The sequence below is a fragment of the Maritimibacter fusiformis genome (genome assembly GCF_008086115.1).
Lineage (GTDB): Bacteria > Pseudomonadota > Alphaproteobacteria > Rhodobacterales > Rhodobacteraceae > Muriiphilus > Muriiphilus fusiformis.
The window spans coordinates 56,503-167,783 of record NZ_VSIY01000003.1; the positions used below are offsets into that span (position 1 = coordinate 56,503).

Consider the following 111,281-nt stretch of genomic DNA (forward strand, 5'->3'; position numbering starts at 1 on the left):
TCCTGCGTGGCCGCACCCAGGCTTCGCGCGAGGTCGAGTTGCGGGCCGAAACCTCTGGCAAGGTGGTGTCGGCACCGATCCCCAAGGGAACGCTGGTCGAAGCCGGCGACCTGATGTGCGAGATCGAGATGGGCACCCGCGAGGCCGCGCTGGCCGAGGCCGAGGCGCGACTGGCCGAGGCCCGTGCCAACGCCCCCACTGCCGCCGCCCGCGTCGCCGAGGCCCAGGCGCGGCTTGACGAGGCCGCCATCAACCTCAACGCCGCCGAAAAGCTGGCCACCGAGGGCTTTGCCGCCTCGACCCGGGTGGCGGCGGCGAATTCCGCGATGGAGGCTGCGCGCGCGGCGCTGACGCAGGCGCAATCCGGCGCGTCCTCGGCCGAGGCCGCGATCGAAAGCGCCACCGCAGGCGTCGCCGCCGCCAGGCGCGAGATCGAGCGCACCCGCATCAGCGCGCCCTTTGCCGGCGTGCTGGAAACCGACACCGCCGAACTGGGCAGCCTGCTGCAACCCGGCTCGCCCTGCGCCACGATCCTGAACCTCGATCCGATCCGGCTCGTGGGCTTCGTGGCCGAGGTCGATGTCGACCGGGTCACCATCGGGGCGCCCGCAGGCGCGCGGCTGGCCTCGGGGCGCGAGGTGGTCGGGCAGGTAACCTTCCTGTCGCGTTCCGCCGATCCGACCACGCGCACCTTTCGGGTCGAGGCCGAGGTGGCCAACGCCGACCTCACGATCCGCGACGGCCAGACCGCCGAGATCCTGGTGCAGTCCTCGGGCCGCATGGCGCATCTGTTGCCGCAATCGGCGCTGACGCTCAATGACACCGGCGCGCTTGGGGTGCGCGTCGTCGGCGACGGCAACATCGCCCGCTTCGCCCCGGTCGAAATGCTGCGCGACACGCTGGAAGGCGTCTGGGTCGCGGGCCTGCCCGACACCGCCCGGGTGATCGTGGTCGGGCAGGATTACGTCAAGGACGGCGTCGCGCTCGATGTCACCCTGCGCGAGACCGGCTCATGACCCATATCGTCGATCTGGCCGCGTCACGGGCGCGGATGGTGATCGCCTTCATCGCGGTCACCCTGCTGGCGGGGACGGCGGCCTATTTCGGCCTGCCCAAGGAGGGCGACCCGGATATCGAGATTCCGGCGCTGTTCGTCTCGGTGCCGTTCCAGGGCATTTCCGCCGAGGACAGCGAGAGCCTGCTGGTGCGCCCGATGGAGACCGAGCTGGCCGATGTCGACGGGCTGAAATCCATGACCGCCACGGCGGCGGAAAACTACGCGGGCGTGGCGCTGGAGTTCGATTTCGGCTGGGACCGCTCCAAGGCCATCGCAGACGTGCGCGACGCGATGAACTCGGCCGAGGCGAAGTTTCCCGAAGGCGCCGACAAGTATTCGGTCAACGAGATCAATTTCACCGAGTTCCCGATCCTCGTCATCAACCTGACCGGCGAGGTGCCCGAACGCAGCCTTGTCCGGCTGGCGCGCAGCCTTCAGGACCGGCTGGAATCGGTCGATGCGGTGCTAGAGGCGCAACTGGCCGGCTACCGCGACGAGATGCTGGAAGTGGTGATCGACCCGCTGAAACTCGAAAGCTACAACGTCACCGCCGCCGAACTGCTCAACGTGGTGCGCAACAACAACCAGTTGATCGCCGCCGGGCAGATCACAACGGAGACCGGCGCAAACTCGGTCAAGATTCCGTCGAGCTTCTCGGAAATCTCCGACATCTACGCCCTGCCGGTGAAGGTCAGCGGCGATTCGGTGGTGACGCTGGGCGATCTGGCCGACATCCGCCTGACCTTCGAGGACCGCGCCGGCACCGCCCGTTTCAACGGCGAAACCACCGTCGCGCTGCAGGTGGTCAAGCGCAAGGGCTTCAACCTGATCGACACGGTCGAGCAGGTGCGCACCGCGGCCCTTGCCGCCAAGGCCGACTGGCCCGAGGCGTTGCAGGACGCGGTGACGATGGGCTTTTCCAACGACCAGGGCCAGGTGGTCAAAAGCATGGTCTCGCAGCTCGAAGGCTCGGTGATCACCGCCATCGCGCTGGTCATGGTGGTGATGCTGGCGACGCTGGGGATGCGCTCGGCGCTGCTGGTCGGCTTTGCCATTCCGTCCTCGTTCCTGCTGACCTTCGCGCTGTTTGGCGTGCTTGGCTTCACCGTCAACAACATCGTCATGTTCGCGCTGATGCTGGCGGTCGGGATGCTGGTCGACGGCGCCATCGTGGTGGTGGAATACGCCGACAAGCGCATTTCCGAGGGCGTCGGCCCGATGGCCGCCTATACCGAGGCCGCCAAACGGATGTTCTGGCCCATCGTCAGTTCCACCGCGACCACGCTGTGCGCCTTCCTGCCGATGCTGTTCTGGCCCGGGGTGCCGGGCGAGTTCATGGCGATGCTGCCGCTCACGCTGATCTATGTGCTGACCTCATCGTTGCTGGTCGCGCTGATCTACCTGCCGGTGGTCGGCGGCGTGTCCGGGCGGCTGAGCCGGTCGCTCGACCGGGCCAGCCGGGTCTTGCGGGTGCTGCCGTGGGTGGTGCGCGCGCTGCTGGTGCTGCCGCCGGCAGCACTTCTGTTCGTGGCGGCGATGCAGGTGATCAACCCGGGCTACCTGTTCGGGGGCGAAAGCCCGCTCAGCGGCATCGTCGCGATCCTGCCGGGGATCGTGCTGTTCTTGGTGGCGGCGGTCCTGACCACCATCGCGATGGACGCGGCCAAGATCAAACGCAAGCCCAAGGCGATCAAGTCGGGCTACCGCCGCTCGCCCTTCGGCTGGGTGATCCACGCCATCGCCGGCAACCCGGTGATGCCGCTGGTGTCCATCGTCGTGGTGCTGGGCCTGGTCGCGGGCACCTTCGTGCTCTACGGCAAGAACAACCTTGGCGTCACCTTCTTCGCCGATACCGAGCCGGAACGCGCCATCCTCTACGTGCAGGCGCGCGGCAACCTGTCGATCGAGGAAAAGGACGACATGGTCCTTACGGTCGAGGAACTGGTGCGCACCACGCCGGGCGTCAAGAACGTGTTTTCCTTCGCAGGCGAAGGCGGCATCAACCAGAACACCGGCGGCGCCTCGGGCCCGCGCGACCAGATCGGCCAGATCCAGATCGAGATGGAGACCTGGGAGGATCGCCCCTACACCACCGAAGATGCGTGGTTCCTGGGCTTCATTCCCTATGAACGCCGCATCCCCGACCCCGCCTATGACGGCAATGTCGTGGTCGACGAGCTTGAGGCACGGCTGGCCCATGTTCCGGGCATCCGCACCGACGTGGTGGCTATCGCCGGTGGTCCGGCCTCGGCCAAGGCGGTGTCGCTCAGGCTCAAGGGCGACGACTGGCAGACGCTCCTGGATGCGACCGAACAGACGCGCGAAAAGCTCGAAAGCATCCCGGGCCTGATCGCGTTGGAAGACAGCCGCCCCCTGCCCGGCATCGACTGGAAACTCGATGTCGATGTCGAGGCCGCCGGGCGTTACGGCACCGATGTCGCCACCGTGGGCGGCATGGTGCAACTGATCACCACCGGCCTGCTGCTCGACACCATGCGGGTGGACAGTTCCGACGAAGAGATCGAGATCCGCGTGCGCCTGCCGAAACAGGACCGGGTGCTGTCGACGCTGGACAGCCTCAAGCTGCGCACGCCGCAGGGCCTTGTGCCCCTGTCCAACTTCGTCACGCGAGAGCCTGTGCCGACGCTTGCCCAGATCGACCGGACCGACCAGCGGCGCTATTTCGACATCAAGGCGGGCGTGGCCGAAGACCTCGTGCTGCTGCGCGAAGGCGCCGACGACGCGGGCCGGGTGATGCGCACCGCCGAGGCCGACCGGATCATCGCCGAGGCCGCCGATCCCGGCGCCTATTCCAAGACCGTGATCACCCCGACCGAACGGATCGCGCTGATCACCGACTGGCTCAAGTCCGATCCCCTGCCGACCGGGATCGAGTGGGAATGGACCGGCGACACCGTCGACCAGGCCGAAAGCCAGAGCTTCCTGATCACCGCCTTTACCGGGGCGCTGTTTCTGATGTTCATCATCCTGCTGGCGCAGTTCAACAGCTTCTACAACTCGGTGCTGGTGCTGCTGGCCGTGGTCCTGTCGACCGCGGGCGTGCTGGTCGGGATGATGGTGATGCAACAGCCGTTCTCGATCATCATGACCGGCACCGGCATCGTGGCGCTGGCCGGAATCGTGGTGAACAACAACATCGTGCTGATCGACACCTACCAGGAATATTCCCGCTACATGCCTCGGGTCGAGGCGATCACCCGCACCGCCGAGGCCCGCATCCGCCCGGTGCTGCTGACCACAATCACCACGATGGCCGGTCTGGCGCCTCTGATGTTCGGCCTCAGCCTCGATTTCATCAATGGCGGCTATTCCATCGACGCGCCGGCGGCGACCTTCTGGAAACAGCTTGCCACCGCCGTGGTGTTCGGGCTGGGCATCGCCACGGTTCTGACGCTGGTGTTCACGCCCTCGATGCTGGCGCTGCGCGTCTGGCTGGGGGTCGGCGCCTACAAGTCGGTGGCCGGACTTAAGGCGCTGGCGCTTGGGCGGCAAAGCCGGGCGGCGCGCGACATCGCCCTTGGCCGCACCGCGCGGCGCACCCGCATCGACGAGCTGGTGTGGGATTTCGACGACCAGACCGAGGCCGACGAAGGCGACGAAGCCCCCGCGCCAGAAGATATCGGCATGGTGCTGGAAGAAACCGGCCGGGTCCACGACACCACCATTCTGCCCGAAAGCGGCCGCAGCCCGGAAGAGGACGAGGCGGTGCGCCCGGAAGACGGCTATGACAAGGACGGCAACCCGCTGAAAGCGGCGGAGTAGCGCGGGCGGCGCACGAAACCGCGCGCCCGCGCCCCGGCGGCAAGAGCGGCTACGCCGCTTCCTCGCTGTCCTCTTCGGCGGCCTGGCGCGCCCACATCGCGGCGTATTTGCCGCCGCGCGCCAACAGGTCATCGTGGCGCCCTTCTTCGGTCACCACACCGTCCTCCAGCACCACGATCCGGTCGGCATCGGCCACCGTCGACAGCCGGTGCGCGATGGTGATGACGGTGCGGCCCTTGCCCATCGCCTTGAGGCTTTCCTGGATGTCGCGCTCGGTCTCGGTGTCGAGCGCCGAGGTCGCCTCGTCCAGCAGCAGGATCGGCGGGTTCTTGAGCAGCGTGCGCGCGATCCCCACGCGCTGTTTCTCGCCGCCCGACAGCTTCAGCCCGCGCTCGCCCACCTGGGTGTCATAGCCTTCGGGTAGGCTGACCACGAAATCATGGATGCGCGCGGCCTTCGCCGCCGCCTCGATCTCGGAAAAGCTCGCGCCCTCACGGCCATAGGCGATGTTGTAGCGGATGGTGTCGTTGAACAGCACCGTATCCTGCGGCACCACGCCGATGGACCTGTGCAGGCTTTCCTGCGTCACGTCGCGCACGTCCTGCCCGTCGATGGTCAGCGCCCCGTCCGATACATCGTAAAAGCGAAACAGCAGCCGCCCGATGGTCGACTTGCCCGAGCCGGACGGGCCGACGATGGCCACCGTCTGGCCGGCGGGCACGTCGACATCGATGCCGTGCAGGATCGGGCGCGCCGGGTCATAGCCGAACGACACCCCCTCCAGCCGCACCGCGCCGCCGCTGACCTTGAGATCGGGTGCGCCGGGCTTGTCCTTCACTTCGGCGGGCTGTTCGAGCAGGTCGAACATCTCGCCCATGTCGACCAGCGCCTGACGGATCTCGCGATAGACCGAACCGAGGAAATTGAGCGGCATGGTGATCTGGATCATGTAGGCGTTGACCATCACGAAATCGCCCACCGTCAGCGCGCCGCTCTCGACCCCGAGGCCGGCCATGACCATCACCAGCACCAGCCCGGTGGTGATCACGAAGCTCTGGCCGGCGTTGAGGAACGCCAGCGATTGCGAGGTCTTGACGGCCGCGGTCTCATACCCCGCCATCGCGGCGTCATAGCGCCCCGCCTCGCGCTTTTCCGCGCTGAAATACTTCACGGTCTCGAAGTTCAACAGGCTGTCGATCGCCTTCTGGTTGGCATCGGTGTCCTGGTCGTTCATCTGCTTGCGGATCTTCACCCGCCATTCGGTGACCTTGAAGGTGAAGGCGACGTAGATCGCCACCGTCGCCACCACCACCGCCAGATACCAGACATCGAACAGCACGAAGAACACCGCCGCGACCATCGCCAGTTCGATGATCAGCGGACCGATCGAGAACAGCAAAAAGCGCAACAGGAACTCGACGCCCTTGACACCGCGCTCCATGATCCGGCTGAGGCCGCCGGTCTTGCGGGTGATGTGATAGCGCAGGCTGAGGGCGTGGATGTGCTGAAACGTCTCGAGCGCCAGCGCCCGGAGCGCGCGCTGCGCCACACGCGCGAACACCGCGTCGCGCAGCTGTTGGAACCCCACCGCCAGGAACCGCGCCACGCCGTAGGCCACCGTCAGCCCGATCGCGCCCAGGGCCAGCATCCAGGCCGCCGAAGTGCCGCCATCGCCGGTCAGAAGATCGACCGCCGCCTTGTAGAGCATCGGGGTTCCGACCGAGATCAGCTTGGCCAGCAGCAGAAACGCCATCGAGATGACGACCCGCGCCTTGATGCCCGGCTTGCCCTCGGGCCACAGGTAGGGCGCGGCACGCCGAATGGTGCGCCAGCCCTGCCCCTTGCCGGCGCCCTTGATGTTCGCATCGGTAATTGTCGGTCGTCCGCCCCGCATTCGCGCCATCCCGGTTGCTGAAAGACCACTAGGTAAGGGGCGCGGCGCGAAAAGACCAGAGGCGCGCGCTACTTGGTGCCGGCGGGCGCGGTGTCGTCGTCGGGAAGGGTGAAGACCTGGCCGGGATAGATCCAGTGCGGGTCGCGGATCTGGTTCCGGTTGGCCTCGAACACCTTGACGTAGAGCATCCCCTCGCCATAGCGGTCGCGGGCAATGGCCCAGAGCGTGTCATCCTTCTGCACGGTGATCGACGCGATGCGCCGGCCCGTGCCGGTCGCCGCCTCGGCCTCGGCCTGGGCGGCTTCGAGCACCACCGGGTCTTCGCGCTTGAACGGTGTCTCGACCCGCGAGGTCACGCTGCCATCGGCGGCCACGGCGTCGACACGCAGGGTATAGACGCCCGGCGCCACCTCGGGCAGCGGCGCGCGCCACTGCCCGTCCGGGCCGACCTCGGCCCCCAGCACCGGCAGGTTGTCGAGGTAGATGCGCAACTTGTCAGAGGCGGCCCCGCGCCCGGCCAGCGCGACTTCGCCGCCATCGTCATAGCTGATCGTATCGATCGACAGCACCAGCGCATCGGGCGCGCTGTCCTGCAGCACCGTGATCCCCTCGGGTCCGGCCAGAAGCACGCGGGGCGCGTCCGGCGCGGCGCTGTCCGGGTCACCCGGCGCGTCCGGCGCATCCGCATCCGGCGCGGGGTCGAGCGCGGCCATGTCCGCGGGCGCGGTGTCGGGCGCGGGCGCCGGTTCGATGGTCTCGGGCGCGGCGGCCACATCGGGCGCATCGGCGGCGATGCCGGAGGCTGTGTCGGACGGTGTGTCGGCGGGCATATCCGCAGGCGCCTCGGCCACCGCGTCGCCACCGGCATCGGGGGCGGTGTCAGGGGCGGTGTCGGACGGTGTGTCGCGGGGCGAATCGGCGGGCATATCGGCAGGCGCGCCGGCCACGGCATCGGCGCCGGCCTCGGGGACGGTGTCGGGCGCAGGTTCACCTGGAGTATCCGGGGTCGCGCCCGGCGCCGCGTCAGTTTCGGGCGTGGCCACGGCCTCGGGGGCCGCGCCCGATCCCGGTGCAGGCTCGGCCTCGGGCGCCTGGGCCACCTCGACCGGCGCCACCGCCTCGACGATCACGCTTTCTTCCGACATCAGGAGCGAACCGTCCGGCAAGGTCGCCTGAAGTGTCATCACCCGGGTCACATCGGCGGGCGGCAGGTCGAACAGGGCCACGAAATTGCCCTCGCCATCGGCCTTGGTCTCGGCGGTCTTCAGGTCGTCGATCATCACCGCCACCGGCACCGAGGGCTCGGTGCGCCCGGCCACCACCGCGCCGCCATCGGGCTTGATGCGCACCACGTCGAAGCTGGGCATCAGGGGCGGGGCGGCCTCGGGGGCCACGTCATCCGGCGCGGAGTCGGCTTCGGGCGTCGCCGCGACCTCTGGCGTTTCGGGTGCCGCCGGTGTCTCGGGAAGGGTGGCGACCGGGGGCGTTTCCGGCTCCGGCTGGGGCGCCGGGTCCCTGAGAATGAAATAGCCCGCGATCGCGATCACCACGATCGCCAAAGCGCCCAGGAGCCATCCGCCCCGACCTTGCAAGTTACCGCCCATCTGTCTCGGTCCCGTTTACCCGCGGCCCACTCTTTGCGGCAGACGCTTGAGGCAGCCTATCAAGCTGTTTATCACCGGTCAAAACACTTATAGGGAAAGGCCCGTTCATGACAGCCCCGCAATCCTCGGTCTGCGTCTTCTGCGGCGCCCGTTTCGGCGCCGACCCCGCCTATGCCACCGCTGCCGAAACGCTGGGCACGGCACTGGCCGCCGAGGGCTGGCAACTGGTCTACGGCGCGGGCGATATCGGGCTGATGGGCGCGGTCGCGCGCGCAGCGGTCGCGGCGGGCGGCGACACGCTGGGGGTGATCCCGGTGCACCTGCTGGAGCGCGAGGCGGGCAAGCGCGACCTGGCCCGGTTCGTGGTGACCGAGACCATGCACGAGCGCAAGAAAGTCATGTTCATGAACTCCCACGCCATCGTGGTGCTGCCCGGCGGCGCCGGATCGCTCGATGAGTTCTTCGAGGTGCTGACATGGCGCCAGCTTGGCCTGCATGACAAGCCGGTGGTCCTGCTCAACACCAATGGCTACTGGGATCCGCTGATCGGGCTGATCGACCACGTGATCGGCGCAGGCTTTGCCGAGGCGACGCTGCGCGACTATATCACCGTGGTGCCCGACATCGACGCGCTCATGGCCCGCCTGCGCGCCGCCCTGTCCTGACGCAGGCTCTCGAGCGAGAACATCGCCACCGCGATCCAGATCAGCGGAAAGGCGATCCAGTGCCAGCGGGTGATCGGTTCGGCAAAAATCGCAGCCGCGACAAGGAATTGCAGGCTCGGGTTGAGGTATTGCAACAATCCCGTCATGCCCAGCGGCAGGCGCCGTGCGCCATAGCTGAACAGGATCAGCGGCAGGCCCGTCGCAACCCCGGCGCCCGCCAGCACGAGACTGTCCTGAAGGTCGCGCCCGAAGGCCGCGACCGCGGCTGCGCTCTCGCCGGGCCATCCGTAGGCATGCACCCCGGCCAGCCAGACAATCGCCAGCGGCGCCAGCACCGCGACCTCGGCGGTGACCGACACCACCGGCCCGGCCACCAGCCCCTTCTTGATCGCGCCATATGACCCGAAACTGAGCGCCAGCCCCAGCGAGATCCACGGCGCGACCCCCAGCCCCAGCGTCAGAACCGCGACCGCGACCGCCGCCAGCCCGACCGCCAGCCCGCGCACCCGGTCGAGGCGTTCGCGGAAAAAAACCATGCCGAACAGCACCGACACCAGCGGAAAGATGTAGTAGCCCAGCGATGCCTCGACCACCCGTTCGATCTGCACCGAATAGATGAACAGAAACCAGTTGACCGAGATCGTCAGCGCCGCCAGCAGCACCTTCCACGCGTCGCCGGTTCGGACGATCAGGCGAAAGACCTCGTGCAGCCGCCCCCTCAGCGCCAGCACGATCCCGAAGAACACCAGCGACCACAGCGTGCGGTGCGCCAGCACCTCGAGCGGCGGCACATGCGACACCATGTTCCAGTAGAGCGGCGACAGCCCCCAGATGGTGCAGGCCGCTGCCATCGCGACCATTCCCTTGCCGATCTCGCCCATCGCTCACCCGTCCCCGCTCGCCTCACACCCAGAGGCCAGAGTCGGGACGCAGGGTCAAGCCGATATCCGGGCCGCGTCCCCGACGTGTCAGAAGGTGAAGCCGACGGTGACGCCGCCGCGCACATCCGGGCTGGTGCCATAGACCGCCTGTCCGACCCTGAGATCGCCCGAGAGGCTGATGCCGTTGCCGAAGTCGTGGCTGTAACCGACGCTGGCATGGGCGCGGGTGCGGTTGGGCACGAAGTCGCCGGGGACGCTGAAGGTCGTCATGCCGGGAATGTCGGAGGTGCCGGTCAGCACGGCGGCGGGCGTGCCCAGCGTCCAGTCGACCCCGGCGCCCAGCGACAGGGTGCCCTGCGCGCCGATGGCGATCTCGGCGGTCACGCCCAGCGTCAGGTCGGTGCGCGACACGTCCATCGCGTCGTAGGTGGCGTTGAAGCTCGCCCCGGCCTCGGTATAGGCGGCGCGGGTGGTCTGGTAGTGCGCGATGGCGGCGAAGGGGGTGACCAGCACGCCGGCGAACTCCATGCCGTAGCCCGCCTGTGCGGTCAGGCCCCAGCTTTGCAGCGTTGCCGATCCGGTGGCGAGGTCGACATCGGCCAGCAGCCGGCCGCGGGTGATCTCGCCCTCGGCGCGGCTCCAGCCCAGCGCGGCACTGGCCTGCAGGCCGGTGCCGGCAGCGCCCCCGGCGCTGTAGCGGCCCCAAGCGGCAAGGCCCGCGGCGGACTGCATGTCAAAGCCGTTGTTGGCAAGGTTGGTGCCGGCAAAGCTGGCGGACATGCCCAGGGTAAAGGCATCGCTGAGACCGTAGCCGAAACTGACCGCCCAAGTGCCGTCGACCGTTCGCCGACCGTGGTGGGGTTCTGCGCCGTGTGTCCAAACCCGCCATGCAGCCGCATCGCGATCTGACCGTCCCCGGCCAGAAAGCCCTGGCCCATCGTCTGCCCCAGCGCGCGCTGCTGCTGTGCGGCGGCCACGGCGCTGTCATTGGCCAGCACCGGGAACGAGGCGATCAGGTTGTCGAAATCCTGCATCGCGCCGCGCCAGATGAAGGCGCGCTCTCCGGCGGTCGAGTTCGAAAAGCCCACGACAATGCTGCCATCGGCGCTGACGCCATGGGCATAGCTATACGTTCCCCCGGTCAGCGTGCCGAGGTTCTCCATCTCGGGATTGCCGGCATCGCCCGCCGTTCCACCTTCGACCCAGCGAAAGGCGCGGACTCCCAGCGATGAGGTTGAATAGCCGACGACGACGCTGCCATCGGCATTGACGCCGCGGGCAGCGCTGGAAAACCCACCGTCCAGCGTGCCGAGGTTCTCCATCTGGGGATTTTCGGAATCGCCCGACGAACCACCCTCTGCCCAGCGAAAGGCGCGGACTCCCAGGGACGAATCCGAAGTCCCGACCACGACGCTGCCATCGGCATTGACGTCAAGGGCACCGCTGGATGATCCACCGTCCAGCGTGCCGAGATTCTCCATCTGCAGATTTCCAGAATCGCCCGAGATTCCGCCTGCAACCCAGCGAAAAGCACGGGTGCCCAACGATGAGCCTGAACTACCTACGACGACGTTACCATCGGCATTGACACCGAATGCATCGCTATAGGCGCCGCCGTTCAGCGCGCCGAGGTTCTCCATCTGCAAATTTCCTGAATCGCCCGAGACGCCGCCTGCAACCCAGCGAAAAGCACGGGAGCCCAACGATGAGGTCGAACTGCCGACCACGACGCTGCCATCGGCATTGACGCCAGTAGCTACGCTGTAATTTCCAGCGTCAAGCGTGCCGAGATTCGCCATCTGGGTTCCACCCGCGACCCAGCGAAACGCTCGGGTCCCGGACGCTGAGCCCGCTTCGCCAACGACGACGCTGCCGTCGGTATTGACGCCATAGGCGAAAGAATATCCTCCGCCCGTCAAAGTGCCGAGGTTCTCCATCTCGGCATCGCCCGTCGTGCCACCCTCGACCCATCGAAAGGCGCGTGATCCCGTCGGAGTGTCCGAATAGCCCACCACCACACTGCCATCGGCATTGACGCCATTGGCACGGCTATAGGTGCCGCCCGTCAACGTGCCGAGGTTGCAGATCTCGGTGTCAGCCGGCCCGCCCGGGGGCGGCGTGATGCAGTCCCCCGCCGCCTGCGCCAGCGCGCCGTTTGCGCCCAGCACCGAGGTCACCGCCACGACCGACACGAGGCCGACAGGCCCCTTTGCCCGTTTGACCAAACGCCCACCCATGAATTCCCGCTGTTTCGATCCCGACATCCGACCGGCCTTCCCCTTCAAAAGCCACAATCACCAAGCGACTGCTTCATCACTAACCGTTCTCGTTTCCGGATTCTTTTCGATGCGGCAAAAGGGCTTACGGCGTCCGATGTGGCAGATTTGCCACCAAAAAAAGGCCGCCTCGAAGGGCGGCCTTTTGTGTCGGGTTTCGTTAGCGGTCACATCCGCGAGGCGACGTTTTCCCAGTTCACCAGCTTGTCGAGGAAGTTGGTCAGGTAGGCCGGGCGCTTGTTGCGGAAGTCGATGTAATAGGAATGCTCCCACACATCACACCCCAGAAGCGCGGTCTGCCCGAAGCACAGGGGGTTCACGCCGTTCTCGGTCTTGGTGACCTTGAGCGCGCCGTCCTTGTCCTTGACCAGCCAGGCCCAGCCCGAGCCGAACTGGCCCGCGCCGGCGGCGGCGAAATCATCCTTGAACTTGTCGACCGAGCCGAACGCCTCGACCAGCGCCTTTTCCAGCTCGCCCGGCATCCCGGTCTCTTTCGGGCTCATCATCTCCCAGAACTGGGTGTGGTTCCAATGCTGGCTGGCGTTGTTGAAGATGCCGTTCTGCGCCACGGCACCGGCCTGATAGGTGCCCTTGACGATCTCCTCCACGCTCTTGTCGGCCCATTCGGTGCCTTCGATCAGCTTGTTGCCGTTGTCGACATAGGCCTTGTGGTGAATGTCGTGGTGGTATTCGAGCGTTTCCTTGGACATGCCAAGACCGGCCAGCGCGTCATGGGCATAGGGTAGGTCGGGAAGGCTGAAGCTCATTGGGAAATCCTCCTGTTCTGACAGTTTCTCTCGGACAATAGATGGGCCGTCCCCCGGGGCATGGTCAAGGGGCCGGGGTGCAAAACCTTGTGCTTGGGCGGTTTTTCGGGCGCGACGGCGGCTCAGGAGGGGGCGAACAGCCCCACCTCGCCGCCCGGTCTGGCCGCATTCGCCATCAGATCGAAGGCATAGCGGGCGACCGAGCGGAACACGATCACGTCAAAGCTGGTCTCGTCCGGCATCCAGAACCCCGCCGCCACCTGCGCGATGCGGGTGCGCCGCATCTGTCCCGGCCCGAACGCGCCCGGCGCCACGTCGGCGGGGGTCAGCTTGGCCATGACCTCGCGCACGGCCGTGCCCTCGAGCCGCAGCACCGCGCGGGCGTCCGAGACATCCGCCACCAGCGCGTGCTGGTCCGCCAGCGCCTTGGCAAGACCCGCCGCCAGCCCCGGCGCGTCCTGATGTGCGCAAAACAGCATCAGCTCGTCGGGCGACATCCAGGCCAGCGACACGCCGCCCTTGCCCACGATCGCACCCTGCCCCGGCAACGCCAGCCCGGTCGCCGCCTTCACGGCTTTGGCCAGGCCCTCCGACCCCAGGTCGCCGCGCAGCGTCACCATGCCCACCGGGCCACGGTCCGACACCGTGCAATAGCCCTCGTATGTTGCGCCCTCCAGCGCCGATACCGCCTCAGACATCCTGCTTCGCCCCCGGTTTGTCGAAAAAACAGGTCTCGACCACCCGCGCCCGGATCGGCGCCTTGCCCGCGCCCAGCACCGGGATCTCGACCTCCTCGCCCATCCGCTCCGGCCCGCGATGCAACAGCGCCATGGCGATGCCGCGCCCCAGCGTCGGCGAGAAATAGGTCGAGGTCACGCGCCCTTGGGTGTTGCGCTGCCCGTTCTCGTTCACCCCGTCGGCCACGATATAGGCGCCATCGGGAATGACCGAACCGTCCAGCGTCTCGAGCCCGATCAGCTTCCAGCGCTCCGGGTCGGCCATGTGGGGGCGCTCCTGCGCCCGCTTGCCGAGGAAATCCTCCTTCTTCTTGGAGATCGCCCAGTTCAGCCCCAGATCCTGCGGGATCACCGTGCCATCGGTCTCGTCCCCGATCATGATGAAGCCCTTTTCGGCCCGCATCACGTGCAGCGCCTCGGTGCCGTAGGGCATCACGCCATGCGCCTCACCGGCCTCGACCAGCCGATCCCACAATTCCCGGCCCCGACCCGCCGGAACCGCGATCTCGTAGCTCAACTCGCCCGAGAACGAGATGCGGAACACCCGCGCCGGGATGCCGGCAAGCTCACCCTCGGCCCAGTGCATGAACGGCAACGCCTCTTTCGACAGGTCCATGCCGCCCAGCGCCTCGAGCACCGCGCGCGCCTTCGGTCCGACCACCCCGATCTGGGCAAATTGCTCGGTCAGGTTGGCGGTGTAGACCTTCCAGTCCCACCACTCGCATTGCAGCCAATCCTCCATGTGCCCATGGATACGGTCCGCCCCGCCGGTGGTGGTATGACAAAGCCAGGTGTCCTCGGCCAGCCGCGCCACCACGCCGTCGTCGATCAGAAAACCGTTCTCCGAACACATCAGGCCATAGCGGCATTTGCCAACCGGCAGCGACGACATCACGTTGGTATACATCATGTCGAGAAAGCGCCCGGCATCCGGCCCCTTCACGACGATCTTGCCCAGCGTCGAGGCATCGAGCAGCCCGACATTCGCCCGCGTATTGTTGACCTCGCGGTTCACCGCCTCGGCCAGCGTTTCCGCCCCGCGCGGATAGGTGTAGGGCCTGCGCCAATGCCCCACCGGCTCCCAATGCGCACCGTTGGCCTCGTGCCAGTCGTGGATCGGGCTGCGCCGGAGCGGCTGGAACAACTCACCGCGCGCCTCGCCGGCGATCGAGGCCATCGAGATCGGCGTATAGGGCGGGCGGAAGGTGGTCGTGCCGGTGGCCGGAATGTCCTGCCCCAGCGCCTGAGACAGCACGGCCAAGCCATTGATATTGGACAGCTTCCCCTGATCCGTCGCCATCCCCAGCGTGGTGTAGCGCTTGGTGTGCTCGACGCTCTCATAACCCTCGCGCGCCGCCAGTTCCACGTCCGACACCTTCACGTCGTTCTGGAAATCCAGCCACATCTTGGCCTTCAGTTCCGGCCCCGCCTCTGCCGGCATGATCCAGACCGGCAGGATCGGCTGGGCCTCCTCTGGCTCGGCCTTGGGGGCCGCCTTGCGCGTGACCTTGCCGCCCATCGCCTTGGCCGCAGCCTTGCCCGCGTCATGGCCATCGGCCAACGCTCCGGCCAGCGTCAGCGCGCCCGAGGCCGCACCTGCAGTCACCACGAAGCCTTCGCCATCCGCCCCCGTAGGCGGGCGCGATGGATCGGGGCGAAACAGCGCCTGGGCCTCGTCCCAGACCAGCTTGCCGCCGCAATGCGACCACAGATGCACCACCGGCGACCAGCCGCCGGACATCGCCACGGCGTCGCACCCGATCTCTTCGACCGCCCCGCCCGCGCCCGCCTGCGCCGTCACCGCCACCCCGGTCACACCCTTGCGCCCGTGCACCTTGGCAATCGCGCGGCCCTCCAGCACGCGGATGCCCGCCTCGCGCACCCGGGTGGCGAGCGCGCCGGTCACCAGCGGCCGCGCATCCAGCACCGCCGCCACCTCGCGCCCGGCCTCATGCATCGCCAGCGCGGTGCGATAGGCGTCGTCGTTGTTGGTCACCACCACCACCCGGCGGCCCACCGCGGCGCCCCAGTTCACCAGATAGTCGCGCATCGCCGAGGCCAGCATCACCCCCGGCACATCGTTGCCGGCAAAGGCCAGCGGCCGCTCGATCGCCCCGGTCGCGGTGACGATCCGCCCCGCCCGGATGCGCCAGAGCCGGTGCCTCGGGCGCCCGTCCAGAGGCGTATGGTCAGCCACCCGTTCATAGCCGATGAGATAGCCGTGATCATACACCCCCGCCGCCATCATCCGTCGCCGTAGCGTGACATTCTTTGCCTTTTCAAGCTCTTCCACGACGTTCCGAACCCAGCCCTCCGGGTCAAGCCTGTCGATCTCGCCGCCGTCGACCGGCGCGCGCCCGCCCCAATGCGGCGCCTGCTCCATCACCAGAACGCGCAGCCCCGAAGTCGCCGCCGCCCGCGCAGCCGTCAGCCCGGCCACGCCGCCGCCGACCACCACCACGTCGTAATGCGCATAAAGATGCTCGTACCGATCCGCATCCGCCGCCTTCGGCGCGCGCCCCAGCCCGGCCGATTGCCGGATCGCCGGCTCGAACACATGTTTCCAGGCCCCGCGCGGCGCCATGAAGGTCTTGTTGTAGAACCCCGCCGGCAGGAACCGCGCCAGCGCGTTGTTGACCACCCCGACATCGAAATCCAGCGACGGCCAATGGTTCTGGCTCTCCGCCACCAGCCCCTCGAACAGCTCCGTCGTGGTCGCGCGCTGATCCGGCTCGAACCGCGCGCCCTGCCCGAGGTTGACCAGCGCATTGGGCTCCTCGGCCCCCGCCGCCACAGGCCCGCGCGGGCGGTGATACTTGAAACTGCGCCCCTGCATCACCTGCCCCGCCGCCAGCAGCGCCGAGGCCAGCGTGTCGCCGCGATAGCCGCGCAGGTCACGCCCGTTGAAGCTGTAGGTCAGCGGCTCGGACCGGTCGATCAACCGCCCCCAACCCTCAAGCCGCGCACTCATCGCCCTGCCTCTTCTTTCTGGTCGAAATACCTCGGGGAGCGCGAGGGGCAGCGCCCCTCGCCCCGGTCGGATTGCGTCAGCAATTCGAACACGCTCATCATTTCCCCCCGCGATCCGATTGCCGTTTTTCGATCTTCTCCATCAGCGCCTTGGGTGGCGCGGCGGTCTGCGCCGGATAGGTGCCGTAGACCTCCAGCGTCACCGTATCGCGCGCCGCCAGGAACCACTTGCCGCAGCCCATCGCATGCCGCCAACGCTCGAAATGAACCCCCTTGGGGTTGGCGCGGGCGAACATGTAGCCCTCGAATTCCTCGTCCGACGCACCCGGCCCCTGGCGCTTCAGATGCGCCTCGCCACCGGGGGCAAGCTCGGTCTCGTCGGCTTTGATGCCGCAATAGGGGCACTCCAGGGTCAGCATGTCGCAACGCTCCTCATCCGTCTGCCAAACGCCATCAATGCGCCACCCCCGCGGCCACGCTCTCGTCGATGAAGCGCCCCTCGCGGAACCTCTCCATCCCGAAGGGTGCCGCCAGCGGCCCCGGCGCGTCTTTCGCCACCAGTTCCGCCATCGCCCAGCCCGAGCCGGGGATCGACTTGAACCCGCCGGTGCCCCAGCCGCAGTTGACATAGACCCCGCCCACCGGGGTTTTCGACAGGATCGGCGAGCGGTCGCCGGTCATGTCGACGATGCCGCCCCATTGCCGCAGCATCTTGAGGCGCGAGATCATCGGGAAGGTCTCGACCAGCGCGCGCACGGTTTCCTCGATATGATGGAAACTGCCGCGCTGGGTGTAGTTGTTGAACCCGTCGGTGCCGCCGCCGATCACCATTTCGCCCTTGTCGGACTGGCTCATGTAGCCGTGCACGGTATTGGCCATCACCACCACGTCCATGCAGGGCTTGATCGGCTCCGAGACCAGCGCCTGCAGCGCCACGCTTTCGATCGGCAGGCGGAACCCTGCCATTTCCGCCAGTTCCGAGGAATGCCCGGCCACCACCAGCGCCAGCTTGCCGCACTCGATCCGGCCTTTCGAGGTGTTCACCGCCCTCACCTGCCCGGACTCGGTCTCGACCCCGGTGACGGCGCAGTTCTGGATGATGTCCATGCCCATCGCCGAACACGCCCTGGCATAGCCCCAGGCCACGGTATCGTGGCGCGCGGTGCCGCCGCGTGCCTGCCACAGCCCGCCCAGCACCGGGTAGCGCGGGCCGTCGAGGTTGATGATGGGCACCAGCTCCTTGACCCGCGCCGGCCCGATGAACTCGGTCGCCACCCCCTGCAGCGCATTGGCATGCGCCGTGCGCTGGTAGCCGCGCACCTCGTGATGCGTCTGCGCCAGCATGATCACGCCGCGCGGGCTGAACATCACATTCATGTTCAGATCCTGGCTCAGCGTTTCATATAGCGAGCGCGCCTTCTCATAGATCGCCGCCGACGGGTCCTGCAAATAATTCGAGCGGATGATGGTTGTGTTGCGCCCGGTATTGCCGCCGCCCAGCCAGCCCTTTTCCAGCACCGCGACATTGGTGATGCCGTGGTTCTTGCCGAGGTAATAGGCCGTCGCCAGCCCGTGCCCGCCAGCGCCTACGATAATGACATCATAGCGTTTTTTCGGCTCGGGCGAGGCCCAGGCCCGGCCCCATCCGGCGTGGTGGCGCAGCGCCTCGCGCGCGATGGCAAAAGCTGAATATCGACGCATCGCGCACTCCCTCACACGGGGCGCCAAGGCCGCGCCCGCCCCCTTCTAGCGTGGCCGGGGGATTCGCCCAACCGCTGAGCGGCGATCGGCGGTGGAATTGCGACATCGGCGCACATCCGGTCCCCGGACGGGCCTGAGCGCCCGGATGGGGGTTTCGAGCCGGGCCGCGAAGATATAGATGGGGGGCAATCGAACAGTCGAACCACGGAGAAACCATGGGGTTCTGGATACTGGCGCTCGGCGCCGCCCTCGTCGCCGTCGTGGTGATCGGCTATGCCATGATCGCCAAGCGCGGCTCCGGCACCGCCGAAAGCGCCGCCTACGACATGCAGGTCTACCGCGACCAGCTCAAGGAGCTCGATCGCGAAGCCGCGCGCGGCGTGATCGCCCCGGCCGACGCCGAACGCGCCCGGGTGGAAATCTCGCGCCGGCTGCTCGAGGCCGACCGCCAGCTCAAGTCCGGCCCGACCGCCGATGCCGCCCCCAGGGCCGCCACCTACGGCGCCATCGCGGTCACCTTCGCGCTGATCGTGGGCGGCGGCGGTTGGCTTTATTACGACCTTGGCGCGCCGGGCTATTGGGACATGCCGCTCAAGGGCCGGATCGCCGCCGCCGTCGAGGCCCGCGACAACCGGATGAGCCAGGCCGAGGCCGAAGCCGAAGCCCCGGTCTGGGACGGGCCGCCGCCCGACGCGCCTGCGGATTACGTCGATCTGGTCGAAAGGCTGCGCGCCGCCGTGGCCAGCCGCCCGGACGACCTTCAGGGCCAAAGCCTTCTGGTCACGCATGAAACCGCGCTCGCCAACTACCGCGCCGCGCATGCCGCCAAGGCCCGCGCGATCGCGCTGATGGGCGACGAGGCCACCGGCGAGGATTACGCGCAATATGCCGACCTGATGATCATGGCCGCCGAGGGCTATGTCTCGCCCGAGGCCGAACAGGCGCTCACGGCGGCGCTGGAACGCGACCCGCAGAACCCGGTGGCGCGCTATTATTCCGGGCTGCTCTTTGCCCAGACCGGCCGACCGGACCTGGCGTTCCGGATGTGGCGCGACCTGCTCGAAACCTCCGACCCCGAGGCGCCCTGGGTGGCGCCGATCCGGGGCCAGATCATGCAACTGGCCGCCTTGGCCGGGGTCGACTACCGCCTGCCGGACGCCCCGGCTGGCCCCAGCGCCGAGGATATCGAGGCCGCCGCCGACATGACGCCCGAGGAACGCGCCGCGATGATCGGCGCGATGGTCGACGGGCTGATGCAACGGCTGGCGACGGAGGGCGGCAGCGCCGAGGATTGGGCCAGGCTGATCCGCGCGCTTGGGGTGCAGGGCGATCTGGACCGGGCCAGGACGATCTTTGCCGAGGCGCAGGCCGTGTTTCAGGACCGGCCCGAAGAATTGGCGTTGGTCACCGCGGCGGCCACCGAAGCCGGGCTGACCGGCGAGGCCCCGGCCCCGGCGCTTGAGCGCCCGTCCGCCAATGACATCGAGGCCGCGGGGCGCGCGGCAAGGCTCGACGGGCTGGCGACACGGCTGTCGGACGAACTGGCCACCGCGGGTGGCCCGCCCGAGAAATGGGCCGAGCTGATCGACACGCTGGCCGCAATGGACGAGCCCGCGCGCGCCGCCTCGGTCTGGCGCGAGGCGCAGCAGGCCCTGGCCGGGGATGACGCGGCGCTGGCCATCGTGCGCCGCGCGGCGGTGGACGCCGGGCTGGTGACCGAGTGATTCTTGACGACATCGAGGAGTTCGCCGCGGCGCTGGCCCCGGCGACGGCGCTGGCGGGGCTGGACTTCGGCGACAAGACCATCGGCGTCGCGGTGTCGGACAGCCTGCGCCAGGTCGCGACCCCGCTTTCGACCATTCGGCGCAAGAAGTTCACCCAGGACGCCGAGGCCCTCATGGCCATCCTCGATGCGCGATCCATCGGCGGCATCGTGATCGGCCTGCCGCGCAACATGGACGGCAGCGAAGGCCCGCGCTGCCAGTCGACCCGCGCCTTTGCCCGCAACCTGTCGCGCCTGACCGACCTGCCGATCGGCTTCTGGGACGAGCGGTTGTCGACGGTGGCTGCCGAACGCGCGCTGATCGAGGCGGATACGTCGCGAAAACGTCGCGCCGAGGTGATCGACCACGTCGCCGCCGGCTATATCCTGCAAGGGGCACTGGACCGGTTGAGGCATCTGTGAGCGACGACATCTGGAAACGCGACGAGGCCGACAGCCCCTGCGTCAAGGTCTGCGTGATCGAGCCGGCCTCGGGGCTGTGCCTCGGCTGTCACCGCTCGCTCGACGAGATCGCGGCCTGGCCGAGGCTGGCCCCGGTCGAGCGCAAGGCGATCCTGGCCGCCCTGCCCGACCGCGCGGCCCGGCCCGCCCGCCGCAAGGGCGGCCGCAAGGCGCGGCTGGAGGGTCGGGGCTGAGGCGGAGGGGCCGCACCTGGCCGCTATGCCCTGCCCGTGAGTATTTGGACCAAGATGAAGACGGATGCGGCGCGCCGATCCTGGCGCGGTTGCCTGCGGGCCGGCGGCGGGATCAGAGGTAGTCGGACCGCTGCAGCCCGTATTTCGCCATCTTCTCGTTCAGGGTCCGGCGCGGCAGGCAAAGCTCGTCCATCACCCCCACGATCGAGCCCTTGTGCCGGCGCATGGTGTTGTCGATCAGCATCCGCTCGAACGCCTCGACATATTCCTTGAGCGGCTTGCCCTCGGTGGTGATCGTGGCCGTCTGCACGTCGTCGTGGTCGTTCATCAGAAGCGACGAGATCGTGCCCGAACCGCGCCGCGATTGCAGCACCGCACGTTCGGCGATGTTGATCAGCTGGCGGATATTGCCCGCCCAGGGCGCCTGCAGAAGCTGGGCCGCTTCCTGCGCCGTCACCGTGGGCGCGGGGCAGCCGTATTCGTCGGCGAACTGGTCGGCGAAGCGGGTGAACAGCATCAGGATATCCTCGCCGCGCTGGCGCAGCGGCGGCAGGGTGATGGTCATGGCCGCAAGCCGGTAGAACAGATCCGGGCGCAGGCAATCCTCGCAGGTCTTGCCGCCCTCCTGCAGGTTGCAGATCGCCACCACCCGGGTTTCCGGCGGCGTGCCCTGGTCGTTCATCCAGGCCAGAAGCCTGGCCTGCAACCCCATCGGCAACGCCTCTATATCCTCGAGCACCAGCGTGCCGCCGCGCGCCTGTTCGACCAGCGGCTGGTGGCCGCTGTCGTCCATCGGCCCGAACAGCCGCCGCCCAAGTGTCTCCTCGTCGACCCCGGCGCAGCGCACCACCACGAACTTGCGGCCCGCCTTGGCACCGACCGCATGCAGCGCATGCGCCACCAGCGTCTTGCCGGTGCCGGTTTCGCCGTCAATCAGCACATGGCCGTCGGACTGGCCCAGGTCGAGGATATCCTCGCGCAGCCGCTCCATCACCGGGCTGGCGCCGATCAGCTTTTTCATGATCGTGGTGCCGTCGCCAAGTTCGCGCCGCAGCGCACGCGCATCCAGCGTCATGCGCCGCTGCTGCGTCGCCTTCTTCGCCAGCTTGGTCATCCGGTCGGGGTTGAAGGGTTTTTCCAGGAAATCGTAGGCCCCGACCCTCATCGCCTCGACCGCCATCGGCACGTCGCCATGCCCGGTGATCATGATCACCGGCAGCGCGCTGTCGAGGCTCATCAGTTTCTTGAGGAACTGCATGCCGTCCATGCCGGGCATGCGGATGTCGGAGACCACCACGCCGGGGTAATCCTGGCCCACGGTTTTCAGCGCCTCTTCGGCCGAGGGGTAGGTTTCGGTGTCGAAACCCGACAGCGCCAGCCATTGGCTGATCGACTGCCGCATGTCCTGTTCGTCGTCGACGATCGCGATTTTCATTGCCTGTGCCATCTGTTTCTACCCTTTCGGCCCCCTTCGGGCCGGTTCATCCGGGCCATCCCTGCCCGGTCGGACCCGTGCCGCGCTATTCGGCGGCTTCGATCTCCGATGCGGAATGATGCTCCGTATCTTTCAAGATAGGAAGTTCAACTTCAAAAACAGCCCCGCCGCCGGTGCCGTTTCGCGCCGTCAGCCGGCCGCCGAGGTCGGCCACGATCCCTGACGAGATCGCCAGCCCCAGCCCGACACCGTCGCCGGGCGACTTGGTGGTATAGAACGGTTCGAACAGCCGATCGAAATCCGCCACCCCCGGCCCGTTGTCGCGCACCGAGATCAGCACCACCTCGCCGCCGGTCAGAAGGATATCCACCTGCGGGTTGTCCACCGTCTTGGTCGCGTCGATCGCGTTGCGCAGGAGGTTGATCAGCACCTGTTCCAGCCGCACCCGGTCGGCCTCGACCATCACCGGGTCGCGCGGAATGTTGCGGGTGATGCGGACCTGCCGGCGCTTGAGCTGCGGCTCCATCATCGACAGCGCCGCGGACACGCTTTCGCGCACATCCATCGGTTCGAACGCGTCGCCGCCCTTGCGGGCATAGGATTTCAACTGCCGGGTGATCGCGCCCATCCGGTCGATCAGATCGTCGATGCGCTGGAAGGAACTCAGCGCCTCCTCCGGGCGCTTGCGCTGCAGCAGCAGCTTGGCACCCGCCAGATAGGTCTTCATCGCCGCCAGCGGCTGGTTCAATTCGTGGCTGACGGCAGCCGACATTTCGCCGAGCGCCGCCAGTTTCGAGCTTTGCGCCAGCGTCTGTTCGGCGACCTGAAGGTGCTTCTCGGCCTTCTGGCGCTCGGCGACCTCGCGGTGCAGCGCATCGTTCAACTGACGCAACTCGGCCGATTCGAGCGCGAACAGCCGTGAGCGCGTGGTGGCGCGGCGGCTGATGACATAGAAGGTCAGCGCCAGCAGAATGGCAAAACCCATGATCTCGAGCGCCAGCACCCCGTTCACCCGCTCGCGGACCGATGCGAAGGTGGTGAACGACGCCATGCGCCAGCCCTGGAAGGGAATCCGGGCCTCCTGCCGCATCACGTCGTCGCCGGTGAACAGCGCCTCGGCGGGCAGCGAGGCCCATTCCGCCGTGGCCTGGATGGCGCGCTCGATCGCGCTGGGCGGCGACATTGCGCTCATCGCCTCGGCCTCGGTCTTGCCGCGCCATTTCGGCTCGGTCGTCAGGATGATCTGGCCGGTGCTGTCGGTGACCAGCACGGCGTCCGAGATCCCGGCCCATCCCTGTTCGAATTTCAGCAGGTCGACTTCGACGGCGATCACGCCGATCAACTGGCCGGCGGTCTGAATCCTGCGCGCATAGGTGAAATTGAACCGTCCGATATCGTCCTGGGCGGCGGTGAAGATGGTGTCGGAGGACCGCAGCGCATTCACGAAATACGGCGCCTGACGCAGCGAGGCGCCGAGCTGTTCGCGGTTGGTCGCGGCCACCACCCGTCCGGTCTTGTCCAACAGCACCAGCGAGGCCGCGCCGATCTCGTCGCGGTAGGAAATCAGCCGTTGCGACGAGGTGGCGAAATCGTCCGAATTCAGCGCCCCGATCAGCGTCGGGTCGCGCGACAGCAAGAGCGGCACCACCGAATTGCGCTGAAGCTCGGAAATCAGGTTGCCGGAATAGAGCGCCAGCCGAAGCTCGGCGCGCGTGCGCGTGGTTTCGGTATAGCGTTGGGTCAGCCAGTCGTTCGACACCCAGACCACCGCCACCGCCAGCGTCACCAGAACGATCAGAAACAGCCGGGCGCGCAGCGACAGGCTGGCCGGGGACGGCAGGGTTTCGGCCTGCGGCCGAACGGAGGCGACGGAACGGGCCATTTGCAGAAGTTACGCCGCGCGGGCGCCCGCAACAAGTCAGGCGGCGACCAGCGACTCGACAAGCGAGCGGAACATTGCCACCCCGTCGGTGCCGCCATGCGCCGCATCCACCGCGCGTTCCGGGTGCGGCATCATCCCCAGGACCCGCCGGTTGCCCGACAGAACGCCCGCGATCCGGTCGGTCGAGCCGTTGAGATCGTCGGTATAGCGAAACGCCACCCGGTCCTCGGCCTCGAGCTGGGTCAGGGTCGCGGGGTCGATGTTGTAATTGCCTTCGTGATGCGCCACCGGCAGGGTGATCCGCTGCCCGCGCACGTAGCCGGAGGTGAAGGCGCTGTCGGCGGTTTCCACCGTCAGATCAATGGGTTTGCAGAGAAACTTGAGGTCGGCGTTGCGCATCAGCGCGCCCGGCAGCAGCCCGGTCTCGGTCAGGACCTGAAAGCCGTTGCAGATGCCCAGCACATAGCCGCCGCGCCCGGCATGCGCCACCAGCGAGCGCGAGATCGGCGAGCGCGCGGCGATGGCGCCGCAGCGCAGGTAGTCACCGAAGGAAAAGCCGCCGGGCACGCCGACGATATCGGTATCCTCGGGCAGGTGGTCGTCCTTGTGCCAGACCATGCTGACCTGCGCGCCGGCGCGCTGGAAGGCGACGGCCATGTCGCGGTCGCAGTTGGACCCGGGAAAGACGAGGACGGCGGCTTTCATGGTGCGCTCCCTGGCGGATATGCGGTGCTGATACGCGCGCGGCCCACCAAGATCAAGAGGCGCGGCGCGTGATGGAACCCTCGTCCGTCCGGTGCGTTTTTTCCACGTCCCGGCCGCATGTCAAACGGGCTCGACGGCACGAGGAACGTGGCGGTTTTCCCGTTTTCACGCCACGGCAGCAACGGATTGGCAGGCGAGCCTCTGTCCCGTCTGCGGCCGGGATGCCTCAGGTGTCGAGCGAGATGGAATAGCTTTCGATCACCGTGTTGGCGAGCAGCTTTTCGCACATCTCGGTGACGCTCGCGCGGGCCTTGTCGGGGTCGGTCTCGGCCAGGTCCAGTTCGATCACCTTGCCTTGGCGCACCCCGTCGACCCCTTCGAACCCGAGCGAGCCGAGCGCGTGGCGCACCGCCTCGCCCTGCGGGTCGAGCACGCCCGACTTGAGCATCACATCGACGCGGACTTTCATGCGGCTTCCTTTCCTTCAGACGACCCCGCCCGGACCTTTCGCAATCGTCCCGGCACGGGTTTCAGAAAACCCCTGCCCGCCTCAGTTGATCAGCGTCGGCTTGGTGGCGTGGGTGACATTGGTGGGCAGCACGCCCAGGCGGCGCGCAACCTCGGTATAGGCGTCGGTGAGACTGCCCAGGTCGCGGCGGAACACGTCCTTGTCGAGCTTCTGACCGGTCTCGATGTCCCACAGGCGGCACGAATCCGGGCTGATCTCGTCGGCCAGGATCAGACGCATGTAGTCGTTGTCCCAGACGCGGCCGATTTCGATCTTGAAATCGACCAGCTTGATCCCGACGGCGAACATCACCCCGGCCATGAAATCGTTGACCCGCAGCGCCAGGGCGACGATGTCATCCAGATCCTGCTGCGACGCCCAGCCGAAGGCGATGATGTATTCCTCGGGCACCAGCGGATCGCCTAGCGCGTCGTCCTTGTAGGAAAATTCGATGATCGGGCGCGGCAGCGGCGTGCCTTCCTCCAGCCCCAGCCGCTTGGCCATCGAGCCTGCGGCGAAATTGCGCACGATCACCTCGAGCGGGATGATCTCCACCTGCCGGATCAACTGCTCGCGCATGTTCAGCCGCTTGATGAAATGCGTCGGCACGCCGATATTGCCCAGCCCGGTCATGAAGAACTCGGACAGGCGGTTGTTCAGCACGCCCTTGCCCTCGATGGTGGCGCGCTTCTCGGCGTTGAAGGCGGTGGCGTCGTCCTTGAAATACTGCACCAATGTGCCCGGCTCGGGTCCTTCGTAAAGGATCTTGGCCTTGCCTTCGTAGAGCTTCTTGCGTCGTGCCATGACAAAACCTTTCCTCGCGCGCGGGCCGTTGCACGGCCGCGCCTTGGCCGGCGTATAGTCCAATGCCCAAGGCCCCGCAAGCCGGGCCGGGTGGCCGGCGCGGCGATGCCGACCGCCGCGCGGGGTCCGCAAGGGGGTTGCCTGATCGCACCGGCGCGGGCATATGAGAGCCGAGTTCAACAGGGGATGCCGAAACATGTCCATTTTCGACGACCGGGAAAGCGCGTTCGAATCCAAATTCGCCCATGACGCGGAAATGCAGTTCAAGGCCGAGGCCCGCTGCAACAAGCTCTTGGCGCTCTGGGCCGCCAAGAAACTCGGCAAGCCCGAGGACGCGGTGGCGGCCTATGTCGCCGAGGTGATCAAGTCCGATTTCGAAGAGGCCGGGCACGAAGACGTGGTGCGCAAGGTCGCGGGCGACCTGGGCGATGCCTCGTCGGCGGACGAGGTGCGGCTGAAGCGGGCCGAGTTCCTGGCCCAGGTCAAGGCCGAGCTGGTCGCCGAAAACTGATCAGCGGCGACGGCTCAAAATCCGCGCGCCGGCCATTGGGTCGGCGCGGCGCGGGCGGCCGGGGCAAACGCTCGATACGCGATGAGACCACAACACCCGCGCCGGGATGGCCCCGCGCGGGTGCATTAACGTCTGCTCGCAAGCGCCTTTAATCCGAGACCTTTTCCTCGACCACAGCCGCGATTGCCTCGGCCCGGGCCGCGATCTCGGCCAGCGTGTCGGTCACCGCGTCCGGCACCTGCGAGGGCTTCAGCGCATCGCGCGCCTCGGCCAGTTCCGCCTCGAGCTGGGCGATGCGCTGCTCGGCAAGCTGCAGGTTGTCCTCCATCCCGGCGGTGCGGTCCGCGAGCATCAGGCCCGACATCAGAAGCATCCGGCTTTCGGTCAGGTGGCTCATCTGGCTGACCAGCGTCGACGCCTCGGTATTGAGCATCTCGGCGGCGGCGTGCAGGAAGTGTTCCTCGCCCTCCTGGCAGGCAACCTCGAAATTGCGGTTGCCGATGGTAATGGTCACGTCAGGCATCCGCGGCCCCCTGTTCTGCCGCCGCATGGCGGTCGGTCATGTCCTCGATCAGGCGCGAGACCTCGCCCAAGACCGCGTCGACCTCGGTCCGGTCCGCGTCCTGGGCGGCGCGCAGCGCGTCAAGCTCGGCCATCATCGACTTGTTCACAAGGTGCGGCTCGGCCACGCCCTCGGCGATTGCCTCGCGCAGGGCGGCGTTGTTGGCGCGCAACTCGGCATTGACCCGGGTCAGGCGCGCGATCGCCGCCTCCTCGGCCTCGAGCAGCCCGCGCAGCCGGTCGACCTCGTTGGACAGGGCGCGCACCGTGCCATCCTGCTTTTCCTTGATCGCCAGCACCCGCGCCTCGAGCTGCGCGTTGGCGGTGCGTTCCTCCTCGAGTGCGGCCCGCAGGCCGATCACCTCGTCGCTGTCGGCGCCCGGTTCGGGGGCCTTTACCAGCGCGTCCAGCCCGATGCCGATCCGGTCGAGCGCCGTGGTGATCCGGCTTTGCAGGTCGGTTATGTCGCTCATTCTCTGCCCACTCCCAGTTTCTTCTGCAAGACGCGGACGCAACCGGAGGCGGTGGCGTCCGGGCCAGTCCTGCCCCGCACCCCGATGCGAATCGCCTCCGGAGCCGGGCAAGGGCAAGTTTAACCAATGGCCAGGGGAATTGCGCCCCCTTTGCGGTCAAGCACTTGGCCCGCGTGCTTGACCCAAGCGCCCCGGCTGCTATCACCGGCCCGCAATAGGGCCCCAGACAAGGACAGCACGCCGTGGACATCGCAACGCTTCGCAACACACACCCCGAACACTGGATGCGCGCGGCTGCCGTGCGCATGCTGGCGGTGGACGCCGTGCAGGCGGCCAACTCCGGCCACCCCGGAATGCCGATGGGCATGGCCGACGTGGCCACCGTGTTGTTCGAAAAACACCTGAAATTCGACGCCTCCAACCCCGACTGGCCCGACCGCGACCGTTTCGTGCTGTCGGCGGGCCATGGCTCGATGCTGCTCTATGCGCTGCTGCACCTGACCGGCTACGAGGACATGACGCTCGAGCAGATCCGCAATTTCCGCCAACTGGGCTCGATCACCGCCGGGCACCCGGAATACGGCCATGCCAAGGGGATCGAGACCACCACCGGCCCGCTGGGCCAGGGTCTGGCCACCGCGGTCGGCATGGCGATGGCCGAGGAAGCGCTGCGCGCCCGCTTTGGCCGCAAGGTGCAGGACCACTACACCTATGTCATCGCCGGTGACGGCTGCCTGATGGAAGGCATCTCGCACGAGGCGATCGGGCTGGCCGGGATGCAGAGACTCGGCAAGCTGATCGTGATGTGGGACAACAACAATATCTCCATCGACGGCGAGATTTCCCTGTCCGACGTGACCGACCAGCGCAAACGCTTCGCGGCCGCCGGCTGGCAGGTTCTGTCCTGCGACGGCCACGACCCCGAGGACATCGACCGCGCGCTGACCGCCGCGAAAGGCTCGAACAAGCCCACCCTGATCGACTGCAAGACCCACATCGGCCTCGGCTCGGCGTATCAGGACAGCGCCAAGGCGCACGGCTCGCCGCTCGGCGCCGAGAACATCGCAAAGCTGCGCGAAGTCTATGGCTGGTCGCACCCGGCCTTCGAGGTGCCCGAGGACATCCGCGGCCAGTGGCGCGAGATCGGCGCGCGCGGCGCCGAGGCCCGCGAGGCGTGGGAGGCGCGCCTGGGTGCCCTCTCCGACCAGCGCCAGGCCGAATTTGCCCGCGTGTTTGCAGGCGGCACGCCGCGCCGGCTGTCCGCGACCATCAAGGCGCTGAAAAAGCAGGTGTCCGACGAAGGCCCCAAGGTCGCGACCCGCAAGAGCTCGGAAATGGTGCTCGAGGTGATCAACCCGATCATGCCCGAGACCATCGGCGGCTCGGCCGACCTGACCGGCTCGAACAACACCCTGACCGCCGGCCTGGGCATTTTCGACCCTTCCAACCGCAAGGGCCGTTACGTGCATTTCGGCATCCGCGAACACGGCATGGCGGCGGCGATGAACGGCATGGCGCTGCACGGCGGCCTGCGCCCCTACGGCGGCACTTTCCTCGCCTTCACCGACTATGCCCGCGGCGCGATGCGGCTGTCCGCGCTGATGGGCGCGCCCGTCACCTACGTGATGACGCATGACTCGATCGGCCTTGGCGAAGACGGCCCGACCCACCAGCCGGTCGAGCATCTGGCGATCTGCCGGGCCACCCCCAACACCTGGACCTTCCGGCCCTGCGACACGGTCGAGACCGCCGAGGCCTGGGAACTGGCGCTGACCTCGACCTCGACGCCGTCGGTGCTGGCGCTCAGCCGCCAGGGCCTGCCGACGCTGCGCCGGGAGCACAAGACCAAGAACCTCACCGCCCAGGGCGCCTATGTGCTGGCCGAGGCCACCGCCAAGCGCCGCGCGATCCTGATCGCCACCGGCTCGGAGGTCGAGATCGCGATGGCGGCGCGCGAGACACTGGAGGCCGAAGGCATCGGCACCCGCGTCGTCTCGATGCCGTCGATGGAGCTGTTCGCGGCCCAGGACGAAAGCTACCGCCGCAAGGTGCTGCCCGCCGGCCCGGTGCGCGTCGGCATCGAGGCGGCGCGGCGCGAAGGCGGCTGGGATCGCTGGCTGCTGGGTGAACGCGGGCGCGAGGCCAAGCAGGCCTTCGTCGGCATGGACAGCTTCGGCGCCTCGGCCCCCGCCCCGGCGCTCTACCAGCATTTCGGCATCACCGCCGAGGTGGTGGTGGCCAGGGTCAAGGAATTGCTCGGCTGAACTGGACCGCCGAGCAACGTCAGAATACAATTCCGCCGTCCGGCTTCGGCCCGGCGGCCCTCACGCCTTTCCCTTGAACACCGCCCCCCAGACCGGAGCGATCAGTCGGGTGCCGATCGGGATCAGCACCAGCCCCAGCGCCAGCCCGAACACGCCGTCCATCGTCGCCCGCGCGATCCAGGTCACCGTCGGCGCCAATGCCTCGGAGGCCAGCCCGCCCACCAGCCCGGCCCAGTGGTGGATGAAATCGTAGATCGGGTGCCAGCCCAGAGTGTGCATCCCGTGCACCACGATGTTGCCGCCGACCCAGAGCATCGCGGCGGTGCCCACGATGGTCAGAAGCCGCAGGAACCCCGGCATCCCGCGCACCAGCATGCAGCCGGCCTTGCGGGTCAAGGCCCATTCGCCGCGCTCGGCCATGACGAGGCCGATGTCGTCGGCCTTCACGATCAGCGCCACCGGCCCATAGACAGCCGCCGTGACCCCGATCGCCACCACCGCGAGCGTCGCGGCGTCCATCCAGATGGTCGAATGCGGGATCGCGGCCAGCGCGATGGTCATGATCTCGGCCGACAGGATGAAGTCGGTCTTGATCGCCCCGGCCACCTTGGTTTTCTCCAGATGGGTCGGATCGCCGGGAACCTTCGGGGCCGCGTCGACGACATGTTCGTGCGGAAACAGCGCGTGCCAGATCTTCTCGGCACCCTCAAAGCACAGGTAGGCCCCGCCCAGCATCAGCAGGGGCGAGATCAGCCAGGGCGCGAAGGCCGACAGGATCAGCCCGGCGGGCAACAGGAACAACAGCTTGTTGCGGATCGAGCCGCGTGCGATCTTGCCGACGATCGGCAATTCGCGGGCCGGGGCGAACCCGACCAGGTATTTCGGCGTCACCGCGGCGTCGTCGATCAGCGCACCGGCGGCCTTGGCCCCGGCCTTGGCCGCCTGCCCCGCGATATCGTCGACCGAGGCCGCCGCCACCTTGGCAATCGCCGCAACGTCGTCCAGAAGTGCCAGTAGTCCGCTCATGCCCGCCCCGATCCGCCTGTGATTTGCGCGACCCTACCGCAACTGCACGGGCGGACAAAACCCCGCACATGCCCTTCCGGGCGCGCGGCGAATTTCCTTGCCCGGCGCGGGGGGATGCGACAGAAACCGGGGCATGACCAACAGGATCGCCCTCGGCCTTGCCCTGATCATCATCGCCGTCTTCGCGCTCGACGCCTTCGCGTTCGGCGGCGGGCTGCCGGTGTTCCTGGGCCGCAAGCTCTATGCCCTGCTCGATTGGCTGGCGTTCTGGCGGTAACGCAAACATCGGCTTTGCGACACTGTATCACTTGACCTCCGGGCGAAAATCGCGACCTTGGCCGCGGCTGCCCCCACGCGCCGTGCGGGGCTATTTTGAGCTTCTGGAGGTCACATGACGGTCAAGGTCGCAATCAACGGATTCGGGCGGATCGGGCGCAACGTGTTGCGCGCGATCATGGAATCGGGACGCAACGATATCGAGGTGGTCGCGATCAACGATCTGGGTCCGGTGGAAACCAACGCCCACCTGATGCGCTACGACTCGGTGCACGGCAAGTTCCCGGGCACCGTCAAGGTGGTGGGCGACACCATCGACGTGGGCCAGGGCCCGATCAAGGTGACCGCGATCCGCGACCCCAAGGAACTGCCGTGGTCGGATGTCGACATCGCGCTGGAGTGCACCGGCATCTTCACCGCCCGTGACAAGGCCGCGGCGCATCTCGAGAACGGTTCCAGCCGGGTGCTGATCTCCGCCCCCGGCGCGGGTGCGGACAAGACCATCGTCTATGGCGTCAACCACGACACCCTGACCGCCGAGGACACGGTCGTGTCGAACGCGTCCTGCACCACCAACTGCCTGTCGCCGGTCGCCAAGGTGCTGAACGACACCATCGGCATCACCCGCGGCTTCATGACCACCATCCACTCCTACACCGGCGACCAGCCGACGCTGGACACCATGCACAAGGATCTCTACCGCGCCCGCGCCGCGGCGATGTCGATGATCCCCACCTCGACCGGGGCGGCCAAGGCCGTTGGCCTGGTGCTGCCGGAACTGAACGGCAAGCTCGACGGCGTGGCGATCCGGGTGCCGACGCCCAACGTCTCGGTCGTCGACCTGGTGTTCGAAGCCGCCCGCGACACCACCGTGGACGAGGTCAACGCCGCCATCCGCGCCGCCGCCGATGGCCCGATGAAGGGCATCCTCGGCTATACCGACGAGCCTCTGGTCTCGATCGACATCAACCACGACCCGCACAGCTCGGTCTTCCACATGGACCAGACCAAGGTGATGGACGGCACCATGGTGCGCATCCTGACCTGGTATGACAACGAATGGGGTTTTTCGAACCGTATGGCCGACACCGCCGTCGCGATGGGCAAGCTGATCTGACCCCAATGTGAAAAACACCAGGAAAGCCCGGCCAGCGCCGGGCTTTTCTCTGCGCCCCACGCAAAACGGAAGGGCGGCGATGATCATCTCACATGAACACAAGTTCATCTTTCTCAAGCCGACCAAGGTCGCCGGTTCCTCGGTCGAGCTTTTCCTCAGCGATCTGTGCGGCCCCGATGATGTGATAACCCCGGTCTACGGGATCGTGTTTGGCGACGATGACGAAATCCAGTGCAAGCGCCTGGGCATCAGGGGGCCGCAGAACTATCGCGAGAAGCTTCGCAACCTGGGCCTGCATGAATGGCTCTTGGCGCTGGAGGTGCGGCTGGGCCTGCGCCACCCGCACGCGGTCAGGAAACTGTTTAGCTTCAGCGACCACCAGATCGCCGAGACCGTCCGAGAGCGGGTCGGCGCGCGGATCTTCGAATCCTACGAGATAATCTCGATCCTGCGCGACCCGTTTACCTTCGCGGTCAGCCGCTACAACTATGACATGGCCGTGCGGCGCAAGACCCCGGAGGAACTGTCTTTCGCGGACTTCGTGATGAACAATCCCCAGGCCCTCGTGCAGAACAAGAAGATCACCGCGATCGACGGCAGGGTGATCGTCGATACATGGCTCAGGTTCGACAGGCTGGATGAGGATCTTCAGCGGTGGCTTGCCGGGCGCGGCCTGCATTCGCGGTTCAGGATCGGCGACATCAGGCTCAAGGATTCGCGCAAGCTGCCGCACAAGGTGGCATTCGAAGATTGCTACCGCGGCAACCAGGACGCCATCGACCTGATCAGCCTGCTGTGGAAGCCAGAGATCGCGGCCCACGGCTTCGACATCCCCCCGTCCACCTGACGCCCCTGCCCGGCCGACCGGCGGCAATCCGCCATGCGCCCGGCGCAACTCCGTTATCGCTACCACGGGGATTGCGCTGCGGTGCAGCATTCCTATCTTGAGGCCGAACGCAACCGGTCAGCAGGAAAGGAGACCGCCATGACTGCTTTCGCCACCCTGCGCAGGACGTTGGAGAAACGCGCCGAATACCTGCGCGTCAAACGCGAGATCGAGGCACTGCCGGTCGAGCTTGCCGTCGAGGATCTGGGTATCTACCCCGGCGACGCCGACAAGATCGCGCGCCGCGCCGTCTACGGCTGAACGCCGGGCGCGTCGCTCAGACCTTGCCCAGCTTCTCCAGCAGCCGCATCCGCACCTCCGGCGTCACGAAGCGTGACACGTCGCCGTCGAGCCGGGCGATCTCCTTGACCAGTTTCGAGGCGATCGCCTGGTATTTGCCCTCGGCCATCAGGAACACCGTCTCGATGCTGTCGTCGAGAATGCGGTTCATCCCGACCATCTGGTATTCGTATTCGAAATCCGCCACCGCGCGCAGCCCGCGCACGATGATCTGCGCGCCGACATCGTTGGCGCAGTCGATCAGCAGGTTTTCGAACGGATGCGCCACGATCTCGGTGCCGGTCTCGGCGGCCAGCTTGGCACAGGCCGCCTCGACCATCTCGACCCGCTCCTCGAGATCGAACATCGGCCCCTTGTCGCGGTTGATCGCGATGCCGATCACCAGCCGGTCGACCAGCACGCAGGCCCGCCGGATGATGTCGATATGGCCCAGCGTGATCGGGTCGAACGTGCCGGGATAAAGGCCGATGCGCATGAGAACTCCTGTTTTTCTCGCGCGCAGGCAACATCATGGCATGCGCGAATGCAAGAATTTTCTGCGCTGCGGCGTCAGTAACCCATGATCATGTTCTTGAGGTCTTCGGCCTGACGCGACAATTCGTCCAGCCGCGCCTTGACCACGTCCCCGATCGACACCAGCCCGATCATCTCGTCGCCTTCCATCACCGGCATGTGCCGGAACCGCTTTTCGGTCATCTGCTGCAGCACCTCGATGGCACGGTCGCCGGGTTTGCAGGTGATCAGCTCGGCAGTCATCAGGTCGTCGACAACGTCTTCCATGCAGGTCGTGCCCCGCCGCCCCAGTTCGCGCACGATGTCGCGTTCCGACAGGATGCCCAGCGGCCGCGTGCCGTCCTCGGTCACGATCACCGCGCCGATCCGCTTTTCCGACAACAGGGCCGCCGCGGCGGCCACCTTGGTGCCCGGCTTGACGCTGAGGATGCCCTGGGTGGGCTTGTCTTTGAGGATCTGGCTGATGAGCATCTTCGGTCTCCGACTTTTCGTTGGGCGCGCTGTCCGCGGCCTGGTTCCCCTCGCGCCATGTCAACCTTGCGCGCGGCCCAAAGGGTGTCAAGTGCGCGCTTCGAGCCGCGCCACTTCGGCGCGCACCCCGTCGAGCACCATCCCCGAGACCCGCGCAAGGCGTTCGATCCGGGCATCGCCGGCATGGCGCAGCAGATAGAAGGTGCGGGTCAGCGAAATCGCCTCGGGCAACACCTTGCGCAGCCCCGGCGCGAAGGGCAGCGCGAAATCGTGCACGATGCCCAGCCCCGCCCCCTGGCGCAGCATGTTGAGCTGCACCGACACCGAGTTCGACCCCAGCGTCGCATGGTCCGCGCCGATCTCGGCGAGGTAGTCCAGTTCCTTGTCGAAGATCATGTCGGGGATGTAGCCGATCACCGGATGGCCGGCGATGTCGTCGAGGCTCTTGATCGCCGGACTACGCCGGATATAGCCGCGCGAGGCCACCAGGTGCAGGTGATAGTCGGTGATCTTCTGCACCGTCAGCCGCCCGGTCTCGGGCGGTGACACGGCGATGGCGATGTCGGCCTCGCGTTTCGACAGGTTGACCACCCGCGGCAGCGCCACGACATGCAATTCGAGGTCGGGATGCTGGGCGGCGATGCGGGCGCAGACCTGCGGCAGCAGGAAATTGGCGCAGCCATCCGGCGCGCCGATGCGCACCTGCCCCGACAGCGTGCCGGTCTGCCGGTCCAGCGCCTCGGCACCGCGCATCACCGCCTGTTCGGCCTCTTCGGCATGCACCATCAGCCGGGTGCCCGCCTCGGTCAGCCCGTAGCCCTGGGGCGAGCGCGCGAACAGCGGCGCGCCCATCACTTCCTCCAGCCGGGCGATCCGCCGCCCCACCGTGGCCGGGTCGCGTTTCAGCACCCGCCCGGCTGCCGACAGGCTTTCGCCCCGGGCCACCGCGAGGAATATCCGCAGATCGTCCCAATCGAGGTCCATCTCCGCCCCTCCCCTTGCGTTTACGCAAAACGCTTTTGGAAACTTGCCTCTGTTCGCGGCATTTTTGCAAGCCTAATGTGCGGGGGAATTTTCAGGAGGAATATCATGTACCAAGTCGAACACTGGATCGACGGCAAGGTCGTCAAGGGCACCTCGGGCCGCTACTCGGATATCTTCAACCCCGCCACCGGCGAAGTGCAGGGCAAGGTCGCGCTGGCCACCAAGGAAGAGCTTGACGCCGCCGTGGCGCGCGCCGCCGAGGCGCAACCGGCCTGGGCCGCGGTCAACCCGCAGCGCCGCGCACGGGTGATGATGAAGCTGGCCGAACTGATCAACCGCGACATGGAGAAACTGGCCGAGACCCTCAGCCGCGAACACGGCAAGACCCTGCCCGATGCGCGCGGCGACGTTCAGCGCGGGCTCGAGGTGGTCGAGGTCTGCATGGGCGCGCCGTCGATGCTCAAGGGCGAATACATGAACGACGGCGGCCCGGGCATCGACCTCTACTCGATGCGTCAGCCGCTGGGTGTCGTGGCCGGCATTACGCCGTTCAACTTCCCCGCCATGATCCCGCTGTGGAAACTCGCGCCGGCGCTGACCGCCGGCAACGCGATGATCATGAAACCGTCCGAACGCGATCCGTCGGTGCCGATGATGCTGGCCGAGCTTCTGCAAGAGGCCGGACTGCCCGATGGCGTGTTCCAGGTGGTGAACGGCGACAAGGAAAGCGTCGACGCGATTCTCGACAACGACACCATCCAGGCGGTCGGCTTCGTCGGCTCGACCCCGATCGCGCAATACATCTATGGCCGCGCCTGTTCCAACGGCAAGCGCGCGCAGTGCTTCGGCGGCGCCAAGAACCACATGGTGATCATGCCCGACGCCGACATGGACAAGGCCGCCGACGCGCTGGTCGGGGCCGGCTTTGGTGCCGCGGGCGAACGTTGCATGGCGATTTCGGTGGCGGTGCCGGTCGGTCAGAAGACCGCCGACGCCCTGATCGAACGCCTCGTGCCGCGCATCGAAAAGCTGAAGGTCGGCCCCTACACCGCCGGCGACGACGTGGATTACGGCCCGGTGGTCACTGCGGCTGCGAAACAGCGCATCGAGGGCCTGATCGCCTCGGGTGTCGAGCAGGGCGCGAAGCTGGTGGTCGACGGGCGCGATTTCTCGCTCCAGGGCTACGAGGAGGGCTTTTTCGTCGGCCCGAGCCTGTTTGACAACGTCACGCCCGCGATGGACATCTACAAGCAGGAGATCTTCGGCCCGGTCCTCAGCCAGGTGCGCACCGACAGCTATGAAGAAGCGCTGAAGCTGGTGATGGACAACGAATACGGCAACGGCACCGCGATCTTCACCGCCGATGGCGACACCGCGCGCGACTATGCCAACCGGGTCAACGTCGGCATGGTCGGCGTCAACTTCCCGATCCCGGTGCCGCTGAGCTATTTCAGCTTTGGCGGCTGGAAGAAGTCGGGCTTTGGCGACCTCAACCAGTATGGCGCGGATGCGTTCCGGTTCTACACCAAGACCAAGACCGTCACCGCGCGCTGGTTCTCGGGCATCAAGGACGGCGGCGAGTTCCACTTCAAGGCGATGGACTGAGCCTGACCGCCAGACCTGACGAAACGCCCCGGGAGATGCTCCGGGGCGTTTTTTCGTGGCCGATTGGCACCTTTCCGCTCACCTCGCATCACGTTCCGGCGAGGGCGCATCGGGCATCTGGCCTTACCGCGCCGGCGTTGGTAATCGACCTGAAACATCCACTTTCAGCGAGCAGGATACGGACATGACGAAATCGACCCTGACCCGCCGCGGCTTCATCGCCGCAGCCGCCTTTACCCCCTTCGCGCCCGCGATCCTGCGGGCCATGCCCGCAACCCCCCTGCCCGACACCGGGGCCGAGGCCGAACCCTTCACCCGCCACAATATCTCGAGCTTCCGCACCGAGCGTTGGCAGGATCATTTCGAGACCCTCGGCAAGGGCGCCATCGTCTGCGACACGATCAGCCGGGCGCTGCATTTCTGGTCGGGCGACGGCGAGACCTACAGGCTCTACCCGACCTCGGTGCCGCGCACCGACGAATTGACCAAGCGCGGCTATACCGAGGTTGTGCGCAAGAAGGTCGGCCCGACCTGGACGCCCACCCCTTCGATGCACGAACGCATCCCTGGCCTGCCCGACGTGGTGCCCGCCGGCCCGGACAACCCGCTGGGCACGCATGCGCTCTATCTGTCCTGGCCCGCCTACCTGATTCACGGCACCCATGACACGCGCAAGATCGGCCGCAAATCCTCGGACGGCTGCATCGGGCTTTACAACGACAAGATCGCCGAGCTGTTCGAACTGGTTCCGGTCGGCACCCAGGTGCGCCTGATCTGACGACATCTGCCGGGCAAGGTGGCGAAAGCCTTGCCCGGCAACGGATTTCCTGCGAACCTGACCCCCACAGGCTTGGGGAGAGGCGATGGCCAGGGAAATCCCGGACTTCACCATCGGCATCGAAGAGGAATACCTGCTCGTCGATCAGGAAACCCTCGAACTCGCGGTGGCGCCGAACAGCCTGATGGACGCCTGCAAGGCCGACCTCGACGAACGTGTCAGCCCCGAATTCCTGCAATGCCAGATCGAGATCGGCACCCATGTCTGCCGCGCCACAGCCGAGGCGCGCGAAGATCTGGGGCATCTCAGGCGCACCGTATCGAAACACGCCCGCGCCCACGGGCTCGAGGTGATCGCGGCCTCGTGCCACCCGTTCGCGGACTGGAAGGACCAGCACCACACCGACAAGGAACGCTACAACGACCTGCGCCGCGATCTTGGCGGCGTCGCGCGGCGGCTGCTCATCTGCGGCATGCATGTGCATGTCGGGATACCGGACGAAGAGGACCGCATCGACATCGTCAACCAGCTGTCCTACTTCCTGCCGCATCTTCTGGCGCTGTCGGCCTCGTCGCCCTACTGGCAGGGCGAGGATACCGGGCTCGACAGCTACCGCCTGACGATCTTCGACAACCTGCCGCGCACCGGCCTGCCGCCGCAGTTTTCAAGCTGGGCGGAATATGCCCGTTCGGTTCAGGCGGTGGTCGACCTGGGGTTGATCGAGGATGCCTCGAAAATCTGGTGGGATCTGCGCCCCTCGGCCCGGTTTCCCACCATCGAGGCGCGGATCTGCGACGTGTCGCCCCGGATGGAAACCACGCTGACGCTGGCCGCACTGGTGCAATCGCTGGCGCGCTGCCTGTGGCGGCTGAAGAAACGCAACCAGCGCTGGCGGCTCTATGCCAACTTCCTGATCGCGGAAAACCGCTGGCGCGCGCAACGCTACGGGGTGCGCGGCGGGCTGATCGACTTTGGCCGCCACGAAGTGGTACCGATGGAGGTGCTGGTCGAGGAGTTGATCGAGCTTGTGGCCGAGGACGCCGAAGCGCTGGGCTGTCTCGCCGAGGTCGAGGGGGCGCGCACGATCCTGTTGAACGGCAACGCCGCCGACCGCCAGCGCCGGGTTTACCGCGATGCGGTCGAGTCGGAATTGCCGGTGAACGAGGCGCTGCGCGAAGTGGTGCGGCATCTGATCGCGGAGTTTCACGCCGATCTCTGAGCCGGACCATTGACCGCGCCTTGCATCCCTGCAAAGCCTCTTTGAGGGATTTCGGGTTGAGATTTGCGCGGAAACCCGATCAATTCCGGAATTGAACATCGGTTCAATTCAAGCGCTCCGGCGACAGGGAACACCGGGGCCAGTATCGTCGGCGCGGCACCCCCGCGCGGACCAGCCGGGAGGAACGCTGGGCATGGATTTCGCACTTTCCGAGGAACAACAGGCCATTTTCGACATGGCCCATGCCTTCGGGCAGGAGCACATCGCCCCCTTCGCGCGCGACTGGGAGCGGCAGGGCACCATTCCGAAAGACCTGTGGCCGAAGGTGGCCGAGCTTGGGCTGGGCGGCATCTATGTCTCAGAAGAGCACGGCGGATCGGGTCTGACCCGGCTCGACGCCACTCTGGTGTTCGAGGCGCTGGCGATGTCCTGCCCGGCGGTCGGGTCGTTCCTGTCGATCCACAACATGTGCGGCGGCATGATCGACAAGTTCGGCAGCGATGACGACAAGGCGCGCTGGTTGCCCGATCTGACCTCGATGGCCAAAGTGTATTCCTACTGCCTGACCGAACCCGGATCGGGATCGGATGCGGCCGCGCTGCGCACCCGGGCCGAGCGGACCAACGAGGGCTGGAAGCTGAACGGCACCAAGGCGTTCATCTCGGGCGGCGCCTATTCGGATGTCTATCTGTCGATGGTGCGCACCGGCGGCGACGGGCCGAAAGGCATCTCTGCCATGATCATCGAGGACGGCACCCCCGGCCTCAGCTTTGGCGGGTTCGAGGACAAGATGGGCTGGCGCGCGCAGCCGACCGCGCAGGTGCAGTTCGACGATTGCACCGTGCCGCAGGACAACCTGATCGGCGAGGAAGGGCGCGGCTTTGTCTATGCGATGGCCGGGCTGGACGGCGGGCGGCTCAACATCGCCGCCTCAGCGTTGGGCGGGGCGCAAAACGCGCTGGATCTCACGCTGGCCTACATGGGCGAGCGCAAGGCGTTCGGGCGCACCATCGACCAGTTCCAGGCGCTGCAGTTCCGGCTGGCCGAGATGGAGGTGAAACTGCAATCGGCCCGCACCTTCCTGCGCCAGGCGGCGTGGAAGCTCGACAACGCGGCCCCCGACGCGACCAAGTTCTGCGCCATGGCCAAGATGTATGTCACCGACGCCGCCTTCGACGTGGCCAACCAGTGCCTGCAACTGCACGGCGGTTACGGCTATCTGGCCGACTACGGCATCGAGAAGATCGTGCGCGACCTGCGGGTTCACCAGATTCTCGAAGGCACCAACGAGATCATGCGGCTGATCGTGTCGCGCCAGATGCTGGCGGACCGGGGCTGATGGAGCCGCGCGATGAGTGACGACATCCATATCCGCAAACTGGGCCGCGCGGGCCGGATCACGCTCGACCGGCCCAAGGCGCTGAATGCGCTGACCTACGAGATGTGCCTGGCGATCGAGGCCGCGCTGGACGGCTGGCGCGGCGACCCCGAGGTCGCGCTGATCGTGATCGACGCCGTGGGCGAGCGCGCCTTTTGCGCCGGCGGTGACATCCAGGAGCTTTACGACACCGCCAGCGCGGGCGATTTCGCCTATGGCCGCCGTTTCTGGGCCGACGAATACCGCATGAACGCGAAACTCGCGGAATACCCGAAGCCGGTGGTCGCCTTGATGCAGGGCTTTACCATGGGCGGCGGCGTCGGTGTCGGCTGCCATGCCTCGCACCGGGTGGTCTGCGAAAGCTCGCAGGTGGCGATGCCCGAGGTCGGCATCGGCCTCGTGCCCGATGTCGGCGGCTCGCTGCTTCTGGGCCGCGCGCCGGGGCGCCTGGGCGAATACCTCGGCACCACGGCGGCGCGGATGGGTCCGGGGGATGCGATTCTTGCGGGCTTTGCCGATCACTACATCGCGCAGGAACACTGGCTCGACCTCATCGCGATGCTGGAGCAGACCGGCGACGCGGGCGCGGTGACACACCTGGCCGCGCCGCCGCCCGAGGGCACGCTGGCCAGCCAGAAGGCCGAGATCGACCACCTGTTTTCCGGCAGCCGGGCCGAGATCGTCGCGTCCCTCGAAGAGGACGACAGCACCTTCGCCCAGGGCACGCTCAAGGCGATCCGCCGCAATTCGCCCCTGTCGGTGGCCTGCGCCATCGACCTGATCCGCCTCTCGCGCGCCGCCGGAACGATCCGCGCGGCCCTTGGGCTGGAATACCGCTTCACCTACCGCTCGGCCGAGTTCGGCGATTTCGTCGAGGGCATCCGGGCCGCGATCATCGACAAGGACCGCAATCCGCGCTGGCAGCATGCGCGCCTCGAAGACGTTACCGACGCCGACGTGGGCCGGATGCTGGCAGAGCTTGGGGATACCGCGCTGAGCCTCGAGGCGCACCAGATGGGAGAAAGCACATGAAGATCGGATTCATCGGACTTGGCAACATGGGCGGGCCGATGGCCGCCAACCTCGCGGCGGCGGGCCACGCGGTGACGGGCTTCGACCTTGCCGCCCCGATGCCCGAGGGCGTGACCAAGGCGGCCAGTGCCGCCGAGGCCGCGACCGGCGCCGACGTGGTCATCACCATGCTGCCCAACGGCAGGATCCTGCGCGCGGTGGCCGCCGAGATCATCCCGGCAATGGCTCCGGGCGCGGTGTTCTGCGACTGCTCCACCGTCGATGTCGACAGCGCCCGCGCGGTCGCCGCCGACGCCGAAGTTGCCGGGCTGGGCGCGGTCGACGCGCCGGTCTCGGGCGGGGTCGGCGGCGCCACGGCGGGCACACTGACCTTCATGGCGGGTGGGTCGGATGCGGCCTTTGCCAAGGTCGCGCCGCTCTTTGAAATCATGGGCCAGAAGGCGGTGCATTGCGGCCCCTCGGGCAACGGCCAGGCCGCCAAGATCTGCAACAACATGATCCTGGGCGTCACCATGATCGCCACCTGCGAGGCCTTCGCGCTGGCCGACAAGCTGGGGCTCGACCGGCAGAAGATGTATGACGTGGTCTCGACCTCGTCGGGCTACAGCTGGACCATGAACGCCTATACCCCCGCCCCCGGGATCGGGGCGAAAAGCCCGGCCGACAACGACTACAAGCCCGGGTTCGCCGCCGACCTGATGCTCAAGGATCTGCGCCTGAGCCAGCAGGCCGCCGAGGCCGCCGACGCCGACACGCCGATGGGGCTGGCCGCGATGCAGCTCTACGAGACATTCGTCGAGCACGAGGACGGCGCCGGCAGGGATTTCTCGGCCATGCTGCCCCGGTTCGAAAAGCGCGGGCGCAGCTAGCGCCCGACACCGGACAGAGTGCCGCGCCCTCTTCAATCCAAAGCCGGCGCACTTACGTAAGATACATGACAAGCATTTGTCATGAAAGGAGTCCCTCATGTTCAAGACCAATGAAGGCACGATCGACCGGGGTCTTCGGGTGATCATCGGTGCGGCGCTTATCCTGGGCTATTTCCTCAACCCCGACGGGGCCTGGAGCTGGGCCTATTGGCTGGGCCTGATCCCGCTGGTGACCGGGCTGGTCGGCTGGTGCGGCATCTACGCGGCGCTCGGGATCAACACCTGCAAGACCAAGACCTGAAGGTCTCCTGACAGGCACAGCACCGGGGGCCGTCTGCCCTCATGACCCGGTCCGCGGCGCGGACCGGGCAGCGCCAACGGCATTTCAGGAACAAGCACTGGCCGCGTCGCGCCTAGTCTTTCAGGCCGCGCAACACACCCGGCAGCGCCTCGGGCAGATCCTCGGCGATCAGGCCCGGGCCGAAACCGCGCGCGGCCTCGACATGCAGCCAAGCCGCCAATGCCGCGGCGTTGACCGGCGCCAGCCCGCGTGCCAGAAGCCCCGCGATCAACCCCGCCAGCACGTCGCCCGCCCCCGCCGTGGCCAGCCAGGGCGCCGCACGCTCATAGCTCGCCGCGTTAAGCACGGCGCGCCCGTCCGGGGCGGCGATCACCGTGTCCGGCCCCTTGAGCAGCACGGTGCAACCCGCCCGACGTGCCGCCGCGCGGGCCGCATCGAGCCGTGAGAACGCAGCACCGTCGCCAGGCGGCGCGGCGAGGCGGTCGGCGAGGTCGGGAAACAGCCACGCGAATTCACCGTCATGCGGCGTCAGCACGCAGGCCGGGTGCAAATGGTCGAAAAGCGCCGAGGGCGTGCCGCTGTAAGCGGAGAGCGCATCGGCGTCGAGCAGCGTGGCCCGGCGCGCCGCCAGCACCACCGGCACCAGATCGCGCGCCCGCTCATGCCCCAGACCGGGGCCGAGGCAGAGCGCGTTCAGCCGGCTGTCGTCCAGGATGCGCGCCAGCACCGGCGCATCCGCCACCGGCGCCAGCATCACCGCGTCAAGCCGTGCAGCGTTCTCGCCCAGCGCATCGGGCGTCGGCCCCAGCGTCACCAGCCCGGCCCCGACGCGCAGCGCGGCCCGCGCCGCCAGCCGCGCGGCCCCGCCCCGCCCCGGCCCGCCCGCCAGCACCAGCACATGGCCGTGGTTGTATTTGTGTCCGCCGGATTTGTGCACGACGCGGCGCGGCGGCGCGCTTGTCAGGCGCAGCACCTCCGGGCCGGGGTCCGAACGCAGCCCGATATCCACCACCCTCAGCGCGCCGCAAATCTCGGGCCCATCGGCCAGGAAATGCCCGGGCTTGGCGCTGTGAAAGGTGACGGTCAGATCGGCAGGCAGATCGCAGCCCCGCCGCCGCCCGCTGTCGGCGCACAGCCCCGAGGGAATGTCGACCGCAACCACCCGCGTGGCACCGTCGCGCGCCACTTCGGCCACGCCCGCAAGCGCACGGCGCACCTCGTCGGGCAGGTCGCGGGTCAGCCCGGTGCCGAACAGCGCGTCGACGATCAGCGCCGGTTGCCCCGTGGCCTCGGGCAGAGCGGCCAGCGTCCGGGTCTCGCCCAGTTCCGCCCACCGCGCATGGTTGGCACTGGCATCGGGCGGCAGGCGCGCGGGGTCGCCCAGCGCGAACACCGTCACCCGCCAGCCCCGCCCGTCAAGAAGCCGCGCGATGACGTAGCCGTCGCCACCGTTGTTGCCCGGCCCCGCCAGCACCCAGGCCTCGCCCCCGGCCTTCAGCCCGGGCCAGGTGGAAAAGACCGCGTCGACCACCCCGGCCCCGGCCCGCTCCATCAGGTCCAGCCCGGTGACATCGCCCGCCGCCATCGCCGCCGTCTCGGTGGCGCGTATCTGTGCCGAGGTCAGAAGTTGGTCCATCTTTGCGCCCCGCCGCTTCATTCATTGCCCGCCAACCGGGCAGTCTGCCTGTTTTTCGTGCAGATGAGCCGGATTCACTGCCCCACCCACACCTGACAGACCCTAACGAATTGTGGCCGCCCCGCGAAAGTGGTCACTGGGCCGCAACAGGATTTCCACCCGCGGAGCACCACATGAAAAAGATCGAAGCGATCATCAAGCCGTTCAAGCTCGACGAGGTCAAGGAAGCGCTTCAGGACATCGGCGTCCAGGGGCTTTCGGTGATCGAGGTCAAGGGTTTCGGCCGCCAGAAAGGTCACACCGAACTGTATCGCGGTGCCGAATATGTCGTCGATTTCCTGCCCAAGGTCAAAATCGAGGTGGTTCTCAATGAGGACATGGTCGACACCGCCATCGACGCCATCATCAACGCCGCGCGCACCGACAAGATCGGCGACGGCAAGATCTTCGTCTCACCGGTCGAACAGGTGGTGCGCATCCGCACCGGCGAGACCGGCGAAGACGCCGTCTGATCCCACACCATCCAGAACACCGAAAAGGACACCCAGCAATGAACAACGCCGACCTGCTCGCGCTGATCCAGGACGAAGGCGTCGCCTATGTCGACATCCGCTTCACCGATGTGCGCGGGAAACTGCAACACGTCACCGTCGATGTCGACCTGGTCGACGAAGACTTCCTCGAGGAAGGCTTCATGTTCGACGGCTCGTCGATCGCCGGCTGGAAGTCGATCGAGGCCTCCGACATGAAGCTGATGCCCGACGCCACCGCCGCCTATATCGACCCGTTCTATGCCGAAAAGACGTTGTGCATCCACTGCACCGTGGTCGAGCCCGACACCGGCGAGCCCTATGAGCGCGACCCGCGCGGCACGGCGCAGAAGGCCGAGGCCTATCTCAAGTCCTCGGGCATCGGCGACACGGCGTTCTTCGGCCCCGAGGCCGAGTTCTTCCTGTTCGACGACGTGCGGATTTCGACCAGCATGAACAAGGTGTCCTTCGAGGTCGACGCCGTCGATGCGGCGTGGAACTCGGACACCGAATACGAGATGGGCAACACCGGCCACCGGCCCGGCGTCAAGGGCGGCTATTTCCCCGTGAACCCGATCGACGACGCCCAGGACATCCGCTCGGAAATGCTGTCGACGATGAAGCAGCTTGGCATGAAGGTCGACAAGCACCACCACGAGGTCGCCTCGACCCAGCACGAGCTTGGCCTGATCTTCGGCGAGTTGACCACCCAGGCCGACGAGATGCAGAAATACAAATACGTCATCCATAACGTCGCCCAGGCCTATGGCAAGACGGCAACCTTCATGCCCAAGCCCATCGCCGGTGACAACGGTTCCGGCATGCACGTGAACATGTCGATCTGGAAGGACGGCAAGCCCTTGTTCGCGGGCGACAAATACGCCGATCTCAGCCAGGAGGCGCTGTGGTTCATCGGCGGCATCCTCAAACACGCCAAGACGCTCAACGCCTTCACCAACCCCGCGACCAACAGCTACAAGCGGCTGGTCCCCGGCTTCGAGGCGCCGGTGCTGCGCGCCTATTCGGCCCGCAACCGCTCCGGCTGCATCCGTATCCCGTGGGCCGAAAGCCCCAAGGCCAAGCGTGTCGAGGCCCGTTTCCCCGACCCCGCCGCCAACCCCTACCTCGCCTTCGCGGCGCTGCTGATGGCCGGGCTGGACGGGATCAAGAACAAGATCGACCCCGGCCCGTCGCAGGACAAGAACCTCTACGACCTGCCGCCGGAAGAGCTCGAGGGCATCGACACGGTCTGCGGCAGCCTGCGCGAGGCGCTCGATGCGCTGACGACGGATCACGATTTCCTGCTGGCGGGCGATGTCTTCACCAAGGACCAGATCAAGGGCTATCTCGACCTGAAGTGGCAAGAGGTCTATTTCTACGAGCAAACCCCGCACCCGGTGGAATACCAGCTTTACTACAGCTGCTAGGGCGGCGGGACACGGATTGGAAAGGCGCCCTATGGGGCGCCTTTTTCATTTCAGGGCAATGCCTTGTGCGGCGAAGTTCACATATTGGTTCCAAGCACCAGCGCGGTCATTTCGCGCGCGCCCTGCACCCGCCAGCCCTGGGGATAGCCGCGAATGAACAGGCGCAACTCGAACGGCAGCACCCCGGCCAGGGTCTGCGCCGCGATCTCGTCGGGCAGGATCACCTCGCGGCCATACATCGCGCGCGCCGGCAGGCCAAGTTCCGGCAGCGCCCGTTCCAGCAGTTCGGTGCAAAAGATCGCGCTGTCGTCGCGCACGTCGAAATGGAAATCGAACCGCGCGCCCATGTCCCCGAACAGCGCCACGATCGCCTCGCGCCGCCGCGACGCCGAAATCGAGGTCGGGCGCAACAGCGCGATATGATCGGTCTCGAACAACTCCGGCGAACCGGACAGGTGCACATCCTTGTCCAGTGCCTCGATCACCACCTTTCCGGCACGAATGTCGTCCTGGAACGGCACGATCAGCGGGTGCGACCACAGGCCCATCGCGCGCAGTTCGGCCTCGGTGCCGATATAGATCGCGAGGTGGCCGAAGGTGCCGCCGCCGACCACGCCAGAGGCGCGCGAGGCATTGGCGATCAAGAGCACATCGAGCGGTCGGGCGCGTGCCAGCACCGCGTGGTGCAACTCGATGTCGTCCTCAAGCCAGGAGGGCCGGACCTTGAGGGCGCGCCCCGCCGGGGCGACCCAGAACGAATTGCGCTCGACCGACAACACCAGTTCCGGCGGGAACGACCCGGCTTGCGAGGCGCAACAGTCAAGCAGCGCCTGCCGCGTGTCGATCCGCGCCATCTGGGCCTCGGTCAGCGGCACGTATTTCTCGCCGCAACCGGCAAGCATCAGGACAACACCTGCGATGCCCGCCGCCCATCGGAAAACTCGTCCCGGCCTCATCGTCATCCACTCTCCCCACCGCGTCTGTCTCGGGTGCAAGTCTACCCCGCAGGGGCACCCCCCGACAATGCCGCATGTTGAATGGCCGCGTTTCTGTCCGCGGGGGCGAGTGCGGCCAAAGGCAGCACGTAGGTATGGATCGAGAACGCGACCGCCCCCGCCCCGGGCAGGCGCGCCAGCGTTTGCCGCTCGATCCGCAGCCAGCGCGGCCCGCCTGCCGCCACCTGCCGGGGCGCGCCTTCGGGCCGGGGCTGGTGCAGGTCGGGATCGTCGTAGATCAGCGCATTGGCCCGCCAGATCGGCGCACCGGGCCGGATCGCGTCGAACAGCCGCTGCACCCGGCGCGCGATGTTGGCGTCATAGGCGGCGACCGGCCCGTGAATCGCGGTCAGCGGGCGCAGGAATTTCTCGGCGAGCGTCCAGCTTGCCGGGAAACACAGCACCGCGCCGGTCAGCACATGCTCGCCGCCGCGATCGGGATCGCGCACCTGCATCAGCGCGAAATCCTCCTGCACCAGGCGCCCGCAGGTGCCCAGCGGATCGTCCCGGTCCAGCATGACCACGCGCCCGTCGGGGCAGTTCACGGCCTCGCCCACCCGCGTGAACCCGTCCATCAGGTCTGTCTGCGCCAGCACCGCCTGCAACAGCTCCCCCGCCGCCGGTCGCGCCTCGGGGGCCATGCGCACCACGTCGCCGCGCCGCTCGCGCACCAAGGCCTCGCGGTAGCCCATCTGCGCGCCGTAGGTCTCGTCCGCGATCAGCCAGTCCCCCGGCGCGACCGGGCTCAGTCCGGGCAGGCGGGCGGTATGGGCCTCGGCCCAGGGGCGCAGCGGCAGGGTGTTCTGGCAAATCTCGCGCATGGTCCGAGTTTTCCCGTCCGCCGCGCCTCTTGCAACCCCGCCCGCGCCGCGCCACCTTGATCCCAGACCCAAGGAGACGACATGAAAACCGAACGCATCACCTTCCCCGGCCACGACGGCTCGGACCTGTCCGCCCGGCTCGACCGCCCCGACGGGCCGCACCTGGCCACGGCGCTGTTCGCCCACTGCTTCACCTGCTCCAAGGACATCCTGCCGGCCCGGCGCATCGCGGCACGGCTGGCCGCCGCCGGGATCGCGGTGCTGCGCTTCGACTTCACCGGGCTTGGGCAGAGCGGCGGCGACTTTGCCGACACCACGTTCACCTCCAATGTCGACGACCTGATCGCCGCCGCCGCGCGGCTGGCCGAGATGGACATGGAACCCTCGCTGCTGATCGGCCATTCGCTGGGCGGGGCGGCGGTTCTGAAGGCCGGCGCGCAGCTTGACCACGTCAAGGCCGTGGTGACGCTGGGCGCGCCCTATGCGCCCGATCACGTCACCCACAACTTCACCGGCAAACTCGAAGAGATCGTGGCCGACGGGGTCGCCGAGGTCGACCTTGGCGGGCGCAATTTCATGATCGGGCGCGATTTCCTCGAGGACATCCAGGCCGAGAAACTCGGCCCCGCGATCCGCAAGCTGAACGCGGCGCTGCTGGTGATGCACGCGCCGCTCGACCAGGTGGTCGGGATCGACAACGCCCAGGCGATCTTTCAGGCCGCGATGCACCCGAAGAGCTTTGTCACGCTGGACGATGCCGACCACCTGATCAGCCGGGCCGAGGATGCCGAATACGCTGCCGACGTGATCGCGGCCTGGGCCGCGCGCTATCTCGAGTTGAAGGCGCCGGAGCCGCCCTCGGACGCGCCCGAAGGCGTGATCCGCGTGACCGAGGCCGACCCCGACGGCTTCATGCAGGACATCACCAACGGTCCCTTCCATCACCTGCTGGCCGATGAACCGGAGGAATTCGGCGGCACCAACCGGGGCTTGTCGCCCTATGGCTTTCTGTCCGCCGGGCTGGGCGCCTGCACCTCGATGACCATCCGCATGTATGCCCGGCGCAAGGGCTGGCCGCTGGATCATGTGCGCGTCGACGTGACCCATGCCAAGGTCCATGCCGAGGATGCCGCCGAGGACGCGGCGCAGGAGGATGGCGGCAAGGGCCAGAAGGTCGATCAGTTCAACCGCATCGTCTATCTGCGCGGCGACCTCGACGACGAACAGCGCGCGCGGCTTCTGGAGATTGCCGACCGCTGCCCGGTCCACAAGACCCTTCACAAGAAAAACCGCATCGAGACCGAACTGGCCGACGAGGCCTGACCCCCTTTCACGCTTGACCTTGGCGCGCGACTGCCGGAAACCCTCGGGCCATGAGCACCGGACGACTGACCATAGACCTCGATGCGCTGGCCGCGAACTGGCGCGCGCTGGACGCGATGAGCGACCCGGACGTGCAGACCGCCGCCGTGGTCAAGGCCGACGCCTACGGGCTGGGCGTTGCCCGCGCCGGGCGCGCGCTGGCGGCGGCGGGCGCGCGGCGGTTTTTCGTGGCCGTGGCCGAGGAGGGCATCGCGCTGCGCGAGGCGTTGGGGCCGGGGCCGGAAATCTCGGTCTTTTCCGGCCACATGCCGGGCGACACCGGCCTGATCCACGATCTGGGCCTGGTGCCGATGCTGAACTCCGTCGACCAGGTCACCCGCCACATCGAGGCCCTGCCCGGCCATCCCTTCGGCATCCAGCTTGACAGCGGCATGAACCGGCTGGGCATGGAGCCCGCCGAATGGCTGGCGCTGCGCGACCTGGTGCTGGCGGAAGGCCCGCGCCTCATCATGAGCCACCTGGCCTGCGCCGATGAGCCGGGGCACGAGATGAACGCCCGCCAGCTTGCCGCCTTCCACGACATGACCGAAGGCCTCGACGTGCCGCGCTCACTGGCCGCGACTGGCGGCATCCTGCTTGGCCCGCATTACCATTTCGACCTAACCCGCCCCGGCGTCGGCCTCTACGGTGGCCAGCCGTTCGAGGCGGCCCAGCCGGTTGTGACGCTGGATTTGCCGGTGATCCAGACCCGCGCCCTCACCCCCGGCGAAAGCGTCGGCTACGGCAACACCTTCGTCGCCGATCTGCCGATGAAGGTCGCGACCGTCGCGGCGGGCTATGCCGACGGGCTGTCGCGGCACCTTTCCAACCACGGGGTTCTGTTTTCCGGCGACACCCCCTGCCCGATCGTGGGCCGGGTGTCGATGGACCTGATCGGCGTCGACGTGACCCACCTCGAGGCCGCGCCCGACCACCTCACCATGCTCGGCCCGCATCAGGGCGTGGACGACGTGGCCGACATGGCCGGCACCATCGGCTACGAGGTGCTGACGCAACTTGGCCACCGCTATGCCCGGCATTACAGCCGGGGACGGTCGTGAGCCTTGGCAGATGAGGCTCGAATTCGCGCCAGCCTTGGGGTAAGCGAGGGCATGGCCGCGCTGCGTTACCTCAACCTCTCGCTCCTGATCCTGTTTCCGGTCGCCTGGTTCGCGCCGCTGCTGCGTGCCGGGGTCAACCTGCCCCTGTTCGGGCTGGAGGAAATCAGCGTGGTCTCGGGCCTTCAGGCATTGTGGGAGACGGACGTGTTCCTGGCGCTTCTGGTGACCTTCTTCGCGATCTTCGCGCCGATCCTCAAGGTGGTGGGCGTGGCGCTGATCCAGTTCGGCCAGATGCGCCGGCGGATGCTTCCGGCGCTCAATTTCCTCGGGAAACTGGCGATGGCCGACATCTTCCTGATCGCGCTCTACATCGTCGTGCTGAAAGGCGTCGGCATGGCGCGGATCGAGACCGGCTGGGGGCTTTACCTGTTCACCTTCTGCGTCGTCGCCTCGATCCTGGTCAGCTTTCTGACCGGGAGACGGCGGGCATGAGGGGCGTGACCCACTTGATTGCGCCCGGCGGCACGCCGGGCAGCGCCCGACCCGCCCCCCACGGGGCGGGCGCTTCGCACCCTCCCCGCCGGGCCGGGCGCTGCCCTTCGCCTCGGGCGTCCAACACCACCACGCACCGCAAAGGGGCGCACGCCTCATTCAGTGGTGTTCATACCCCCGGCTTGCCCGTGGGTGTCACCCTCCTGCCGGGCGGACCCAGTTCGCGCCCGGGGCACGCCGGTTCGGGGGCGACCTGATGGCGAAATCCCCCAGCTTCACCTGCCAGGCCTGCGGCGCCGCCTACACCAAGTGGTCGGGCCGCTGCGAAGCCTGCGGCGAGTGGAATTCCATCGTCGAGGAAAAGCCCCTGTCGGCTGGCCCCGTCGCCAAGTCGCTGGGCGCCCGGCGCGGGCGGACCATCGTGCTGTCGGATCTGGCCACCGAAGAGGCCCCGCCGCCGCGGACCCTGTCGGGCGTGGCCGAATTCGACCGGGTGCTGGGCGGCGGGCTGGTGCCCGCCTCGGCGCTCCTGGTCGGGGGCGACCCGGGCATCGGCAAATCCACGCTGCTTTTGCAGGCCACCGCAAGTTTCGCCCGCAACGGCCTGAAATGCCTCTATGTTTCCGGCGAAGAGGCCGCAGCCCAAGTGCGCATGCGCGCCCAGCGCCTAGGCCTTGCCGACGCACCGGTGAAACTGGCCGCCGAGACCAACCTGCGCGATATCCTGACCACGCTCGAGGCCGAGAGGCCCGACCTCGTGGTGATCGATTCGATCCAGACCATGTGGGCCGACAATGTCGAGGCCGCGCCAGGTTCGGTCAGCCAGGTGCGCGCCGCGGCGCATGAGCTGACCAGTTTCGCCAAGCGTCACGGCGTGTCCGTGGTGCTGGTCGGCCATGTCACCAAGGACGGCCAGATCGCCGGGCCGCGGGTGGTCGAGCACATGGTGGACACGGTGCTGTATTTCGAGGGCGAGCGCGGGCACCAGTTCCGCATCCTGCGTGCCGTCAAGAACCGCTTTGGCCCGGCCGACGAGATCGGCGTGTTCGAGATGACCGGCGGCGGGCTGGCCGAAGTCGCCAACCCCTCGGCGCTGTTTCTATCCGAACGCGACGCGCCCGCGCCGGGCAGCGTGGTCTTTGCCGGGATCGAGGGCACGCGCCCCGTGCTGGTCGAGTTGCAGGCGCTCGTCGCCCCCTCGCCGCTGGCCCAACCGCGCCGCTCGGTGCTGGGCTGGGATGCCGGTAGGCTGGCGATGATCCTTGCCGTGCTCGAAGCCCGCGTCGGCATCCCGTTCACCGGGCTTGATGTCTATCTCAACGTGGCCGGCGGCATGAAGATCTCGGAACCCGCCGCCGACCTTGCCGTCGCCGCGGCCCTTCTGTCGGCGCGCGAGGACAGCGCGATCCCGCGCGAAACCGTGGTTTTCGGCGAAATATCCCTGTCTGGCGCCCTGCGCCCGGTGGGCCAGACCGAAAACAGGTTGAAAGAAGCGCAAAAACTTGGTTTCACAACGGCCATCGCCCCGGCCGGCTCGAAATTCGGGCAGGTTCAGGGCATGACGCCCACGACGATGCCCGATCTGGCCAGTTTCGTCGGCGAGATTTTCGGCGCCGGCTGAGGCAGCAAACGAGGACGACACGCATGGACGGTTTCACGATTGTCGACGGAATCGTCGCAGCGATCATCCTGGTGTCGGCCATCCTGGCCTATTCGCGCGGCTTCGTGCGCGAGGGCATGTCGATCGCGGGCTGGGTCTTTGCCGCCGTGGTCGCCTATGTCTTTGCGCCGCGCGCCGTGCCGCTGGTCAAGGAAATCCCCGTCCTCAGCGATTTCATCGCCGACAGCTGCGAATTGTCGGTGATCACCGCCTTCGCCGGCGTGCTGGCGCTGGCGCTGGTGGTGGTGTCGATCTTCACGCCGCTGTTTTCCTCGGCGATCCAGCGCTCGGCGCTGGGCGGGGTCGACCAGGCGCTCGGCTTCGTCTTCGGCGTGCTGCGCGGGCTTCTGATCGTCGCGGTCGCGCTGGTGGTCTATGACCGGCTGGTCGCCACCGAGGCGATCCCGATGGTCGACAACTCGCGCACCGCCAAGATCTTCGCCCGCAGCGAACAGAAGATAAACGAGCGCATCCCCGACGAGGCGCCGGGCTGGATCGTCGAGCGTTTCGAGGCGCTTGTCGACACCTGCAACGCCGGCAACTGAGGCCGCGCCCTACATCCGATCACAAAGACCGCCTGCACCCGTGACACGGCCCGGGCAAGGCACTATGAGAGGGCAACCCGCGCAACCGGATTCGGAGCCCCTGCCAATGCCCGACATGCCGCCAGCCCATCCCTTCGATTTCGACGCCGTGACCGACGGCGACAAGCTGCACGAGGAATGCGGCGTCTTCGGCGTCATCGGCCCGCCCGACGCCGCCAACTTCGTCGCCCTCGGCCTGCACGCCCTGCAACACCGCGGACAGGAAGCCGGCGGCATCGTCGCGCATGACCCCGAACAGGGCTTCAACTCGGCCCGGCGCTTTGGCTATGTGCGCGACAATTTCACCAAGGCCAGCCTGATGGAAACCCTGCCCGGTCCGGTGGCCATCGGGCATGTGCGCTATTCCACCGCCGGCAAGAAGGGGGCGGCGATCCGCGACGTGCAGCCGTTCTTCGGCGAGTTCTCGATGGGCGGGGCCGCGATTGCGCACAACGGCAACATCACCAATGCCGACGAGCTTCGGCGCGAGCTGATCGACCGCGGCTCGATCTTTCAATCCTCGTCGGACAGCGAATGCATCATCCACCTGATGGCGCGCTCGCTGCAACGCGACATCCCGGCCCGGATGGAGGACGCGCTGCGCCGCGTCGAGGGCGCCTTTTCCATCGTCGCCATGACCCGCACCAAGCTGATCGGCGTGCGCGATCCCCTGGGCGTGCGCCCGCTGGTGCTGGGGCAGCTGGGCGACTTCTGGGTGCTGAGTTCCGAGACCTGCGCGCTCGACATCATCGGCGCCAAGTTCCTGCGCGAGATCGAGCCGGGCGAGATGGTGGTGATCACCGCCGACGGGGTCGAGAGCCGCCGCCCGTTCCGCCCGCGCCCGCCCCGGTTCTGCATCTTCGAACACGTCTATTTCTCGCGCCCCGATTCGATCATCGGCGGACGCTCGGTCTATGAAACCCGCCGCCAGATCGGGGTCGAACTGGCCCGCGAGGTTCCTGTCGACGCCGATCTCGTCTGCCCGGTGCCCGACTCGGGCACCCCCGCGGCGATCGGCTATGCGCATGAGTCCGGCATTCCCTACGGCATGGGCATCATCCGCAACCAATACATGGGCCGCACCTTCATCGAGCCGACCGAACAGATCCGCAACATGGGCGTGCGCCTCAAGCTCAACGTCAACCGCGCCCTGATCGAGGGCAAGCGCGTGATCCTGGTCGACGACAGCGTGGTGCGCGGCACGACCTCGCGCAAGATCAAGGACATGATCCTCGACGCGGGGGCCGCCGAGGTGCATTTCCGCATCGCCTCCCCCCCGACCGCCTGGCCGTGTTTTTACGGCGTCGACACGCCCGAACGCTCCAAGCTTCTGGCCGCCTCGATGAGCGAGGACGAGATGCGCGACTACCTCGGCGTCGACAGCCTGCGCTTCATCTCGCTCGACGGGCTTTATCGCGCGGTCGGCGAAGCCGCCGGGCGCAAACCCGATTGCCCGCAATACTGCGATGCGTGTTTCTCGGGCGAATACCCGGTCGAGCCGCGCGACATGATCGCCAAGGGCTTCGAACTGAAGGCGGCGCAATAGGCCGCGGGCGCACGGTTAACCGGATCGCAACCGGCATGTGACCAGACTTGCAGGGTCCGACACAGCCCCGCAGGTCATCATGGCCGACCCAGCACGCACGCCGCATGGCGGCGCCCCCAACGCTTTCGTTGCCGAACAGGCCACCCAGCCCGACGTGCTGGTGCTCGACCAGGTGGCGCTGATCGGCCTCGCCGGGGCCGAGGACGACCTGCGCGCCCTGATCCGGATGCCGGACGGCACGATCCTGACCGGCAAACAGGCCCAACGCACCGCCATCGGCAAACTGCTCGAAGTGTCGCGCGCCGGGGTGGTGGTGGAACTGCCCAACGGCAACGCCACCTTCCTGGGCGTCGCGCGGCACGGCTGAGGCTTGCGCAAGGCACGACCGGGCGGCAAGCTCACCCGATGAGCATGCCGGACCCCCACACCGAATACCTCGCCCGACTGCCCGCCGACCAGTGCGCGGCGCTCACCGCCCTGTCGGCGCGCATCCGCACCCGACTGCCGCGGGCCGAGGCCTGCATCTCCTACGCGATGCCGGCCTTCCGCGTCACCTCCAGCACCGGCAAACCGGCCATCGCGGCGGGCTTCGCCGCCTTCACGCGGCATCTCGGCTTCTACCCCTTCTCCGGCAGCATCGTGCCACAGCTCGCCCCCCGCCTTGCCAAGGCCGGGTTCAAGACCTCGAAAAGCGGTGTCACCTTCACGCCCGGCCACCCCCTGCCCGACTGGGCGCTGGACGACCTCATCCGCCTGCGCCTGGCCGAAATCGGCTGAACCACCCCCCCCCGGGATTGGCTCCGCCCCCTCTGGACACCGCCCCGCCCCGGTGAGATACCCGGCCCGGCAAGACGGAGGACATCATGCCCGACAAGATCGCCCTGATCACCGGCGCCTCGCGCGGCCTGGGTGCCGCGCTGGCGGTGGAACTGGCCCCGACCCACCATATCGTCGCGGTCGGGCGCACCACCGGCGCGCTCGAAGAGGTCGACGACCGCATCAAGGCCGCGGGCGGCGAGGCCACGCTTGCTCCGATGGACATCACCAATGCCGACGCGATGGCGCAGCTTTGCCGCGCCGTGCACGACCGTTGGGGCAAGGTCGACCTCTGGGTCCATACCGCGATCGAGGCCATGCACCTGACCCCGGTGCCGCATATCGAGGGCAAGGACTGGACCAGGACACTGGCCGTCAACGTCGACGCAACCGCCCGCCTGATCGCCTTCGTCGCGCCGCTTCTGGGCGAGACCGGAACGGCGGTGTTTTTCCGTGACGACCACGCCGGCGAGAAATTCTTCGGCGGTTACGGCGCGACCAAGGCCGCCCAGATGGCCCTGGCCGAAAGCTGGCGCGCGGAAACCACCAGGATCGGCCCTCGCGTGGTGATCGTCGACCCCCGCCCGCTGGCCACCGCCATGCGCGCGCGCTTTTTCCCTGGCGAAAAACGCGACGCGCTGATCCCGCCCGCCGATGAGGCAAAACGCCTGCTGCCCGAAATCATCGGCTGACCCGCGCCTTCATCTTGGCCGAAATACTCCGGGGGAGCGTCCGGTTTGCCCGGCAAACCGGACGCTGGGGGCAGCGCCCCCATGAACACGGCCTGCGCGCCGCAGGCGCACCTTCTGCCTAACCCTGATCCCGGTCGCGCAGCAATTGCCGCAGCATGCCGTGAAAGCGCTGCACATCGCTGCCGGTCAGCCCCAGCCGCGACCACATGTTGCGCAGCACAACCTTCATCCCCGGCGCCTTGGACGGCGGAAAGAAGAACCCCGCCTCCTCCAGCCGCGCCTCGTAGTGCTGGGCCAGCTTCTCGACCTCGATGACGCTGGCGGGATCGGTGTTGGCCTGAACCTCATGCACCACGTCGCCACCCTGCCGGCGCCACTCATAGGCGATCAGCAGCACCGACTGGGCCAGGTTCAGCGAGAAGAACTCCGGGTTCACCGGCACCGTGATGATCGCGTTGGCACGCGCGATGTCGGCGTTTTCCAGCCCCGCGCGCTCGGGTCCGAACAGGATCGCCACCTTGCGCCCCGCCGCCACCAGCCGGCGCGCCTCGGCCATCGCGTGTTCGGGGCTCATCACCGGCTTGGCCAGTTCGCGCCCGCGCGCCGTGGTGGCGAAGACGAAATCGCAATCCCCGATCGCCGCGGGCAGGTCGTCATGCGCCGTGGCCGCGTCCAGCACCCGCCCGGCACCCGAGGCCATCGCCACCGCGCCGGGGTTGGGCCAGCCGTCGCGCGGCGCCACGAGGCGCATCCGGTCCAGCCCGAAATTCAGCATCGCGCGCGCCGCCGCCCCGATGTTCTCGCCCATCTGCGGGCGCACCAGCACGATCGCCGGGCTCGGCCCCACGCCCCTGTCGCTCATCTCGCGTCCCTCGTTCATCGCCGGGGTGATACGCCCAAGCCACGGCCAATGGCAAGGCGTCGGCATCGCCCGCGATAGCCAAGGCGAAAAAAACCGGCTATGGAGCGGCGACACCCGCGAAGGAGCCGAAAATGGCCGAAACCGAGCAGCCCAAGCTCTACCTGATCACCCCGCCCGACATTTCGCTTTCGGGCTTTCCCGAAGTGCTCGCCCGCGCGCTCGACACCGTCGAGGTCGCCTGCGTGCGCCTTGCCCTGGCCAGCCGCGACGAGGACCGGATCGCGCGCGCCGCGGATGCCTGTCGCGAGGTCACCCATGCCCGCGACATCGCGCTGGTGATCACCGATCACGTGCTCATGGTCGACCGCCTCGGGCTGGACGGGGTGCATTTTTCTGACGGCCCCCGGCACGTGCGCAAGACCCGCGCCGATCTTGGCGCCGATTCCATCGTCGGCAGCTTCTGCGGCGCCTCGCGCCATGACGGCATGAACGCGGGCGAGATGGGCGCCGATTACGTGTCGTTCGGCCCGGTCGGCGCCACCGCGCTGGGCGACGGCACCACCGCACCGCGCGACCTGTTCGAATGGTGGAGCGAGATGATCGAGGTGCCGGTGGTGGCCGAAGGCGGGCTGACCGAGGCACTGGTGCGCGACCTTGCGCCGGTCACGGATTTCCTGGCCCTGGGCGAAGAGGTCTGGCGCACCGACGACCCGATCGCCACGCTGGTCCGGCTGGCCAGGGCGCGCGGTTAGGCAGCCTTTGCGCGTTCGGCCTCGAAGCGCGCGCGGATCACCGCCTCGCAATGCGCCGCCAGCGCCTTGCGGTCGGCGAAATCGGCCACCGCCACCGGCTCGTGGTAGATCAGCTTGACCTCGCCCTGGCGCAGCCGCGACACCACCTTGATGAAATGCGGCCCCAGCGTCATCTGCCCCCACCAGGCATAGAACCGCGGATCGGCCCCCTTGGGCGCGGTATAGACGATGGTGACCGGCTGCACCCGGGTGATGTCGCGCAGCGCCGGATCGGCGAAGGCCGCGAACAGCGTCGGCTTGAACGGCAACACCCGCTGGCCGTCCGACGAGGTGCCCTCGGGAAAGAAGTTCAGCCGCTGCCCGGCCAGCACCCGGTCGCGCAGATCGACGATCTGGGCGGCCGAGCCGCGCCGGCTGCGGTTGATGAACAGCGCGCCGGAAAACCGCACCAGCCGCCCCACCACCGGCCAGCCCGCGACATCGTCCTTGGCCACGAAATAGACCCGGTGACGGGCATAGATCGCGAAAATGTCGAGCCACGAGGAATGGTTCGCCACCACCACGCCCGCGGTCTGCATCGGCGTGCCTTCGGTGCGCACCCGGATGCCGAAAATCGCCATCGACACGGCGAAAAAACCCTGGATCATCCGGTGCGTGATCGGGCGATGCGCGCCGAACGCCAACGGCTCGACCAGGCGCACCAACAGCCCCGACGCATAGACCACCACCATCCACAGCAGGAACAGCACGATGCGCGCACCCGCCAGCACCTTGCCGGCGAGCGACACGTGCAGGTCGGGCTTCGGCGCGGCATCATCCCAAGTATAACTCACCCGCGCAGCCCCCGGCCGAACATCTCGCGGGTGCGCGCCGGCACCTGGTCGAGATCGACGATGATGCAGACATCGGTGGTGTTGAACGGCCGGTCGACGAACGCCCCCTCGCCCACGGTGCCGCCCAGGCGCAGATAGGCCTTGATCAGCGCCGGCATCTGGCGCATCGCCGCCTTCTGGTCGATCGCGTCGCGGGGCATCAGGTCCATCCGGTGATAATGCGGCGCCAGCGCCCGGGTGCGCAGTTCCGGCGGCGCCAGGTGCTCGTGGTGCAGGTAGGACAACGGCAGTTTCAGCGCGTCGATATTGGTGCCATGAAAGCTGGCCACGCCGAACATCACCTCGATCCCGTGCGTCAGGGTATAGTCGAGCAGCCCTTGCCACAGCCGCTTGAGCGCCTCGCCGCCGCGATAGTCGGGATGCACGCAGGACCGGCCCAGCTCCATCAGCTTGCGGCCCGAGGACTTGAGCGCGGTCAGGTCGTATTCGGCCTCGGAATAATACCGCCCCGCCGCCGGCATCTGGTCGTCGCGCATCAGCCGATAGACTCCCACCGCCGGCGCGCCCGGCCGCGCCTTGTCGCGCAACAGCAGGTGATCGAAATAGGGGTCGAACTCGTCCCGCTCGAGCCGCGCGGCATGATCGACCAGCGGGCCGTCGCCGCCAAGCTCGTCGATGAACACATCGTAGCGCAGGCGCTGCCCGGCAAGGATATCCGCCTCGTCCGTCGCGAGGCAAATCTCGAACTCTGGGTCGGGTTTCAGCATACCGGCGCGGGTTCCTTCCTGCGGTCTTCTAAAACGTTTCATGGCCAAGTTGAAACACAACTTGATGCCGAAAGGCACGCAACACCCAGCCGTCGCGGGCGACCCGACACATAGTCGAGAACAAATGCGATGTCGAAACGGTTTATGGCATCCTGCGTTGAAATGAACGCCCGCCTCCGCACGGCCCTGCGCCATGCCGGGGCGCGCGCGCCGGTCGTGAGCGCCAGGCACCGGCAGCACGCAGCGGGGCTGGGCAAGCGGCAGGGTTGAATCCCGTTGCGGTTGTGATAGCCTGCCGTCAGACCCCTCAAGTTGAACCGAGGCGCATGGCCGCTCACCGCTCGACCACCAGTTCCAGTTCGACCCGCGCGGCAAGGATCACCACCTTGCCGGCATGTTCGAAATTCACCGTGATCCGACCGGCGATATTGGACTGCACCTGGCCCAGCCCCCAGTCGGGCCGCGCCGGGTGGCGCACCAGCACCCCCGGTTCATATAATGCGGACAGATCGGTCATGATCCTTTCCCTTTCGACACGGTCCCCGGCATGAGCACTGGCGACGGCCCGGACCTCGTGGCCCTGGTCGGCTCGCGCATCGCCCATGACCTTATCAGCCCTTTGGGCGCCATCGGCAATGGCGTCGAACTGCTCGAGCTTACCGGACTCGACACGCCCGAGATCGGCCTGATCGCCGACAGCGTGGCCAGCGCCAATGCCCGCATCCGGCTGTTTCGCATCGCCTTCGGCGCGGCCCACCCCGGGGCCACGGTTCCGGCCCGCGAAATCGCCGCCCTGACCGCCCCGACCCCCGGCGCGCGGGTGGCGGTCGACTGGCAGGTGCCCGGCGATGTGGCGCGCGGCCCGGCCAAGCTGGCGCTGCTGGCCCTGATGTGCTGCGAAAGCGCGATGCCGCGCGGCGGGCGCATCACCGTCACCGCCTCGGGCGACGCCTGGCAGGTCAGCGCCGACGCGCCCCGCCTCGCCCCCGACCCGGCGCTGTTCGCGGCGCTGACCGATCCCGACACGCCCGCGGACATCACCCCGGCCCAGGTCCATTTCGCCCTGATCGGCCCCGAGGCCCGCGCCCAGGGCCGCCGTCTCGCCGCCCAGGCCTGCGAAACCGCCCTCGTCCTGACGTTCTGAACGCTCAGGGCCGGATCGTGCCGTCACCCTCGACGACATACTTGAAGCTGGTCAACTGCTCCGCTCCCACCGGTCCGCGCGCATGCATCTTGCCGGTGGCGATGCCGATCTCGGCGCCCATCCCGAACTCGCCCCCATCGGCGAACTGCGTCGAGGCATTGCGCATCAGGATCGCGGAATCGAGCCGCTCGAAAAACCGTGCCGCCGCCGCGTCGTCCTCGGTCAGGATCGCCTCGGTATGCTGCGAGGAATAGCGCCGGATATGGGCGATGGCCGCGTCGATATCGTCAACCAGCTTCGCCGCCATCACCGTGTCGAGAAACTCGCGGCCCCAGTCGTCCTCCTGGGCCTCGACCGACCCTGTCAGCCCCGGCCCCACCCGCATCTCGATCCCCGCCGCGATCAATTCGTCGATCACCTGCTGGCCAAGCTCCCGCGCCTCGCGGTGGATCAAAAGGCACTCCGCCGCGCCGCAGATGCCGGGCCGCCGGGTCTTGGAATTCAGAACCACCGCGCGGGTCTTGTCGGGGTCGGCGGCCTTGTCGACATAGACATGCACGATGCCCTCGAGATGGGCAAAGACCGGCACCCGCGCCTCGCGCTGCACCAGCCCCACCAGCCCCTTGCCGCCACGCGGCACGATCACATCGACATGCTCGGTCATGGTCAGAAGCGAACTCACCGCCGCCCGGTCGCGCGTCGGCACAAGCTGGATCGCATCAGCAGGCAGGCCCGCCGCGCCCAGCCCCTCGACCAGGCAGGCATGGATCGCGCCTGACGAATGGAAACTCTCGGACCCGCCGCGCAGGATCACCGCGTTGCCCGCCTTCAGACACAGCGCGCCCGCATCCGCCGTCACGTTCGGGCGGCTCTCGTAGATCACGCCGACCACGCCCAAAGGCGTGCGCACCCGCTTGATATGCAGGCCCGAGGGCCGGTCCCACTCGGCCATCACCTGCCCGACCGGATCGGGAAACCCGGCCACGGCGCGCAAGCCCCCGCAAATGCCCTGAATACGCGCCTCGTCCAGCATCAGCCGGTCCATCATCGCCGCCGACAAGCCCTTGTCGCGGCCATAGTCCAGGTCCTTCGCATTGGCCGCGACGATCTCGCCGCGCCGCGCCCAGACCGCATCCGCAGCGGCATCGAGCGCGCGCGCCTTCGCCTCGGCCGGGGCATAGGCCAGATCCGCCGCCGCCGCCCGCGCCCGCCGGCCGATATCCTGCATCATCGCGTGAATGTCGCCCTGGTCCTTCACGAAGGTCTCCTTTCGAAACGCCGCCATTCTGCCCCCGCCCGATGCCAAGGTCAAAGACCCATTTGCGCTTCATCTTGGCGGCAAATACTCATATCCGAGGGCCCGAAGGGCCCGAGACATAGAGCGCGCCGCAGGCGCACCGCATGACGGGCTCACATCGCCATGTCGTCGCGGTGGATCAGCGCGGCGCGGCCCGGATAACCCAGCGTCTCCTCGATCCGGTCCGAGCGTTTGCCGATCAGCGCGCGCGCCTCCTCGGCGGTGTAGCGCACCAGCCCGGCGCCGATCCGAACCCCCTCGGGGTCGAGGATATCCACCGGATCGCCACGCCCGAACCGGCCTTCGACCGCCGTCACCCCCGCAGGCAGCAGCGACTTGCCCTGGCCCAGCGCCCGCGCGGCCCCGGCATCCAGCCGCACCGAGCCGCGCGGCTTCATCGACCTTATCCAGTGCTTGCGCGCCGAGGCCGGCGTGGTGTGCGCCTTGAACAGCGTGGCCGGCGCGCCGGTTTCCAGCGCGCCCAGCGGCGACAGCCGCGAGCCTTCGGTGACGATCAGGTCGCAGCCCGCCGCGGTGGCGGTCCTGGCCGCCATCAGCTTGGTCTTCATGCCGCCCTTGGACAGGCCCGTGCCCGCATCGCCCGCCGCCGCCAGCATCGCCGGGGTGATGTCCTCGATCACGTCATAGCGCGTGGCCGTCGGGTCTTCCCTGGGGTTGGCGGAATAGAACCCGTCGACATCCGACAACAGCACCGTCAGGTCGGCCCCGATCGTCACCGCCACCTGTGCGGCCAGCCGGTCGTTGTCGCCGAACCGGATCTCGTCGGTCGCCACCGTGTCGTTCTCGTTCACGATCGGCACCGTGCCCAGCCCCAGAAGCGTCTCGAGCGTCGCCCGCGCGTTGAGATAGCGCCGCCGGTCCGCCGAATCCTCCAGCGTCACCAGCACTTGCGCCGCGGTGATGCCCAGGGGCGCCAGCACCTCTTCATAGGCGCGCGCCAGCCGGATCTGCCCGACCGCCGCCGCCGCCTGGCTCTGCTCCAGCGCAAGGCTCCCGGCGGGCAGCCCCAGCACGCCGCGGCCCAGCGCGATCGAACCGGACGAGACCAGCACCACATCCGCCCCGCGCGCCTTCAGCCGCGCCACGTCGGCGGCCAGCGAGGCCAGCCAGTCCGAGCGCAGCGCGCCGCTGTGGCGGTCCACCAGCAGCGCCGAGCCGATCTTGACGACGATGCGCCGGGCCTGGCTCAGGGATGCCACGCGTCATCCTCCCCGCCGGTCTCCCCGGCGCGTGTCTGGCGCAGCCGGTCGGCCCCGATCTCGGCCCTGAGCGCGCGCAGCACCTCGGTCACGCCCTCGTGCGACACACCCGACATGACCAGAACCGGCCCGCCGGTCGCCGCCTCCAGCGCCGCGCGGCGCGCGGCAATGTCCTCGTCAGTCAGCGCATCGGCCTTGTTCAGCACCGTCACCCGGGGCTTTTCGGCCAACACCCCGCCATAGGCGTCAAGCTCGCCGATGATGGTGCGCCAGTCGGCCACCACGTCCTCGGCGGTGCCGTCGACGAGGTGCAGAAGCACCGAACAACGCTCCACATGGCCCAGGAACCGGTCGCCCAGCCCCCGCCCCTCGTGCGCGCCCTCGATCAGGCCGGGAATGTCGGCGACCACGAATTCCACCCCGTCGACCCCGACCACGCCAAGGTTGGGCACCAGCGTGGTAAAGGGATAATCCGCGATCTTGGGCCGCGCGTTCGATGTGGCGGCGAGAAAGGTCGACTTGCCCGCGTTGGGCAGGCCCAGCAGCCCCACGTCCGCGATCAGCTTGAGACGCAGCCAGATGGTGCGCTCGACCCCGGGCTGGCCGGCGTTGGCGCGGCGCGGCGCCTGGTTGGTCGAGGTCTTGAAATGCAGGTTGCCAAAGCCGCCATTGCCGCCCGAGGCCAGCGTGACCCGCTGCCCCACCTCGGTCATGTCGGCCAGCACCGTCTCTTCGTCCTCGTCGAGGATCTCGGTGCCCACCGGCACGCGCAGCACGATGTCGTCGCCGGATTTGCCGGTGCGCTGGCTGCCTTGCCCCGGTTGGCCGTTCTTGGCAAAGAAATGCTGCTGATAGCGAAAGTCGATCAGCGTGTTCAGCCCGTCGACCGCCTCGGCCACCACGTCGCCGCCGCGCCCGCCGTCGCCGCCGTCCGGCCCGCCGTATTCGATGAATTTTTCACGCCGGAAACTGACGCAGCCGCCCCCGCCCGCGCCCGAGCGGATGTGAACCTTGGCGAGATCGAGGAATTTCATGTCGTTGCGCCCTTGTCGTTCGCAGATGCGATAGAGGGAAACGCCGCCACGCTCAAGGGGCGGCGCAAATCCCGCCCGGTTTCACGCCGGCCGCATCAGCCGGAACGTCCGGGTGGGAAAGCTCCCGCCGCGCACCCGGCTCTCGCCCATCGAGGCCGGTCCCTCGACGAAGCCCAGCTTGTCCAGCACCCGGGCCGAGCCGGGGTTGTCGGTGAAGGTGCTGGCCCCGATCGCCGGCCAGTCGTACCGCGCCCAGGCATGGGCAATCAGCGCGCGTCCGATCTCGGTGGCGAAACCCCGGCCCCAGTGGGCGCGCGCGAACATGTAGCCCAGTTCCACCGCGTCCTGCTTGACGCTGACCCCCATCATCCCGACCAGCGCGCCCTCGTGAATGACCGGCCCGCCAAGCCCCATCTCCGGGTCCATCGGCGCGCACCGGCTGGCGGTGAACGCCCGGTCCGGCGGCCAGGGCCAGGTGGCGGTGTTTCTGACCACCGCGAAATCCGACACCAGCGCGTGCATCGCCGCAAGGTCCGCGGGGCGCGACCGGCGCAGGGTCAGCCGCGCGGTGGCGATCTCAGCCTGCATGCCGCGCCTGCCACTCAGCCCGGTGCAGGATCACCCGGTTCAGCACCACCTCGGCCCGCTGCGCCCGGCTCATCACCCGGTCCTGCCCGTCCGCGACAAAGCCCAGCCCCGCCAGCACCCGCGCCGAGGCCGCGTTGCCCTCGAAATAGCCCGAGGTCAGCGCCGCCGCGTCGCTGCTGGCGAAAAACCGCGCCACCACCGCCGCCGCCGCCTCGCGCATGTAGCCCTTGCCGTGATGCGCCCGGCCCAGCCAGTAGCCCAGCCCGTCAGCGGCGCCGATCACCCCGGCAAACCCCTGATCGTCGAAGATGCCCAGCGCCGCCAGCGGCGCGGCACCCTTTTGGTGGTCGAGAAACGCAAGCGCGTCGGCTTCGCCATAGGGATACGGCACCACCGTCAGCCATTTCGACACGTCATAGTCATCGAGCGCCGCCACCAGCGCCGGCACATCCGCCCGCACAAGGGGGCGCAGGCGCAGCCGGCGGGTGCGCAGCGTGACGGGCGGCGGGGCCACCCGCCTCAGCCCATCTTGCGGATATAGGTCCAGGTCGGCACGTTGGCGCCGCGCGCGATCGAATGCGCCTCGGCGTCGCCGATATAGGCAAAGCCCGCGTTGGTCAGCACCCGCGCCGAGGCGGCGTTGTCCTGAAACACTTCCGCGAACAGCGCCACGTTGCCCAGCGGGTTGGCCGCGACCAGCGCGCGCACCGCCTCGGATGCCAGCCCGGTGTTCCAGAACCCCGGCGCCACCCAATAGCCCAGCTGCGACTGGCCCCGGTCCATGCGCGTCAGGCTGATCACCCCCAGCACCTCCTGGCCCGGCCCGTCGGCGCCGTCGCCGGTGCCATCCATGATCCACACGTCTTCGTCCCGCTCGGGCGACAGGGCGCGGGCGATATAGCCCTCGACCAGCCCCGGCGGCAGCGGATGCGGGATCGAGCGGGTGCCCTCGGCCACCCGCCGGTCACCGGCATAAAGCGTGATCAGCCCCGCGTCGGCCTTGCGCGGCGGCCTGAGCACGAAGCGCCCGGCCTCCGTCGCGATCGTCTTCTGCTCGATCGTCGTGTCTTTCGCCACGGCTTTCCCTCCTCCGAAAGGCGTGAACAGATCCTTCATATGGGCCGCCGCGCGCATCGGCGGCGGTCGCTTCACATGATTATGATCCGCTGAGATCGTGAACATTGCGTGACCCTCCTCCGGCCCTGCAACCCCGAATTGAAAAGGGGACCGGCGTTTCTGCCGATCCCCTCCGAATGCGTCTGTCCGGGTTTCGGCTTACTCTGCGGCCTCCGCCACCGGGAGAACCGAAATGAAGGTGCGGCGCTTGAGACCCTTGGTAAAGGTCACCTTGCCCTCGACGGTCGCAAAGATGGTGTGATCCTTGCCCATGCCGACGCCCTCGCCCGGCCACATCTTGGTGCCGCGCTGACGCAGGATGATGTTGCCCGGAATCACGGCCTCGCCGCCGTATTTCTTGACGCCAAGGCGGCGACCGGCAGAGTCGCGGCCGTTGCGGGAGCTACCGCCTGCTTTCTTGTGTGCCATCTCGCTCTCTCCTTACTTCGCCAGCTTCTTGGCCTGTTCGACCCAGCCTTCACGCTCGATCCGGCCCTTGAAGGACAGTTTCTCGTCCATTTCCGCGATGTCGGCGTCCGACCAGCCCGCGATCTGGGCAAAGGTGGTGACACCGGCCTCGTGCAGCTTTTTCTCCAGCGCCGGGCCGACACCCGACAGCGCCTTGAGATCGTCGGCACCCGCGGCTTCGGCCTTGGGCGCGGCTTTCGCCGGCTTCTCGGCCTTGGCTTCGGCCTTTTTCGGCGCCGCCTTCTTGGCGGGCTTGGCCGCCTCGACCGCGCTGGCCGAGACCGAACCGGCGCCGACCGCGGCCATCACGCCCGACTTGTCGGCACCCTTCTCGAGGATGTCGGTCACGCGCAGCAGCGTCAGCTGCTGGCGGTGGCCCTTGGTGCGCTTTGAGCCATGCTTGCGCCGGCGCTTGACGAAATGGATGACCTTGTCACCCTTGATCTGGTCGATCACCTCGGCCTGGACGCCGGCACCGTCGACAAGCGGCGTGCCCACGGTCGCGCCGACCATGAGAATCTCGTTGAATTGAATTTTATCGCCCGCGGCAGCGGCCAGTTTTTCCACGCGCAGCACATCGCCGGCCTGGACCCTGTATTGCTTGCCGCCGGTCTTGAGGACCGCAAACATATGATCTTCCTTCATTTTCCCGCGTCCTTCGGCCCCGGCTCAGCGGCGTTCATCGGGTGTGTCGCCACCCCCGGCCTCAAACAGCGCGCCCTTGTCGGGGCGTGATTGACGTGTAACCGGCGGGGCGATCCCCGTCCGGGAGCCGCGCTTATCACGGCGAACGCCTTGAAAGTCAAGGGGGCAAGGCCGCGCTCTGCCCGCTCAGATCTCCTGCTGCGGGCTGAGCTCGTCAAGCCGGGCCGCCAGCGCCTCGTAGCGTTCCGCCATGACCTCGTATTGCACCGCGTTCAGCACCTCGTAGACCTGCTGCATCAGCGGGTGTTCCAGCGCCGCCAGGTAGGCCGCGACCTCGTCGTCGGTGAAGTCGCGGTAGGCATAGGCGCTGCCCAGCAGCGAATAGACCTCGATGTTCTCGCGCATCCGCGGCACCTGTTCGGCCAGGATCGCGCGCAGTTCGGCCTCGGAATAGGTCGCCTCCGAGGTCCGCGCCGCCGCCGCCATCAGGTAACGCACCTGGATCTCGATCACCGCCGGCACGCTGGAATCGACGCCCCCGATCGCGTTGGTCATGGCGCGCAGGTCTTCGGCGCGTCCCGGGTTGTCGTCGAGCATCGCCGCCACCAGGTCCTCGCCGATCCGGTAGCGCTCCTCGTCCGGGGTCATGTGGCTTTCGTTCTCCGCCTCGACCAGCCTTTGCCCGAGGTCCGAGCCGTAGAACGCCATGCCATGTGACACCAACTCGTCCGGCATCACCGCCGCCATCATGTCGAGCGCACGCTCCAGCATCACCTCGGGGTCGAACACCTCTTCGGCCAGCCGCACCCACTGGTCGCCGAAGGCATCGGGCGCATCGCCCGCCAGCCCCGGCCCGGCCATCGCGCCCTGCTGCATCGAGGTGATCGCCACGTCAAAGCCGGTCACTTCGAGAAAGGCGCGCAACTCGTCGCGCTCCGCCGCCTGCGCGGCCAGCGCCGTGCACGTCACCACCAGCGCCGCAAGCCCCCCCAGGATGTTTCGTAGCCCCACCATGTCGCGCTCCTCTGCTGTCCGGTCCGACGACCCTAGAGCCGCGCCCGGCCGCTGCCAAGAGCGCACGCCAAACTTGGCAAACACCCGCCGCAGAAATCCCTTGCAGACCCCCGCCCGGTTCATTATGTCCCCGCCTGACCCCCGCGGAGAGGTGCCGGAGTGGTCGAACGGGGCGGTCTCGAAAACCGTTGACCCTTCACGGGGTCCCAGGGTTCGAATCCCTGTCTCTCCGCCACTAAGTCGTTGTTTGGCAAGCCGATTCATCTCCGGCGCCTCGGGGCCCGCATAGCCTCCGGCACGGACCATCCCGGCATGGTTGCCGACTCTCCGCATCACCGCAGGCACCAATGATGCCGCAACGGCGCGGAAATTCGCCTTTCCCACGCCCGATGCGCCGCGTCCCGAAATGCCAAAGCACCGCCGTTTCAAGCGGGGTTTTCATTGGCCGGACCTTGTCCACCCGCGGTGGCGCGGGCCTACTTGCGCTTTTTCTTCGGCGACGGGGCGGGCGCATCGGCGCGCAGCGCCGCGTCTCGTTCGAGGCGGGTCTTGCGAAGGCGCGATGTCTTGTCCTGGCGCTCTTCGGCCTCGGTATCCCGAATTTCCCGCACGACACGCGTGGTCTTGTCCATCAGCGTTTCCGAACTGGGTTTGGCTGCCTTGAACAGCGAGTCCTTGTTGAGCTTGGCCATCTTGAAATCTCCTCGGGGAACGGGATCGCGGGCCGGTTACGGCATCAGGGTTCGGGATGACCGCCCCGTGCGACCGGACGGCCGGGACAAATGCAAAGGCGACCGCGGCCCGAAGGCCGCCGCCGCCTCGCAATTCGGTCCGCCGCGCTTAGGCCAGCGCGAGATTGGACGCGGATTCGCGCCCGTCGTTGCCGCTTTCGATGTCGAAGGTCACGGCCTGCCCATCGTCGAGCTGTTGCAGCCCGGCGCGTTCAAGGGCGGAAATGTGAACGAAGATGTCCTTCGAACCATTTTCCGGGGCGATGAAGCCGAAGCCTTTTTGCGCGTTGAACCATTTCACGGTGCCATTGGCCATCGTGATGTCTCCTTGTTTGATTGCCACCCGCATAACGCGATGGCCCGGCTCAGTGTCCACGTAGGATCGTCTGAGGCCGTTAGGAAACAGAAGGTCGTAGGAAGATGCTTTGCTCAACACAGATGGGGTGGCCCGGCCCGATTGCAAGCCCCCACTTTGAAAAAGATGGATGAAGGCCCGACCGTCCCGCCGGCGCATTTGCCCCGGCGGCGGCCGTCGCCCCGGGGCGCGCCGCCCCTCGCCCGTTTCAATCCCCGCCCCCCGCCCGCGGCCTGATCCGCAGCCAGATGCCGTCCTTGGCGCGCACCGTCAGATGCGCCACCGGCATCGCCGGGCGGCCCTCGACCAGCTCGACCCGGTAGGCGCGCAGGATCATCGCCAGCAAGAGCGGCCCCTCGACCATCGCGAACCCCGCCCCGGTGCAGACGCGCGGCCCCGCCGAGAACGGCATGTAGGCATTGCGCAACCCGGCCTTGCCGTTCTCGGTGGCGAAACGGCCGGGGTCGAACTCGTCCGGCCGCTCCCACAGCCGCTCGTGCCGGTGCTGGTGCCAGGGGCTGAGCACCACCTGCGCGCCTTTCGCCACGGCGCGGCCCCGGAACTGCTCGGGACATGTCGTCTCGCGCACCATCATCGGCACGGGCGGGTAAAGCCGCAGGGTCTCGCGGAACACGTCGCGGGCATTGGCCAGCCGCTTGACCACGGCGAACTCGGCCCGCTCCGGGTCGATCTCGCGCAGGGCTTCGTCGGCCACCCGCTCCTGCCAGTCGGGAAACATCGCCGCCAGATACAGCGCCCAGGCCAGCGCCGAGGCCGAGGTTTCGTGGCCCGCAAGGAAAAAGATCGCCACCTGGTCGACCATCTCGGCGGTGTCGAAGGTCGCCCCCGTCACGGGGTCGGCGGTGGTCATGATCTTGGTGGCAAGGTCGTCGGGCGCGGTGCCTGCCTCGATCTCGGCCATGCGCTCGGCGGTCAGCCGGGTGATCAGCGCGCGGATCTCGCGCGCCGTGCGCTTGATCTCGCCCCGGTGCAGGCGCGGCAGCCATTTCGGCAGCGGGATCAGCGCCCACAGGTTCAGCACCGGCTGGGCATGCTGGTGCGCCTTGAATTCACGAAACACCCCCGCCGCCACCTCGTTCTCGATCGGGATCGAAAACAGCGTGCGAAAGATCACGTCGGCGGCGGCATGGCTGGTCTCGGCCTCGATCTCGACCGGCTGGCCGTCGGCACGCGCGGCCAGCCGCGCCACCGCCGATTGCCCCGCCGCCCACATCGCCGGAAAGGTATCGCGCAGCCGCCCGCCCTCGAACGCCGGGTCGATGATGCGGCGCTGGCGCTTCCAGGTCTCGCCGTTGGTAACGAACACCGAATTGCCCAGAAGCGGCGCCAGCCCCTCGCGCACCCGGTCGGACTTGGGGAAATCGTCGGGCCGGTCCTTGAGCACGGTTTTGACCAACTCCGGGTCGTTGCACAGGTAGCTGGTGAAGAACGGCGTGCGGAACTCGGCCATCCAGGCGCGATAGAGCCGGGCGGGCTGGGCCGACAGGATATCGGCGCGAAAGAGCTTGATATAACGGCGCAGCGACACCCGCGCGGGCCGGGCGGGCGGTTTCGGCGGCAGATGCGGGCAGGCCCCGCTCACAGGGCGGCTCCCGGGGCCATCGCGGTATGTTTCGACACCGCCTCTTCCTTGCGCGAGCGCGAGGGTTTGCGCGTGGCAAAGCGCGTGCCCAGCGTCAGCGGCCCGGCGGTGATCTTGAAATAGTCGTAGTCGCCGGGCCGGTCGAAGGCGCAGAGATACTGGAAATGCAGCCGGAAAAACCGCCAGCGCAGTTCCTTCCAGCGCTCCGGGCTGAGCGTCTTGGTAAACGCCGCCGAGATCACCAGCGGCCAGCGCTTGCCGGTTTCGGGCGCCACACCCGACACCGCCACCGGATCGCACAGCGCAAAGGCGCAGCCGTCGCCCGGCGCGGTCACGTCGACCCAGGGAATGTCGCCCTGGCTCAGTTCGTGCAGGTCGCGGCGCAGCCGGTGCGCCTTGGGCAGGAAACTGACCATCGGCACCACCTGCCCCAGCGTGAGAAACCCCAGCTTCGGCCCGTCCCTGGGCACCCGTCCCTCGCGCACCAGGTCGGCCAGGATCGACACGCCCAGATGCGCGCCCGAGGAATGCCCGACCACCAGCACCTCGTCGACATCGGTTTCCAGCGCGGCGGCGATCTGGTTCGCGAACTCGCCCATCCGCGCCTGAAGCGCCGGCGGATCGGCCCCGCGCGAGGCCGCCGAATAGGCATAATCGTGCATCAGGTAATAGGCGAACAGCCGGTTGTCGATGCGCCGGAACCACCCCAGCACCAGCGTGAACACCACCGCCCCCAGCATCGCCGCGATGACCTTCTGGCCCGGCAGAAGCGTGCCGCCATCCGAGACGGTGTGCGCCAGCCAGCCCATCAGCGCCAGGAACACCGCCCCGGTCGCCAGCCCCGCCGCAATCGCCACCAGCGCCTGCACCGTGAGCATCCCGATTGGATAAAGCGCCGCGATCACCGGCCCCTTGCGCAGCCGGATCAGCCGCCCGAAGGCGCCGGTGGCGATATAGGTCCAGGCGGTGCGCGCCATCAGGATGTAGGTTTGCAGGATATTGCGCTCCATCGAACTGCGCACGATATCCGACCACACCAGCACATCGAACTCGGCCCGCGTCTCCGCCCCGTCGATCCGGCCCGTCACCTGCCAGCCGTAGGTGGCCGAGCCCTGCCGCCCGACAAGATCGACCTCATAGCCCGAGATCTTCGCCTGGGCCGCCGATTCCTTGCGGTAGAGCTCGCGGTAACGGCGTGGATGAATCGGGTCGTAGCCGGGGATGTAGAACACCCGGCGCCGCCTGACTTCCTGTTTTGCAGGACTGCTCATCTTCCCGCCCGAACGGTTGTTTTGCCCGCAACGCTAGCGCGGAATTCGGGCGAAGGTAAGGCACGGAGGCCAAGGCCCCTCACCGCACACGCCCCTCAGGTCACCCCGAGATAGCGCGCCATCCAGACTGAGTGGCCGTTGCAATCGGGGTCTTCGGGGGTAAAGGCCAGCACTTCGAAGCCCTGCCCCTCCAGGAGCGCCTGGTAATCCGCCGGCGACAGCGAAGCGTGATAGAGCTGTTGCCCCTCGACCTGCCCGATCGCCTCGCCGGCCTCGGGGCCGGTGGTCATCACCAGCACGCTGCGCGGGCGCGCATGGGCGGCAAAGACCGGGAACATGGCGCGTTGGTCGTCTGCCGACAGGTGAAACAGGCTGTTCCAGGCCAGGATCAGGTCGAACTCCTCGCCCAGGTCCAGCCCGCGCATGTCGCGGTGCAGGACCCGCGCATGCGGCAGGTTCTGGCGAAACAGCGCCACCATCGCCTGCGCCCCGTCCACGCCGGTGATCTCGGCCCGGCGGTCCTGGAGATACGAGGCAATCGGCAGACCCGGCCCGCAGCCCAGGTCGAGCACCCGGCGCCCGGGCGCATAGCCCAGCGCCCGGTCCAGCCAGCGGCGTTCATAGAGCGTGCGGTCGCGCGACCGGGCAAAGCCCTTGGCGACTCGTTCATAGGTCGGGAGGATGTCATCTGGCGTCATGCCACCGGGCTAGGCAATCGGCGCGCCCGCGTCGAGAGCCAAAACGCCGCCCCGCGCCCTCTGGGCGGAAAACCGGCACCACGGCCCCGGCAAAAGGCAAAACGCCGCCGATCGTGTTTTGACCCGGCGCGCGCGCTCGCATATAGGAGGCGCCTAACCGGACCTACGGGGGCGCGCGTGTTCCGATTCATACTGGGCTTCATCGGCTCGATCTTTTCCTGGCTGACCCTGGCGGTGCTCATGGGGGCGATCACGCTGGGCGCGATTTTCTGGATGTATTCCAGGGACTTGCCGTCGCATGAGCAACTGGCCACCTACCAGCCCGCGATGATCAGCCGGATCTATTCCGGCGAAGGCGCCCTGATGGACGAATTCGCCACCGAGCGCCGGCTCTACACCCCGCCCGAGCAGATCCCCGATTTGGTGAAATGGGCCTTCATCTCGGCCGAGGACAAGAATTTCTACCAGCACCGCGGCTATGACCTGCGCGGCATGGTGGCCGCCGCCCTGCAGGCGGCCCAGGGCGCACGGCTGCGCGGCGCCTCGACCATCACCCAGCAGGTGATGAAGAACTTCCTTCTGTCCTCGGACCGCTCGTTCGAGCGCAAGATCAAGGAACTGATCCTCGCCACCCGGCTGGAGCAGACCCTGTCCAAGGACGAGATCCTCGCGCTCTATCTCAACGAGATCTTCCTGGGCCAGAACAGCTTTGGCGTCACCGCCGCGGCCCAGACCTATTTCAACAAGACGCTCGACCAACTGGCTCCGCACGAGGCCGCGATGCTGGCCGCGATGCCGCAGGCGCCGTCGAAATACCACCCGGTGACCTCGAAGGAGCGTCTGACCCAGCGCCGCGATTTCGTGCTCAAGGAGATGCTCGAGAACGGCTTCATCGACGAGGCCACCTATCGCGCCGAAGTCGCCCTGCCGCTGCGCTCGGTTCAGAACGGCGACTACCCGTCGTTCCGCGCCACCCTGCCGCCGCGCGACTACTTCACCGACGAAATCAGGCGCCAGCTCAGCCGCAACTTCGGCGAGGACGAGTTCTTCGGCGGCGGCCTCACGATCCGCGCCACGGTCGACCCGGACCTGCAGATCGTCGCCGCCCACGCGCTGCAAAAGTCGCTCGAAGCCTATGACCGCGACCGCCGCCAGTGGCGCGGCACCGGCAAGACCATCGACCCGGCCACGCTGGACGACGGCACCTGGGAGGCGGCGCTTGCCGAGGTGTCGGTGGCGCGCGACATCACGCTGGACGGGCAATGGTTCGTGGCCGTGGTCGACCAGGTCGGCGACCAGGCCCTGACGCTCAAGATCGAAGGCCAGCCCGAACCCAATCCCTGGGACGTGCCGCGCGACGACATCGGCTGGATGACGGGGTCGTTCACCGACAACTTCACCCGCGGCGACGTGGTGCATGTGCGCCGGATGACCAAGGGCGAAGATGGCAGCGGCGATTTCATCCGCTGGACCCTGCGCCAGGTGCCCGAGGTCGAAGGCGCCTTCATGGCGATGGACGTGAACACCGGCCGGGTGATCGCGATGCAGGGCGGGTTTTCCTATCAGCATTCGGTGTTCAACCGGGCGACGCAGGCCACCCGCCAGCCGGGGTCGTCCTTCAAGCCCTTCGTCTATGCCGCGGCACTCGACTCGGGCTTCACCCCCGCCTCGATCATCATCGACGCCCCGATCGAGATCGAGACCGGCGGCGGCATCTGGCGGCCCAAGAACGCGTCCAACAAGTTCTACGGCCCCTCGCCGCTGCGCACCGGGATCGAGCAGTCGCGCAACCTGATGACGGTGCGCGTGGCACAGGAAGTGGGCATGGAGGTGGTCGCCTCCTACGCCGAGCGTTTCGGCGTCTACGACCACCTCGACCCGTTCCTGGCCAACGCGCTCGGCTCGTCCGAGACCACGCTGTTCAAGATGGTCGCGGCCTACGCGATGTTCGCCAACGGCGGCGAGCGGGTGGAACCCACGCTGGTCGACCGGGTGCAGGACCGCATGGGGCGCACCATCTACCGCCACGACCAGCGCATCTGCGAGGAATGCGACCTGCTGCGCATCCCGCCCGGCGAAGGCCCCACGATCATCTCGAACCGCGAACGGGTGATGAACGCGATCACCGCCTATCAGCTCACCTCGATGCTGCAGGGCGTGGTGCAGCGCGGCACCGCGGCGGGGGCGATCAACCTGCCGGTGCCCACCGCGGGCAAGACCGGCACCACCAACGATTCCAAGGATGTCTGGTTCGTCGGCTTCACCTCGAACGTGGTCGCGGGCTGCTACATCGGCTTCGACCGGCCGCAAACCCTGATCGGCGGCTCCGGCGGCGGCACCTGTGCGCCGGTGTTCCAGCGCTTCATGACCGAGGCGGTCGAGAAATACGGCGGCGGCCGCTTCCGGGTGCCGCCGGGCGGGCATTTCATCAAGATCGACCGCTATTCCGGCGCCCGCCTGCCCGACGACGCCACCGGCGATTATGTCGTGGCCGAGTATTTCCGCGACGGCGAAGAGCCGGTGTTCGGCGTGGCCTTCGACGGCGGCTTCGCGATGGGATCGAACCTGCCGCTGTTCCTGCCCGGCGAGATCGACCCCGAAACCCGCGAAAGCACCACCGCCACCGGCGACCTGACGGTGATTCCCGACCGCGCCGACACCGGCTCGGTGGCCGCCGGCGGGCTCTATTGACGCCCGCGTCAGCGCCCGCCACGGCCCTTGAAATCACACGGGAATCCCCGGCCCGCGCCGGGCAATTCACCCGGCGCGCGATTTTGCCCATTGTATTTGCCGGCGCGCCGACACTATGTTCATCCGACGGCGAAAAGACGCGCGCTGCGTCCTCGCCCGAAAGTTTCGCTGCCCCGTCTCGCCATGGCGCCAAACGCCGGAGACCGGACAGACCGAGAGGCGGCCGCAAGGCCGGACCGGCCACATGGCCAGACATTTGCCCGCCAACCCCGAGGGGGCGGCGCGGCCCTGAACAGGCCCCCGTCACGCTATGACAGGGTGCCGGAGACGAAACGCGATGAGGCGCGCAGGACAGACCGTTGATCCAGACCGGGGGGCATCGCCGCCCGGTGCTGTGGCAGGTGTGCCCGCGCCGAAGCTCGCCCATACAAGTCACCCCCGATCCCGCGCCCGCCTTGACCGGCCCGCGCCCGCTCCGGGGTGCATCGGAACACAATGGCTAAGAAAATGCTCATCGACGCCACCCACGCGGAGGAAACCCGCGTCGTGGTGGTGGACGGAAACAAGGTCGAGGAATTCGACTTTGAATCGGAAAACAAGCGCCAGCTAGCTGGCAACATCTACCTGGCGAAAGTCACGCGGGTCGAACCCTCGTTGCAGGCCGCCTTTGTCGACTACGGCGGCAACCGGCACGGCTTTCTGGCCTTTTCGGAGGTCCACCCCGACTACTACCAGATTCCCGTGGCCGACCGCGAGGCGCTGCTCGAGGAAGAGCGCGCCTATGCCGAGGCGATGGCCCGCGAGGAGGACGAGCGCGAGGCCAAGCCGTCGCGTTCGCGCAGCCGCTCGCGCAGCAAGTCGAGTGCCGCGAAGGCCAGAAGCGACGACGCCGTCGCCACCGCCGAGGCCAACACGCCCGAAGCGATGGACGTGATCGAGTTTGACGGCGACGACGAGGCCGGCGACGATCCGGTCGAGGGCCTGTCGCCGATGGCGCTGGTCGAGGATACGCCGGTCGAGGAACCGGGCGGCAACGGGGCCGACGACAGCCACGACGACGACAATGGCGACGACGACCACGACGATGACGACAACAATGGCGATCACGACGACAACGCGATCGAATCCGTCGCCGACGAGGACGTGACCGAGGAAATCCGCCAGCCGCGCAAGCCGCGCGCCAGGAAATACAAGATCCAGGAGGTCATCAAGGTCCGCCAGATCCTGCTGGTCCAGGTCGTCAAGGAAGAGCGCGGCAACAAGGGTGCGGCGCTGACCACCTACTTGTCGCTGGCCGGGCGCTACTGTGTGCTGATGCCCAACACCGCCCGTGGCGGCGGCATCTCGCGCAAGATCACCAACGCCGCCGACCGCAAGAAGCTCAAGGAAATCGCCGGCAGCATCGAGGTGCCCAAGGGCGCCGGGCTGATCGTGCGCACCGCGGGCGCCAAGCGCACCAAGGCCGAGATCAAGCGCGACTACGAATACCTGCAACGCATGTGGGAAGAGATCCGCGCGCTGACGCTGAAATCCATCGCGCCGGCCAAGATCTACGAAGAAGGCAACCTGATCAAACGCTCGATCCGCGACCTCTACAACCGCGACATCGACGAGGTTCTGGTCGAGGGCGAAGCGGGCTACCGCATGGCCAAGGACTTCATGAAGATGATCATGCCGTCCCACGCCAAGAACGTCCGGCACTACGCCGAGACCCTGCCGCTGTTTGCCCGTTTCCAGGTGGAAAGCTACCTGTCGAGCATGTTCAACCCGACCGTGCAGCTCAGCTCCGGCGGCTACATCGTGATCGACGTGACCGAGGCGCTGGTGGCGATCGACGTGAACTCGGGCCGGGCCACCAAGGAAGGCTCGATCGAGGACACCGCGCTCAAGACCAACCTCGAGGCCGCCGAAGAGGTCGCCCGCCAGGTCCGCCTGCGCGACCTCGCCGGGCTGATCGTGATCGACTTCATCGACATGGAAGAGCGGCGCAACAACGCGGCGGTCGAGAAAAAGCTGAAAGACAAGCTGAAAACCGACCGCGCCCGCATCCAGGTGGGCCGCATCTCGGGCTTCGGCCTCTTGGAAATGTCGCGCCAGCGCCTGCGCCCCGGCATGATCGAGGCCACCACCCAGCCCTGCCCGCATTGCCACGGCACCGGCCTGATCCGCTCCGACGACAACCTGGCCCTGTCGATCCTGCGCCAGCTTGAGGAAGAAGGCACCCGCAAGCGGTCGCGCGAGGTGCTGCTCAAGGCGCCGGTGGGCATCGTCAACTACCTGATCAACCACAAGCGCGAGCACATCGCCCAGATCGAGGCGCGCTATGGCATGGCGGTCCGGCTCGAGGCCGACCCGTTCCTGATCTCGCCCGATTTCTCGATCGAGAAGTTCAAGACCGCCACCCGCGCCGTGCCCGAGGCCACGCCGGTGATCTCGGCCAGTGCCGCGCTGATGGACGACATCGACGAGGACGAGACCGACGAGGCGCAGGAGGTCCAGGACACCGCCGAGACCCAGGCGGCCCCGACAACCTCCGACGACGGCGAGGAACAGCCCAAGAAAAAGCGCCGCCGCCGCCGGCGTCCGCGCAAGAAGTCCTCGAACGGCAACGGCGAGAACGGGTCGGACAACGGCAATGGCGACAACGGGTCGGACAGCGGCAACGGCGAAACCGAACAGCCGGTGACCGCCGATCAGCCCGAGGCGACGCAGCCCGAGCCGGTCGCGGCAGAGACCGCCGAGGCGGCCCAGCCTGTTGAGGCTGCCGCCGAGGCCGAAGAGAAGGCCGAGGACAAGCCCAAGAAGAAGGTGACCCGCAGCCGCTCCTCGCGCGCCAAGCCCAAGGCGGAACCGGCAGAGGCCAAGGCCGACACCCCGGTCGAGGCCGAGGCCCCCGCCGAGGCGGAAGCCGAAGCGCCCGCCGAAGCCGAGGCCGACAAGCCCAAACCGGCCCCGCGCAAGCGTGCCAGCACCTCCAAGGCGGCCACGGCCAAGCCCAAGGCCAGCACCTCCAAGTCGAAGGCGAAAAAGGACGAGGCCGACGCGCCGGAACCGGCGAAAGACCTGGCCGAGACCGCCGAAAAGGCCCCCGCGCCCGCCCCGGCCCCGGGCGAGACCCCGAAACCGGCCCCCGAGCCGGTCGCGGCCAACGGCGACGACGAGGCCCCCAAGCCCAAACGCAAGGGCTGGTGGTCGCTGGGCAGCTAGGCCAGCCAACACGAGAAACCAGGCCGGGCCCGAGTGGCCCGGCTTTTCGTTGTCCCCCGCGCCGCATGGCGCCCCATCTCGGGGATGTGACGAGATGACAGGTGACGCCGCGCGCGCCCCGGGCTAAAGCGGGTCGGCATGATGCCCCCGCCGGCACCGAAACCCACCCGGCGCGGCGCATGACAGGAGGCCAGGACATGTTCGGGATCGACCTCATCGACGCAAGCCTTTTGCCCGCGCTGACCATCGCGCTGGTGGCGGGGCTGTTGTCGTTTCTCAGCCCCTGCGTGCTCCCGATCGTGCCGCCTTACCTCGCCTACATGAGCGGCGTCAGCGTCTCCGACCTCTCCACCGCCGGCGGACGCGCCAGCCGCAAGGCGTTCATGACGGCGCTGTTCTTCGTGATGGGCCTGTCCACCGTGTTTCTGTTCCTGGGCTTCGCGGCCTCGGCCTTCGGCGCGTTCTTTTTGCAAAACCAGACCATATTCAACACCGCCGCGGGCATCGTGGTAATGGTGTTCGGCGCGCATTTCCTCGGCATCTTCACGATTCCCTTCCTCAACCGCGACGCGCGGCTGGATGCGGGCGACCAGGGCGGCACCGCGTTCGGCGCCTATATCCTCGGCCTGGCCTTCGCCTTCGGCTGGACCCCCTGCATCGGCCCGCAACTGGGCGCGATCCTGTCGCTTGCGGCCTCCGAGGCGAACGTGGCGCGCGGCACCTTCCTGCTGGCCGTCTATGCCGCGGGCCTCGGCATCCCGTTCCTGCTGGTCGCGGCGTTCTTCCCGCGCATGCAGGGCCTCATGGGCTGGATGAAACGCCACATGGTGCGGATCGAGCGGATCATGGGCCTGCTGCTCTGGACCATCGGCCTGCTGATGCTGACCGGCGGCTTTTCGGACTTTTCCTACTGGCTGCTCGAAACCTTCCCGGGTCTGGCCGCCCTGGGGTAGGCTGGCCGCGATAGCGCAACCACGATTGCACCCCCGCGCGCCCCGACCTAGAAAGCGGCAAGCTCAGATCGTTCACAGGGGGCCACCATGCCGAACACCGACCAACTCACCCAGATGAAAACCGGCAAGGGCTTCATCGCCGCGCTGGACCAGTCCGGCGGCTCGACCCCCAAGGCGCTGAAGCTCTATGGCATCGACGAGGACGCCTATGCCTCCGAGGCCGAGATGTTCGACCTGATCCACGCCATGCGCGCGCGCATCGCCCAGGCCCCGGCCTTCACCGGCGACAAGGTGGTCGGCGCGATCCTGTTCGAGATGACGATGGACCGCGACATCGGCGGCAAACCGGCGGCGCAATTTTTGTGGCAGGATCGCCGCGTGGTGCCCTTCCTCAAGGTCGACAAGGGGCTTGAGGGCGAGCATGACGGCGTGCAGCTCATGAAGCCGATGCCCGAGTTGGACGCACTGCTCGACCGCGCCGTCGCCGCCGGCATCTTCGGCACCAAGATGCGCTCGGTCATTTCTGCGGCCAACCGCGAGGGCATCGCGGCCATCGTCGAGCAGCAATTCGCCGTCGCCCGCCAGATCCTCGCCAAGGGGCTGGTGCCGATCATCGAGCCCGAGGTGACGATCACCATCGCCGACAAGGCCGAGGCCGAGAACATCCTGCTCGAGGAACTGACCAGACACCTCGACAGCCTCGACGAGGGCCAGGAGGTCATGCTGAAACTGACCCTGCCCGACACCGCCAACCTCTACGGCACGCTGGTGGGCCACCCGCGCATCATCCGCATCGTGGCGCTTTCGGGCGGCTATTCGCGCGACGAGGCCAACGCGCGGCTGGCCGAGAACAACGGCGTCATCGCCAGCTTCTCGCGCGCCCTGACCGAGGGGCTGTCCGCGGATCAGTCCGACGCCGAGTTCAACGCCGCCATCGCGGCCTCGATCGACTCGATCTACCAGGCCTCGATCACCTGAACCGGCGTGATACGGGGCCGCCGCCCCCACACATTTGCTTGAGCCGCCTGTGAGGGCGCGCGCTGCGCCCCCATATCCGGGTCAGGACTACGGAGGAGCACCGCCATGGAACTTCAGGATCTCGCAATCGACGGATACGAGCGCGTGCTGCGCGTCAGCGACGCCGACGCCGGGCTGACCGGCGTCATCGCCATCCATTCCACCCGCTTCGGCCCCGCCGTCGGCGGGCTCAGGATGCGCCCCTACCAGACCGAACAGGCGGCGCTGGACGACGTGCTGCGGCTGGCGCGCGGCATGACCTACAAGAACGCCGCCGCCGACCTGCCGCTGGGCGGCGGCAAGGCGGTGATCATCGGCGATCCCGCCCGCGACAAGACCCCCGCCCGCCTGACCGCCTTCGGACAGGCCATCGAGGCGCTGGAGGGCCGCTACTGGACCGCCGAGGACATGGGCATGACCCCCGCCGACCTCGAAATCGTCGCCCGCTCCACCGGCTATGTCGCCGGGCTGGCCTCGGGCGAATACGCCAGCGGCGACCCCTCGCCGGTCACCGCGCGCGGCGTGTTCGAGGCGGCGCGCACCACGCTGGCCCATGCCACCGGGTCGGATGACCTCGTCGGCAAACGCATCGCGCTCCAGGGTCTTGGGAATGTCGGGCGCGCGCTGGCCGGAATGTTCGCCGAAGCAGGCGCCACGCTTCTGGTCACCGACATGGATCAGGCCCGCGTCGACGAGGCCGTGGCCGCGCTCGGCGCCACCGCCATCGCGCCGGATGCGATCATCGCCGCCGGGGCCGACCTCTTCGCCCCCTGCGCCATCGGCGGCATCCTCGATGCGGCCAGCATCCCGACGCTGAAGGTCCGCGCCATCTGCGGCTCGGCCAACAACCAGTTGGCCACCCCCGAGGACGGCTCACGGCTGATGGCGCGCGGCATCCTCTATGCCCCCGACTACGTGGTCAACGCCGGCGGCATCATCAACGCCGCCACCGAGGTTTTGCGCATCCGCGACCGCGCCCCCTTCACCGAAACCCGCCTTGCCGCGATCACCGAATTCCTCGACCGCGCCTTCACCCGCGCCCGCGCCGAGGGCGTCGGCCCCGAGGTCATCGCGGATCGTCTGGTCGAGGAAAAACTCGCCGCGCCCCCGGCGGACGCGATCGCCGCGAAGTAGGCAAGCCTCAGATCCGGCCCACCAGCGCCCGGTTGTCCAGCCCCGAGACCGCGCCGGGCACATGCCCGCGCGCGCCCTCGATCCGGGTTGCGACATAGCCATCGGCCACCGCCGCCACGCCCGCCCGGATCAGGATCGAGGCGGCCAGCAGCCCCGCCAGGCTCTCGGCGAACCACCGCGCCTCGCCCTCCTCCGGCAGCCCCGGCCAGCGTTCGCGATGCGCCGCCAGTGCCGCGTCATAGCGCCGATCCGCCCCGGTCGCCGCCGCCAGTTCCGCCGCCAGCGCCTCGCCCGCCAGCGGCTCTTTCGCCAGCGTGCGAAGGATATCGAGGCAGATCACGTTCCCCGACCCTTCCCAGATGCCATTCAGCGGCGCCTCGCGATACAACATCGGCATCGGCGTGTCCTCGACGTAACCCATGCCGCCCAGGCACTCCATCGCCTCGACCAGCACCACCGGGCAGCGCTTGTTGTTAACGAATTTCGCCAGCGCCACCGAGATGCGCGCGAACGCCCGGTCGGCCTCGCCGGTCCCGTCGAACGCCTCGGCCGCGCGCATCGCCAGCGCCAGCGCGCCCTCCCAGTCCAGCACCAGGTCGGCCAGCACCGCCTGCATCAGGGGCTGGTCGATCAACCGCCGCTGGAACGTGCGTCGCCCCTCGACCCAGTGCTTCACCTCCGCCAGCCCCGCCCGCATCAGCCCGGCAGGCGCCACGGCGGTATCGAGCCGCGTGTGATGCACCATCTCGATGATCGTGCGCACCCCCGCGCCCTCGTCGCCCAGCCGATGCGCCAGTGCGCCGTGATACTCGATCTCCGAGGACGCATTGGCCCGGTTGCCCAGCTTGTCCTTGAGCCGCTGGATATGGATCGCGTTGCGCTCCCCTTCCAGCCAACGCGGCACCAGGAAACATGTCAGGCCCGCATCCGTCTGCGCCAGCGTCAGGAACCCGTCCGACATCGGGGCCGAGCAGAACCACTTGTGCCCGGTCAGCCGGTAGTCGTCACCTTCGCGCACTGCCCGCGTGGTGTTGGCGCGCACGTCCGATCCGCCCTGCTTTTCCGTCATCGCCATGCCCAGCGTCGCGCCCGCCTTCTCACCTACCGGCAGGACCTGCGCGTCATAGACCCCCGCCGTCAGCTTTGGCCGCCACAGCGCCGCCAGGCCTGGGTCGGCCGCCAGCGCGGGCACCGCCGCATAGGTCATGGTCAGGGGGCAGCACACCCCCGGCTCGATCTGGCTAATCATGTAGACGAGGGCCGCGTGCGTCGCATGCCCGCCCGGCTGCCCGTCCCAGGCGGCAGAGGCATAGCCCAGCGCCGCCCCCTCGGCCATCAGCGCGTGATAGGCCGGGTGAAACGCCACCTCGTCCAGCCGCCGCCCGCCCCGGTCGAACAGGCGAAGCTCCGGCAGATGATGCCGCGCCGCCCATCCGGCCTCGCGCATTTCCTCGGTCCCCAGCCGCGCGCCCGCCGTGGCGGCGTGATCCATCCGCGCCCCGGCCCGCGCCAACGCATCGCGCAGCGGCAGGTCGCTGGCGAACAGGTCCAGCGCCGGCGGCGGCCCCGGCTGGTTCTCGACCTCGTGGCCGGGCAGGTCGGATTGCGGCGGTATCTGGGTCATGGCGGCCTCCTTGCCCTGAAACTGCCCCGGTATTAGCCCCCAGCCCGCCGCCTCTGTCAAACGGGGGATTCCCAAAGCCGCCCGGCTGTGAGATAGTGCCCCGGAGCGCCCGTCAGAGGCGCCGGACACGAGGCAGCATGGCACGCACACGCAGACAATCCGGCTTTGCAGGCATGGCCTATTTCGCCTTCCTGGTGTTGCTCGGCCTCTATTTCACCTTTGCCAGCGTGCAGGGCGATTTCGGCCTGTTCAACCGCGTGCGAATCGAGGCCGAGGCCGACGACCTGCGCGCCGAACGCGCCCGCCTCGAGGCCGAGATCGCCGTGCTCGCCAACAAGACGCGGCGGCTGTCCGACGATTTTCTCGACCTCGACCTGTTGGATGAACAGGCCCGTTCGGTCCTTGGCCTGGTGCGCCCCGACGAGGTCGTGCTGCGCTAGCGCCGCCGCCTCTGACCCGTCCGCGCGGCCCGCAACCCCTTCGCCTTGCACGAAATTCCCCCCTCGCGCGAAAGCCGAGATTATTGTATATGGTAGTTTAACATTAAACCATTATTCGGACAGGTTGGGAGGACGCCCTATGGCAGCCGCCAAAAAACAAGCCAAATCAAACACATCAAAAGAAGACCTGCTCGCCTATTACCGCGAGATGCTGCTGATCCGGCGATTCGAGGAAAAGGCCGGCCAGCTTTACGGCATGGGTCTGATCGGCGGCTTCTGCCACCTCTACATCGGCCAGGAGGCGGTTGTCGTCGGGCTCGAGGCCGCCGCTGAAGAGGGCGACAAACGCATCACATCCTACCGCGATCACGGCCACATGCTGGCCTCCGGCATGGACCCCAAGGGCGTCATGGCCGAGTTGACCGGGCGCGAGGGCGGCTATTCCAAGGGCAAGGGCGGCTCGATGCACATGTTCTCGACGGAAAAGCATTTTTACGGCGGCCACGGCATCGTCGGCGCCCAGGTGCCGATCGGCGCCGGGCTCGCGTTTTCCGACAAGTATCGCGAGAACGACCGCGTCACCTTCACCTATTTCGGTGACGGCGCGGCCAACCAGGGCCAGGTCTACGAGACCTTCAACATGGCCGCGCTGTGGAAACTGCCGATGGTCTTCGTGATCGAGAACAACCAGTATGCGATGGGCACCTCGTCGAAACGCTCGACCTCGACGCCCGACCTCTACACCCGCGGCGAAGCCTTCGGCATCCCCGGCGAGGCGGTCGACGGCATGGACGTGCAGGCGGTCAAGGCCGCCGGCGAAAAGGCGGTGGCGCATTGCCGCGACGGCAAGGGGCCGTATATCCTCGAGATGAAAACCTACCGCTACCGTGGCCACTCGATGTCGGACCCGGCGAAATACCGCACCCGCGAAGAGGTGCAGAAGGTGCGCGACACCCGCGACCCGATCGAGAACGTCCGCGAGCTTCTGCTCCAGGGCAAGCATGCCAGCGAGGATGAGCTCAAGGAGATCGACAAGGAAATCAAGGGCGTGGTGAACGCCGCCGCCGATTTCGCCCGCGAAAGCCCGGAGCCGTCGCTGGACGAGCTCTGGACCGACATTTACGCCTGATCCGAGGGAAGACACAGACATGGCAATCGAAATTCTCATGCCCGCGCTCAGCCCGACGATGGAAGAGGGCACGCTGGCGAAATGGAACGTGAAAGAGGGGGACACCGTCGCCGCCGGTGACGTGATCGCCGAGATCGAGACCGACAAGGCAACGATGGAATTCGAAGCCGTCGACGAGGGCACGATGGGCAAGATCCTGGTCGAAGAGGGCACCGAAGGGGTCAAGGTCAACACCCCCATCGCGATGCTGCTGGAAGAGGGCGAAAGCGCCGATGATATCGGCGACACCTCCGCGAAGGACGACAAGGGCAAGGCCGACAAGGCCGAAGCCGAGGCCGAGACCGGCCCCGTGGACGAACCCGTCGCCGCCAACCCCGGCGCCGAGATGCCCGCGCCGAAAAAGGTGTCCGACCCCGAGATCCCCGAAGGCACCGCGATGAAGTCCACCACCTTGCGCGAAGCCCTGCGCGACGCGATGGCCGAGGAAATGCGCGCCGACGACACCGTGTTCCTGATGGGCGAGGAAGTCGCCGAATACCAGGGCGCCTACAAGGTCAGCCAGGGCTTGCTCGACGAGTTCGGCCCCAGGCGCGTGATCGACACGCCGATCACCGAGCACGGCTTTACCGGGCTGGCCACCGGCGCCGCGATGGGCGGGCTGCGCCCCATCGTCGAGTTCATGACCTTCAACTTCGCCATGCAGGCGATCGACCACATCATCAACACTGCCGCCAAGACCCGCTACATGTCGGGCGGCCAGATGTCGGTGCCGGTGGTGTTTCGCGGGGCCAACGGTGCCGCCGCCCGCGTCGCCGCCCAGCACAGCCAGGATTATGCGGCATGGTATGCGCAGATCCCCGGCCTGCACGTCGCGATGCCCTACTCCGCCGCCGACGCCAAGGGCCTGCTCAAGACCGCGATCCGCGGCGACACGCCGGTGGTGTTTTTGGAAAACGAACTGCTCTATGGCCAGACCTTCGAGGTGCCCGACCTTGACGACTACACGATCCCCTTCGGCAAGGCCCGGATCTGGCGCGAAGGCGACGACGTGACCATCGTGAGCTTCGGCATCGGCATGAAATACGCGCTCGAGGCCGCCGAGAAGCTGGCCGAGGACGGGATTTCCGCCGAGGTCGTCGACCTGCGCACCCTGCGCCCGATGGACACGGAAACCGTGATCGAGAGCGTCAAGAAGACCAACCGCTGCGTCACCGTCGAAGAGGGCTGGCCGGTGTGCTCGATCGGCAACCACATCTCGTCGGTGCTGATGCAGCAGGCGTTCGACTATCTCGACGCGCCGGTCATCAACCTGACCGGCAAGGACGTGCCGATGCCCTATGCCGCCAACCTCGAAAAGCTGGCACTGGTGACGACCCAGGAGGTCATCGACGCCGTGCACACCGTGACCTACCGCTGAGGAGCCAGAGATGCCGACAAAAATCCTGATGCCCGCGCTCTCGCCCACGATGGAAGAGGGCACGCTGGCCAAATGGCTGGTCAAGGAGGGCGACACCGTCTCCGCCGGTGACCTGATCGCCGAGATCGAGACCGACAAGGCGACGATGGAATTCGAAGCCGTCGACGAAGGCACGATGGGCAAGATCCTGGTCGAAGAGGGCACCGAGGGGGTCAAGGTCAACACCCCGATCGCGGTGCTTCTGGAAGAGGGCGAAAGCGCCGACGACATCGGCGACACCGCCAAGGCCCCGGCCAAATCCGACGCCCCCAGGGCCGAGGCGAAATCCGAGGCCAAAGACGACAAGCCCGCCGACAAGCCCGCTGCCAGCAAGGCCCCGGCCGCGCCGGAAGCCAGCGACGGCAGCCGCATCTTCGCCTCGCCGCTTGCCCGCCGGATCGCCAGGGACAAGGGGCTGGACCTCGCCCAGATCAAGGGTTCGGGTCCGAAAGGCCGCATCGTCAAGGCCGATGTCGAGGACGCGAAGCCCTCGGTCGCACCGGCCAAGGCCGACACCCCCGCCGCGGCCCCCGCCGCCGTCGCGACAGCGCCCGCCGGTTTCTCGACCGAAACCGTGCTCAAGATGTATGCGGACCGCGAATTCGAGGAAATCAAGCTCGACGGGATGCGCCGGACCATCGCGGTGCGCCTGACCGAAGCCAAGCAGACGATCCCGCATTTCTACCTGCGCCGCGACATCCATCTCGACGCGCTGATGGCCTTCCGCGCGCAGTTGAACAAGCAGCTCGAGGGGCGCGGCATCAAGCTGTCGGTCAACGATTTCATCATCAAGGCCTGCGCCAACGCGCTGCAACAGGTGCCCGCCGCCAATGCCGTCTGGGCCGGCGACCGGGTGTTGCAGTTGAAACCGTCCGACGTGGCGGTGGCCGTGGCCGTCGAGGGCGGGCTGTTCACCCCGGTTCTCAAGGACGCCGACACCAAGTCGCTGTCCACCCTCTCGGCCGAGATGAAAGACCTCGCCGCGCGCGCCCGCGACCGCAAGCTCGCGCCGCATGAATACCAGGGCGGCACCTTCGCGGTCTCCAACCTCGGCATGTTCGGCATCGACAACTTCGACGCCGTGATCAACCCGCCGCACGGCGCGATCCTCGCGGTCGGTGTCGGCGCGAAAAAGCCGGTGGTCAAGGACGATGGCGAACTTGGCATCGCCACGGTGATGAGCGTCACGCTGTCGGTCGACCACCGGGTGATCGACGGCGCGCTCGGGGCCGAGCTTCTGGCCGCGATCAAGGACGGGCTGGAAAACCCGATGGCGCTTCTGGCCTGATCCGGCGACCCGCAAACAGCAAAGGCCCGGTCACGCGACCGGGCCTTTTTCGTTTCCAGCCAATATCTTAGTCGTCGAGCACCTTCGACAGCGTGAACACGCCGCGCATCTGCCCGACCGAGAAGCCGCGCGCCTCGTCGTCGGGGTAAAGCTGGGCGAGCTTGGCCTCGACCTCGGCCGTCACCTCGTCGCCGCCGTGGCAGTTGACGCAGAGATCGCCCGTGGGGATCGCCTTGACGATGTGAAAGACCCGCTTGCCATCCTCCTCGACAATCGCCGCCTTGGCCAGGTCGTCGGGTTTCTCGCCCGCCGCCTCGCGCTCGAGAAACTCGGCAATCGCCGCGGCGGTGAATGCGTCCGGCGCGTTGTCGGGGTTGCGCAGCCGGTGGCTCGAACGCCCGACATTCCAGCCCGACCCCTCCGACACCGAGGCCGCGATCTCCGGCGCCACCTCGTTGCACACGCCGATCGCGTTGACCGGCCCACCGGCCTTGACCGCCGCCATCAACTCGTCCTTGAGCGTGCCGCCGAAACTGCCCATCAGCCCCTTGGCCTCGTCGACCAGCGCCGTCATCTCATCATCCGCCGCCAGCGCAGGCGCGGCAAGCCCGGCGCATCCCAGCGCCACTACCATCGCAAATCGTCTCATCCGTTCTCTCCCGTGAGCTTCCGACATCCGCGCGCACAAACACATTCGCATAAGTCTACGCATCTGGCGAGAGTCACGTGACAGCCCGGCAGTCCTCCGCCGGTCCGCCGCCGACGTCGCGCGGCCTCAGCCTTCGGGCTTGGTTAAAAGCTGGTTCATCGTGACCGAAGGATGCTCGCAGCCCGCGGCCCCCACCACCTTGGCCGGAACCCCGGCCACCGTCACCGCCGGCGGCACATCCTCCAGCACCACCGAACCCGCCGCGATCCGCGAACAGCAGCCCACGGAGATATTGCCCAGAACGCTGGCCCCGGCCCCGATCAGAACCTCGTCGCCGATCTTGGGGTGGCGGTCCTCTTCTTCCTTGCCGGTGCCGCCCAGCGTCACCGAATGCAGCATCGAGACATTGTCGCCGACCACCGCGGTCTCGCCGATGACGATGGAATGGGCATGGTCGATCATGATCCCCTTGCCGATCCGGGCCGCCGGGTGAATGTCGACGCCATACACCTCCGAACAGCGCATCTGCAGGAAATAGGCCAGGTCACGCCGGCCCTGCCGCCACAGCCAATGCGCCACGCGGTAGGCCTGCATCGCCTGAAAGCCCTTGTAATACAGGATCGGCTGCAACAGCCGGTAGGTCGCCGGGTCGCGTTCCAGCACCGCCACCAGGTCGGCGCGCGCCGCCTCTGCAAGCTCGGGCGCCGCCTGATAGGCCTCGTCCGCGACCTCGCGCAGCACCAGCATCGACATCTCGTTGGAACTCAGCTTGGCGGAAATCCGGTAGCTCAGCGCCTTCTCGACGCTGGCATGGTGCAGCACGCAGGCATGCACCAGCCCGCCCATCACCGGCTCGTCGGCCACCGTTTCGCGGGCTTCGCGGGTGATCCGGTCCCAGACCGGGTCGAGGGGGATCGGACGTGTCTGGGTCTCGCGGCGTGTCTCGGCCATCGGCGCGGCCTCCCTTGATTTGCCCAAACCATATACGACAGATATGCTCGGACTTCAAAGCGACAAAGCCGTGAGCGGGGATCGCGCCATGACCGACGCCGACATCGCCCGATACCGCAGCGCGCTCGAGGACGAGCTGGCCAGGCTGACCGCCGAGGACGCGCTTGGCGCCGAGGGGCAAAAGACCGTGACGCTCGATCAGCAATCGGTCGGGCGGCTCAGCCGCATGGACGCGCTGCAGGGTCAGGCGATGGCCCGCGCCACCCAGGCGCGGCGCGGCGCCCGGCGCAGCCGCATCGCGGCGGCCCTTGCCCGGATCGAGGCGGGCGAGTTCGGCTATTGCACCGAATGCGGCGAGGACATCGCGCCGAAACGCCTCGCCCTCGATGCCACCGTCCCCACCTGCATCACCTGCGCCAACGGCTGAGCCTCAGCCCCGCGCCCGCCGCGCCAGCACCTCGAACACCAGCGCCAGGCATTCGGCATAGGCGCGATCGTCCAGGAACGGCTCGGCCACCCGATCCCGCGCCAGCGCCGCCGACATCAGGCTGCCGGTCCCCCAGACCGGATGCGCCCGCCCGGTCGCGCGCCGGTGCCGGTCGGCGGCCTCGGCCTCGGCCAGCATCCGCGACAACAGCCGCGCCCGGCCCGCCTCGGGCACCGCCAGCAGCGCGCAGCCCGCCGCCACCACGTCGCCGTGCATCACGCGCCGCATCACAGGCCCAGCCAGCGAAACGGTCCCGGCCCGAATCGCGCCGACACCTGCGCCACGCCGATGGCCTCGGCCGGCCCGTCGGCGGCGCGCATCGCGGCAGTATAGGTCCAGCCGGGCGCCGTCACGCCGACCTCGCGCAGGGTCGCGCCGCCCGCGGCCACGCGCACCAGGTAGCTTTCGGTCTCCTCGCCCAGCGGCACCTCGACCGCCTGCCAGGTGTCGCCGTCGATCCGCGTGCGCCGCACCCAGCTCAGCGCCAGGTTGCCGCCCGCCTCTGTCGCGCGCAGATGCACCGGCGCCAGCGGGCGCAGGCCGATGCCGTCAAAGGCGCGCACCTCGTGACGATAGGTGGCGTCGTCGATGGGCCGCAGCGCCGGGCCGATGCGGAAATGCCGCTCCAGCCCGCGCGCGGAACTGGGCAGGTCGATCTGGCCGACCTGCGCGTCGATCATCACCACCACCGAGCCCGCCGGCCAGACCTCGGGCATCAGCGCGTCGCTGCCTGCCTGGCCGCGCAGCCGCCCGGTGATTTCCCAGGTGTCGGGCGCCACCAGATCGGCCCCGGTGAACTGGAACAGCTCCCAGTTGTCGCTGCTGCCATCGCCGATCGCCGCCAAATTGGCGCCGTTCATCACCGCCGCCAGCGGCGCCGAGGACAGCGTGCCCGAGGTCAGCCGCACCCGCAGCGCCGGGCCGCGGTCGATCACCCCGGCACGTGCGCGTGCCAGCGGCGTCTCGGTCTCGCCCACCACCGCGGGCGCCGTCACCACCCGGTCGAGCGCATAGCCGTGATCCGCCGCCGCGCCGTAGACCGCGACCGACCCCGGCCAGGGCCTGGCCGTCACCGCCAGGTGCGGCGCATGCGGCACCTCGTCGCCGCCGATCAGCGGCAGGTCAAGGAACAGCGGCAGCACCGGCACCGGCGGCACGTGCCGGCGCGGGCGCACGCCCAGGTCGAGCGTGTCAGACGGGACGTAAAGCCCCGGCTCGACCCGAACGGCGCGGGCGATCTGCACCCCGGCCTCCTCGACATGGTCGATGCGGAACGACGCCGCCCCGCCGGGGGTATCGAGCCGCACCACGTCCCCCGCCCCGGTGCCCAGGCCCGACGGCGGCAGCGCGAACCGCGCAGCGTCGCGCGCCACCCGCGCCTCGGCCAGCCAGCGCTCGCAGATCGCCCGGCCCTCGCCCTGGGTCAGCACCAGCGGCAGGTCCGAGGCCGCCACCGCGTCGCTGTCGTCACCCGCGAACACCGCCTCGGCGGCGCGGGTTTCATAGCCGCCGTCGGCCTCAGTGAAGCTCAGCCGCACCCGGCCGGCGATTTCGGCCTCCGGCGCGCGCACCAGTTCCAGCGCGCCGCCGATCTCGGTCGTGATCGCAAGGGCTTCGCCCGCGATCACCCGGTCGGTGCGGCCCGAGCGCGAGAAAAACCGCAGCACGCCGCCGCGCTCCACCGCCTCGATGCCGTAAGCCAGCATCAGGGGTTGCAGCGCCGAACGCGCGCTGGCGGTCTGGTCCAGCGCATAGCCGCGCACCAGCCCCGCCAGGCCCGACACGTCGACCGCGTCGACACCCGCACGCGCGCAGATCTCGCGCACCACCGAGGCCAGCGAACGGTTGCCGGTGCGCCCGTTCAGCCAGTGCCCGCGGGCGTAGTTTTCCCCGTCCGCCCACAGGTCCCGGTCGCCCGGAAACCACGGAAACGGCCGCGCATCCCAGGCCCAGACATGCGCGCGCGACATGTCCAGCATGGTGACGCCGCTGGTCTCATCGGTCGGGTTGTTGGCCGAATCCGCCCAGAATCCCAGCATCGCACGCAAGTATTGCATTTGTATGAAGTCGTCGCGGCGCCCGTCGGAATGGCGCGGCAGCCCGCTCTCGTCGCTTTTCGCATCCAGAAACCGGTTGGGCTGGTTCGGCCCCTTGTCGACGGCGGCGCAGCCCAGTTCGGTGAACCAGACCGGCTTGGACCCCGGCACCCAGTCGGTCGGGCTGGCCTGGCGCACCCCGCCGATGCGCTCGTGATGCGCGTTCTGCCACCAGTTCGGGATGTCCTTGAAGCGGAAAACCCAGGGCTCGCCATGCGCGCCATCGGTGATCAGGGTGCGGATCTGGGCCGCGCGGGCCTCGGGGGCGTGGTAGAACCAGTCATAACCCTCGCCACCCAGGATGTTCGATTTCAGATAATTTTCATGCCATATTTCGGCATTCTGACCATCCAGATGTTCGTTTTCTGCAAGCCAATCGGCAAGCGGCATGTAGTTGTCGATGCCGATGAAGTCGATGTTCGCATCCGCCCAGAGCGGATCGAGGTGGAAATACACATCCCCCGACCCATCCTGCGGGTGATAGCCGAAATACTCGGTCCAGTCGGCGGCATAGGACAGCTTGACCCCCGCCCCCAGGATGCCGCGCACATCCGCCGCCAACTGCCGCATCGCGGCGACCGCCGGAAAGCTGCCGCCGGCCCCGCGAATCTGCGTCAATCCACGCATTTCCGAGCCGATCAGGAAGGCGTCGACACCGCCCGCCAGCGCACAGAGATGGGCGTAGTGCAGGATGAACCGGCGATACGACCACTCGTTCGGCCCGGTATAGCTGACCGTGCCGCCCGAGACCGTGAAATCGCCCGCCAGGGCGGTGCCGAAGAACGCCGCGACCTCGGCCTCCGCCGCCGCCGTGCCATCGGGCGAGCCGTCCTGCCCCGGCGCCACCGACAGCGTGATGCGGCCGCGCCAGGGCAGCACCGGCTGATCGTCCGCCCCGGTCCACGGATCGGGAAGACCATTGTCAACCCCTTGATCCATAAGCACAAACGGATAGAACGTCACTGCCTTGCCGGCACCCCGCAGCGCCCGGATCGCCTCGATCACCGAACCGTCGGCGGGCGTGCCGCCATAGACCGGGCGGCCCTGGTCGCGCGGCACCAGCCCCGCCTGCCCCCGCGTCACGCCGCCCGCGCGCCAGGGCATTTCCTGCCCCTCCTGATCGTGCTTCTCGACCTTTGGCGCGACCTCGCAGGCGCCGCAACGCAGGTCCGAGCCGAACCACGACACCACCAGCGCGGTGGCCTCGCAGCCCGGCAATTCCTCGTCCAGCATGGTCAGCGAGGCGGAGAAATCGGTCATGCCCAGGGGGGTGTTTTCATTGACCGGCACCGCCTCGCCCAGCCGCGCGCCGTAGTGCACGCTGGTCGTGGCCAGCGCGTATTCGCCGGTGCCCGGCACCATCGCCACCGCCCGAACGCCGCGCGCCACCTCGGCCTCGCCGGGCTGTTCGGGGCGGAACACCTCGAAATTCAGGACCGGCACGCGATTACCATATGCGGTAAGGTCCAGATCCTCGATCACAACATAGGCGATGCCGCGATAGGCCGGCACCATGCCCGCGCCCTCCACCGCCTCGATCCGCGGGTCGGGCAACTGGTCTTCGGAGCCGGGATAGACCCGCATCGTCAGGCTGCCCGGCGCGATCTCCTGCCCGTCCGCCCAGACCCGCCCGACGCGGGTGATCTCGCCCTCGCAGAGCGCCACGGCGAGGCTGACGGAATAGCTGAACTCGCGGTTTTTCGGCCCGTTGAGCATGCCCTTGCCCGAGCCGGTCGACGCCACGTGCTCCTGCACCTCGGAGGCCCAGATCACCTGCCCGCCCAGCCGCATCCGGCCAAACAGCCGCGTCACCGCAGCGCCCTCGGAGGCGCCGGTCAGGCGAAAGCGGTCGACCTTGCCGTGCTCGACCGGGTCCGAGCCCGCGCCCAGGATCATCTGATCCACCGCGCGCCCTGCGACCGCGCCGATGGCACGCCCGATCACCACCGAACTGAGGCCCAGAAGGCCGCCGCCGAGCGACGCGCCCGCCGCCGCCCCCAATGCCGAGAGAACCAGTGTGGCCATGACCTACCCCTTTGTCGGAAAACGGAAATATCCCACCACGCGGCGTTGCCACGGGGGGGTGAACGGGCTTTCGACAACGCCATGTCCCGAATAGGCGTGGATGAAGCTGGGCCGGTCGCTGGCCAAGAGCCCGAGGTGCTTGGCGACCGCGCCCCGGCGCATCCGGAACAGGATCACGTCGCCCGGTTCCGGCACCTCGACCGGGGTCAGCAGCGCCGTGGCGCCGCGCAACAGCGCCTCGTCCCCCGAAGCCTCGCACCAGTCGGGCGTATAGGCGGGCAGCGTGATCGGCTCGCCCCCGATGACCTCGCGCCAGATGCCCCGGATCAGGCCCAGGCAATCGGCCCCGGCCCCCTTGCACGACGCCTGATGCACGTAGGGCGTGCCGATCCAGCCGCGCGCGGCGGTGACGATGTCGCCGGTCATTTGCCGCCGCCCCCGGTCTCGGCCCCGACCGGCACCGACAGCATCCGGTCCTCGCCGGGAATGTCGGGAAAGCCGCGATAATTCAGCATGTTGCCGAACTTCAACCGGCAGGTCCGGGGGCGCTTGTCGCAGCCCGCCTCAAGCCGCACCCGGTCGCCCGGCGCGACCTCGGCGCGCAGCGCCTGCCACAGCTCGATGCGACGCAGCGCCGCCTCGGGGCGGTCGTTCTTGACAATGCCGATCAAGCCCACGGCGGCGCCCGTGAGAACCGTCAGCCGCCCGCGCTCGAACCAGCGGTCGTCAAAGCCCTCAAGCCCCGTCAGCCCCAGCCGTTTCTGATCCTCGGCGGTCTCGACCACGCCCTCGCCGGAAAACCCCGGCCCGGCCAGGTCGACCCGGCAATCGCCATCGCCCAGCACCGCCGAACAGGCAGTCTGATAGGCGCGGCCAACCGGGCGGTTCAGCCGCTCGGCCAGGCCCAGAAGCTCGGCGCGAAAGCCGCCGGCGACGCGGGTGATCTCGCCCAGGTTGCCGCGAAACTGCATCAGGCGCTGCCCGGGCGTGGCCCAGTTGACCAGCCAGGCCTCGACCTGGGCGCCGTCATAGCGCCCGGCGGCGATGTCGGCCTCGGTCACGGCGGCATCCGACAGCGCGCCCAGCGCCTCGGAATTGTCGACCGACAGCCCGGTGGTCTGGGCCAGGGCGCGCGCCGTCAGCCCGGTGTCGGCCTTGCAGGTCACGCCGGCCACCTCGATGTCGCGGTCATGGTCGGTAAAGCCCAGAACCCGCCCGTCGCGCCGCCGCAGAACCCAGGCCCGCGCCAGCGTGGTCACGCCCGTGTCCAGATGTGTTTGAAATTCCTGCGAAATCATACCCGCACCTCCACCACCGGAACGCTCGGCACGTCGCCGGCCTGGAACGAGGCCACCGAGGTCTGGATGCGGTCGGTGTCGAACCGCACCGGCACGTCGAATTCGAAGCCCGCCGTGATCTCGGCCCCCTCGGCGGGGGCGGCGTCGAAGGTGATGATGCCGGTCGCCGGATCGAGGCTGTAATGCACGCTTTCCACCTGCGGATCGCCCTCGAGTGCCACTAGAACGCTGCCCGCCACCGGCTTGACGATGGGGCGCGCATAGCTGTGCCCGCCGGAGCGGTAGGTCTTGATCAGCGCGAACGCGGTCCGGTGCCCGTCGCCCTGCCCGATCACCTGGTCGCCCGGCGCCACCGCAGCCGACGGCAGACCCGACTTGTGGTCCGACCAGTCCTTCCAGCGAAACCCGAACAACTGCCCGCGCCGCGCCTCGAAGAACGCGATCAGCGTTTCGACATCGTCGAGCGAGCGCATCCCCACGCCCGCGTCATAGCGCCGGCGCGAATGTGCCCAGGGGGTGTTGCGCTCCTCGTGACCATTGGCCAGCGTCACCACTTCGGTCAGCCGCTCCGGCCCGCCGATCGAGCCGAAACTCAGGGTCGGCGGAAATCGAACTTCGTGAAAATTCATGGACTTGTCCTTTTCATCCCACCGGCGCCCGCGCGCCCGCGCTCATCTCTTCTTTCTGGCCGAAATACCTCGGCCCTCTCGTCGGTCTTGCACGCAAGTCCGCCTGCCGGGTTCGCAACCGGGCCGGTGGCCCGGTCACTCAGGGCAGCGCCCCCGGCCCGCCCTCAGCCATACCTCTGCCCGCGTGCAATCATGCGTCCGACCTGGGCGGCGACCTGGCCCTGCGAGCGGCGGAAGCCCTCGACATCCGGGGTGGTGATGTTCATCACCACGTTGACCCCGCGCCCGGCCTCGGCGCGCACGCCGAGCTTGCCGTCGGCACCGCGCGCCAGCGGCATGATCGCCTCCGGCCCGGCCTCGCCCATCAGCCCGGTGCCGCCGCGCATCGGGAATGTGGTCGGCGCGCTGACCACGCCACCGCGCGCAAACGGCATCACCCGTCCTTGCGAGAACGCGCCGCCCTGCGCGTAAGGCAGAAAGGCGTTCATCACCCCGCCCACCGCCTCGGCCAGGAGGCCGCCGACATGGTCGGTGACGGGTTCGAGGGCAGCGTTGTAAACCGTGTTCACCATCGCGGTTCCGACCGTGCGCAGCGCGTCGGTCAGCGATTTCGAATCGAACACCAGCCCGTCGATGGCGCGTTTCAGCCCCCGGCTGAGGCCGCCGGACAAGGCACTCACATCGGTGCCCAACACGTCGATGGTCGCGCCCATCCGTTCCAGCTCATGCCCGAACGCCGCCGCCATCGCACCGGCCCCGGCCAGGGTGCCCTCGAGCGCCGCGATCTGGTCGTCAAAGCCGTCGATTCCGTCAAGATCCGCCATCATTCCATCTCCGTTGTCTTGTCCGACGCCCGGTCGGGAAAGGCCCGCGCCAATTCGTCCAGCCGCGCCCGGCCCAGCGGCAATTCACCCGCCTCGCGCCCCAGCATCAGCATCAGTTCGGCGGGCGTCAGCGCCCAGAAGTCGCGGGGGGCAAGGCCGAGGCCGCGCATCCCCGCGCGCATCAGTCCGGGCCAGTCCAGCCCGGTCATGCCCGGGTGGCGAAGGCGCGGGCCAGAAGCTGCCCCGCCGCCTCGGCCGCCGCCACCGGCCCGCCCTCGATCTCGGCGGCGATGAGGTCGCGCGCCTGCCCCTGCCAGCCGCCGCCGCGCAACCCCGCGACGATCAGCGCCAGCACGTCGCGGGTGGAAAACCCGCCCCGCTCGAAGCGCTCGACCAGTTCGACCAATGATCCCGCGCCCAGCGCCTCTTCCAGTTCCGCCAGTGCGCCAAGCGTCAGCTTCATCACCCGCGTCTCGCCGTCGATCACCAGCGCCACCTCGCCTGTCCAGGGGTTCGCCATGTCAGAGCGCCGTGAACGACAGCGCACCCGCCGAGGCCATCGACAGCTCATAGGTCGCCTCGCCGTTATGACTGCCTGCGTATTCGATGGCGGTCAGCATGAACGGGCCTTCGATGATGCCGAAATCGGGCACGATGACCTGGAAATCCGGCACTTCGCCGTCAAAGAAGATCTGGCGCGCGCGCTCGTCGGTGCCGGCGTCGCGAAACACGCCCGAGCCCGAGATCGAGGCCGATTTCACGCCCGCCCCGCCCAGAAGTTCGCGCCAGCCGCCGGCGCTTTCCAGCGAGGTCACATCGACGCTTTCGGCGTTGAAGCTGATGCGCGTGGCGCGCAGCCCCGCGATGGTGGTGAACGAGCCCGCATTGTCCATGTCGAGCTTGATGAGAAGGTCCTTGCCGTTCTGGGCAACCATGTCGGTATCTCCGGTTTGGGGGTCAGATGTCTTGCACGCGGGCGCGGAATTTCAGGTCGATCCGCCGCACATCGGCATCCTGAACCCGGCGCGCGCGGGCGCGGTGAAAGTTGAGGTAGACCAACGCCCCGCGATCAAGGCTGAGGGTCGCGTCGACCAGCGCGTCGGACACCGCCGTGGCGACCGCCTTGGCGGTGGAAAACCCCGCCGCGTCGGTGACGACGCTGACGGTGATCTCATGCAGCGCGCCGTGGCCGGTTTGGTCCGACGCATCGCGCACGTCCTCGGGGCCGAGCGAGACATAGGTGCCCGCCACGATCCCCGGCGGCACCGCGTCGTAGATCGCCGCCCCGACCAGCGTGGTGATCGCCGGGTCGGCGGCAAGGTGCTGGAACACCGCCTGTTGCAGCGCGGTGGAAACGCCGTAGCTCATTGCGAGATCTCCTCTTGCGCGAAACAGGTCAGGTAGCGCGCGCCCGGGTCGGGTTCGGTCACGGCGAGGATGCGAAAGATGCGGGTGCCGCTGCGAAAACGCTGTTCGGGCCGGGGCCGCGACGGTGCGCCCTCGGGGGCGGCGCGCAGTGTGATGCGGTAGGGGATCTGCGCCACGGTGGCGAATTCCACCGCCCGCTCGCGCCCGGTGCCGGGTTTGACCTCGGCCCAGAGCGTGCCCAATTGGGTCCAGGTGGTGGTGAAACCGCCCGCACCATCGGGGGTGCGCTCGGGCGCTTCCAGCACCAGCCTGCGGCTGAGAACCGGGCGCCTCATATCGCGCCCCCGCCGAACAGGCGCATCACCCGCCAGGGCTGGATCAGGGCCACGACCTCGCCCGGCACTTCGCCCGCGCCGCCGCCGCGCGCCTCGTAGAACCGCGAGGCCAGCATCAGGGTGGCGTGGCGCAGATCGGCGGGCACATCGTCCCAGGCGGGGCCGAAGCCCGCGTCAAAGCCGATCACTGCGCGCCCGCCCACCGGGATGGTCGGCAGGCAAAAGCCCGTCGCCACCAGCCTCGGGCGGTGCCGGTCCGGCGCCAGGCGATAGCGCGACGGGTTCACCACCTCTTCGGCGTCGAGCCGGTCGAAGATCGACAGCCCGGTGATGGCGCTGACCGGCGCGACCGGCAGCACCTGGGCGCCGAGATCGCGCCAGGCGGTCAGGGTCCAGCCATAGGCGCGGGTGATCAACGCCTTGCCGGTGCGCGCCTCGATGGCGGCCATGGCGGCGCGCAGATGGGCCTCGAGCACCACGTCCTGCACCGCGTCATCGGCAAACCCGCTGCCAAGCCGCAGATGGTCCTTGAATTGGGCGACCGGCAGGGCCGCGCTGGGCACCGGGGTCTGCTCGCCTAACATCATGTGACTTCTCCGAAAATCGGTCCCCCCGGGCCTGCGAAAATGGCATGGGCGCGCGCTGTCCCGTCGCTCGGACGGAGGGAAGCAGCTAGGAACGGGACAAACCCGCGCGCGCCCACTGACCGCGCCGCCGCTGGGGCGGCGCGGGTTCGGGTTCGGGCCTTTAGGCGGCCGAGAGCTTCAGAAGCTTGATCGCCGCGAAGTCGCTGACATCCCCGCCCACGCGCTTGGAGGCGTAGAACAGGACGTGCGGCTTGGCCGAGAACGGATCGCGCAGGATGCGGGTGTCGGGACGCTCGGCGATGGTGTAGCCGGCGGCGAAGTCACCGAACGCGATCGGGGTGGCGTCGGTGCCGATGTCCGGCATGTCCTCGAGGATCAGGACCGGGTAGCCCACCAGCCGCGCCGGCTGATCGACCGCCAGGCCGTCCGACCACAGAAAGCGCCCGTCGGCATCCTTCATCTTGCGCACCGCGCCCGCGGTCTTGGAGTTCATCACGAAGCTCGCGCCCGCCCGGTATTCGGCATCCAGACCGTAGACCAGGTCGAAGATCGCATCCGCCGGGTTGACCGCGTCGAAATCGCCCGCGGTGCCGGTGGCGATGTAGCCCAGGCTGCCCCAGGTCCAGACATCGTTGTCGACATCCGGGTGGGTCAGGAAACCGGTGGGCTTGTCCACACCATCACCGGCGACGAAGGCCGCCGCTTCGGCGCGGGCGAACTTGTCGGCGATGCGCTGGGCCAGCCAGTGCTCGATATCGAAGGCGGCATCGTCCAGGAGGCGCTGCGAGGCCTTGGGCAGGGCCGACAGCTCATGCAGCGGGATGGTGATGCGGTCGATGGTGGGCGTCGCGGTCTCGACCGAGGGGTCGGTCTCGGAGGCCCAGCCGGAGCCCAGGTCGCCGTGGTCGATCAGCACGTCATAGGCGGTCGATTCGACGTTCACCAGGTTGGCGATGGCGCGCAGCGAGGCGTTCGAGCGCAGCACGCTCTGGATCGTCGCGGCGGTCTCGGGGTCGACCAGGTAGCCGCCGTCGCCGGCGACGTTGGTGGCCATGCCCTTGGCCTCGACGCTCAACCCGCGCAGCCCGTCATCGTCGCCCGAACGCAGATAGGCTTCGAACGCCTTCTTGTGCGGGGCATCGAGGTCGGCGGCGGCGGCCAGCGCCGGGCGCATGGATTTGGTCTGGGGGTGGAATTTGCGGTCCAGCATCGTCAGCTCTTCTTTCTGTTGGTCAAGTCGGGTTTCAATGTCGTCGTGGAACATCTTGATATCGCTCATGAAGCCTGCGATGGCCTGTTTCACCTCGCTGGCCGGGGACACGCCCTGAGCAGGGGTTTCGGTCTTGCTCATTGATCCATCCTGTTCTGTCGGGTCAGATCGCCGGCCCGCGATTGCGAAACCAGCATGCGGCGCGCCTCTTGGATCGAAGCGGCCAGGTCGCGCAGGGCCTGGTCCTCGGGCGTGTCGCCCTTGGCCCCGACTCGCGCGCTGGGCAGCATCGGGAAGGTGACAAGCGACACCTCCCAAAGCTCCAGCTCGTGCAAGAGCCGCTGGCCCTTGTCGTTCTTGGTGGCCCTGATGGTGCGGTAGCCGATCGACAGCCCGTCGATGGCGCCCGCCGCGATCAGGGCGGCGGCCTCGCGGCCCTTTTCCACATCCGCCAGGATGCGGCCCTTGACGAAAAGGCCGCGCGCGTCCTCGCGCACCGCGTCCCAGACGCCGATCGGCTGGGCCGGGTCGTGCTGCCACAGCATCCGGACCTGCCCGCCTTTCGCCGCCAGCGCGGCCAGCGAGGCGGCATAGGCGCCGGGCTGGACCACATCGCCGCCCCGGTCGGGGGTGCCGAAATGGCTGGCATAGCCTTCGATGGCGAGGCCGTCCTCGGTCGCGCGGGTCTTGCCCAGGGCGACGAATTTGTGTTCTAGGTCAAGTATTTGTCGGGTCATATTCAATCTTCCTCGGTCAGTTTCGGCAGACCCAGCAGGGCGCGTTTCTCGGCCTCGGTCAGGAAATCCGCCTCGGCCACGCGCTTCCATTGCTGGTCACGCTCGCCCGCCAGGGCCGGCACCTGGTCGAGGTCGGGTTTCAGCGCCAGCTCGGCCCCGGCAAAGCCCGACAGCCAATGCCCCACCGCCGCGGTGACCTTGGCCACCAGCGGCAGCACGGTCAGGCGGTAGAAGGCGCGGTTGGCCTCCTGGTAGTTGGCGTAGGTGGCATCACCGGGAATGCCGATCAGCATCGGCGGCACGCCGAAGGCGGTGGCGATCTCGCGCGCTGCCGCCTCCTTGGTTTTCTGGAACTCCATGTCGGAGGGCGAGAAGCCCATCGGCTTCCAGTCCAGCCCGCCCTCGAGCAGCATCGGCCGTCCGGCATTGCGCGCGCCGACGTGGTAGGCCTCCATCTCGGACAGAAGCCGGTCGTATTGGTCGGGCGTCAGCGTGCCCTGCCCGTCGGCGCCGTGATAGACGATGGCGCCCGAGGGCCGGGCGGCGTTGTCCAGGAGCGCCTTGGACCAGGCCGAGGCCGAGTTGTGCACGTCCAGCGCACCGGCGGCGGCCTGCATCGGGGAAAGGCCGTAGTGGTCGTCCTGCGGGTGGAAGGCGCGGATGTGGCAGACCGGGGCGGCGCCCTCGCCCAACGCAAAGCGGTGCTTGCGCGCGCCCACGGTGTAGTCATAGGCCACCGGCCAGCCATCGGCGCCGGGAATGAGGCTCATCCGGTCGGAGCGCAGCACGTGCAACTCGCCGGGCACACCGCCCGCACCGACCGCTTCCAGATAGCCGTTGCCCGAGAGCAGGATCTGGCCATAGAGCGCCTCGAACAGCTCGGCGCGGCCCTGCGCCGGGTTGGGGCGGGTGATGAGGGACAGCACCGGGTGGGTGTCATAGCGCCGCTCGGCATCCTGCAACACCAGGGGCAGCGCTGCGGCGGCCTCGGCGATCAGCTTGACGGCGCGAAAGCCGATCGGGTTGCCGGTGAAGCCGGAGCGAATGAGGCTCGCGGTGTCGCGCGGGCTCCAGGCCACGCGGCCGGTGCCGCGATAGGCGATCACCGGCCCGGTGGCCGAGGCCTTGGCCTCGTCCGGGGCTGTCTCGGCCCGCTTGAGAAAGTCGAACACCGCCATGTTCCGCGTCTCCTTCATGCTTCGCCCGATGCGGGCAATCCGCCCCCGGCCGCCCACGCAAGTCTTTGCGGGCGTTCGGGAAATTTCGTTGTCGGTGAAACCCTGCCGGGCTGTGATCCGATGTTTGGCACTCTGCCAGACAGGGTTAAAGAACTGTTTAACCCAGCGTTCGCAGGGTCGGGTTCATCGCCTTCAGCGCCGGTTCCACCATCAGGTCGGTGAGCGCCCAGACCAGCGCATCCAGCCGGTCGGGGCTGCCCGATCCCTGGTAGCCCATGGTCGACATGCGGCACATCTGGTCCTCGAGATCGCCAAGCCCGCGCAGATGCGCGACGCGGCCCTGCTCGTAAAGCGCGGCGACGGGTTCGGCGCGCAGGGTCTTCCCCCGGGTGGCGCGCACGGCGCGAAACGGCACCATCGGGTCGATCTGGCGCAGCACGGTTTCCACGAGGTCGCCGCCCTGGTTGACCTCGGCCACCACCCGGTCGGCACCGTGGCGCGCCCGCGCGGCCAGGGCGGCGCGCGCCCAGTCGGTGGGGCTGGCCGCCGAGAGGCTGGCATCCTCGATCACCACCGCGCGCCAGTCCGCGGGCGGGCCGTCGGTGATGGCGCCCACCACCACGATGCCGCAATCGTCCGACCCCGCGTGGCCCGTCACCGGCGGGTCGACCGCGACGACGATTCGCGAAAAGGCGGGCGGCGTGTCGATCCGCGCCGATTCGAGCGCCGCCGAGGTCCACATCGCCCCCTCGACATCGTCGAGCAGCACCCCGTCCAGTTCCTGCCGCCCCTGCCGAGTGCCGCCGTAGCGGGCATAGACCTCGTCGAGAAAGCTCTTGGCCAGATAGGCCCGATTCGCCAGCGTCGGCGCGTGGGTGGTCACGCTGGTCGGGTTGGCGAGGATGGCCTTGAGCACGCCGACGTTGCGCGGCGTGGTGGTGACCACCTGGCGCGGATGCTCGCCCAGGCGCAGGCCGAATTGCAGCATGTCCCAGGCGGCTTCGGCGCGTTTCCACTTGGCCAGTTCATCGACCCAGGCGGCATCGAACTGCGGGCCGCGCAGGGCCTCGGGCTCATGCGCCGAAAACGCCTGCGCCACCGCGCCGTTGGGCCAGACCAGACGGCGGCGGGTGGCCTCCCAGACCGGGCGGCGGTCGGGGGGCGAGACGGCGAGCAGACCCGATTCACCGAACACCATCACCTCGCGCACCTGGTCCAGCGTTTCGCCCACCAGCGCGACGCGGGCCGAGCGGCCGGGCGCGCCGGGGGTCGCCCCCTCGACCTCGGCGCGCACCCATTCGGCCCCGGCGCGGGTTTTCCCCGCGCCGCGCCCGCCCAGGATGACCCATGTGCGCCAGTCGCCATCGGGCGGCAACTGGTGCGGCAAGGCCCAGAAGTCGAAGAGATAAGGCAGCGCCCGCAACGCGTTGTCACTCAGCCCCGCCAGGAAGCGCGTCTGCGTCTCGCGCGGCGCCGAGGCAAGCCAGGCGGAGTTCAATTTCATCGCGGGCGCGGTCGAGGTCGAGCTCGATTCCCGCAGGGGAACCACCGTGTTTGCGTTCGAGGTCATGAAGCGTCTGCCTTTCCTTGAGAACCATCAGCACCGCCTTGTTGAGGTCGGGCACCGATTTCTGCGCGCCCGTGAGCGCATCGAGATGCTCGTGTCTGAGCGCCTCGGCGAGGGTGTCGAGCACCTCGACCAGGCGCTGAAACGTGTTCATCGCGGCCGCCAGAAACGTGTCCTGAACGGCCTCCTTCCCGTTGGTGATGTCGTTGGTCATTGCCAGCGTTTGCCTTTCTTGCCAGCTCCTCCGAGCAACAAAAAAACCGGCGCCGGGCGCGTGGCCCGGGCCGGTTGCATGTCTCCTAGCTTGGCGTTGACACTACCCGAAAGCGTGCGCAATGTCAAGATTACCCGCTTGGGTTGCGCGCGCCCGATTTGCACTTTATCAACATTTGCCGAGTCGCGAGCTAGCCGCCACCGGGCCCGGGACAGGGCAAATCTAGTGGCTGGCGGGCCGGCATGGGCAAGATCGTGCCATGATCGGACAGAACCCGCCCACGACGCGGAAAAGCAATGGCTTTTCCTTCCCTTGTCAGGTTTCCTGCGTTAGGTTCACCGGCGCACCGGGGGGGACACCGGCGCGCCGAAGCAGCATGGTCCGTTGTATTTATGAAACCGAATTTCGCGCTCGATCTCAGCCATGACGGCATCAGCCTGCTACATCGTGGCATTTCGGGCTGGTCGCTGGTGGGCGAAGTGGCGCTTGACGATCCGCTCATGGGCAGCCACCTGGCCGAGCTGCGCCGCACCGCCGCCGAGCTGGAAAGCGGCGGCGTCACCACCAAGCTGATCATTCCCAACAGCCAGTTGCTCTATGTCACGCTCGAGGCGCCGGGGCCGGACGACATCTCGCGCGAGGTGCAGATCCGCGCCGCACTCGAGGGGCTGACGCCCTACGAGGTCGGCGACCTGGTGTTCGACTGGCGCGCCGAGGGCGAGCGCGCGCGCGTCGCGGTGCTGGCGCGCGAAACCATGGACGAGGCCGAGAATTTCGCGGTCGAACACCGCTTCAACCCGGTCAGTTTCGTGGCCCGGCCCGACAGCGGCGATTTCTCGGGAGAGCCGTTCTTCGGCAAGACCCGGGCGGCCACGCGCATCCTGCCGCCGGGCGAGCGGCTGGTGCCCGACACCAGCCCGGTGCCGCGCCGGCCCCGCGCGATGCCTTTGTCGGCCGAAACCCGGGTCGAGGACGATGCACCGCCCGCGCCGCAGGCGGCGCCGTCCCCCGCGCCGCAACCGGCATCCGAACCGGTGCAGAGCTGGAAGCGGGAACTGCCCGATCCCTTCGCCGGGTTCGACGATGACGACGAGCCGACGCCCGCGCAGGACAGCCCGCCCGAGGCCGATCGTGACACCGCACCGGAGCCGGACGAGCCCCCGGCGCCGGACCCCGCGCCCGAGGCGCCCGCTGCCACACCGACGCCGAGCCGCAAGACACGCGCCGTGCCGCGCCGGCCGAAGGCGTCGGAGCGCGGCGAAAAGGGGGTGACCCCGGTGCTGGCCCCGTTCCCGCCGACGCCGGACGAGGTCGACGAACGGCCCCGCGCCGCCCCCGTCGAGACCCCGGACGACACGCCGGCAGGCGCCAAACCGTCGACCCGCGCGGGCGGCCGGGGCGAGACCGGCACGACCGACCGGGCACCCGAACCGAAGGAACAGCCCCGCCGCACCGCGCCTGCGGGGCCGGTGCCGTGGTCCGGGCAGGAGACGCCCGCGCCGCGCGAACCCGTCGCGCCACCGCCGCTGCCCCTGCCGGACCGCGATGCCGACGCCGACACCGCCAAGCCCGTGGCGCGGCCGCCGCTGCCGTTCCACACCCGCCGCGACCCGGCGGCCGCGGAGGCGGGGCCGGATGCAGCGCCCCGGCCGATCGACTTCGGCCCGCGCTCGAACGGTGCGACGAAATCGGCGGCCTCGGATGGCTGGCCGATGGCACCCCGGGCCGACCGCGCGACCGAGAGCGGGCCGCAGGGCGACGCGCCGCGCCGGGTCGATCTGCCGGACACGCCGCCGCCGAAGCTCGACTCGCTGCGCGCCGGGATGGCCGATGCGCTGACCAAACCGCTGCCGACCCCGGACAAGCCGTTCGGCAAGACGCGCTCGGGCGGACTGCGCGGCCTTGGTGGGGCGTTCGGCAAGCTCAGGCGCCGGGGCAAGTCTGACGGCGACAGCGCCGCGGATGCCGGTGGCAAGACGGACGACAAAGCGCACGACAAGGCGCCGGCGAAAGAGACCCGGACGCCTGCCGCCAAACCGACACCGGCACCGACGCCCGCGACACCCCCGACGCCGACCCCGGCTGCGGCGGCGACCGCACCCGCACCCGAGGTGAAATCCGCGCCGCCCGGCAAACCCGCCGCCACCACCAAACCCGCGGCCACGATCAAACCCGCCGCCGTGGAAAAGCCGCGCAGCGAAGCCGAGGCGATGACCGTGTTCGGCGCGCGCAGGTCCAAGGATCTCGAGCGCAGGCCGCGCTATCTCGGGGTGATCCTGACGCTGGGGCTGATCCTGGTGATGGCGATCATCGCGCTGTGGTCGACCGTGTTCGACCCCGGCGAGGACGTGACGCTGTTCAACCCCGGCTCGGACGTCGAGGTCGTGCCCGGCACCGGACCGACCGCCGAGGCGCCGCCCGCCGGCGGCGAGACCGGCACCGAAGGCAGCGACGGCAACCCCGAGACGGTGCCCTCGCCGACCGATCCGCCCGCGCCCGAAACCCAGCCGGCAAGCTCGGCGCCGCCGGTGGTCGACCCGGCGGCGATCGAAACCGCGGTGACCGAAGCCCAGCCGCCCGCGGCGCCCGTCACCGGCGAGGTTCTCAGCCCCGAGGCCGCCGAGGCGCGCTATGCCGCGACCGGCATCTGGCAGCGCGCGCCCGAACCGATGGCCGACCCGTCCGGCGCGCGCATCGACGTGCCCGACCCGGCCGCGCTCGATCCGATCGCCGCGGTGCAGGAGGTGCCCGCCCTGCCCGCCGCGGGGGCCGCCGGCGAAGAGACCCTGCCGCCCAACACGATGGCGCCGCCACCGCCGGGCACCAGTTTCACGCTGAACGAGGCCGGGCTGGTGGTCGCCACGCCCGAGGGCACCGTGGCGCCCAGCGGCATCCTGGTCTATGCCGGACGCCCGGCGGTTCTGCCGCCCGCGCGCCCGCCCGAGGCCGGCGCGCCGCGCGCCGAGGGGGTGCCGCGGGTCAAGCCGGTGCCGCGCCCGGCCAACCTGACGATCCCGACCGACCCCGCCCTGCCCGATCCGCCGGTGCCGGCGGCAACCGCGCCGGAAACGCCGGCGACACCCGATGCGCCGGACGCGCCGGATGCGCCGCCCGAGACCCCGCAATCGCCGGAAGCCGCCGCGCCCGAGGACGGCGCGGCGCTGGACCTGCCGGGGACCGAACCGGATGCGCCCGGCGCAGAACCCGACGCGCCGGATACCGAGCTTGCGGTGATCACGCCGCGCGCCCGGCCCGAGGATCTGGTGGTCGCGACCTCGAACGCGCCCGACGGCGGGCTGATCGACGCCGCGGTCGACGATGTGATCGACGCGGCCTTCGCGGATGCCTCCGAGCTTGCGGTGGCGCGCTCGATCCCGCCGCAGCACCGGCCCGACAATTTCGCCGCCATCGTCGACAGCGTGCGCGAGGCGATGTCGGACGGCTCGCGCGTGGCCGCAGCGCCCGCCGCACCGGCCGCCACCGCCGCGCCGGTGATCCCGGCCAGCGCCAACGTGGCGGCGCGCGCGACGGTGGAAAACGCGCTGAACCTGCGTGCCGTCAACCTGATCGGCATCTACGGCGGGTCGAACTCGCGCCGCGCCCTGGTCCGGCTGGAAAACGGCCGCTACGTCAAGGTCAAGGTCGGCGACCGGTTGGACGGCGGCCAGGTGACCTCGATCACCGCCTCGCAACTGACCTATCAGAAGGGCCGCAAGGTCTATGCGCTCGAGGTTCTGCCGCTCGGCTGAACCGGGGCTTCAGCCCGGCACGCGCGCCCTCAGCACCGCCTCGACCTCGTCCCACCTGACGAATCCGTCGTTGTCGAGGTCCATCCCCATCATCAACTCGCCCTCCTCGCCCGGCGGGCCGATCTCGGGCACCGGGTGCATGGCGACGGCGAGCGCGTGGATCTCGCCCATCGTCAGCAGATTGTCGCCGTTCACATCCGCCTCGGCCCATTCACGGTCGAGGATGGCGTATTCGCGTTCGCCCAGGGTGCCGCCCCAGGCGATCTCGGCATGGGCGTTGAACTCGCCCCGGTCGACCTCGCCATCGCCATCCAGATCGTATTGCGTATAGGCCAGGAACACCCGCGCGCGGTCGGCGGCGGCGCGGATGGCCAACGTCGATCCGGGGCCGATCAACGGGATCGCGCCGCCGCCGGCGAGCCGGTCGTAGGTCGTCCCGAACCGCTCGATCACCGCCTCGCCGCGCAGTTTCAATTCCAGTTCCAGCGCAAGCGGCAGCGGCACGCTGGCCGGATCGCGCGCATCCTGCGAATACGCCGGGGCGGCGGTGGCCAGAAGCAGGAACAGCGCCGCCCTCATGCCACGCCCTCGGTCTCGATGCGGATGGTCTCGCCGCAATGCTTGCAATGCACCGCGTCGGGATCATGCAGTTTCAGCCCGCAGGTCGGGCAGGTGTGGCGCACCTTGGGCGGGCGGAACATCGCCGATGCCAGGCGCAGGAACAGGGTGATGCCGACGATCATCACCAGCACCGACAGCATCCGCCCGCGCGTGCCCTCCAGCGTGATGTCGCCAAAGCCGGTGGTGGTCAGCGTGGTCACGGTGAAATAGAGCGCATCGGCGTAATTCATGATCTCGGGGTTGCGCTCGTGCTGAGTGACATAGATCAGCCCGGTCATCACGAACAGGAACACCGCGAGGTTGACGCTGGCGAGGATCACGTCTTCGTGGCGGCGGAAATAGGTGAAATCCTGCCGGAGCCGGATCGACAACTGGTAGGTGTGCAACAGCCGGAGCGTGCGCAACACGCGCAGGAAGCCGAAGCCCTCGCCGGCAATGGGTGCCAGGAAACTGACCATCGCGATGATGTCGGCCCAGGTGGAAACCTGGGTGAAATAACGCAGGCGCCGACGCTCGACCGCGAGGCGGCTGGAGAAGTCGGCGAGGATGAGCAGGCCGAACACGGCATCCGCAATCTCGATCGCCGGCGTGTGGTCGAGAAACGAGGTCACGATGACGAAGATGATGGTGGCCACGTCGAAGGCAAGGAGCGCATAGCGGAAACGATACGCGCGCTTGGTGTGGCCGAGGTAGAGTTCGCGCAGGAACGCCAGCATGTCGCCTCCGGGTGGGTCGCGGCGCGAGTGGACCAGATCGGGGGCGATTTGGCCAGAGGGTGCGGATGCTCGATGGCAGGGGCCGGGGCGACACTCCCCGGCCCCTGCCCGCCCGGCGCCGGGAGGACGCGCGCGGCCGGGCGATGGGGTCAGGCGGCTTTGAACACCAGCGATGCCCCGTTCAGACAGTGGCGCTTGCCGGTCGGCGCGGGACCGTCGTCGAAAATGTGGCCAAGGTGGCTGCCGCAGCGCGCACAGTGGCATTCGGTGCGCGTCAGCACCAGGAACGAGCGGTCGGCACGGGTGCCGATGGCGCCTGGCAGGGAAGCGGTGAAGCTGGGCCAGCCGGTGCCGCTGTCGAACTTGGCCTCCGAGGCATAGAGCGCCAAGTCGCAGCCCCGGCAGTGATACACGCCGGCGTCATAAGTCTTGTCGAGCGGCGAGGAAAAGGCCGGTTCGGTGCCGTCCTCGCGCATCACCTCGTATTGCAGATCGGTAAGCATGGCGCGCCACTCGGCCTCGGAGCGGGTGATCTCGAAGCCCTGGGCGCGGGCGATCTGCGGGCCGAGCGCGGCGGCGGCAAACGTGGTGGTCAGAAAAGCGCGGCGGTTCATGGCGGTGCTCCTTTCGGGTCTGGGTGGGGCCGCGCACGATCCGCGCGGCCCCGGTCGGGTCGGGTCGGGTCGGCCTACATGCCCGGCAGCAGCACGCTGTCGATCACGTGAATGACGCCGTTCGACTGTTTCACGTCGGCGATGGTAACATGGGCGTCGCGGCCCCGTTCATCGGTCAGGGTCAACATTCCGTTGTCGTAGCTGGCCTTGAGCACGCAGCCGCCGACGGTCTCGACATCATGCATGCCGCCATCGTCCTCGATCATGCCCATGATCGCGTCCGACATCGCGTTGGCGGCGACGACATGGCAGGTCAGAACCTTGACCAGCTGGTCCTTGTTCTCGGGCTTCAGAAGGTCGTCGACCGTGCCGGCCTGAAGCTCGGCAAAGGCGTCGTTGGTGGGGGCGAAGACCGTGAAGGGGCCGTCGCCCGACAGCGTTTCGACCAGCCCCGCGGCCTTGACGGCGGCGACCAGCGTGGTGTGGTCGGCCGAGTTCAGCGCGTTCTCTACGATGGTCTTGTCGGCGAACATCGCGGCACCGCCGACCATCGGGTTGCCGGTCTCGGCATGGCTGGCGGCGAAGGCGGCGCCGGTCAGCGCGAGGGCGGCGGTGGTGGCGAGAATGGTTTGACGAAGCATGAGGTATCTCCCTTGGTTTGCTCTGGTCGTCCCGGTCCGGTTCTGGCCGGGATCGCTCGAAGCCACGCAAGGGAGGCGGGGGAAGTTTCACAGCCCCGATCACATCGGATCACGCCGGTGTGAGGGTGCCCGCGGCCAGCACCGCCCCGGTCGGCAGGCCGGTGGGCGAGCCGCCGAGGGGCTCGTCCGAGACCGCCAGCGTCGCGCCCTCGAGATCGCGGCGCAACTCTGGGTCCAGGGTCAGGCTGAGCGCGGTCCGGTCCGTAGGCAACACGCCCAGCGACACCGGCAGGGCATCGCCCGAGATCAGCCAAAGCTCATGCGCGCGGCCCGGCGCGGGGGAGCCGCCGCGGCGCTCGAGATAGAGCGCGCCGGTGTCGGCGTCATAGGCGGCGGCGAGTGCCAGGCTGCCATCCTCGGCGGCGATCTCGGCGCGAAAGGCCGGGTCGACGGGCGCGGTCGGCCCGCGCGAGAACAGGTCGGGCGCGAGCATCAACGCGATGGCCAGCGCGGCGGCGGCCAGCGGCAGGCCCCAGGTCAGCCAGCCCCGGCGGCGGGCGCCGAACAGCCGGGCGCTGGTGGCGCGCCAGACCCGGGCGGGCGGCATCACCGGTGCGGCCTCACCGGCCAGCGGCGCGAAATCCTCCTGCCAGCGCGCCACCTCGGCGGCCAGCGCCGGATCATCGGCCAGCCGCGCGGCAAAGGCCCGCGCCTCGTCCGGGGCCAACAGCCCGAGGACGTATTCGCCGGCAAGGGCGCGGTCGTCGTCTGGCAGGTCGGTCGCGCTCATCGTTCCAGACACTCCCTCAGTTTGATCAGGCTGCGCCTGAGCCAGGTCCGCATCGTGTTGAACGGCACGGAAAACCGCTCGGCCAGGTCTGCATAGGTCTCGCCGTCCAGGTAGGCGCCGCGCACCGCCTCGGCGCGCGCGCCCTCCAACTCGTCAAGACAGGCCACGACCCGCCCCGCCTCGGCGCGTGCCATCACCTGCGCCTCGGGCCCGGGGCGGGCGTCGGCGATTTCGGCGGCCTCGTCCATGCCGCCCGCCGCGGCCTGGCGGCGGCGCAGGCGGTCAATGGCATGGTTGCGCGCCACCGCGATCAGCCAGGTCATCGGGCTGAGCCCGTTGGCCCGGTAGCTGCCCGCCCCGTGCCAGACCTTGACGAACACCTCCT

General features: G+C 68.2%; 109 protein-coding genes, 1 tRNA gene and 2 pseudogenes (2 of these 112 only partly in view). 44 read left to right on the top strand and 68 right to left on the bottom strand.

Annotation, left to right across the window (positions count from 1 at the left end; genetic code table 11):
- Both FVF75_RS01010 and FVF75_RS01015 read left to right on the top strand, forming a co-directional pair.
- On the top strand, positions 1–1,016 hold the 3' portion of the coding sequence (locus tag FVF75_RS01010; RefSeq protein WP_148375887.1) for an efflux RND transporter periplasmic adaptor subunit. It extends 226 nt beyond the left edge of the window; only the last 1,016 of its 1,242 coding nucleotides appear in the window; its start codon lies off the left edge, out of view; the stop codon is at positions 1,014–1,016.
- Positions 1,013–4,840, top strand: coding sequence for an efflux RND transporter permease subunit (locus FVF75_RS01015; RefSeq protein WP_148375888.1), 3,828 nt, complete (start codon positions 1,013–1,015; stop codon positions 4,838–4,840). The genes FVF75_RS01010 and FVF75_RS01015 overlap by 4 nt, the downstream gene beginning before the upstream one ends.
- 49 nt (positions 4,841–4,889) lie before the next feature.
- Here the strand turns inward: FVF75_RS01015 and FVF75_RS01020 are convergent, their stop codons facing one another.
- Together FVF75_RS01020 and FVF75_RS01025 are read right to left on the bottom strand one after the other, a co-directional pair.
- The gene (locus tag FVF75_RS01020) at positions 4,890–6,734 is read right to left on the bottom strand and encodes an ABCB family ABC transporter ATP-binding protein/permease (protein ID WP_148375889.1); all 1,845 of its coding nucleotides are present in this window, start codon (positions 6,732–6,734) and stop codon (positions 4,890–4,892) included.
- A gap of 68 nt (positions 6,735–6,802) precedes the next feature.
- A complete protein-coding gene (locus FVF75_RS01025) occupies positions 6,803–8,338 on the bottom strand; it encodes a LysM peptidoglycan-binding domain-containing protein (RefSeq protein WP_148375890.1) in 1,536 nt (511 codons plus the stop codon).
- Between the two features lie 107 nt (positions 8,339–8,445).
- On the opposite strand from FVF75_RS01025, the gene FVF75_RS01030 reads away from it, so the two are divergent.
- Positions 8,446–9,003 carry an LOG family protein gene (locus FVF75_RS01030; RefSeq protein WP_148375891.1) on the top strand — a complete coding sequence of 186 codons (558 nt, stop codon included), beginning with the start codon at positions 8,446–8,448 and terminating at the stop codon, positions 9,001–9,003.
- On the opposite strand, the gene rarD is transcribed toward FVF75_RS01030, so the two are convergent.
- The 8 genes and pseudogenes from rarD to FVF75_RS01070 all read right to left on the bottom strand — a co-directional run bounded on the left by rarD (position 8,940) and on the right by FVF75_RS01070 (position 18,335).
- Positions 8,940–9,884, bottom strand: a complete 945-nt coding sequence (gene rarD / locus FVF75_RS01035) for an EamA family transporter RarD (RefSeq protein ID WP_148375892.1) — start codon at positions 9,882–9,884, stop codon at positions 8,940–8,942. The genes FVF75_RS01030 and rarD overlap by 64 nt on opposite strands.
- An 87-nt stretch (positions 9,885–9,971) precedes the next feature.
- Entirely contained in the window at positions 9,972–10,664 is a 693-nt protein-coding gene (locus tag FVF75_RS17690) for an autotransporter outer membrane beta-barrel domain-containing protein (RefSeq protein ID WP_246137963.1), read from the bottom strand.
- A 242-nt stretch (positions 10,665–10,906) separates the two neighbouring features.
- Positions 10,907–12,148 (bottom strand): annotated as a pseudogene (locus tag FVF75_RS01045) (hypothetical protein); the annotation flags it as partial.
- Between the two features lie 179 nt (positions 12,149–12,327).
- On the bottom strand, positions 12,328–12,927 hold the full coding sequence (locus FVF75_RS01050) for a superoxide dismutase (RefSeq protein WP_148375895.1): 600 nt from the start codon (positions 12,925–12,927) through the stop codon (positions 12,328–12,330).
- A 122-nt stretch (positions 12,928–13,049) separates the two neighbouring features.
- Positions 13,050–13,625 carry a sarcosine oxidase subunit gamma gene (locus FVF75_RS01055; RefSeq protein ID WP_148375896.1) on the bottom strand — a complete coding sequence of 192 codons (576 nt, stop codon included), beginning with the start codon at positions 13,623–13,625 and terminating at the stop codon, positions 13,050–13,052.
- On the bottom strand, positions 13,618–16,635 hold the full coding sequence (locus FVF75_RS01060) for a sarcosine oxidase subunit alpha family protein (RefSeq protein WP_148375897.1): 3,018 nt from the start codon (positions 16,633–16,635) through the stop codon (positions 13,618–13,620). The genes FVF75_RS01055 and FVF75_RS01060 overlap by 8 nt, the downstream gene beginning before the upstream one ends.
- A gap of 97 nt (positions 16,636–16,732) precedes the next feature.
- Positions 16,733–17,053 carry a sarcosine oxidase subunit delta gene (locus FVF75_RS01065; protein WP_148375898.1) on the bottom strand — a complete coding sequence of 107 codons (321 nt, stop codon included), beginning with the start codon at positions 17,051–17,053 and terminating at the stop codon, positions 16,733–16,735.
- A gap of 34 nt (positions 17,054–17,087) precedes the next feature.
- Complete coding sequence (locus tag FVF75_RS01070) at positions 17,088–18,335, bottom strand: sarcosine oxidase subunit beta family protein (RefSeq protein ID WP_148375899.1); 1,248 nt, start codon at positions 18,333–18,335, stop codon at positions 17,088–17,090.
- Positions 18,336–18,550: 215 nt separating this feature from the next.
- On the opposite strand from FVF75_RS01070, the pseudogene ccmI reads away from it, so the two are divergent.
- The 3 genes and pseudogenes from ccmI to FVF75_RS01085 all read left to right on the top strand — a co-directional run.
- Positions 18,551–19,768: pseudogene (ccmI, locus tag FVF75_RS01075) on the top strand (c-type cytochrome biogenesis protein CcmI); the annotation flags it as partial.
- 287 nt (positions 19,769–20,055) lie between these two features.
- A complete protein-coding gene (gene ruvX, locus FVF75_RS01080) occupies positions 20,056–20,520 on the top strand; it encodes a Holliday junction resolvase RuvX (RefSeq protein WP_148375901.1) in 465 nt (154 codons plus the stop codon).
- A complete protein-coding gene (locus FVF75_RS01085; protein WP_148375902.1) occupies positions 20,517–20,753 on the top strand; it encodes a DUF1289 domain-containing protein in 237 nt (78 codons plus the stop codon). Before ruvX ends, FVF75_RS01085 begins: the two co-directional genes overlap by 4 nt.
- A gap of 112 nt (positions 20,754–20,865) precedes the next feature.
- Here FVF75_RS01085 and FVF75_RS01090 read toward each other — a convergent pair whose 3' ends face one another.
- From FVF75_RS01090 to purC, 5 genes are all read right to left on the bottom strand, one after another.
- The gene (locus FVF75_RS01090; RefSeq protein WP_148375903.1) at positions 20,866–22,200 is read right to left on the bottom strand and encodes a sigma-54-dependent transcriptional regulator; all 1,335 of its coding nucleotides are present in this window, start codon (positions 22,198–22,200) and stop codon (positions 20,866–20,868) included.
- Positions 22,201–22,273: 73 nt separating this feature from the next.
- Complete coding sequence (locus FVF75_RS01095) at positions 22,274–24,070, bottom strand: sensor histidine kinase (protein WP_148375904.1); 1,797 nt, start codon at positions 24,068–24,070, stop codon at positions 22,274–22,276.
- 36 nt (positions 24,071–24,106) lie between these two features.
- The gene (gene purQ / locus FVF75_RS01100; RefSeq protein ID WP_148375905.1) at positions 24,107–24,775 is read right to left on the bottom strand and encodes a phosphoribosylformylglycinamidine synthase subunit PurQ; all 669 of its coding nucleotides are present in this window, start codon (positions 24,773–24,775) and stop codon (positions 24,107–24,109) included.
- 226 nt (positions 24,776–25,001) lie between these two features.
- Positions 25,002–25,244: a phosphoribosylformylglycinamidine synthase subunit PurS gene (gene purS / locus FVF75_RS01105; RefSeq protein WP_148375906.1), complete on the bottom strand. Its 243-nt coding sequence runs from the start codon at positions 25,242–25,244 to the stop codon at positions 25,002–25,004.
- A gap of 81 nt (positions 25,245–25,325) precedes the next feature.
- Positions 25,326–26,087 (bottom strand): phosphoribosylaminoimidazolesuccinocarboxamide synthase, encoded by a 762-nt coding sequence (gene purC, locus FVF75_RS01110; protein ID WP_148375907.1) that lies wholly within the window; start codon positions 26,085–26,087, stop codon positions 25,326–25,328.
- 196 nt (positions 26,088–26,283) lie between these two features.
- Here purC and FVF75_RS01115 point away from each other — a divergent pair, with 196 nt between their 5' ends.
- Positions 26,284–26,598: a DUF1476 domain-containing protein gene (locus FVF75_RS01115; protein ID WP_148375908.1), complete on the top strand. Its 315-nt coding sequence runs from the start codon at positions 26,284–26,286 to the stop codon at positions 26,596–26,598.
- Between the two features lie 148 nt (positions 26,599–26,746).
- On the opposite strand, the gene FVF75_RS01120 is transcribed toward FVF75_RS01115, so the two are convergent.
- The gene (locus tag FVF75_RS01120; protein ID WP_148375909.1) at positions 26,747–27,121 is read right to left on the bottom strand and encodes a cell division protein ZapA; all 375 of its coding nucleotides are present in this window, start codon (positions 27,119–27,121) and stop codon (positions 26,747–26,749) included.
- Positions 27,114–27,632 carry a hypothetical protein gene (locus FVF75_RS01125; RefSeq protein ID WP_148375910.1) on the bottom strand — a complete coding sequence of 173 codons (519 nt, stop codon included), beginning with the start codon at positions 27,630–27,632 and terminating at the stop codon, positions 27,114–27,116. The genes FVF75_RS01120 and FVF75_RS01125 overlap by 8 nt, the downstream gene beginning before the upstream one ends.
- A gap of 242 nt (positions 27,633–27,874) precedes the next feature.
- Between FVF75_RS01125 and tkt the strand changes: the two genes are divergently transcribed.
- A complete protein-coding gene (gene tkt, locus FVF75_RS01130; RefSeq protein ID WP_148375911.1) occupies positions 27,875–29,896 on the top strand; it encodes a transketolase in 2,022 nt (673 codons plus the stop codon).
- 60 nt (positions 29,897–29,956) lie between these two features.
- On the opposite strand, the gene FVF75_RS01135 is transcribed toward tkt, so the two are convergent.
- Positions 29,957–30,922 (bottom strand): DUF808 domain-containing protein, encoded by a 966-nt coding sequence (locus FVF75_RS01135; RefSeq protein WP_148375912.1) that lies wholly within the window; start codon positions 30,920–30,922, stop codon positions 29,957–29,959.
- A 133-nt stretch (positions 30,923–31,055) separates the two neighbouring features.
- On the opposite strand from FVF75_RS01135, the gene FVF75_RS17465 reads away from it, so the two are divergent.
- The 4 genes from FVF75_RS17465 to FVF75_RS17470 all read left to right on the top strand — a co-directional run bounded on the left by FVF75_RS17465 (position 31,056) and on the right by FVF75_RS17470 (position 33,462).
- Complete coding sequence (locus FVF75_RS17465) at positions 31,056–31,199, top strand: hypothetical protein (protein ID WP_187392946.1); 144 nt, start codon at positions 31,056–31,058, stop codon at positions 31,197–31,199.
- Between the two features lie 114 nt (positions 31,200–31,313).
- Entirely contained in the window at positions 31,314–32,315 is a 1,002-nt protein-coding gene (gene gap / locus FVF75_RS01140; RefSeq protein WP_148375913.1) for a type I glyceraldehyde-3-phosphate dehydrogenase, read from the top strand.
- A gap of 79 nt (positions 32,316–32,394) precedes the next feature.
- On the top strand, positions 32,395–33,162 hold the full coding sequence (locus FVF75_RS01145) for a hypothetical protein (protein ID WP_148375914.1): 768 nt from the start codon (positions 32,395–32,397) through the stop codon (positions 33,160–33,162).
- A gap of 138 nt (positions 33,163–33,300) precedes the next feature.
- Positions 33,301–33,462 carry a hypothetical protein gene (locus tag FVF75_RS17470; protein ID WP_166126729.1) on the top strand — a complete coding sequence of 54 codons (162 nt, stop codon included), beginning with the start codon at positions 33,301–33,303 and terminating at the stop codon, positions 33,460–33,462.
- Between the two features lie 16 nt (positions 33,463–33,478).
- Here FVF75_RS17470 and coaD read toward each other — a convergent pair whose 3' ends face one another.
- The 3 genes from coaD to FVF75_RS01160 form a co-directional block, all read right to left on the bottom strand.
- A complete protein-coding gene (gene coaD / locus FVF75_RS01150; protein WP_148375915.1) occupies positions 33,479–33,976 on the bottom strand; it encodes a pantetheine-phosphate adenylyltransferase in 498 nt (165 codons plus the stop codon).
- Between the two features lie 74 nt (positions 33,977–34,050).
- Positions 34,051–34,485 carry a CBS domain-containing protein gene (locus tag FVF75_RS01155; RefSeq protein ID WP_148375916.1) on the bottom strand — a complete coding sequence of 145 codons (435 nt, stop codon included), beginning with the start codon at positions 34,483–34,485 and terminating at the stop codon, positions 34,051–34,053.
- An 87-nt stretch (positions 34,486–34,572) separates the two neighbouring features.
- Positions 34,573–35,469, bottom strand: coding sequence for a LysR family transcriptional regulator (locus tag FVF75_RS01160; RefSeq protein WP_148375917.1), 897 nt, complete (start codon positions 35,467–35,469; stop codon positions 34,573–34,575).
- A 105-nt stretch (positions 35,470–35,574) separates the two neighbouring features.
- Here FVF75_RS01160 and FVF75_RS01165 point away from each other — a divergent pair, with 105 nt between their 5' ends.
- From FVF75_RS01165 to FVF75_RS01195, 7 genes are all read left to right on the top strand, one after another.
- Positions 35,575–37,074 carry a CoA-acylating methylmalonate-semialdehyde dehydrogenase gene (locus tag FVF75_RS01165; RefSeq protein ID WP_148375918.1) on the top strand — a complete coding sequence of 500 codons (1,500 nt, stop codon included), beginning with the start codon at positions 35,575–35,577 and terminating at the stop codon, positions 37,072–37,074.
- Between the two features lie 184 nt (positions 37,075–37,258).
- Positions 37,259–37,852: a L,D-transpeptidase gene (locus tag FVF75_RS01170; protein ID WP_148375919.1), complete on the top strand. Its 594-nt coding sequence runs from the start codon at positions 37,259–37,261 to the stop codon at positions 37,850–37,852.
- Positions 37,853–37,937: 85 nt separating this feature from the next.
- Entirely contained in the window at positions 37,938–39,071 is a 1,134-nt protein-coding gene (locus FVF75_RS01175; protein WP_148375920.1) for a carboxylate-amine ligase, read from the top strand.
- Positions 39,072–39,264: 193 nt separating this feature from the next.
- Entirely contained in the window at positions 39,265–40,410 is a 1,146-nt protein-coding gene (locus FVF75_RS01180; RefSeq protein ID WP_148375921.1) for an acyl-CoA dehydrogenase family protein, read from the top strand.
- A 12-nt stretch (positions 40,411–40,422) separates the two neighbouring features.
- Positions 40,423–41,481 carry an enoyl-CoA hydratase/isomerase family protein gene (locus FVF75_RS01185; protein WP_148375922.1) on the top strand — a complete coding sequence of 353 codons (1,059 nt, stop codon included), beginning with the start codon at positions 40,423–40,425 and terminating at the stop codon, positions 41,479–41,481.
- Positions 41,478–42,350 carry a 3-hydroxyisobutyrate dehydrogenase gene (gene mmsB / locus FVF75_RS01190; protein WP_148375923.1) on the top strand — a complete coding sequence of 291 codons (873 nt, stop codon included), beginning with the start codon at positions 41,478–41,480 and terminating at the stop codon, positions 42,348–42,350. The genes FVF75_RS01185 and mmsB overlap by 4 nt, the downstream gene beginning before the upstream one ends.
- Positions 42,351–42,447: 97 nt before the next feature.
- On the top strand, positions 42,448–42,651 hold the full coding sequence (locus FVF75_RS01195) for a YgaP family membrane protein (protein ID WP_148375924.1): 204 nt from the start codon (positions 42,448–42,450) through the stop codon (positions 42,649–42,651).
- 112 nt (positions 42,652–42,763) lie between these two features.
- Here FVF75_RS01195 and FVF75_RS01200 read toward each other — a convergent pair whose 3' ends face one another.
- Entirely contained in the window at positions 42,764–44,287 is a 1,524-nt protein-coding gene (locus FVF75_RS01200) for an NAD(P)H-hydrate dehydratase (protein ID WP_148375925.1), read from the bottom strand.
- Positions 44,288–44,460: 173 nt separating this feature from the next.
- On the opposite strand from FVF75_RS01200, the gene FVF75_RS01205 reads away from it, so the two are divergent.
- Together FVF75_RS01205 and glnA are read left to right on the top strand one after the other, a co-directional pair.
- The gene (locus FVF75_RS01205; protein WP_148375926.1) at positions 44,461–44,799 is read left to right on the top strand and encodes a P-II family nitrogen regulator; all 339 of its coding nucleotides are present in this window, start codon (positions 44,461–44,463) and stop codon (positions 44,797–44,799) included.
- A gap of 38 nt (positions 44,800–44,837) precedes the next feature.
- Positions 44,838–46,244 carry a type I glutamate--ammonia ligase gene (glnA, locus tag FVF75_RS01210; RefSeq protein WP_148375927.1) on the top strand — a complete coding sequence of 469 codons (1,407 nt, stop codon included), beginning with the start codon at positions 44,838–44,840 and terminating at the stop codon, positions 46,242–46,244.
- Between the two features lie 77 nt (positions 46,245–46,321).
- Here glnA and FVF75_RS01215 read toward each other — a convergent pair whose 3' ends face one another.
- Positions 46,322–47,206 (bottom strand): YiiX/YebB-like N1pC/P60 family cysteine hydrolase, encoded by an 885-nt coding sequence (locus FVF75_RS01215; RefSeq protein WP_148375928.1) that lies wholly within the window; start codon positions 47,204–47,206, stop codon positions 46,322–46,324.
- A gap of 35 nt (positions 47,207–47,241) precedes the next feature.
- The gene (locus FVF75_RS01220; RefSeq protein ID WP_148375929.1) at positions 47,242–48,060 is read right to left on the bottom strand and encodes a heme-dependent oxidative N-demethylase family protein; all 819 of its coding nucleotides are present in this window, start codon (positions 48,058–48,060) and stop codon (positions 47,242–47,244) included.
- Positions 48,061–48,141: 81 nt separating this feature from the next.
- Between FVF75_RS01220 and FVF75_RS01225 the strand changes: the two genes are divergently transcribed.
- The 9 genes from FVF75_RS01225 to FVF75_RS01265 all read left to right on the top strand — a co-directional run bounded on the left by FVF75_RS01225 (position 48,142) and on the right by FVF75_RS01265 (position 56,273).
- The gene (locus FVF75_RS01225) at positions 48,142–49,383 is read left to right on the top strand and encodes a bifunctional alpha/beta hydrolase/OsmC family protein (RefSeq protein ID WP_148375930.1); all 1,242 of its coding nucleotides are present in this window, start codon (positions 48,142–48,144) and stop codon (positions 49,381–49,383) included.
- 50 nt (positions 49,384–49,433) lie between these two features.
- Positions 49,434–50,483 carry an alanine racemase gene (gene alr, locus FVF75_RS01230; protein ID WP_148375931.1) on the top strand — a complete coding sequence of 350 codons (1,050 nt, stop codon included), beginning with the start codon at positions 49,434–49,436 and terminating at the stop codon, positions 50,481–50,483.
- A gap of 51 nt (positions 50,484–50,534) precedes the next feature.
- The gene (locus FVF75_RS01235; RefSeq protein ID WP_148375932.1) at positions 50,535–50,975 is read left to right on the top strand and encodes a paraquat-inducible protein A; all 441 of its coding nucleotides are present in this window, start codon (positions 50,535–50,537) and stop codon (positions 50,973–50,975) included.
- Positions 50,976–51,231: 256 nt separating this feature from the next.
- Positions 51,232–52,596, top strand: coding sequence for a DNA repair protein RadA (gene radA, locus FVF75_RS01240; protein ID WP_148375933.1), 1,365 nt, complete (start codon positions 51,232–51,234; stop codon positions 52,594–52,596).
- 23 nt (positions 52,597–52,619) lie between these two features.
- Entirely contained in the window at positions 52,620–53,180 is a 561-nt protein-coding gene (locus FVF75_RS01245; protein WP_148375934.1) for a CvpA family protein, read from the top strand.
- Positions 53,181–53,295: 115 nt separating this feature from the next.
- Positions 53,296–54,765 carry an amidophosphoribosyltransferase gene (purF, locus tag FVF75_RS01250; RefSeq protein WP_148376443.1) on the top strand — a complete coding sequence of 490 codons (1,470 nt, stop codon included), beginning with the start codon at positions 53,296–53,298 and terminating at the stop codon, positions 54,763–54,765.
- 79 nt (positions 54,766–54,844) lie between these two features.
- Positions 54,845–55,132: a hypothetical protein gene (locus FVF75_RS01255; RefSeq protein ID WP_148375935.1), complete on the top strand. Its 288-nt coding sequence runs from the start codon at positions 54,845–54,847 to the stop codon at positions 55,130–55,132.
- Positions 55,133–55,170: 38 nt separating this feature from the next.
- Positions 55,171–55,542 (top strand): iron chaperone, encoded by a 372-nt coding sequence (locus FVF75_RS01260; protein ID WP_148375936.1) that lies wholly within the window; start codon positions 55,171–55,173, stop codon positions 55,540–55,542.
- An 86-nt stretch (positions 55,543–55,628) separates the two neighbouring features.
- Positions 55,629–56,273 (top strand): SDR family NAD(P)-dependent oxidoreductase, encoded by a 645-nt coding sequence (locus tag FVF75_RS01265; RefSeq protein WP_148375937.1) that lies wholly within the window; start codon positions 55,629–55,631, stop codon positions 56,271–56,273.
- Between the two features lie 118 nt (positions 56,274–56,391).
- Here FVF75_RS01265 and FVF75_RS01270 read toward each other — a convergent pair whose 3' ends face one another.
- Entirely contained in the window at positions 56,392–57,153 is a 762-nt protein-coding gene (locus tag FVF75_RS01270) for an RNA methyltransferase (RefSeq protein ID WP_246137964.1), read from the bottom strand.
- Between the two features lie 113 nt (positions 57,154–57,266).
- On the opposite strand from FVF75_RS01270, the gene FVF75_RS01275 reads away from it, so the two are divergent.
- The gene (locus FVF75_RS01275) at positions 57,267–57,887 is read left to right on the top strand and encodes a thiamine phosphate synthase (RefSeq protein WP_148375938.1); all 621 of its coding nucleotides are present in this window, start codon (positions 57,267–57,269) and stop codon (positions 57,885–57,887) included.
- On the opposite strand, the gene olsA is transcribed toward FVF75_RS01275, so the two are convergent.
- The 3 genes from olsA to FVF75_RS01290 all read right to left on the bottom strand — a co-directional run bounded on the left by olsA (position 57,884) and on the right by FVF75_RS01290 (position 60,004).
- Positions 57,884–58,720, bottom strand: coding sequence for a lyso-ornithine lipid O-acyltransferase (gene olsA / locus FVF75_RS01280; RefSeq protein ID WP_246137965.1), 837 nt, complete (start codon positions 58,718–58,720; stop codon positions 57,884–57,886). The two genes, FVF75_RS01275 and olsA, sit on opposite strands and share 4 nt — an antisense overlap.
- Positions 58,717–59,487: an L-ornithine N(alpha)-acyltransferase gene (gene olsB / locus FVF75_RS01285; protein WP_148375939.1), complete on the bottom strand. Its 771-nt coding sequence runs from the start codon at positions 59,485–59,487 to the stop codon at positions 58,717–58,719. Before olsB ends, olsA begins: the two co-directional genes overlap by 4 nt.
- 334 nt (positions 59,488–59,821) lie before the next feature.
- Positions 59,822–60,004 carry a DUF3553 domain-containing protein gene (locus FVF75_RS01290; protein WP_148375940.1) on the bottom strand — a complete coding sequence of 61 codons (183 nt, stop codon included), beginning with the start codon at positions 60,002–60,004 and terminating at the stop codon, positions 59,822–59,824.
- Positions 60,005–60,034: 30 nt separating this feature from the next.
- Between FVF75_RS01290 and FVF75_RS01295 the strand changes: the two genes are divergently transcribed.
- Positions 60,035–60,631 carry a histidine phosphotransferase family protein gene (locus FVF75_RS01295; protein ID WP_148375941.1) on the top strand — a complete coding sequence of 199 codons (597 nt, stop codon included), beginning with the start codon at positions 60,035–60,037 and terminating at the stop codon, positions 60,629–60,631.
- A gap of 4 nt (positions 60,632–60,635) precedes the next feature.
- On the opposite strand, the gene FVF75_RS01300 is transcribed toward FVF75_RS01295, so the two are convergent.
- From FVF75_RS01300 to FVF75_RS01340, 9 genes are all read right to left on the bottom strand, one after another.
- Entirely contained in the window at positions 60,636–61,889 is a 1,254-nt protein-coding gene (locus tag FVF75_RS01300) for a glutamate-5-semialdehyde dehydrogenase (protein ID WP_148376446.1), read from the bottom strand.
- Positions 61,890–62,041: 152 nt separating this feature from the next.
- Positions 62,042–63,148, bottom strand: a complete 1,107-nt coding sequence (gene proB / locus FVF75_RS01305) for a glutamate 5-kinase (RefSeq protein ID WP_148375942.1) — start codon at positions 63,146–63,148, stop codon at positions 62,042–62,044.
- Complete coding sequence (obgE, locus tag FVF75_RS01310) at positions 63,136–64,182, bottom strand: GTPase ObgE (protein ID WP_148375943.1); 1,047 nt, start codon at positions 64,180–64,182, stop codon at positions 63,136–63,138. The genes proB and obgE overlap by 13 nt, the downstream gene beginning before the upstream one ends.
- 81 nt (positions 64,183–64,263) lie before the next feature.
- Positions 64,264–64,770: a GNAT family N-acetyltransferase gene (locus tag FVF75_RS01315; protein ID WP_148375944.1), complete on the bottom strand. Its 507-nt coding sequence runs from the start codon at positions 64,768–64,770 to the stop codon at positions 64,264–64,266.
- Positions 64,760–65,284: a GNAT family N-acetyltransferase gene (locus FVF75_RS01320; RefSeq protein WP_187392947.1), complete on the bottom strand. Its 525-nt coding sequence runs from the start codon at positions 65,282–65,284 to the stop codon at positions 64,760–64,762. Before FVF75_RS01320 ends, FVF75_RS01315 begins: the two co-directional genes overlap by 11 nt.
- Before the next feature lie 5 nt (positions 65,285–65,289).
- Positions 65,290–65,847 carry a GNAT family N-acetyltransferase gene (locus FVF75_RS01325; RefSeq protein ID WP_246137966.1) on the bottom strand — a complete coding sequence of 186 codons (558 nt, stop codon included), beginning with the start codon at positions 65,845–65,847 and terminating at the stop codon, positions 65,290–65,292.
- A gap of 198 nt (positions 65,848–66,045) precedes the next feature.
- Complete coding sequence (gene rpmA / locus FVF75_RS01330; RefSeq protein ID WP_148375946.1) at positions 66,046–66,315, bottom strand: 50S ribosomal protein L27; 270 nt, start codon at positions 66,313–66,315, stop codon at positions 66,046–66,048.
- A 12-nt stretch (positions 66,316–66,327) separates the two neighbouring features.
- Entirely contained in the window at positions 66,328–66,984 is a 657-nt protein-coding gene (locus FVF75_RS01335; protein ID WP_148375947.1) for a 50S ribosomal protein L21, read from the bottom strand.
- A gap of 201 nt (positions 66,985–67,185) precedes the next feature.
- Positions 67,186–68,013 carry a DUF2059 domain-containing protein gene (locus FVF75_RS01340; protein WP_148375948.1) on the bottom strand — a complete coding sequence of 276 codons (828 nt, stop codon included), beginning with the start codon at positions 68,011–68,013 and terminating at the stop codon, positions 67,186–67,188.
- A 145-nt stretch (positions 68,014–68,158) separates the two neighbouring features.
- Between FVF75_RS01340 and FVF75_RS01345 the strand changes: the two genes are divergently transcribed.
- Positions 68,159–68,248 (top strand) — tRNA-Ser (locus tag FVF75_RS01345).
- Positions 68,249–68,489: 241 nt separating this feature from the next.
- Here the strand turns inward: FVF75_RS01345 and FVF75_RS01350 are convergent.
- From FVF75_RS01350 to FVF75_RS01370, 5 genes are all read right to left on the bottom strand, one after another.
- Positions 68,490–68,705: a hypothetical protein gene (locus FVF75_RS01350; protein WP_148375949.1), complete on the bottom strand. Its 216-nt coding sequence runs from the start codon at positions 68,703–68,705 to the stop codon at positions 68,490–68,492.
- Positions 68,706–68,853: 148 nt separating this feature from the next.
- On the bottom strand, positions 68,854–69,060 hold the full coding sequence (locus tag FVF75_RS01355) for a cold-shock protein (protein WP_148376448.1): 207 nt from the start codon (positions 69,058–69,060) through the stop codon (positions 68,854–68,856).
- A gap of 247 nt (positions 69,061–69,307) precedes the next feature.
- Entirely contained in the window at positions 69,308–70,702 is a 1,395-nt protein-coding gene (locus tag FVF75_RS01360) for a cytochrome P450 (RefSeq protein WP_246137967.1), read from the bottom strand.
- Positions 70,699–71,973, bottom strand: a complete 1,275-nt coding sequence (locus FVF75_RS01365; protein ID WP_148375950.1) for a hypothetical protein — start codon at positions 71,971–71,973, stop codon at positions 70,699–70,701. Before FVF75_RS01365 ends, FVF75_RS01360 begins: the two co-directional genes overlap by 4 nt.
- A gap of 95 nt (positions 71,974–72,068) precedes the next feature.
- Positions 72,069–72,671 carry a class I SAM-dependent methyltransferase gene (locus FVF75_RS01370; RefSeq protein WP_148375951.1) on the bottom strand — a complete coding sequence of 201 codons (603 nt, stop codon included), beginning with the start codon at positions 72,669–72,671 and terminating at the stop codon, positions 72,069–72,071.
- Positions 72,672–72,848: 177 nt separating this feature from the next.
- Here FVF75_RS01370 and FVF75_RS01375 point away from each other — a divergent pair, with 177 nt between their 5' ends.
- The 5 genes from FVF75_RS01375 (at position 72,849) to FVF75_RS01395 (ending at position 81,673) form a co-directional block, all read left to right on the top strand.
- Entirely contained in the window at positions 72,849–75,362 is a 2,514-nt protein-coding gene (locus tag FVF75_RS01375) for a penicillin-binding protein 1A (RefSeq protein WP_148375952.1), read from the top strand.
- A gap of 495 nt (positions 75,363–75,857) precedes the next feature.
- Entirely contained in the window at positions 75,858–78,569 is a 2,712-nt protein-coding gene (locus tag FVF75_RS01380) for an Rne/Rng family ribonuclease (protein WP_148375953.1), read from the top strand.
- Between the two features lie 197 nt (positions 78,570–78,766).
- A complete protein-coding gene (locus FVF75_RS01385) occupies positions 78,767–79,522 on the top strand; it encodes a cytochrome c biogenesis CcdA family protein (RefSeq protein ID WP_148375954.1) in 756 nt (251 codons plus the stop codon).
- Between the two features lie 87 nt (positions 79,523–79,609).
- Positions 79,610–80,500 (top strand): fructose bisphosphate aldolase, encoded by an 891-nt coding sequence (locus FVF75_RS01390; RefSeq protein ID WP_148375955.1) that lies wholly within the window; start codon positions 79,610–79,612, stop codon positions 80,498–80,500.
- A 105-nt stretch (positions 80,501–80,605) separates the two neighbouring features.
- A complete protein-coding gene (locus FVF75_RS01395; RefSeq protein ID WP_148375956.1) occupies positions 80,606–81,673 on the top strand; it encodes a Glu/Leu/Phe/Val family dehydrogenase in 1,068 nt (355 codons plus the stop codon).
- A 7-nt stretch (positions 81,674–81,680) separates the two neighbouring features.
- Here FVF75_RS01395 and FVF75_RS01400 read toward each other — a convergent pair whose 3' ends face one another.
- Positions 81,681–83,297 (bottom strand): acyl-CoA dehydrogenase family protein, encoded by a 1,617-nt coding sequence (locus FVF75_RS01400; protein ID WP_148375957.1) that lies wholly within the window; start codon positions 83,295–83,297, stop codon positions 81,681–81,683.
- Positions 83,298–83,434: 137 nt separating this feature from the next.
- Here FVF75_RS01400 and FVF75_RS01405 point away from each other — a divergent pair, with 137 nt between their 5' ends.
- The 4 genes from FVF75_RS01405 to FVF75_RS01420 all read left to right on the top strand — a co-directional run bounded on the left by FVF75_RS01405 (position 83,435) and on the right by FVF75_RS01420 (position 87,610).
- Entirely contained in the window at positions 83,435–83,737 is a 303-nt protein-coding gene (locus tag FVF75_RS01405; RefSeq protein ID WP_148375958.1) for an FtsB family cell division protein, read from the top strand.
- Between the two features lie 139 nt (positions 83,738–83,876).
- Positions 83,877–84,866, top strand: a complete 990-nt coding sequence (gene pdhA, locus FVF75_RS01410; protein ID WP_148375959.1) for a pyruvate dehydrogenase (acetyl-transferring) E1 component subunit alpha — start codon at positions 83,877–83,879, stop codon at positions 84,864–84,866.
- Between the two features lie 19 nt (positions 84,867–84,885).
- Positions 84,886–86,283, top strand: a complete 1,398-nt coding sequence (locus FVF75_RS01415; RefSeq protein ID WP_148375960.1) for a pyruvate dehydrogenase complex E1 component subunit beta — start codon at positions 84,886–84,888, stop codon at positions 86,281–86,283.
- Positions 86,284–86,293: 10 nt separating this feature from the next.
- On the top strand, positions 86,294–87,610 hold the full coding sequence (locus tag FVF75_RS01420) for a pyruvate dehydrogenase complex dihydrolipoamide acetyltransferase (RefSeq protein ID WP_148375961.1): 1,317 nt from the start codon (positions 86,294–86,296) through the stop codon (positions 87,608–87,610).
- A gap of 67 nt (positions 87,611–87,677) precedes the next feature.
- Here the strand turns inward: FVF75_RS01420 and FVF75_RS01425 are convergent, their stop codons facing one another.
- Both FVF75_RS01425 and cysE read right to left on the bottom strand, forming a co-directional pair.
- Positions 87,678–88,259, bottom strand: a complete 582-nt coding sequence (locus FVF75_RS01425; protein WP_148375962.1) for a Tll0287-like domain-containing protein — start codon at positions 88,257–88,259, stop codon at positions 87,678–87,680.
- Between the two features lie 126 nt (positions 88,260–88,385).
- A complete protein-coding gene (gene cysE, locus FVF75_RS01430; RefSeq protein ID WP_148375963.1) occupies positions 88,386–89,210 on the bottom strand; it encodes a serine O-acetyltransferase in 825 nt (274 codons plus the stop codon).
- Positions 89,211–89,298: 88 nt separating this feature from the next.
- Between cysE and FVF75_RS01435 the strand changes: the two genes are divergently transcribed.
- The gene (locus FVF75_RS01435) at positions 89,299–89,637 is read left to right on the top strand and encodes a TraR/DksA family transcriptional regulator (protein WP_148375964.1); all 339 of its coding nucleotides are present in this window, start codon (positions 89,299–89,301) and stop codon (positions 89,635–89,637) included.
- A 3-nt stretch (positions 89,638–89,640) separates the two neighbouring features.
- Here FVF75_RS01435 and FVF75_RS01440 read toward each other — a convergent pair whose 3' ends face one another.
- The 17 genes from FVF75_RS01440 to FVF75_RS01520 all read right to left on the bottom strand — a co-directional run bounded on the left by FVF75_RS01440 (position 89,641) and on the right by FVF75_RS01520 (position 103,765).
- Positions 89,641–89,925, bottom strand: a complete 285-nt coding sequence (locus FVF75_RS01440; protein WP_148375965.1) for a DUF7742 family protein — start codon at positions 89,923–89,925, stop codon at positions 89,641–89,643.
- Complete coding sequence (locus FVF75_RS01445; RefSeq protein ID WP_148375966.1) at positions 89,925–93,818, bottom strand: baseplate multidomain protein megatron; 3,894 nt, start codon at positions 93,816–93,818, stop codon at positions 89,925–89,927. Before FVF75_RS01445 ends, FVF75_RS01440 begins: the two co-directional genes overlap by 1 nt.
- Before the next feature lie 3 nt (positions 93,819–93,821).
- Positions 93,822–94,244, bottom strand: coding sequence for an NlpC/P60 family protein (locus FVF75_RS01450; RefSeq protein WP_148375967.1), 423 nt, complete (start codon positions 94,242–94,244; stop codon positions 93,822–93,824).
- The gene (locus FVF75_RS01455; protein ID WP_148375968.1) at positions 94,241–95,116 is read right to left on the bottom strand and encodes a DUF2163 domain-containing protein; all 876 of its coding nucleotides are present in this window, start codon (positions 95,114–95,116) and stop codon (positions 94,241–94,243) included. The genes FVF75_RS01450 and FVF75_RS01455 overlap by 4 nt, the downstream gene beginning before the upstream one ends.
- The gene (locus FVF75_RS01460; protein WP_148375969.1) at positions 95,113–95,745 is read right to left on the bottom strand and encodes a DUF2460 domain-containing protein; all 633 of its coding nucleotides are present in this window, start codon (positions 95,743–95,745) and stop codon (positions 95,113–95,115) included. The genes FVF75_RS01455 and FVF75_RS01460 overlap by 4 nt, the downstream gene beginning before the upstream one ends.
- Before the next feature lie 164 nt (positions 95,746–95,909).
- Positions 95,910–96,569 (bottom strand): phage tail tape measure protein, encoded by a 660-nt coding sequence (locus tag FVF75_RS01465; protein WP_148375970.1) that lies wholly within the window; start codon positions 96,567–96,569, stop codon positions 95,910–95,912.
- On the bottom strand, positions 96,569–96,778 hold the full coding sequence (locus FVF75_RS01470) for a rcc01693 family protein (RefSeq protein ID WP_148375971.1): 210 nt from the start codon (positions 96,776–96,778) through the stop codon (positions 96,569–96,571). Before FVF75_RS01470 ends, FVF75_RS01465 begins: the two co-directional genes overlap by 1 nt.
- On the bottom strand, positions 96,775–97,089 hold the full coding sequence (locus tag FVF75_RS01475; protein ID WP_148375972.1) for a gene transfer agent family protein: 315 nt from the start codon (positions 97,087–97,089) through the stop codon (positions 96,775–96,777). Before FVF75_RS01475 ends, FVF75_RS01470 begins: the two co-directional genes overlap by 4 nt.
- Position 97,090: 1 nt before the next feature.
- Complete coding sequence (locus FVF75_RS01480) at positions 97,091–97,504, bottom strand: phage major tail protein, TP901-1 family (RefSeq protein ID WP_148375973.1); 414 nt, start codon at positions 97,502–97,504, stop codon at positions 97,091–97,093.
- 22 nt (positions 97,505–97,526) lie between these two features.
- On the bottom strand, positions 97,527–97,937 hold the full coding sequence (locus tag FVF75_RS01485; protein ID WP_148375974.1) for a DUF3168 domain-containing protein: 411 nt from the start codon (positions 97,935–97,937) through the stop codon (positions 97,527–97,529).
- Positions 97,934–98,272 (bottom strand): head-tail adaptor protein, encoded by a 339-nt coding sequence (locus FVF75_RS01490; RefSeq protein WP_148375975.1) that lies wholly within the window; start codon positions 98,270–98,272, stop codon positions 97,934–97,936. The genes FVF75_RS01485 and FVF75_RS01490 overlap by 4 nt, the downstream gene beginning before the upstream one ends.
- Positions 98,269–98,859 carry a head-tail connector protein gene (locus FVF75_RS01495; protein ID WP_148375976.1) on the bottom strand — a complete coding sequence of 197 codons (591 nt, stop codon included), beginning with the start codon at positions 98,857–98,859 and terminating at the stop codon, positions 98,269–98,271. Before FVF75_RS01495 ends, FVF75_RS01490 begins: the two co-directional genes overlap by 4 nt.
- Positions 98,860–99,019: 160 nt before the next feature.
- Complete coding sequence (locus tag FVF75_RS01500) at positions 99,020–100,210, bottom strand: phage major capsid protein (protein WP_148375977.1); 1,191 nt, start codon at positions 100,208–100,210, stop codon at positions 99,020–99,022.
- Positions 100,207–100,806, bottom strand: a complete 600-nt coding sequence (locus FVF75_RS01505; RefSeq protein ID WP_148375978.1) for an HK97 family phage prohead protease — start codon at positions 100,804–100,806, stop codon at positions 100,207–100,209. Before FVF75_RS01505 ends, FVF75_RS01500 begins: the two co-directional genes overlap by 4 nt.
- 2 nt (positions 100,807–100,808) lie before the next feature.
- Complete coding sequence (locus tag FVF75_RS01510) at positions 100,809–102,002, bottom strand: phage portal protein (protein WP_246137968.1); 1,194 nt, start codon at positions 102,000–102,002, stop codon at positions 100,809–100,811.
- 139 nt (positions 102,003–102,141) lie between these two features.
- Positions 102,142–103,488, bottom strand: a complete 1,347-nt coding sequence (locus FVF75_RS01515) for a DNA-packaging protein (RefSeq protein WP_148375979.1) — start codon at positions 103,486–103,488, stop codon at positions 102,142–102,144.
- Positions 103,415–103,765, bottom strand: a complete 351-nt coding sequence (locus FVF75_RS01520; protein WP_148375980.1) for a hypothetical protein — start codon at positions 103,763–103,765, stop codon at positions 103,415–103,417. Before FVF75_RS01520 ends, FVF75_RS01515 begins: the two co-directional genes overlap by 74 nt.
- A gap of 392 nt (positions 103,766–104,157) precedes the next feature.
- Between FVF75_RS01520 and FVF75_RS01525 the strand changes: the two genes are divergently transcribed.
- Positions 104,158–107,514: a hypothetical protein gene (locus FVF75_RS01525; protein WP_148375981.1), complete on the top strand. Its 3,357-nt coding sequence runs from the start codon at positions 104,158–104,160 to the stop codon at positions 107,512–107,514.
- A 9-nt stretch (positions 107,515–107,523) separates the two neighbouring features.
- Here the strand turns inward: FVF75_RS01525 and FVF75_RS01530 are convergent, their stop codons facing one another.
- The 6 genes from FVF75_RS01530 to FVF75_RS01555 all read right to left on the bottom strand — a co-directional run.
- A complete protein-coding gene (locus tag FVF75_RS01530) occupies positions 107,524–108,093 on the bottom strand; it encodes an EF-hand domain-containing protein (protein WP_148375982.1) in 570 nt (189 codons plus the stop codon).
- Entirely contained in the window at positions 108,090–108,851 is a 762-nt protein-coding gene (locus tag FVF75_RS01535; protein WP_148375983.1) for a zinc ribbon domain-containing protein, read from the bottom strand. Before FVF75_RS01535 ends, FVF75_RS01530 begins: the two co-directional genes overlap by 4 nt.
- 149 nt (positions 108,852–109,000) lie before the next feature.
- Positions 109,001–109,465, bottom strand: coding sequence for a peptide-methionine (R)-S-oxide reductase MsrB (gene msrB, locus FVF75_RS01540; RefSeq protein WP_148375984.1), 465 nt, complete (start codon positions 109,463–109,465; stop codon positions 109,001–109,003).
- A 74-nt stretch (positions 109,466–109,539) separates the two neighbouring features.
- A complete protein-coding gene (locus FVF75_RS01545) occupies positions 109,540–110,106 on the bottom strand; it encodes a fasciclin domain-containing protein (RefSeq protein ID WP_148375985.1) in 567 nt (188 codons plus the stop codon).
- A 109-nt stretch (positions 110,107–110,215) separates the two neighbouring features.
- Positions 110,216–110,896, bottom strand: a complete 681-nt coding sequence (locus FVF75_RS01550; RefSeq protein ID WP_148375986.1) for an anti-sigma factor — start codon at positions 110,894–110,896, stop codon at positions 110,216–110,218.
- Positions 110,893–111,281: the 3' portion of a sigma-70 family RNA polymerase sigma factor gene (locus tag FVF75_RS01555; RefSeq protein WP_148375987.1), read on the bottom strand. Its footprint extends 154 nt past the window's final position; only the last 389 of its 543 coding nucleotides appear in the window; the start codon falls outside the window, past its right edge — the gene reads right to left on this strand; it ends in the stop codon at positions 110,893–110,895. Before FVF75_RS01555 ends, FVF75_RS01550 begins: the two co-directional genes overlap by 4 nt.

Coding starts and splice junctions, on each gene's coding strand:
- FVF75_RS01475 (WP_148375972.1), bottom strand. CDS start 97,089: ATGGCGAACCCCTGGACAGGCGAGGTGGCGCTGGTGATCGACGGCGAG.
- FVF75_RS01385 (WP_148375954.1), top strand. CDS start 78,767: ATGTTCGGGATCGACCTCATCGACGCAAGCCTTTTGCCCGCGCTGACC.
- FVF75_RS01520 (WP_148375980.1), bottom strand. CDS start 103,765: ATGACCAACGACATCACCAACGGGAAGGAGGCCGTTCAGGACACGTTT.
- FVF75_RS01495 (WP_148375976.1), bottom strand. CDS start 98,859: ATGATGTTAGGCGAGCAGACCCCGGTGCCCAGCGCGGCCCTGCCGGTC.
- FVF75_RS01335 (WP_148375947.1), bottom strand. CDS start 66,984: ATGTTTGCGGTCCTCAAGACCGGCGGCAAGCAATACAGGGTCCAGGCC.
- FVF75_RS01370 (WP_148375951.1), bottom strand. CDS start 72,671: ATGACGCCAGATGACATCCTCCCGACCTATGAACGAGTCGCCAAGGGC.
- FVF75_RS01545 (WP_148375985.1), bottom strand. CDS start 110,106: ATGCTTCGTCAAACCATTCTCGCCACCACCGCCGCCCTCGCGCTGACC.
- FVF75_RS01445 (WP_148375966.1), bottom strand. CDS start 93,818: ATGGCCACACTGGTTCTCTCGGCATTGGGGGCGGCGGCGGGCGCGTCG.
- FVF75_RS01460 (WP_148375969.1), bottom strand. CDS start 95,745: ATGAATTTTCACGAAGTTCGATTTCCGCCGACCCTGAGTTTCGGCTCG.
- FVF75_RS01365 (WP_148375950.1), bottom strand. CDS start 71,973: ATGAGCAGTCCTGCAAAACAGGAAGTCAGGCGGCGCCGGGTGTTCTAC.
- FVF75_RS01255 (WP_148375935.1), top strand. CDS start 54,845: ATGGCCGACCCAGCACGCACGCCGCATGGCGGCGCCCCCAACGCTTTC.
- FVF75_RS01205 (WP_148375926.1), top strand. CDS start 44,461: ATGAAAAAGATCGAAGCGATCATCAAGCCGTTCAAGCTCGACGAGGTC.
- FVF75_RS17470 (WP_166126729.1), top strand. CDS start 33,301: ATGACTGCTTTCGCCACCCTGCGCAGGACGTTGGAGAAACGCGCCGAA.
- FVF75_RS01485 (WP_148375974.1), bottom strand. CDS start 97,937: ATGAGCTACGGCGTTTCCACCGCGCTGCAACAGGCGGTGTTCCAGCAC.
- rpmA (WP_148375946.1), bottom strand. CDS start 66,315: ATGGCACACAAGAAAGCAGGCGGTAGCTCCCGCAACGGCCGCGACTCT.
- FVF75_RS01165 (WP_148375918.1), top strand. CDS start 35,575: ATGTACCAAGTCGAACACTGGATCGACGGCAAGGTCGTCAAGGGCACC.
- FVF75_RS01340 (WP_148375948.1), bottom strand. CDS start 68,013: ATGGTGGGGCTACGAAACATCCTGGGGGGGCTTGCGGCGCTGGTGGTG.
- FVF75_RS01145 (WP_148375914.1), top strand. CDS start 32,395: ATGATCATCTCACATGAACACAAGTTCATCTTTCTCAAGCCGACCAAG.
- FVF75_RS01505 (WP_148375978.1), bottom strand. CDS start 100,806: ATGACCCGACAAATACTTGACCTAGAACACAAATTCGTCGCCCTGGGC.
- FVF75_RS01510 (WP_246137968.1), bottom strand. CDS start 102,002: ATGAAGGAGACGCGGAACATGGCGGTGTTCGACTTTCTCAAGCGGGCC.
- rarD (WP_148375892.1), bottom strand. CDS start 9,884: ATGGGCGAGATCGGCAAGGGAATGGTCGCGATGGCAGCGGCCTGCACC.
- FVF75_RS01160 (WP_148375917.1), bottom strand. CDS start 35,469: ATGGACCTCGATTGGGACGATCTGCGGATATTCCTCGCGGTGGCCCGG.
- FVF75_RS01060 (WP_148375897.1), bottom strand. CDS start 16,635: ATGAGTGCGCGGCTTGAGGGTTGGGGGCGGTTGATCGACCGGTCCGAG.
- FVF75_RS01535 (WP_148375983.1), bottom strand. CDS start 108,851: ATGCTGGCGTTCCTGCGCGAACTCTACCTCGGCCACACCAAGCGCGCG.
- purF (WP_148376443.1), top strand. CDS start 53,296: ATGCCGCCAGCCCATCCCTTCGATTTCGACGCCGTGACCGACGGCGAC.
- cysE (WP_148375963.1), bottom strand. CDS start 89,210: ATGGCCGAGACACGCCGCGAGACCCAGACACGTCCGATCCCCCTCGAC.
- FVF75_RS01195 (WP_148375924.1), top strand. CDS start 42,448: ATGTTCAAGACCAATGAAGGCACGATCGACCGGGGTCTTCGGGTGATC.
- alr (WP_148375931.1), top strand. CDS start 49,434: ATGAGCACCGGACGACTGACCATAGACCTCGATGCGCTGGCCGCGAAC.
- glnA (WP_148375927.1), top strand. CDS start 44,838: ATGAACAACGCCGACCTGCTCGCGCTGATCCAGGACGAAGGCGTCGCC.
- FVF75_RS01215 (WP_148375928.1), bottom strand. CDS start 47,206: ATGACGATGAGGCCGGGACGAGTTTTCCGATGGGCGGCGGGCATCGCA.
- FVF75_RS01390 (WP_148375955.1), top strand. CDS start 79,610: ATGCCGAACACCGACCAACTCACCCAGATGAAAACCGGCAAGGGCTTC.
- FVF75_RS01465 (WP_148375970.1), bottom strand. CDS start 96,569: ATGGCGGATCTTGACGGAATCGACGGCTTTGACGACCAGATCGCGGCG.
- purQ (WP_148375905.1), bottom strand. CDS start 24,775: ATGAAAGCCGCCGTCCTCGTCTTTCCCGGGTCCAACTGCGACCGCGAC.
- FVF75_RS01155 (WP_148375916.1), bottom strand. CDS start 34,485: ATGCTCATCAGCCAGATCCTCAAAGACAAGCCCACCCAGGGCATCCTC.
- pdhA (WP_148375959.1), top strand. CDS start 83,877: ATGGCAGCCGCCAAAAAACAAGCCAAATCAAACACATCAAAAGAAGAC.
- FVF75_RS01380 (WP_148375953.1), top strand. CDS start 75,858: ATGGCTAAGAAAATGCTCATCGACGCCACCCACGCGGAGGAAACCCGC.
- FVF75_RS01490 (WP_148375975.1), bottom strand. CDS start 98,272: ATGAGGCGCCCGGTTCTCAGCCGCAGGCTGGTGCTGGAAGCGCCCGAG.
- gap (WP_148375913.1), top strand. CDS start 31,314: ATGACGGTCAAGGTCGCAATCAACGGATTCGGGCGGATCGGGCGCAAC.
- FVF75_RS17465 (WP_187392946.1), top strand. CDS start 31,056: ATGACCAACAGGATCGCCCTCGGCCTTGCCCTGATCATCATCGCCGTC.
- purS (WP_148375906.1), bottom strand. CDS start 25,244: ATGAAAGTCCGCGTCGATGTGATGCTCAAGTCGGGCGTGCTCGACCCG.
- FVF75_RS01470 (WP_148375971.1), bottom strand. CDS start 96,778: ATGACCGGGCTGGACTGGCCCGGACTGATGCGCGCGGGGATGCGCGGC.
- FVF75_RS01270 (WP_246137964.1), bottom strand. CDS start 57,153: ATGAACGAGGGACGCGAGATGAGCGACAGGGGCGTGGGGCCGAGCCCG.
- FVF75_RS01355 (WP_148376448.1), bottom strand. CDS start 69,060: ATGGCCAATGGCACCGTGAAATGGTTCAACGCGCAAAAAGGCTTCGGC.
- FVF75_RS01025 (WP_148375890.1), bottom strand. CDS start 8,338: ATGGGCGGTAACTTGCAAGGTCGGGGCGGATGGCTCCTGGGCGCTTTG.
- FVF75_RS01500 (WP_148375977.1), bottom strand. CDS start 100,210: ATGAGCAAGACCGAAACCCCTGCTCAGGGCGTGTCCCCGGCCAGCGAG.
- FVF75_RS01550 (WP_148375986.1), bottom strand. CDS start 110,896: ATGAGCGCGACCGACCTGCCAGACGACGACCGCGCCCTTGCCGGCGAA.
- FVF75_RS01090 (WP_148375903.1), bottom strand. CDS start 22,200: ATGGCACAGGCAATGAAAATCGCGATCGTCGACGACGAACAGGACATG.
- FVF75_RS01120 (WP_148375909.1), bottom strand. CDS start 27,121: ATGCCTGACGTGACCATTACCATCGGCAACCGCAATTTCGAGGTTGCC.
- FVF75_RS01295 (WP_148375941.1), top strand. CDS start 60,035: ATGAGCACTGGCGACGGCCCGGACCTCGTGGCCCTGGTCGGCTCGCGC.
- FVF75_RS01515 (WP_148375979.1), bottom strand. CDS start 103,488: ATGAAATTGAACTCCGCCTGGCTTGCCTCGGCGCCGCGCGAGACGCAG.
- FVF75_RS01415 (WP_148375960.1), top strand. CDS start 84,886: ATGGCAATCGAAATTCTCATGCCCGCGCTCAGCCCGACGATGGAAGAG.
- FVF75_RS01015 (WP_148375888.1), top strand. CDS start 1,013: ATGACCCATATCGTCGATCTGGCCGCGTCACGGGCGCGGATGGTGATC.
- FVF75_RS01020 (WP_148375889.1), bottom strand. CDS start 6,734: ATGCGGGGCGGACGACCGACAATTACCGATGCGAACATCAAGGGCGCC.
- FVF75_RS01450 (WP_148375967.1), bottom strand. CDS start 94,244: ATGACCGGCGACATCGTCACCGCCGCGCGCGGCTGGATCGGCACGCCC.
- radA (WP_148375933.1), top strand. CDS start 51,232: ATGGCGAAATCCCCCAGCTTCACCTGCCAGGCCTGCGGCGCCGCCTAC.
- FVF75_RS01125 (WP_148375910.1), bottom strand. CDS start 27,632: ATGAGCGACATAACCGACCTGCAAAGCCGGATCACCACGGCGCTCGAC.
- FVF75_RS01435 (WP_148375964.1), top strand. CDS start 89,299: ATGACCGACGCCGACATCGCCCGATACCGCAGCGCGCTCGAGGACGAG.
- purC (WP_148375907.1), bottom strand. CDS start 26,087: ATGGCACGACGCAAGAAGCTCTACGAAGGCAAGGCCAAGATCCTTTAC.
- FVF75_RS01275 (WP_148375938.1), top strand. CDS start 57,267: ATGGCCGAAACCGAGCAGCCCAAGCTCTACCTGATCACCCCGCCCGAC.
- FVF75_RS01200 (WP_148375925.1), bottom strand. CDS start 44,287: ATGGACCAACTTCTGACCTCGGCACAGATACGCGCCACCGAGACGGCG.
- FVF75_RS01170 (WP_148375919.1), top strand. CDS start 37,259: ATGACGAAATCGACCCTGACCCGCCGCGGCTTCATCGCCGCAGCCGCC.
- olsB (WP_148375939.1), bottom strand. CDS start 59,487: ATGCTGAAACCCGACCCAGAGTTCGAGATTTGCCTCGCGACGGACGAG.
- FVF75_RS01405 (WP_148375958.1), top strand. CDS start 83,435: ATGGCACGCACACGCAGACAATCCGGCTTTGCAGGCATGGCCTATTTC.
- FVF75_RS01185 (WP_148375922.1), top strand. CDS start 40,423: ATGAGTGACGACATCCATATCCGCAAACTGGGCCGCGCGGGCCGGATC.
- FVF75_RS01420 (WP_148375961.1), top strand. CDS start 86,294: ATGCCGACAAAAATCCTGATGCCCGCGCTCTCGCCCACGATGGAAGAG.
- FVF75_RS01235 (WP_148375932.1), top strand. CDS start 50,535: ATGGCCGCGCTGCGTTACCTCAACCTCTCGCTCCTGATCCTGTTTCCG.
- FVF75_RS17690 (WP_246137963.1), bottom strand. CDS start 10,664: ATGTCCGCCAGCTTTGCCGGCACCAACCTTGCCAACAACGGCTTTGAC.
- FVF75_RS01135 (WP_148375912.1), bottom strand. CDS start 30,922: ATGAGCGGACTACTGGCACTTCTGGACGACGTTGCGGCGATTGCCAAG.
- FVF75_RS01350 (WP_148375949.1), bottom strand. CDS start 68,705: ATGGCCAAGCTCAACAAGGACTCGCTGTTCAAGGCAGCCAAACCCAGT.
- FVF75_RS01055 (WP_148375896.1), bottom strand. CDS start 13,625: ATGTCTGAGGCGGTATCGGCGCTGGAGGGCGCAACATACGAGGGCTAT.
- FVF75_RS01425 (WP_148375962.1), bottom strand. CDS start 88,259: ATGAGACGATTTGCGATGGTAGTGGCGCTGGGATGCGCCGGGCTTGCC.
- msrB (WP_148375984.1), bottom strand. CDS start 109,465: ATGAACCGCCGCGCTTTTCTGACCACCACGTTTGCCGCCGCCGCGCTC.
- FVF75_RS01175 (WP_148375920.1), top strand. CDS start 37,938: ATGGCCAGGGAAATCCCGGACTTCACCATCGGCATCGAAGAGGAATAC.
- FVF75_RS01095 (WP_148375904.1), bottom strand. CDS start 24,070: ATGGCCCGTTCCGTCGCCTCCGTTCGGCCGCAGGCCGAAACCCTGCCG.
- FVF75_RS01400 (WP_148375957.1), bottom strand. CDS start 83,297: ATGACCCAGATACCGCCGCAATCCGACCTGCCCGGCCACGAGGTCGAG.
- FVF75_RS01480 (WP_148375973.1), bottom strand. CDS start 97,504: ATGGTTGCCCAGAACGGCAAGGACCTTCTCATCAAGCTCGACATGGAC.
- FVF75_RS01265 (WP_148375937.1), top strand. CDS start 55,629: ATGCCCGACAAGATCGCCCTGATCACCGGCGCCTCGCGCGGCCTGGGT.
- FVF75_RS01525 (WP_148375981.1), top strand. CDS start 104,158: ATGAAACCGAATTTCGCGCTCGATCTCAGCCATGACGGCATCAGCCTG.
- FVF75_RS01455 (WP_148375968.1), bottom strand. CDS start 95,116: ATGATTTCGCAGGAATTTCAAACACATCTGGACACGGGCGTGACCACG.
- FVF75_RS01030 (WP_148375891.1), top strand. CDS start 8,446: ATGACAGCCCCGCAATCCTCGGTCTGCGTCTTCTGCGGCGCCCGTTTC.
- FVF75_RS01440 (WP_148375965.1), bottom strand. CDS start 89,925: ATGCGGCGCGTGATGCACGGCGACGTGGTGGCGGCGGGCTGCGCGCTG.
- FVF75_RS01070 (WP_148375899.1), bottom strand. CDS start 18,335: ATGCGTCGATATTCAGCTTTTGCCATCGCGCGCGAGGCGCTGCGCCAC.
- FVF75_RS01530 (WP_148375982.1), bottom strand. CDS start 108,093: ATGAGGGCGGCGCTGTTCCTGCTTCTGGCCACCGCCGCCCCGGCGTAT.
- FVF75_RS01115 (WP_148375908.1), top strand. CDS start 26,284: ATGTCCATTTTCGACGACCGGGAAAGCGCGTTCGAATCCAAATTCGCC.
- FVF75_RS01290 (WP_148375940.1), bottom strand. CDS start 60,004: ATGACCGATCTGTCCGCATTATATGAACCGGGGGTGCTGGTGCGCCAC.
- coaD (WP_148375915.1), bottom strand. CDS start 33,976: ATGCGCATCGGCCTTTATCCCGGCACGTTCGACCCGATCACGCTGGGC.
- FVF75_RS01180 (WP_148375921.1), top strand. CDS start 39,265: ATGGATTTCGCACTTTCCGAGGAACAACAGGCCATTTTCGACATGGCC.
- FVF75_RS01315 (WP_148375944.1), bottom strand. CDS start 64,770: ATGCAGGCTGAGATCGCCACCGCGCGGCTGACCCTGCGCCGGTCGCGC.
- FVF75_RS01225 (WP_148375930.1), top strand. CDS start 48,142: ATGAAAACCGAACGCATCACCTTCCCCGGCCACGACGGCTCGGACCTG.
- FVF75_RS01245 (WP_148375934.1), top strand. CDS start 52,620: ATGGACGGTTTCACGATTGTCGACGGAATCGTCGCAGCGATCATCCTG.
- FVF75_RS01395 (WP_148375956.1), top strand. CDS start 80,606: ATGGAACTTCAGGATCTCGCAATCGACGGATACGAGCGCGTGCTGCGC.
- FVF75_RS01065 (WP_148375898.1), bottom strand. CDS start 17,053: ATGCTGACCCTGGAGTGCCCCTATTGCGGCATCAAAGCCGACGAGACC.
- obgE (WP_148375943.1), bottom strand. CDS start 64,182: ATGAAATTCCTCGATCTCGCCAAGGTTCACATCCGCTCGGGCGCGGGC.
- FVF75_RS01220 (WP_148375929.1), bottom strand. CDS start 48,060: ATGCGCGAGATTTGCCAGAACACCCTGCCGCTGCGCCCCTGGGCCGAG.
- FVF75_RS01050 (WP_148375895.1), bottom strand. CDS start 12,927: ATGAGCTTCAGCCTTCCCGACCTACCCTATGCCCATGACGCGCTGGCC.
- mmsB (WP_148375923.1), top strand. CDS start 41,478: ATGAAGATCGGATTCATCGGACTTGGCAACATGGGCGGGCCGATGGCC.
- FVF75_RS01260 (WP_148375936.1), top strand. CDS start 55,171: ATGAGCATGCCGGACCCCCACACCGAATACCTCGCCCGACTGCCCGCC.